This is a genomic window from Fuerstiella sp., from assembly GCA_022447225.1.
In the GTDB taxonomy this organism is placed as follows: Bacteria; Planctomycetota; Planctomycetia; order Planctomycetales; family Planctomycetaceae; genus S139-18.
Genome location: JAKVAZ010000016.1, coordinates 1 through 115,343, shown reverse-complemented (window position 1 = coordinate 115,343; position 115,343 = coordinate 1). Strand labels below are relative to the sequence as shown.

The window sequence follows — 115,343 nt, the reverse complement described above, 5'->3', positions numbered from 1 at the left end:
CCGACACGCAGAAATATCCGCTGGCGGCCGGATTCACAAAGGACGACCGGTGGTTCCCGAGTTTCTCCGCCGAAGAAGTCATGGAACTTGGACGACCAGCCGGTATCAATCGATTTAACCTTGTTCAGATGACCTGGTACGGACTGGACCACAGCTATATTCTGGATGTGATCGCCAGGTATCCCGGACAATTCACTGGCACAGGGGTCGTTCCCGCCGTCACTGACGTTTCACTGGCCGGTCCTGACCGGATGATGATCGAACTGTCTCAAGGGGGCATCTACGCGTTTCGCATTCGCGGACAGTCGACCCGGCCAAACTTTAACGACGGAGTGCAATGGCTGGAACATCCCGGGTACGACAAAATGTTTACGACCGCTGCGGAGCACAACCTGGCACTCAGCTTTCTGATGCTGCCTTCGGACCTTCCAGAACTCGACCGTATGTGTACGAAGTTTCCCGAGACACCAGTCATCATCGATCATTTTTGCCTTATCGGTCGCAACATGATGTTTGTCGAAGAGGAAATTGTTCAGCTTATGAAGATGGCTCGACATAAAAACGTCATGCTTAAAATTGGCGCATTCTATGCTTTTGGACAAAAGACGCCGCCCTATCTCGACATGCTGACGCTGATTGAACGAGTCGTGAGTGCCTTTGGTCCGGAACGATGCATGTGGGAAAGCGACGCTCCGCTGCAAACCAAAAACGGTCACACGTTAACAGCGGCAGTGGGCATCATCAGCGAACACGCCGATTTTCTCTCAAAGTCGGATAAGCAAAAAATTCTGGTAACAACCGCTGAAAATTTCTTCTTCAAACGACAGGACTAACGCCATGAGTGAGAAATCCAATCGACGCAGTTTTATTCAGGCTTTCGGGACGGCTGCCGCCGGAACTGCGGGCGCAGCGGCCGTCACGAACGGGAGCAGCCGCCCGTCACTGGCGCAGGCACCTGGTTCACTGCCGTTTACCGCCGAATCGCTGTCCAAAGCAGGCAGATCGTTCATCAATCCCGACAAAGTTCTTCTGTGGGAGAACACCCGTAAAGAAATCCGGGAGCTTCTGGAAGGTGGTCAACTGAAAGCCGCAATTCTCCCTACCGGCTCAATCGAACAGCACAACGAACACATGGCTATGGTCGCTGATGTGGCCAATGCAACACTGATATCCCAGCAGGCGGCACTTCAGCTCTTTCCTCAGGTCATTGTTGCTCCGCCCAGCCCCTGCGGATATGCCCCCTATCACATGGCACGTAAAGGAACGATCACCCTGCGCAAAGAAACCTTCCAGGCGTATGTGTTTGATGTAATGGAAAGCCTCAAGGCCCACGGAATTCGCACGATTCTGGTACTTAACGGCCATGGTGGCAATCATCAGCCGCTCCAGGAAGCTCTGCCTGAATGGCGAACGAAACTGGGGATCAATATCGACGCCGACTCGTACTGGTCCGGTACTCCCCAAAGCGAGCTCAAGACGTTTGTGCGTTCGAAGCAACTAACATCTCATGCGGGTGAGTTTGAAACATCGATTTACAAAGCTGCTTTTCCCGGGCGACTGCGGCCGTTCACGATGGAAGAGTACGATGATGCAAAGTTGAATTACGAATCCGACTTTTCTCCTGAAGTTGAAGAATTTCTTCGTCGTGACAGACGATCATTCAAAGACGGAGAAATTGATCTTGCCGGAGAAAACGGCCGCGACCGAAGACGTCAGGAAGAAGCTCTGCTGGCGCATGAAAAAACGGGCGAAATCATTTTGACCAGAGCCATCAATTTTGTGGTCGATAAAATGCAGACAATGATCGCAGCAACTGAAGCCGACAAATCCTGATCGACAGTTGCCGGATGATTAAGGAAGCAATGATGCCACAATCTGACATGGCGAAAGCACAAACTTCGCTCATTACCACAGCGATGATGATTTTGCAGTTCGTCACAGTTGCTGTCGCAGGTGATCCCGTCTTTCTTCGACGCAGCGGCTTCGAACAGCTGCGAGAAGGAGCCGCCGCTGATGGTGGTCAAAACCTGTACGTGTCGCGACAGGGACGTGTGCAAACGATCAACCGCCTGGACTTCAATCTGGATGGTGAAATTGACCTGCTGTTCACACAGGACCACGACAGCGTCTACACACCCGATTCACTTATCTACTGGGGAAGTACAGACGGCTTCCGGTCGCTGTTGCCGGAAATGTGGCGGATGCGTGCACCGTTCTCGCTGTTGACCTGGCTGGACCAAACGAGATCCGCAATCACACGGCTGCCGACGATGGGGGGCGGACGCGCCAAAATTACGGATCTCAACGGTGACGGTCATCCTGACATCGTGTTCGCCAATTTCATGCACAACTACCGTCCTGATCAGAATTCTCAGATTTACTGGGGCAGCGATTCAGGATTCTCCCCGATGAACCGCACTGAACTGCCAAGTTTCCTGGCCAGTGGCGTGGCGGTCGGCGACCTGAATGGCGATGGCCTGCCGGAAGTCGTTCTGTCGAATCGCGGTGACGAACGAGGAGAATCGTGGGGATATCACCTGCATCTCGAATCCTGGATCTATTGGGGCAGCGCCGATGGATTTCATCCTACACGGCGAACTTCAGTCCCCACAATTAGTGCGGCTGACGTCGCGATGGGCGATTTCAACGGCGACACTGCACCTGATCTGGCATTCGTGAATTTTAACCGCGAAGAGCAGAGCGCATATGTTTATTTCAACGACGGAAACGGAGATTTCGATGTCGCGCATCGACAGATTTTAAACAGAGAAGCACTGCGGCTGACGACGTTCGGTCAAGATCGCTTTGGTCAAAACCGGGGCATGCAGACATTAGTGGCAACACAGCTCAACGGCGATCACTTCGCGGATCTTGTGATCGGCGGTACCGAGAAAGCTGTGGTGTATTACGGACAGGCGGAAGGTCTGAACGTCGAACAATGCCTCGAACTGCCGGCAGATAATTGTAAAGGAATTGCCACGGCCGACCTGAATCGTGACGGACGACCGGAGATCGTGCTTGCAAATGAGGGACCAGGATTCGTCAGAGGACGCAGACAACCCGGTTCCGATTCCACGATCTTCTGGGCCTCCGAACAGGGGTTCGACGAAACAAAACGAACAGATTTGCCCACCCTGGGATCTGCGACGGTTCAGGTGGCCGATCTGAACGGCGATGAAACTCCTGATATTCTGTTCGGCAACAGCCGTGATGCAGAAAGAAACGACGTACCCTCATACATTTACTGGGGCAGCCCGGATGGCTATGCATCCTGGCGTCGACAGGAATTGACCGGTTTCGGAACAATTGGCAGTGGCGTTGCAGATTTAAATCGTGACGGCCGGACCGATGTTTTGCTGGTCAGTCATCTCAGCGGAAACAACACAACTCGACCGGCCGTCATTTTTTGGGGCAACTCAGGCCACCATTATTCCAGTGCTTCGGCCACGATCCTCGAGGCAAATCCTCACATGGAGTACAGCGTCGCCGATCTGGATGACGACGGGTTTCCCGATCTGCTGTTTCTCAGCGATCGATCCATGCACGCAAATATCATGTGGGGTTCTCCCGCTGGTTTCAGCGCACGCAGTCAAACGGAGTTACCGGTCAGAAATCCCATGAGCAGCAGTGTGGCCGACCTGAACCGTGACGGCTGGCTCGACATCGTTTACACGGTACCAGGATCCTTCCGAGACGCAGAAAAGACAAACGCCCGCACCGTTATTCTGTGGGGTAACGAAAAACGATTTGACGGAGCCAGGACGTACGAATTTGAGTTGTCAGCCCCGGGGACCGAAGCCAACTCAATTGCCGACCTGAACCGTGACGGACACCTGGATCTGATCTTTCCACTGGGAAATTCGGAGACTTCGGAAATCTGGTACGGGAGTCAGAAGGGATATCAACGCGAAAACAGTGAACGCCTGCCGGCCAGCGGCTCGCCACATGCAGTGAGCGCTGATCTGGATCGTGACGGCTGGCTCGATCTGGTATTCACCAGCGGTGCGGACACCACTCGCTATACGGTCAATACCCCAACGTTCATTTACTGGGGCAGCCCACAGGGATTTGCAGTCAATCCTCCGACCGAACTGGAAGGATACGCGGCGCTCGATGCCAGCATCGCCGATTTCAACCGAGACGGTCATCTGGATATCGCCATGAGCAACTACAAATCCAATACGAACCGCAGGATTCCCACATTCCTGTACTGGGGCGACGGCAGCCGTAACTACAATGCAAAACGGCGGACCCTGCTCTCGGCAGCATCCGGCGCAGCAATTGATGCACTGGATCTGAATCGAGACGGCTGGCCGGAACTGATTGTTTCCAACCATCAGAAAAATTTCGATCACGGATTGGGGGGCACCGACATCTTTTGGGGCGGCCAGCAGGGTTTTGCAGGTGGGCGTCGCACCAATCTGCCCACCGTTGGCGTCCATCTCGACGCGATGGTCGATGCCGGCAACATCTACGACCGCAAACAACGATGGGAGTACATATTCGAACCGGTCGATGCACCACAGAACACGTTGTTCGCACGATTCCACTGGAATGCGGAAACGAATCACGGAACGGCGATAACATTTCAGGTTCGCAGCGCTTCACAGAAAAACATGCTGACGGCAACTGACTGGCACGGCCCCACCGGGCCAAAATCGTTCTATCGGGAATCTCCGGCGGCATTGGTCGGTATTCCGGCTGAACATCGCTGGTTACAGTATCGTGCGATATTTACCTCACCTGACGGCGCCAACACTGCCTACCTGAGGGAAATCGCAGTGGAATGCACTCAATAAAACCGGCAGGTAGTATCTTTTCGCAGCCATGGCGACGGACGTTGCGACCGGCAGACAGATCAACCCAGCCCTGTGAGTCCACCCCCCGATGGCAAATCATCATGTTTCACAGCAGGGTTGATGGGGAAAACCGGATGATCTGCCGAGCAGAGATGCTCTGAGGGTAACAGCACCCGGATAAACGTCTGTCGGTTGTTGAGAAAACTGCTCACTGTCCCTGTACCGTCCTACAGGGAATCTGCGGCAAACCGTGGCACGCAGGACCTTGCACCTGGGTCAAAATCAGTGAACCATATTGAGGTTATTTTGAGCTCCAATGGTCTGTTCACTACGGTCGTCCCTTCGTGGCAACTCGGTTCAGACCAGCCTGTAATCGGCCGCACATTCCCAGCGGCAGCAAAGTCACTATCGCCATGATCCCCACTGCTGCGCCCACACTGAAGAAATCACTGATCATGCCAAACCCCACCGGACCGGCGACAGACGCCGCATTCGCCATGCTGTAGATCACGGCAAACCCGCGCGACTGACGAGTTTCATCCACAAACTGGCTCACCGAACCATAGGTAATCGTCGATGACCCCTGTAACACAACCCCTACCACGGGCAGCAAAACGAACGCGGCCACCGGAGGCAACAGGATGACACCCACAATCCCGGCAGCAGTACATGCCTCCACCAGAACCACAGAACGAACGACTCCGAAGCGCGCAGACAGATGACCACAGATATATTTTCCGATGACTCCGCCTGCGAGCGTTGCCACAACTGCAAAAGCAGCCAGACCGGCAGGCATGTTTTTCTCGACCATCAGAAACGCAACAAACACTAAAAATCCGTCCTGCACGGCAATGTCGAAAAACACGATTGCGGCCAGCCAACGAAATCCTGAACGGTCAGTAATCCCCCAGCCGGCAGTGGTAGCTGAGTCCCCAGGCTGAACCGATTCTGCACCTTTGAAACGTCGTCGCAGAACCAACCACAGTCCGACCGAGGCAAGCAGTGCCAGAATCCCGTAACCGCCCACAACCACCTGCCAGGCAATGCCGACACCGAACAACAGACTGGCAACACCAGTAAACAACAACTTGCCGGCATCACCGCTCGCGTTATAAGTACCCAACGCCACACGCCGACGGGTCCCGTCGAAGACCCGACTGATCAGCGAGGAGCTCAAAGAGTGTTGAAATGCAGCGCCTGTACCGGCGATCAACAATGCAAACAGCACACCATAGACAGTATTGGCAGTCGACAGTATTCCGTAACCCAGACCTGCCGTCATCAAACCAAATACCAAAAGTCGCCGTTCTCCAAAGCGTTCCGCCAAGATCCCGGCCGGAATTTCAAACACCCACATTATGCCGCTATAGACCGCCCGCACGATTCCCACCTGAGCGTAACCCAGGCTTAGAGACTGCGCCAGTATGGGCAGCAGCACATAGACCGTAGATGTCAGTCCGTCCTGGGTCGCGTGTACGCCGGCACTCACTGCCAGGGTTTGTTTCTTTTCTGTCTGCATGACAACGGCACCAAATAAATGACACCTGCTGAATGGTGCTCATTTAAAATTTCATGACCACCCCGAGGATCTCGACGAGTCATTGTAATCGTTGTCGAAAGAGACGGCCGGCAGGGGTGGAGAACGTCGAAGGCCTACTGAGTTGCGACTGAAAACAAATTAAAACAGGGTGCTTTTAATCATCTGGAGGACAACGTGAACAATTCAATGACCTGGTACGGTTCCCAATAACGATTTCCGGATACAAGTCGCAGTGGAATATGTCCTGTGAAACGAAACATGACTGTCTCGGCGACTCAACTCCCGTGATAAAATCTGAAAGCGCCGAGACACAGACCATTTCAAATTCGGTGGGTCGTCTCCCACGAGTCCCAGTTAGCTCCATCCCGACCTGGCCTGAGCATTTTTTCCATAAGCGCCCCGTACCGGACCTCTATGTCACTCTCAACGCCCGCCGCCCTGCCCGCCAGGTACTCAGCACCGACGTCCGCAAAACAGTTTCCTTTGCCGGAGAGCCCTGCGATGCCGTGCACTCGGCGCGAAGGATCGAACTCTCCGATCATCGGAAGATCATCGCAGGTAAAGGACTGCAGCCCGCCCCAGCGATGTGTGATCCGCACCCCGGCCAGGTGCGGGAAGAAGATGGCAAACTGAGTGTCAAGTCGGCGCTGATGTTCGGCTGACGGGCTGAATCCTTTTTTCTCCAACACCGGATGAGGATCACCGTCCTTAGTGAACTGCGGAAACAGACTATCCGGCTCGTCTCGCCCCCGTCCGCCGCCGAAGAGCAGCCGGAACCTTCCATCAGCCTCTACAACTTCGCGCCACCATGCAAGCTGGCCACCACAGCACCCCTGACAGGGACGTTCCGTAAGCGGCTCAGTGACGAAAACCTGACCACGTTCAGCACGCAGCCCGTGTTCCAGACCCGGAATAAATTGTGGAACCAGTGCATTGGTTGCCAGAAAGACACGTTCCGCAGTGATCACCCCGTCGGCAGTCTGCACTTTCACGGTGTCACCGGACCGCTGGATCTGCTGAGCACGAGAATTTTCAAAGATACGGACCTTGTCCCGATTCGAAAGACCGCGCGCCAAACCAGTCACAAATTTACCCGAGTGAAACTGTGCCGCTTCCAGATGGGCAAATGCCGCGACAGGAAACGGGCTGCCGGAACGTTCCCGTGTTTCATCCGCATCCAGTACTTTGGCATCAAAACCATCCTCACCAAGCATCCTGCAGTCTGTCCTGAACGATTCAAGCTGGTCCTGCCACCCTGGTGTATCCGGACGCAAAAACGTGAACACACCATTCACCTGGTAATCACACTCGATTTCGTACTCCTGGATTTGTTCTGTAATACAACGATGACTTTCCATCCCCAGCCGCCACAACTCACGTGCCGTCTCGCGTGAGTGAGTCTTTGCAAATTCCCCGTAGCTGCCCACATTGTAAGTGATGCACCCCTGGTTGCGGGATGAAGCACCGTCTCCAACACGACCGGCTTCGATCACAACCACGTCAAGACCGTACCGGGACAGACAGCGAGCCAGTTTCAGACCACTGATACCGGCACCAATCACCACAATGTCCACGCTAAGATCATGATCAAGCGAGGGATATCCAGGGCGGTACAGATCAAGCCAAAACGGGAGTCCATCGGACTGAAGCGTTGCTGATGTGGACATAAATCGTTTTACCAGTATGGATATTGATTGTCCGGCTCCGATCTCGAGCGCGAACCATTCGGACAGAACCGTATCTGCCTCCTGAGACAGCAGGCCCGAACAGGTCTGAATCAGAGACCTGGACCGGAAATTGACATGGGAATCTTAAAACGTGACAGACATGTGGTTCCTCATCAGCAGAAGAACGATCGGCGCGAGTGCCGTAGCAGCAAGAGTTCGAAACCAGTCAAGGGATTACCGTTATTATGGCTGCAGCTGATCCTTGTCCATCGCCACACCAACGATCAGCAGCTCCAGATCTCCTGTGCTGTTATTCGTAATGCTGTACGATTCATTGAGCAGGGTGTAGAAGGCATCACCTTTGCGGATAGCTGCTGACCGGCCATCAATCGTTATGCTCCCGGCTCCGCGCACGATGTAATAGATCTCTTCGATGTTTGCGTGCTGACGAGTCCCAACTCCGGACTCGGGTGGAATGATCAGGTGATCGACAAACGCCCAGGGAGTTGAGAACACTGCAGGAGCAAGTGCCCGACGGTAGTGAACAGTCCCTGTACCTCCATGGTACCGATCAACCGGCTGCAGGAGACTGCGGTCGAATGTCGCCGCGACAAACACCGGGGGTTCGTCCAGGGAGGCCCCCACTCGGTCATCGTTTAAATCAAAGTTATCATAATTGCGTTTGACGGATGAAACGGCAAAGTTCAACCATCCGGCCGGCTTGTCAGTCGGATTGTAGATCGCATGAGACTGCCCCATCTTGCACGGAACTCCCGCAGGCCCCTGCAGCAGTGATGTACGACCGTTGATGGTGAACTCCGCCTCGTTGTCGAGGATCACATACATTTCTTCCATCTTGTGATGAAAGTGATGTCCGATTCCGCCCTTCGGAGGAATCACACCGCAATCAAGGAAAATGAAATTCGTGTTCATCGCCGGTCGGGACAACAGGCCCTGGTAATGCAGTTTACCGGCGCCACCGTGAACGCTGGAAGCGGTGCTGTACATTGACGGATCTGAATGAGCGATCCGTCCAGACAGCAATTCAGCGTTGTTCGTGTCTTCGCCGGAAGCCGGTAACACGACTGACAGAGTGCTCAGGATCACAAAAAACGTCCTGGTGACTTGCATGAAAGCTGATCCTTTTGTTTCGAAAGAGCAACAGGATTGATCGGCTGGACAGATCATCTCCGTCCGATGGGGACGGAAATGCGTTGACGGAAAATTTTGATTGGCCCTGATCAATAAGTAATAAGCAGTCCTGCAACGACTGCCGCTTCTCAAACTCCATCGCGAAACAGAACATACCGCAACCTACTCTGCCGGAATTCGCCGCTTCCTTCGCATCCGTTCGAGCGATTCCGGAGTGCCGTCGTGAAGCGACCCCATCCAGCGATCCAGTGGTACCGTGATGGTACCGTAATTGCATTCAAAATAGCGGTGATGCAGATAATGAAAATATGAGTCCACCGACATCCCGCTTTCTGCATCTTTCTTCAGCAGGATCCGGTCAAATCCCGTGTGTCCCAGCGCCGGATTCAGTGCCGGACGCTGCATGAGATAGAACATGTGGATCGGGTGTGACGGTACGATGAATAGAATGGCCCAGCGACTAAAATAGAGGAGGTGTTCGATCGGGTGCATGGACAACCCCGACCACGGACCGACATTGGTGTTGCGATGGTGCAGGTAGTGTGCCGCGTCGTAGAGTGGTTTCCAGTGTGAGATTCGATGGATCACGTAAAAGTGCACGTCCTGCCAGAACGGCAAGATGGTGGCCAGCACCACGAACCATACAGGGTTGCCGGACAGCGTGATGAATGAAAGCCAGCCGTTGCCGTATGCCCACAGCATGAGAACTTCGTACACCGTCCAGATGGTGGCACCGCTGGCCAGACTCCAGAACATATTGTCCCGGACCTGGTTGTTAAACAGAAATATTTTGCTGTGTGTTCCAGGCCACCGCGAATTGTACTTAAAACGGGTGCCCTGCAGGCGGCGCCAGTACAGGATGATGTGCAGCGTACCGGCCACCAGCAACAGCATCACCAGGTTGCGCAGATACATCGGCAGGATCCATCCGACACTCAAATGACTGAAATTACTGAGCTGTGCTGATCCCGGCTGCAGAAACCGCCACGTCACCGCCGCCAGTCCGTAGTGCGCCGCAGCTCCAAACGGCCAGAGAAACCCGGGAAAACCAAGGAAGAACCTGAACAGTTCCCTGGGCTGAACAGGCCATCTAAAAGGCAGAGCCTTACCCAGAATGCGCGGCCTCCACTCACCTCGGGCGTCCCGACTCAGTGAGCCGTCATCAATCTCGGTCGCTGCGGAGTGTTCGACTTCCTGTTGAGTGGTTGCCATAGTTGAATTACCCGGATGTCCGATTCAACGCGGAAGGATATGGACCGTATTCAATAAGCAATTCAACGCTTTGAATCGTCACACCGCCTTCAAGCCCATCGGGACGCGAGTCCAGTGAGAGGTCCAGAACGTTTGCCCCGGCACGTGGCAGCACACTGTTAAGTTCAAAGGCAAGCAGCTGACCTTCGTAGGGCGAAACAGAATTATTGAAGTCGCGTCGACATGTTTCCGTCGCCAGAGATTTTCCGTTCAATCGAATACTCAGTCGATCATCGGTCACCAGATTCTTGATGCTGATGCGGAGCTGGATACCCCGAATGCGGCCCGCAGACTGTTCGACGTCGTCCGCAATCGAAAACGGGATTGTGTAGCGTTTGCCCGGATCAGCGGATTCGATTTTGAGAGGTAAATGAGCGTCGTACCCCAATTCGGCGGCCTGTGCGGACCGACGATGCAGGATGTAATGTTTGTTGGCTTCGGTGATCAGATCTGCATCTCCCAGTTCCGTGAGCGATCTTCGCTCGGCGTCTCCCAGTGGCCACTTCATGAACCAGGTGTAAAGTCCATCGACATCACGGTTCCGGAAGTTTGCAGCGGCTGCCCGCAGATGCTCCGGGCCCGCATGGACAGGGACAGCTGACCCTGTTTGTTCATTGGCAACGTAAGGAGCAAGCATACCGTACACGGAAATATCTTTTTGATGTGCAGCCTCAACCAGCCAGTCGAACGGCATATCCGGATCAAGTGTAAAGTCGAGATAGAACATCGGAACTATGTAATCGACCAGCCCCTGCCGGAGCCACGAACGAACATCAAGGCCCTGAGCAAGGTTCATTTTTTCCGTCGGATAAACTCGAGCACCCAGCTGCAGACTGCGGTCAGTGCGACTGCGAACCATCTCAGCAATCTGAGCAACGTAGCGGGTCATGACGGGAGTGAATTCGGAAGCATCTTCGTTCCTGAGGATCGGAGGCATACCGCCTGGCGCCGCTGCAAAATCCAGCTCAAGTCCCTCAACATCGTAGTCTGTCGCCAGTTCTCTGATTACAGCCAGCTGGTGGTCCCGAACTTCCTGATGGGCCATCCCGCGGCCGCCCTCAGGCACCTTGAACTCAGGCTTGATCCCGCCATAGCTGCTCATACGCAGGCTGGCGATGAATTCCATATCCTTTTGATGTGCACGATCAATCAGCACTTTCAAAGGGTCGAGTCCCTGATCCATCAGACTCTGCATATTGTGCCAGGCACGCCAGTAAGCAGCAAAATCGAACGGCCGTTTGTCCTCACCAAACCGCATACCCACTTTCGACGGGTAAAACAGCCCGTCACCACGTTCGACTCCGTACACGAACGTGTCGATAGCAGTCCCCGCAACTTCGTCAATCGGACGCCACGCATCCGCCAGACTCATCGGGGGATCAAAAACGTACAGGTAGTAATGTCGCGCGTCGTTGAAATAGATCGTCCTTGGCCTGCGCGCCGGTCGTCTGTTCTGATCATCAGCTGCTGCGATCGGATTCACACCGACAGCCGTACTCGCAAGAGCGGCCTGCTGCAGAAGTCCACGTCGAGTCAGATTCATGTTTTCTCAACCTGTGAAGTTGTCAGTGGGCCAGGGACGCGGGATCCGGCAAACCAAGTGGACATACGATTGCGCCACGGTGCTTCATTCTGAACTCCGGTCGACTCCCACGACATCGAATCCGCGCCAGGCAAATTCTTGGGCCATCCCGGATGCGTGAGGCCATGCCTTCACATGCTCTTTGCTGGCGACCCACTTCCGTCGATTTTCTTCGGTATCAAAGACCAATTCCATCTGATAGTTGAATTGGGTTGGCTCCGCCTGAATCTCCTCGGCAACGTCCGGGGCGAATAGACGCAACAGGCCGGACCTCAGATATCCCTGCTGTTTTCTCAGGGCCGGCACGTACGACTCAGCAAACATTTCTTCAAATTCTGCTGAACGTTTCGGATCAACCTTAAAATAGATTTGCAACAGAATTTGGCTGGAGCAGACCTGTTCGTTTACCACCGCAGCTACCGGCTGATTCTCGCCACCAATGCCGACGGCGCCAATCAACGCAGCACCCTGAATCAGTTCCCGTCGTGTGACACCCATGTTGATAAACCCTGATGACTTGAAGTTCTGTTTCTCCGATTCAACAACGATTCCCTCAGGAAATTGAATCGAATCCATCCTCTTCGTCGCGAGTGTCGGTGTCAACCATGGACCGTAACTGGGTAACTGCATTACAGGATACGAGTACTTGACGGTCGCTCACCGGCCGCTGATACTGCCAAGCTGACTGCGTTCAGATCTGGAACAGTGGCGAGGCTCAGATGATACAAATCTGCAGAAATATTAATTGTCGATTCAGTGTCAGACAGTTGCCGTCAGGCTTGTGGTACCGGTTGCTGCCGGTGGTCCTGCTTTGTTCACCGGCAGGCAACGCGGCCTCATCGTCTGCGGATCCTCCAACCACCAGCTACATGATCGTGGTCACCGGAAGTGAATTACTGAAGGGTGATTATGCAGACGGACACACTCACTTTCTCACCCGCACCATGCATCCGCTGGGACTGCGATGTATCGGTTCGATGAGTGTTGATGATCAGCCAGGAGACATCAAAGAGGCGCTGGAATTTGCAACCGGCAAAACGAACCTGGTATTTGTCACAGGTGGGCTGGGCCCGACTGACAGTGACATCACCCGACAAATCCTTGCCTCATTCACCGGAATCACACTTCATGAACATCCGAAAGTACTGCACGAACTGGAAAAGAGATACAAGATACCGCGAGATCAACTTCGGTCCGGGCTGAGACGTCAGACGCTGGTACCAACTTCCGGCACGTATCTCAACAACGCAAAAGGAACCGCAGTCGGGCTTGTATTTGAGTCCGCAGACTCACTGATTGTGGCACTCCCCGGCCCGCCGCGTGAACTGCAGCCAATGGTACGTAACGAACTTCTGAAGTACCTCGGTCAGCGATTCGATTTACGACCGGCCGGCTGTTCGCTGACACTGCGATTCGTCGGTATCGGGCAGTCCACCATCCAGCAAACTTTGAACGACCAGGTGCCGCTTCCGCCGAATACGGTTCCTTCTTCGCAGTTCAGAAACGGCCGGGTCGACTTTACATTTTCACTTCCGGAAGACACACCCCGACACCGTGATCAGCTCCGACAGTTAAAGCAGAAGATTATCCGTCATCTGGGTGATTACATCTATGCAACAGACGGCTCGTCCCTGGAAGACCACGTTGTGAAGCTGCTCGAGTCACGCCGCCAGACACTCACTATCGCGGAAGTCGGCACCGGCGGAGGACTGATCTCTCAGGTGAGTTCAGCTTCAAACGCTGAGAACGTATTGTTGGGGGCCTTTGTTGCACCCACTGAAGACAAACTGAGAGTTCTGCTGGATGAGTCCCGCGATCAGCCGGTGGAACAAACCTCAGACGCCGAGGCTGCTGAGCAACTGGCCTCGGCCGCAGCCCGATTCACCCACAGCCACTGGAGCTGTGCAATCGGAAAGATTCAAAGGGAAGCGACCGGTGCGATTTTTGTTCATGTCGCCGTCCGGACTCCCGATGCGCAGCTAAAAAGTCAGCGTGTTCGACTGCGGGCCGGTGACAAACGGCACTCCAGACTCGTGACTCAACTTCTGAATCAACTGCGCCAACAGCTCAATGGAAGGAACCCATAACGGGTCCCGGTGTCCACCCCTGTACACCTGACATCACTTGGATGTATCTCGACGACACCAGGTGATTTCATAACGAATATGAAATAAACAGCAATACCGATCTGATACCCCGTCCGTACCGGAGTGGTAAACAGGAACGTTAAGGTTGCATCACTTATACCCTGCCGGCTGCCTTAGCATGACAGCGATAGTTCAAAACAGTCCCTGGCAAGGATGAGCTCATCAGTAGAGGTTCATGTCACTGATATCAATACGGAAACACCGATCAGCAGGGCTCCGGTCAGGCGCATTACCATTGTCCGGTGACTGGGTCCCAGTTCGGATGCGTTGAACCGGTGAGCGAGAATCCAGGTCAACAGAACTCCCCAAAGACCACGCAACGAATATACGATATTGACTCGCGTTGCGTCTCCGAACAGCCCAAGCGTGAGAGTCATGCCGATTGCCTGAACCGCCAGCAGAAAAACACCGACTGCCAGCGGTTGTATCACTCTCATCTGCCGCAGATCTGCCGGACGATCGGCCAACGGAAGGAATGCCAGTGAGAAGATCGCCGCACAGGCAATCGCAATTGGCAGAAAGTACCCCGCTCCCCAGTCGGGAGCCCACCGCTGAATCAGCAAATCAAAGAGCGTCATGGAACAGGCGGCTAACAGCGCGAAGCCAACAGACGCCACAATCCGTGAATGATGCACTGATGCGTCACGAGTTTGTACAAACGCAATTCCGACAACGGTAATGGCAGCCGCGATCCAGACTCGCATCGATAACTCCTCATCGACAAATAAACGTGAAGCTGCCGGGACGAGAAGAACCTTGACTCCCAGCACAGGTGCCGCAACTGAAATGTCTCCGTGCGTCACGGCAAGAACCGTAAACAACTGGCCGGTAACAAACAGTCCACCAACGACAGCCGGTTGCCAGAGCATAACGGCCGGCGGCATAGTCCCCCCCATTAATGTCAACACCGGAAACACGCATGCCGCCCCCCAGCAGACACAGATCATCGATGTCCACGTTGATACACCGCGTTCCTGAACACGCTTGAGACACTGCAGGCCAAAGATGACCAGCACACCGGAACAGAAAGGCAGCAAAAGATGAATCGGCTCAGTCCTCTCATGAGGCGTCCTGGCAGACTCACGAATCAAACGGTGCCAGAACAAAACAGGTGCAGCCACGACGAGACTGTTCAAAAGTCAGTCTGTGAAGGCCACACTGTGACATTTGTGATGAGGGAAAACCACTACCGGTAATCAGCCTGACAACAGGCAAACCATGAACAATACGGTCCGGGGTTCAAGTGTCATTCCGGTTCCGGAGATAACCGGCACGCAGTCTGACAGGCTGTCGCCGTTCAGCCACATTCCGGAGCCAAGCACTCGACTGAACATCTGCCACAGCATCACAGAACAGCACGTCATTGCCAAATCGTTCGAAAAGGCTCAGGCGCACCTGACCACAGGCAGGTGGAATTCTGTTTCATCAGCATGTTCTTTTCCGCCGATTGTCAGGTAAAGACTCATCCGCTGATCACCCAACATGTTTACGCAGCGTGCAAACATAAACGTAGCGACCACGTTCAGGAGTCGTTGAACTCACTATCAGACTCTCATATCCGATGTATTTCATCGCTACCAGGCCCACTGATCACGGATCTCCGAATTGATCACGGCACCTTCCGGCCAGTTCCCCTGGCGAAGACTGACGATACACTCAGCGGCTTCCACACCCATCATCAGACGTGACAGGCTGTCACCGCTTCCGATATGCGGACTCACAAGAACATTGGGAAGCTGGAAGAGAGGATTGTCGGCAGTGACCGGTTCCACTTCAAACACATCCAGACCGGCTCCGTAGAGATGCCCGCTTTTCAACGCATCGATCAGATCTGCTTCAACCTGCAGGCCGCCCCGTGCCGTATTGATCAGAACGGCACCTTTCTTCATTTTTTCAATCGTCTTTGCGCAGATCAGACCCTGCGTGTCCTCACTGAGCGGACAGTGGACGCTGACGTAATCTGACCGTCCCAGCAGGTCGTCCAGTTCGACAATTTCGATGGCATGCTGTGCGACAAATTCGGCGTGGGGATAGAGTTCAGCAGCAATCACCTTCATTCCCATGGCGATAGCCCGCGAAGCAAGGCTGCGACCGATTCGGCCAAGTCCAATGATTCCCAGCACCGTTCCGCGAATCGGCAGCGTTTCGGACTGCGGCCAGCGACCGGCTCGGGCATGTTCATCGTTGGGCAATACCCCCTTGGCAACACCAAACAGCAGAGCCAGTGCGTGCTCAGCCACCGACTCATGATTGGCATTGGGTGTAATCGTCAGGGCAACGTTATGGGCCGTCGCAGCCGGAACATCTACCTTATCGTACCCAACGCCTGACCGGGCGATGACACGAAGATCGGGAAGCGCGGCTATCACGTTTTTCGTGTATTGAGCACCCCCTGCGATCACAGCCGAGCATTTGCTGAGCTGCTCAATCGTCTCTGCTTCCGATTTTTCACCGCGTGTAAAGGTTGGATCATCAGGATAAATGACTTCAAATCCGGCTTCTTTCAGGACATGAACGTACCTGGCATCAATACCGAGCATATGTTCCGGTGCAATCAGCACAACATCTTTAGACATGAGGACTCCGCAATCGAATTCAATAAGTTTTCTGCGAACCGTTATTACGCTGTCGGATGAGTTTCGTCAATCATCCGCATCTGTGCCGTTCCGTCAGTCAAACATCGCATGTGTCTCCGGAGGTCCGTCCGCGGTCAGGACCAGTCTGCACGCGGCCAACCATGTCAAAAAGCAAAGACAAAGCTGATTAATCAGTCAGATCATCGCTGCACTGTCGATCCGCCGAACCGGACATGTTGGCGTTTCGAAATCGAGGATTCACCCTTCATCGGCCACCAGCCACTGCATTCCGCGGTGCACCTCAGTCCGCCGGAATGGTAAATGACCGGGCCGGACAAGGTGACAGACGATCCTGCCGGACGTCCAAGGCCAGAGCATACCGACTCGTAAATCGTCCCGCCATGTGAACGGCCATTGCGGCGCGCCGGTCAGAACAAAATCGCAGTTGGCGCCAACATGATCATTTTCAATCAGCGGCTGCATCACGCTGAGAAATGAGATGTGTGCCGGTCCGCCAGGATCGTCGTTCTGAATGCCATACAGCTGTCGCACACCAACTTTGACGGTCTGACCGTGCCGGACACAATGCATGAGTTCGTCAAGGTCACCCGCTACACAGTTACCGTCGGCGTCATTCTCGTAGACGACCCGCCAGCGATCGCACGTGAACCAGCGATAAACTCCGTATTGATACCGCTGGCTTTCGTCGAATGTCACGTTGTCGAGCATCCACTTGACCTGTGAGAATGCCCCCGACGTGTCATACTTAAAAAAGCTAAAGTACGGCTGATCAACCAGAGTACCGCGATGCGAATGGGAATGATGATGAGTCATCATTCCGGCAAATGCATCGTTCTCGCCGACATACGTTTGCTGGAAATACAGCGTCTCTTCGTAGCTTTCGGCATCCAGAAACACGCGAAGATCGGCGCCACGACTGAGCGTTTCCGCCGTCGCCGCAGAACTTCCATGAGTGACCTCAAGATCACGATTCTGCTCCAGAGATAACTGCCAGTCAGAGCCCATTGTTAAATCCTTCAGATTTGCTGATTCCGGGCATTAGCCGGACCGCTGATCGTATGGTGTTCGTTGGAAACGTCCGGCGGACGCGCCCGTGTTAAAATCGGAATGACGACTTCCCTCCCCGCCGAAACAGGGCAGACCCGCAGGCGCGTTGTCCTCACGGTTCAACGTTTTGATACCAATTGTAACGGTCTGACCATTCAACGGATCACCGCGTAGCTCACGGTATCCGCATTGTCGTTCAGCAACCAGTGACCAGTCCCACCACGACTCTGTTGGTTAGGCCTGTTCAATCTTTGTCGCGCGGCCGGTTTCGGCAGCCGAGTATACTGAGAACACGGTCCTGAGTGCACGCAGACTATGTTCGCTGCTGATGGGAGGCTCCGTCATATCTGCACAGGCACGAATCGCTTCGCTGACGAACGGCGTGTAACCTCGAGGCTCTTTCTGAGCGATGGTCTGCAGACTGCCGGCATTTTCGCCCGCGGTGGTGTACCATGTCAGCGGCTGATCTTTCATGGGTTCGATCAGAATCCAGCCGCGTGAACCCCAGATCTTGATGTGCGAATGATAGCTGCGGTCCAGATAATAACCCGATGTCATCGTGCCCAGCGCTCCGCTGTCAAACCGCAGCGCAGCGGTTGCCGAGTCCTCAATATTGACCGGCTGCCCACCGATATTCGTGGTAAAACCGACAACTTCTGAGATCGACTGTCCGGTGATATGCATCGCCAGATCGAGCCAGTGGATCCCCAGCCAGATCAGATGCCCGCCTCCGGCTCGTGTTCTGTCAGCAAACCATTTCTTATGATAGGAAGGCCGTGTCAGGCGTGTCTGGTCGGCGATAAGATGCAATTCGACCCCAAACAGTTTTCCGATCCGGTTTGACGTAAAAATTCTTCGTGCGGCACGGATCTCGGGATTTGTGCGGTTAGCCAGCGCAAGCATCAGGTGCAGATGTTTGCTGTGCGCTTTCTGAACGAGCGGCGTAAAATCTTCAGCTCGCACGCAGGAGGGTTTTTCTGCAAACACATGGCAGCCGGCCTCCAGCGCTGCGTCGATAACAGGTGGCGCCAAACCTGCCTCCATCGTGATCAGTGCCATTTGAGGCTGATCATCGCTGAGTACCTGACGATGATTCCGTGACACAGACCGCAGTTTATTTCCCAGGACCTGTTTCGCTTCCGATTCCCAGTATCCGTCCGGATCTGCCAGCACAACTTCCTGACATCGTTCTGCAGCTGCCAGTGCGTTGAGATATGCCCGAACATGGGCGCCGCCGGCATGCGTCAACAGCCCCACCTTGATTCTGTTCACCATGTGTCTGATAACTCCTGGTCATCTGCAGCGTGAACTCCGGATCAATAACATAGTCAGTAAACTATCGTTGCTGTTTTATGATCAGTTCACTCACTGACAAACCAGCGAATGGGGTAGCGTCGGGTTTCACGCCGAAATTTCAAGGTAAGAGGATCGCACAGCCAGCGAGCCACATGGCCGTCCGTCCGCGGCACGAGCCATCCGAAATCCCAGGAACAACTTCCGTAGCCCAGAGGAATCGAAGGACGCGTTCGAACCACAGGATTTGCTGACGCCAGGAACAGCCGCTGATCTGTGTAGTAGTAACAGGCTCCCAGATGAATAAAGACCTCGTGGTCCACCAACGCTTCTTCGTCATCAGAAAGATCGTGGCAGAGCCCCCGTACAGCGATCTTGACTTCTGCCCCACGTTCGAACGAATCAGCCAGCTCAGTAACATCACCACTGGTTACTCTGCCATCAGCATCATGAGACAGCACTTCACGCCAGCCGGAGCGCACCATAAATCGAAAACATTCAAAGTCGTAGATAAAATTGCTGCTGGGAGCATTGGTTTCAGCATCAAAGCTCTGCAATTCATGATATTTGGGCATGTCCGGCCAATCGTTGACCGGCGACGCCCCCGGCTGACCTGTTGCTTTGCGACCGTCCAGGTGCGGACGGGCAATGGCCTGGTGACCATCCTGATTGTAAAGGAAAAACGACATGGATTCGCGCGGCCCGAACCCGTCCGGAGGAGCGACCGGCATACGAAGATTCTGAATTCCCGCCACCCATCGATCGTCAATCAGGTACGTGATCCGAAAATCCATCACCTCCTTAATGAGTTCGTCACTGTCTGATGCCGTATCGATGTGTTCGTTGTACCGAAACGCCGTCCCGACACGGAGATCCGCTCCCTTCCGAATCGCGTCAGTCAGTACCTCCGCATTTCCGGAATCCGGACGGCGTTCTGAATCGAGACACAACACTGATTCCCAGTGAGCTGTCACTGTTGACTCTTTCCTGTGGTCGCAGTCTGCTGCCCGATTGAACTGTCATAGCGCGGCGTACCGGTAAACATCAGATCGGTAACGAAACGCATCTATAAGCTCCACCGGCTGGGATTGATGCCGGGAGCTTCGGTTAGCATGTTGGCTGGCCGATTCGGAACATCGAAATCAATTCGACGCGTGTTGAGACTTTTGAACAACGGTCGAACACGCTCCGGAAGCTGATCAACCTGCTCGGGGTCCCGGTCAGGAACTTCGACAATCGGTCCGGACCATTCCGGTCGGTAGGCGATCGCCAGCATCCGCCGATCTGACTCACTGACGTTCGGATAATTCCCGTGAAAGACCGTCTGATTGATGATCACAGCCGACCCGGCGCGACACGTGACCATCACTTCTTCCGGGTGACGCAGATAGCGGTGATACGGGTTGGCGTCCGCGTGCAGCGACAAATGAGAACGTGGAATGACCTTGAACGGTGACCGTTCCGGAGTCAAATCGTCAAGATAGTACAGAACACGGACCAGACACGGGCTGCTGGCCTGAGTACCAAAGATCTTCGACCCGTAAGGTTGCGCATCAGTGTGGATTGCAATTCCAGGATGACCAGGTTGGGACAAACTATAACCGCAACTGGTGCAAATCAGCTCATCTCCCAGAAGCGTTGTCAAAAATTTGACCATAGCGGGCAGCGCTATGAGATCAATGCAGGCCGGAGAATCGGTCCACTGCACGTCATTGCAGCCACGCTGATTCTCACTGTAATCAACGGAAATGGTGGGAAGACGATCGAGTTCATCGCGGATCTCAGACATTTGATTCGGCGGAATCAGGTCCGGAATTACGAGATAACCTTCGAGTTCAAGATGCCTGATTTGGTCGCTGATGGCCAAATTGCCCCACTCCGTAGATGCGGTGATTGCTTCCGTGGTGGTATTCGTGGGTTCGGTCATGTTCGCTGTCTTCGCAGGGTCAAGGGTTCAGAAATTATCGACATTCACATTCGTACAGATCGCATGCCGGCGCCGCATCACAGCCTCTTCATCCAGTTACAGAACTCAAAGCGTAAGGAAGGACTGCAGAGACCACAAATCTGTTGCTCAGAATTCAAAACCAACAGGGAATTAATAGCGAACCAGAAAGTCGTTCTGTCCGGACTGATCAATTCCCCGCATGAGATAGACGGTTCGTTGTGACATCGCCAGACGGCCTTCGCCAACATACCGGATTGGTCGATCGTGTACGTAAACTGATGTGGTCGGCATATAACGCAGCGTCATTCCCCGGCGAGATTTATCGGACTCGTTTGAATCCGACCCGTGATACAGGTAGACATCGTGCAGTGAAACCTGACCTGGTTCCAGAACAATGTCTTCAGCGTCATCCTCATTGAATTCGGATTGATTCAGTTCCAGACTCAGGGCAAGCCCGTCAGCATCATTGCTAACGTGTTGAGCCAGACGCTGCTCACGATGCGAACCCGGAATAACGCGCAGACAACCGTTGTGCCGGGTCGAAGCGTCGATGGCAATCCAGACCGTGCATGTTGCCAGCGGTTCAATCGGCCAGTATTCCCCGTCCTGGTGCCAGGGCGTCTTCGTACCAATGCGGGCCGGTTTAGCAAAGAAACTGCTGTTCCATAATGCGATGTCATCACCAATGACCTGAGCCACCATATCCAGAATTTCAGGCATTCGGGCGACCGTTAGATACCAGGTGTCATAGGCCAGCAAAGCCGAGCAATAATCGGAAAACTCCGGATGTTGTTCAATCAGACGGTCGTGCGCCCGTCTGATCTCTGCCAGCACATCTTCCGGAAGACGAAAATCAGGCGTGACGTATCCTTCCTGACGATACTGTGCGATTTGGGAGTCGGTAAGCATGATCGATATTAGTTCCAGGTCCCAGGCGGCACCACCTGACGGTGGCCTGTCGGTAAAACGGAATTATGGCATGCAGGCAACATGCTGTAAAAGTGTGTGCGACACGTGATGTCAGCACCCGCAGGTTTTAACCCACGTCACCCTCTGACAGAAGTCAGTCGGAGCAGTTAAGCCGCTGCCGGTAAGGAACAGGCTCGCTGATCCCGCGGCCCCAGGTCGCAACTCATCGTGGAGTCTTCAGAGAGGTTCTTTAACAGCAACTTTCCGCAGACCTGAAAGGCGAAAGAATTAACTATAAATCACGACATTGATGACAGGGAACAAACCGTCAGAGAAACGTCACCTGCGTCAGAATCTACTGAGACGTCTGATGGCTGAAAGAACATTCGGTCGTTTGGACATCGCAGGATTGTGTTCGGCGGGAAGCACTTTACACTCAGTATCAGTAATGTCTGAGTCAGAGTTTTTTTTGCAAAGGTTGGTTCATGCTTCGAATAGCGATTTTGCTGGTCTGTCTCAGTCTGCAGAGTGAATTCTGTTTCCCTCGGACGACCGCAGCAGACGACACACACCAGCAGGCTTGCGGGATTGTCTATCATGATGTGAACGGCAACCAAAAATACGACGCCGACGATCGTCCGCTGCCCAACGTGCGTGTGTCAAACGGGACCCGGATTGTTGCCACCAACGATGACGGTCAGTACAGCCTGTCGGTCGATGAAGACACGATTTTGTTTGTCATCAAACCTCGTGGCTGGCGGACCCCGCACACTGAAGACAACCTGCCGCAGTTTTACTACATACACAAACCACACGGATCTCCCTCATCCAAATTCTCCGGAGTTGCACCAACCGGTCCGCTCCCGGAATCCGTGGATTTTCCGCTGACACCTCAGACCGAACCGGATGAATTTCAAGCCATACTGTTCGGTGACACGCAGCCGCGAAACCAGCAGGAAGTTGACTGGATCGCTCACGATGTGATTGAAGATTTGATTGGTACGACAGCCTCGTTTGGCGTCACTCTGGGTGACATCGTATTTGATGACCTCAATATCATGCAGCCACTCAACAAAACAATCGGCTTGCTGGGCATTCCCTGGTACAACGTCATCGGAAACCACGACATCAATTCGGACGCCACGAGTCGCCGGCATGTCAACGAAACTTTTGAACGGATATACGGTCCGTCCTATTACTCATTTGATTACGGGCCAACCCATTTTCTGGTGCTGGACAACATCGAATGGCTGCATGATCCGGAGTCAGGAAAAAGCAGTTATCGTGGTGGTATTGGCCAGAAACAGCTGAGCTACATCAAGACAGATCTGTCACAAATCCCTGCGGATCAGATGGTCGTACTGCTGATGCATGTTCCGCTTCTGTACACTCATGATCGACATGGTCTCTATCGCCTGATTGAAAAACGCCCGTTTTGTATTTCAGTCTCCGGACACACACACACTCACGAGCACCGGTGGATTACAGGTGACGACGGCTGGGAAGGCCCGCAGCCCCACCACCACATTATCAATGTGACAGTCTGTGGCAGCTGGTGGAGCGGTGCTCCGGATGAACGAGGGATCCCGCATTCGGTGCTGTCGGACGGAGCCCCCAACGGCTACTCGCTGCTGTCCTTCAACGGAACGGAATATCGGCTCGATTTCCGAGCCGCCGGTCGCCCAACTGATTACCAGATGGAGATTGACTCACCGGAGGTGATCAGGCAGTCAGATTCCGGGAATCAATCGATTACGGCAAACGTCTTCAACGGGTCGGCTAAGTCGGTTGTCGAGCTGCGTGTGGGAACGGGAGACTGGCAGCGTATGACGAAAGTCAGTTTGATTGATCCGAAGTATCAGCGAGTCTACGACCGCGAAGCAAAATTACTTGCGTTGAAGGAATCATGGCGCAAACTTCCAAAACCGAAACTGTCGTCGCATATCTGGCAATTCAGCCTCCCGGCAAACCTACCCGTCGGAGTACATGCCCTGCAGATCCGGGCCACCGATCATCACGGCCGTGTGTTCAACGGACGACGGATTCTGCGAGTCGAGCCTTAGAAGCACCTGATTTGGTGGTGTCTGCGCTAACCGATTAAGCATCAACGACCAGTCGTTGGAACCGATGATTCACCAGCGACACGCCATCACGCCGGTCCTACTCTGACGCCCACGGAGGGTGCGCCATCACAGCAGGATAGACCGCGATGAGCAATACAACACCCACCGCAACGAGTGCCACAGTCAGTTCCTTTGGCGATGGTGTGTCTTCACGCTGAAAGAAGATGGAAGTCCACATCATGATGGGGGCACAGGGCAGAATGGCATAACAGAGTATCGGGACCTGGGAGGGAGAACCGGCGTAACCAATGAACATCAGATTGATCAGAATCGGCATAAAAACCAAAGACATCCAGACGAATGAACTGTCGGAACTTCTCTTTACGTAAAACAGATTCCCGGCCAGACCTGCTGTCAGAATCCCCATGAGCTGTGCAAACTTCAGCGAGAACGATTGAGCAAGAACGACAGAGGCTGCGGTTCCCGTGGCCATCAGACACGCCGTCAAAAATCGCGGGCTGAATCGACCGGCAATCGGTCTGGTAGCTGCAACAAACAGAATACTCGTCACAGCGACCAGACCAATTGCCTGCGGGCGCGGTGGTTTGAGTCGGGGAAAATTTGGCACGAGCAGCCATGCAGCCGCAATACAGGTTGCCACGACCAGGGGCCACATCATTTTCTGCGGAAGTCCCGCGGCGATGGCCAGGACAATACTCCCCAGAGCCAGCGCAACATACGGACACCAGTCGATGTAACGAACCGGCTGAAGCGTTGTCCACTCCTGCATCGCCCAGCCTGCAAAGAAGGCGATTCCAGGAGCCACCGCTGCACTGGCGGTTACAAGTCGCGGAATCCTGTTCATGGTGGTGACGACCACCACCGAAACAACCACGGGAACCAGCGCCGTCTGCAGCAACAGACTGAGGACGAACTCCAACAGGATTTCCTTTCAACAGAAGTTCCAGTGAGATGACCAAGGAGCCACCGGGGTTATCTGACATTCTGATATTTTAATGATCTGCACTACCGACCACAGCACCGTCACCATTCGACAACCGGGGTCATTGTTCAGGACGGAACGACGCATTTTATCGTCGCCTTTGAGGGGAACTGTGCAGTGGCAGAAGTCATACGCACACCCTGATGGCTGAATAACAACCAATCTGGCAATGCCGTATCAGTTCATGGTTAAAAATCCTCTATGTGTCATGCGGCGTTGATTCACCTGTGTTACCAACATTTGCACCCACAATGATTTTTATATCGACATCGGCATTGATGGGGTCGTCTGGTTGTCCGGTGTAATTCATTCCAAACCTGGTGCGATCTACCTGAAATTCACTCTTCAGCGAGACGTTACCGTCGGCCACACTGACCGTTGCCGCAAACGAGATTTGGTTCGTCTCACCGTGCATGGTCAGATCCCCTGTCACGGTCAATTCACCTTCACCTTCACCTTCACCTTCACCTTCACCTTCACCTTCACCTTCAATTCGTGTCGATTCAAATTTCAATTCCGGAAACTCCGACACACTAAAAAAGTCTTCACTTTTCAGATGTCCGGTTAAACGGTCAGCTTCGGAAAACAATGATTCCGTATCGATCAGAACATTGATTCCACTGATGCCGTCTTCAGACAAAGCGATGTTCCCCGTGAGCAACTTAAAACCACCGGCACGACTGTCGCCGGACTTCTTCGTTCCGGTAAACAGAACTTGCGTGTTGTCAGCTGACAGAGCAAATCCCCCGGCCTGACCATCTGAAGGCTCTGTGTTGCCGGATTCGACCTGTAGTTCGCTGATTGGCTCACTTCCTGTTTCGGTTTCGCAACCGACCAACAGCGTGCCGAACACCACCAATGAAAAAACTCTGCGCATCATTACCCCCCTGCTGTTCGAAACAGATTCATGGCACATCATGAAACCGAGTACTGCATCATCAGCATCCCGTCCAACGGCTACAAGAGTCGCACGAATCTTTTCTGCGAAGAAAACACCACCGTTATCTGGACTGTGCTGCCAGGCGACTGTTTACAAATGCAAATGCAGCAGCGTAGGCCTCTTCGATCTTTTGGGGGTCACCGCCGCCCAGTCCGTGTTCACCGTTTTGAATCGATATTAATTTGTGGTCAATACCGTACTTCCGGAACTCGTCCGCCATCATCACGGATTGCTGATAAGGGACGTCAGTGTCATGGGTTCCATGGATCATCAGTGTGGGCGGATAGTCTGCCGTGACGTTTTTGACAGGCATGTAGGGAATGAATTTGGCGCCTTCTGTGTGCGGATCCCATCCGGAAACGGCGTGTGGCCATGAGCCATGCTGGCGGCAGTATTGATAGAAACCGCCTCCGTCCCCCTTACGGTCACGTGAATCAGCAATCGCCGGACCACCGACCTGCCGCCATGCTTCTTCCTTCGACATTTTGGACCGATGATGGCGCTGGTGAGGACTGGGCTCGCTGTACCAGTCACCGATAAGGTCACCGTAGCCCCAGAAAGGCACAAGGACTGTGGGACGGGGACTGACCCTGTAACCGGTCATCAGTGTCAGATATCCCCCGGCCGAACCACCCATCACAGCAATCCGGCTTGTATCTGCATGAAACAACTTCGGCCCCTGCTTATGAATCCAAGTGAATGCGTCTTCGATATCCTCAATGATCTCCGGCAGTTGTGTTTCCGGAGCCAGTCGGTAATCAATTGACACAAGACAATACCCTGACTCCAGCATTGCCGTCCGTACACGGGTGTTGAATCCCTCACGGTGCCCCATGATCAATGCGCCACCATGAATCCAGACAACCACCGGACGCAACCGATCGTCGTCGGCTCGATGTACGTCAGCTTTGATTTCCAGATCACCAACAGTCTTGTATGTGTGAGTTGTCACAGAGATACTCTCCTCGTCCGCTGAGATGCTGATTTGTTGTATCAGCAGCAGTGCAACGGTTATCGATACCTCAAGAACTCGTCGGCGTATCAAGGAGGCTTCCATCATGAGTTTTCGCTCCAGACAGATCAGATCGAAGTCGGCATAAAAGCAATTCCCTTTTAGTAAACGAGGAACTGCAGGTGAATTTCATCCCCACAGAATGACCGAACGGGATGTCTACGTCCAGACACAAGTTGCCCGACCAATCAGACAATTTGGGCGTATCCCCGCAGACCGATTCGAACGGTGCGGTCCTTTCGTTTCGGTGATTGTGTAAATTCAAACAGGCGTACTGTCGTACAGTTGATCCGTATTTCCAAAGCCACCGCAACAGCTGCCGTGACGGACATCACTACTGACAATTCGATCCTGGTGATCATTCAGCAAAGGACCGTATTCAGCGATAACAACAACTCGAAGTCCCTGGCCGTACCCATCAGTGAATTTACTGCGGACCGTGGATGTCGAGAGAACTCAGACCACGCATGTAGTTGATTCTGAACGACCGGTCGCGTACAAGCGTGGCTCAACCAGCAGTCAGTTTCTTATCAGGATCCGCACATGCACTGGCCCGATGATCGCAAGAAAATTCGTGCGAGCTACGACACTCAAGGATTCGTCGTGGTGAAACAGTTCTGCCAGAAACAGCAGGTACAGTTGCTGCGTGACAACCTGGATCGATACATCTCGGATATCGTACCTGATCTGCCGGCGATGGACGTTTTTTACGAGAACAAATCTGTTCAGCATCAAATTCGCCAACTGCCTCGTATGGGTTTACACGATCCCTGGTTCCATGATCAGTTGACCATCGGTCCCCTGCCACAAATCGCGGAACACCTCATTGGCTGCAGCGTCGTGCCTCAGGACGTATCGTACTTCAACAAGCTGGCTGAAATCGGCGACCCCACACCACCTCATCAGGATGGTTTCTATTTTCATTTGGATCCATGCGAAGCCCTGACACTTTGGGTGGCTCTGGATGATGTCGACGAGGAAAACGGCTGCATGCATTATGTCGCCGGCTCGCATCAGCGGGGCATGCGCAACCATGGCCGGACACAGGTGCTGGGCTTCAGTCAGGGTGTCGTTGACTACGGCTCCGAGGAAGACCGGGCAAATGAAGTTCCAGCGTGTGCGTCGGCCGGAGATCTGGTGATTCATGACGCAATGACCATTCACCGAACCGGAGCCAATCACTCCACTCGATCGCGTCGTGCTCTGGGTTTTGTTTATTATTCCTCGCGAGCGCAAACCGATACCGCGGCAAAATCGCAATACCACGAAAAACTATCCGGCGAACTGAAAGCCGAAGGCAGGATCTGAATGAACAAACGCGATTCACGGACCGGAAATCGCCGTCATCGCATGCACAAATCAAACTCGGTTGTTAAGTGCGAGTCACACTTTGCGGATCCCGCATCGGACTCGTTTGAGCAACCGAACATCCTGTTCGGGCAACTCTGACTACCTGCACCTATTAATTGAACAACTTGAAACAGTCACCGCGAAGGTCAGTCTAATATCGAACGGACGGGGCTCACCGTTTGGGTACCTGCCTGGCCGTAATAGTCTGAGAGTCCGGTGTTCCACTCAACAAACTGATCAATATCTATGAACGATCATCTTCCACCGCCCGGCTGTTCAAAAACTGAAATCAGCACACCCTATCTGTGTCTGGACCTGGATCGCTTCGAAGCCAATGTGCGATCGATGGTTGCTGTGTGTCGGGAGTCCGGCATCCTGTGGCGGCCTCACGCAAAATGTCATAAATCACCGGTCATTGCTCAATGGCTGCTGAACGCCGGTGCCGGTGGCATCACCTGCGCTACCGTGCGCGAAGCAGAAGTCATGGCAGACGCGGGAGTCTCTGACATCCTGATCGCAAATATGATTGCCGGAAACGCCAAGGTGAAACGACTGGTACAGGTGGCGCAACAGGCCGACATAATGATTTGCCTGGACAACATCGATCAGGCAACTGCAATATCGCAGGCGATGAGTGAGGCTGGTGCTTCAGTACGGGTGCTGATCGAACTGGAAATTGGTCTCAACCGTGTGGGTATCGCCGCCGGCCCGTCCGCGATCAGACTGGGAAGTCAGGTCAATGAACTCCCGGGACTGCAACTGACAGGTCTGATGGCCTACGAAGGACACCTGCTTACGATTGAAGATCCGGCAGAGAAAGAATCAGCAATCCGAAGCGCCCTGGGCAGTGTCGTGGAGTTAAAAAAACAGTTTAAAAACAGTGGGTTGCCGTGTCCGATTGTGTCATGCGGCGGTACGGGGTCGTATCCGTTTACAGTGAAACAGCCGGGCATCACAGAGATTCAGGCCGGTGGAGCAATCTTCATGGATGCCTTTTATCGCCACGCCTGCCGGATTACAGAACTGCAGTATGCCTTATCCGTGCAGACGACAGTGGTCAGTCTTCCCACACCCGAACGCGCGATCATCGATGCCGGACACAAAACCATGAACCTGTCTGTTCATCGTCCGTTCGCTCGGGATCGCCCGGACCTGACGGTTGACTGGCTTTCAGCTGAACACGGTGCGCTCGCACGTACACCCGACGGCCCTGATCTGGAAATCGGTCAGCAGCTGGAACTGATTCCAGGCTACGGTGACCTGACCAATATCTTTCATACTCACTTCCATGCATTCAGAAACGGGCAGTTGGAACAGCTGATCCCCATCGTCCGTTAGTCTGTCAGACCTCTCACCCCGTAACTCGGTATCAACGATGAACCAACGCACAGTTTCTGAACTGTTTGACCTGTCCGGAAAAACGGCGCTCATTACCGGAGGAACCGGGTACCTCGGCACCGCATTTTCTCAAGCACTGGCCGAAGTGGGAGCTTCGGTCGTCATTTCCAGCCGTGATGCCGCACGGGCGCAGGAGGCAGCCGAAACGCTGCCGATTGTGGGCGAAGCCAGGCATCACGGAGTTTCACTGGACCAGACGGATGCCACATCCATTCGGAATGGTTTTCAAGAGGCCATCGCAGTAGCTGGGGCCGTCGATATCGTTGTCAATAACGGGCTTGCCGCTCCGTCAGGTGGTGATCTCACCAGTGTGACGTTTGAAGAGTTCGCACAACATCAGATCAATAACGCGGGTTATTTTGAACTCGCACGACATTTGCGAGACCATGTCGTCGGTCGATCAGCGCCTGGAAACGTCACAAATATCGGGTCCATGTACGGACAGGTCGCATCTTATCCGGATACTTACCGGGATATCTGTGCGGCCAGTCCCGTGGCGTATCACGCACTCAAGGGCGGCACAATTCATATGACAAGGCATCTGGCAGCTTACTGGGCCGATGACAACGTTCGAGTTAATTGCTTGAGTCCCGGACCGTTCCCAAATCCCGACGGCCCGCCGATCGAAATGGTGGAACGTCTGAGTGAACGACTGCCCATGAAACGCATGGGCCTCCCCTGGGAACTCAAAGGGGCGATTGTGTTTCTGTCAAGTGACGCCTCCACTTACGTCACCGGTCAGAATCTGACCGTCGATGGGGGCTGGACCGCATGGTAAATCTGGATTCAAGTCAACCTCTGAAATCCGGTTTGCCTCACCGGCGTCTTCAATCGTGACTCAAGATCATCGTTCGCGATCGCGTCCCGGATTTCTGTGAAGACTTCGCCTGCGGCGTCGATAAAGCCGTCCACATGCTGTTCAGTGTGAGCAAGCGTCGGAAAGAAACCGCTTCCTGCCAGGTAGCCGCGATCCAGCATGCGACTGGTAAACAGTGTGTGCATCATCAGTTGCTGAGGATGATCAAATTTCAGGGCGGACATCGCCGGAAGTGAAGCCGCCTGCGCCGGAACGTCGTACTGCTGCCCCAGTTCCGTCCATTTTTTCATGGCACGGGCCCCCATCGATTCCAGATGAGCAGGGACATCATTCTGCTGCATCTGCCGAATCGTGGCAATCGCCGCCGCCGGTCCGATCCCGTCGGTCCAGTAGGTGCTGGAGATAAATGAAGTCTGGGCAGCGTCCATCACATGACTTCGACCAATCACAGCGCTCATCGGATATCCATTGCTGATCGTCTTCGCAAACACAGCCATATCCGGCTCGATGCCAAGTTTCATGTGAGCGCCACCACAATGAAATTTCCAGCCGCTGCTGACTTCGTCAATCACCAGAACTGTGCCTGACTCATCTGCCAGTTGCCGAACTCCTTCCAGAAATCCTGGTTCGGGATATCGCTGTCTCAACGGTTCCATAACAATCGCCGCCGGAGTATTGTTGCGGACAATTTCCCGCAGGGCATCGAGGTCACCGTACTGAAAGGGAAAGACAGTGCCGTCCAGGCCCCGCGGCACTCCTGCCGGATCGAGTCCCGCCAGAAGATGTTCCCCCAGGACTTCACCCGACAGGTTGGCCGCCAGATACCAGTCCGACCAGCCGTGATAGCCACAAAATGCAATTTGATCACGGCGAGTCGCGGCACGAGCAATTCGCACCGCGATGGACAGCGCTTCACCACCGGCACGGGCGTAACGCACCATGTCGGCCCACGGATGCAGTTCAACCAACAGCTCCGCCAGTTCCACTTCATCGGGACTGTTGAGAGTGCACATGGACCCGGACTGAACCCGCTGCTGAACGGCCTGATTCACGTGTTCATTGGCATAACCCAGCAGACAGGCTCCCACGCAGTTCGTCGACATGTCGACAAACCGCCGACCGTCCAGATCCACAATTTCGCAGCCCTTCGCTTCCCGGTAGTACGCCGGCCACACATCCGGGGCAAACATCTCAGGTCGTTTACTCAGCAGTTGTGTACCACCGGGGATCAGTTGGCGGGCACGTTCATAAAGCTGTTGATTATTCATGGCATTTGTGTGCTGTTTATCTGATGCAGGTATTTCGAGTTGGGTCATCTTGAACTTTCGTTTGACCAGACAGTAGCGGATGCGTTACCCCGGATTCTTGGTATCCGTTCACGAAAGGTCAAACGGCAACGGTCCGAACGACAGAGTAACTGCGGACCCATGGTAACCATATCGATCTTTCCCGCGAGGTCCGATGGTTGTCGCTGCCGCGTTCGCAGATCCTGTGTCTGCCCTGGGTGACAGGTGATCAACCAGGAGTGCCTTCTGTCCCCGGGGAAGGGGCCTTCCCCGCTGTCGGTCCGATCTGCTGAAATCCAGACCAGTTTCATACGTTCCAGGGCGTCCCCGTCGGGAAACTGGCTGAGATTAACGTTTTTCTGAGAATTGAAGTCAACAACCGGCGGTTGATCACCTGAAGTCACCATCGCCCGCCTGCTGTCCGGCACCATAAATCTGTAACGGCACGACGACAGGACACTGACATTGTCCCTGAACCGGTTCGGTCTCCGGTCAGGACTAAGTCCGAAGAACTCGAAACAAGGTTTTACAGAAAATCATCCCAGGCCTGTCTTGCAGACCATCTGCTCCCGGACACCGGCGTCTTCGGCAGCAGTCGCGTCAGGTTCTTCGGGAACGAACCGGGTCCCCCACCGTTCGTCGTCCGATGGAAACAGCCCGAAGTTATAGACGACATATTTGTGATGAGCCAGATGGTGCTGACCAAACTTCTGCAGAGTTCCTGTGGTATGCGAGGGAAGGTGGGCTCCGAAAGCAAGCCCGATCTCACTCAGAACAAACAACCAGTTGGGAATCAGCATCACTGCCGGTCTGGCCATATCCGTTATGATGTACTCCAGTGGGGAAATCGTTCCTGAATCCAACGGCGTCGGCAAAATTCCACGATGGTGAATCGCATGAACACTGTCGAACAGCGGTTTGCAGACATGGAACGTACGATGTGTCCGGTAGTAGACGCTGGAAGATAAACGGGCAGACAATCCAAGCCCCACGATGACCAGTATAATTCCGGTTACGGTGATCATGGTCTGGTGAGACGCCGTCAGCGGATGTGTGGTGACATCAAAACCAATCCATTTTCTAAGCGATTCGAATCCGGCAATGGTCATCACCTGCACAGCGCACTTAACGAACAGTCCGGTGTTGCCAAGAAAATACGTCCACCACACGTGTCTTAGCGCCACACGATTGTTTCGAAGATTCGCACGCCGTTCCTGAAAAACTCGCAGGCTGATCCGATTCGAACCAATCGTTAACGCCCAGGTAAACAGGAGCAGATATCCGATTCGAATTACCATATAGAAGCCGTACAACATGACAAAACTGCTGACCGGCAGATTGAACTTTTCCCGCAGAGGGTAAATTCCCAGATAAATCACAAACGTATATGTGTACTGAGGCAACGCGACCTGAATCGCATTCAACAGAAGCTGAAGATACAGGAATAACTGTCCGGGAATTGCGCGAAAAGAAACCTTACGATGCAGCGATCGATCATCGAGAAGAAATGTGGCGATCAGACAAGCCAGGACCCAGCACAGCGTCTGAATGCTAAGAACTCCGAAAGCCGTCAGTCCCAGTATCACGCAGCTGAATATGATATGGCCATTGTACTCGCCTCCACGTCCGGCTGTTCCAAATAGGCGGAAGACGGCACCTCGCGGAATTTCTCCGGCTGGTGTTTCCTGGAGATCTTCCAGGGCGTCGTCGGGGCTCTTGACTTTCATGTGTACCGAATAGTTCTGCAGATTCGGGGTAACTGATTCCCCCGAGTCACTCAGTAGACGTCGACCTCGGGATAACTGAATACCACGGCCTTAATGCCGGATCTGCTATTTCACAATCACAGCCGCGGCATATCAACAGAAATATCGGGAGCCGATCAACATCCGGAGCGGAGAAGTCTTGCCGCGTCGCGAACCGGACAAGACAGGATCAGACACAACACCCATCACGAGCTGTTAACTCGACGGTCACCCTGCGGGTGCGTGACGGAACCTGTTTGTGAAGGTACAGGATTTGAAAATCCGCGGGTACTTTGTATTCCATGCCGGCCAGAAGCCGGACTTATTAAAAAAACGTATCAGCTGCAGCCCGCGGATCTGCGCACCACACTCGGCTCATCATTTACGAAATAATTCGTGCTGAGAATTTCCACCACTGATGAGGTAGGCGCTCAAATCAAGAATCTCATCTTTAGTCATTCGATTGAAGAGTCCGACCGGCATTGGCGATATTTTCGAAACGACCAGTTCCTCAATCTGTTTGCGATCGATACTGATCTGCTTGTAGGGATCAGTCAGGTCCGTGTTGATCATGATTGAATCGCCGAAAAGATTGACAACGACACCCGTGTGCGTTTGTCCGGATTCGGTCACGACTGTCACCGCGGAAAATTGCTCGTTGATTACACGGCTTGGATTAATGACCTGATCCAGCAGGTCACGGGGAGAGTATCGACGACCGGCAGACGTCAGGTCGGGACCGGTATTCCCCCCCTGATTATTAAACCGATGGCACGCGTAACACCCGGCCGCTGCGAACATGCGACGCCCGTTGTCATAATCCCGCTGTTTGAGATCCGTGCGAGCTGCCGCTGATAATTCATCGAGTGTCCACTTCGTTTCGGACCGTCCGGCAAAGACTTCTCCCAGGTTTTCAAGGACTGACTTCTTCACCGACTCCCTGGCCAGAATGTCTGCCAGCGACTCTTTTTCTTCATCCGTAAGTGAAGCGACTGCGTCATCACGAATGAACTGAATAAACTGTTCGAAACTGGCACCTCCCCGATAATTGGCCGCCTTGAGGAACCACTCAAAGTAGGCGGTGTGCAGTTCCGGAGTCCATCCGGATTTCAGCATTCGGATCGATCGCGCATACTGCACCTGCTCTTCCTGGTTCGGTGCCGCATGAATCAGCGCAATGGCCTTTGCTGCAGTCATTGGTGCCTGAAGCCACGCCAGCGTCTCGCACAGAAACCAGTTCAACTCCGGGGAATCGGCCGGAAACAAAGGATCGAAACTGTCAATCAACGACTGAATCATGCGTTCATCCGGTTGCCCAAACCGGTTGAGAACAATCTGCGTCGTCCGCAGCAGGGTCAGCTGATACGTCAGTTTTAGGCTGGACGCATCGATCGCCGCAATCGCTTCCAGCAACCTGTCCCGCATCGCAATGTCGACTTCAGGTGTCTGATCCGTTCGATGTTGCGGACAGACACCGGTGACGCGAGCCAGCGCCAGCAGCGCAACAACCTGTTTCGCCGGATCAGGTTCAGTGAATGCCTTTTCGACCCAAGTCCCCACCGGTTGATGCTCAACGGCAGTTCGCGCAGCAAATCGAATGAAGCGGTCACTATGAGAAAGGTAAGGCCAGGCAAAATCGATCGCGTGCGGGTCCTGCCTGCCATGATAGACTTCCAGAGCATGGCGTGTATCCCTCATTTCACTGGGCACTGAAATGATGTCGACCGGATCTGTCGATTCTTCACCAACGTATGTCACTCGGTAGAGTCCGGACTGAACACGTCGGCCGCCAATCGTAAAATACATAGCTCCATCCAGCGGATGAATAATGGCGTCGGTGATTGGTAACGGTGCTCCCGTGAGGAACTCTTCCCGTGATGCGGTATACGACGAACCTTGTGGCTTCAGATGCACGGCGTAAAGTTTTCCCCAGCTCCAGTCGAGGGCGAACAATGCCTGTTGATACTTCGCCGGAAATTCAGCACCGTAACCAAAGGTCATTCCCGTCGGTGAGCCTGGTCCGATATCCAGGACACTCGGCAGATTGTCCGGATAGAACGGCAGCCGTTTCCCCGCGCCGTTTCTCCAGCCGAATTCCGCACCGCTAACAACATGACAGATCCGAGTCGGACGATACCAGGGCGTATTGAAGTCGTACTCCATATCCGCATCGAACGTGAACAACTCACCATCCTGATTGATCGCTGCGTCGAAAACGTTGCGAAACCCGGAAGCATAAGCTTCAAAGGTCGTTCCGTCCGGAGAAACACGATAGATGATACCACCCGGTGCCAGCACCCCTCGATTATGACCTCGTCCATCCGGCATACTCGGAAGCAGATGATCTTCCCCCCAAACACGACGGACCGGAGAACTTTCAGCCAGTTCCGGTGGTCGAACATTGTTCCCGGTAACCAGAAACAAAGCTTTGCCATCCGGCGTCGGCATCACCGCGTGCACACCGTGGTCAAGTCCTGGCAAGAGCTCGCGCAGCAACTCGACCCTGTCCAGATGGTCATCGCCGTCACTGTCGGTAATACGGTACAGCCCGGATGGAAATTCCTTCTCATAGTCATTGACAGCGACATACAGCGCACCGAATGCCCAGACCATACCGTTGACGGCCCGAATCTCGGCCGGAACTGATTCGACGGCAGAAAAATCAACCGGCTGTCCTGGCGGAGGTGGAGTAATACGATACAACCCACCGAACTGATTACTGACCAGAATTCGTCCCTTGTCGTCGGTGCAAAGATTGACCCACGACCCCTGTTCAGTCTTCGGGACTGAGTAGAGTAACTCAACCTGAAATCCTTTGGCCACGTTAATGAGATCAACCGGAGTTGCCTCATTGACACCGATGACCCGCTCAACGGTTGCCTTCTGTTCGTCTTCCTTCCGGACTGAATCTGACGGTGTGGAATTTGATTCCTGTGCCAGTAAACGTGGCGACATGTTCGCAACAATGCAAACAGTGACCAGGAGAGCCAGACACAATGGTGCCGAACGATAATTTTTACAATTCATTTCTGGATTCGCGTCGATGGTCCGGTGAATGTTAATATGCCAGGCAGGAAAAATTCTCAAAGGGTGCCGTGCAGGCAGATTATGATTGCCGGAGCCGGTACAAACAAGCAACGATCAGTGACATTCCACCCTACCCGTGTTGTCTCACAGAAGCATCCCTGTTATCTCGTGTTTCATCCGTCGTTCCGCCCTCATAATCAGTATCCATGCCGTTCCGTTTCGACAATACCTACGCCCGTCTGCCGGACGCATTCTTCCGGCGAAATGAACCGACTCCGGTCAGTGCGCCGGAAATGATCCGGCTGAATCACAATCTGGCAGTCGATCTTGGCATCGATGTCGACCGGCTTGATTCAGTCAAAGGTCTGGACATCCTTGCAGGGAACCTGCAAGCAGATGGTGCTGATCCACTGGCAATGGCATATTCCGGGCACCAGTTCGGCGGCTTCTCACCTCAACTCGGTGACGGGCGGGCGATTCTGCTTGGTGAAGTCATTGACAACAACGGAGTCCGCCGCGACGTTCAGTTAAAAGGCTCCGGCCCCACAGCGTTCTCGCGCCGAGGCGACGGTCGATCGGCACTGGGGCCGGTCCTGCGAGAATACATCGTTTCCGAAGCCATGGCCGCTCTCGGTGTACCAACGACGAGAGCACTGGCCGCAGTGGCCAGTGGCGATCAGGTCGTCCGCGAAGGGATGATGCCCGGTGGTGTCTTCACTCGAATTGCGCAGTCACACATTCGCATCGGTACGTTTCAGTGGTTCGCCGCCCGGCAGGACGACGACAATCTGAAAATCCTTGCTGACTACGTGATTGCGCGTCACTATCCTGACGTCAAACAGGCTGAGTGTCCTTATCTTGCCCTGCTGGAAAGCGTGATCAAACGCCAGGCAGATCTGATCGCTCACTGGATGCAGCTTGGATTTATCCACGGCGTCATGAATACCGACAACATGTCAGTCTCCGGAGAGACAATCGACTACGGTCCGTGTGCATTTCTGGATAGCTATCACCCGCAAAAGAAATTCAGTTCAATCGATCACCAAGGCCGCTACGCGTATGCAAATCAGGCCCCGATCGGCCTTTGGAACCTGAGCCGGTTTGCAGAAACTCTGCTGCCTCTTATCGATGAAGATCGTCAGCAGGCCATTGCCGCGGCACAGTCAGTGCTCGAATCATTTCCTGATCACCACAGCAACTCCCTGCAGCGACGCTTCACTTCAAAAATTGGACTGGAATCCGGTGATAGAGATTTTGACTGGAATCTCGCACAAACACTGCTGACGGCAATGGCCGATGGTGAGGCCGACTTCACACTGGTATTTCGTCATCTTCCCGACGCACTCGAAAACAACAACGATGAAGTCGTCATCACTCTGTTCAGTGAACCCGCAGCAATTACGAACTGGCTGCGTGACTGGCGTGTCCGGATGCAGAGTGTGGATCAAAGTCGCGCAACGGACTTAATGCGGCAAACAAACCCGGTGTTCATTCCGCGCAACCATCGCATTGAAGAAGCGATTCAGGCGGGAAATCAGGGCAATTTCACCCCCTTCCATCGACTCAACGAAATCCTGCAGCACCCATTCACTCAACAGCCGGAACGGGCAGACTACGAAGCCGCCCCCATGCCGGACGAAGTGGTTCAGGCTACGTTCTGTGGAACCTGAAGCTGTTCCCTGTCGATCCGGCTTCGATCTAATGCATGTCAGAGGTCGGGTGCAGGCCGTGAATCAACAACACATCGCCATCACAAAGGTTCCCATTCAAAGCTGTTCTCCCAACGCCGATCATTGAGACATCGCCCGTTCAATGAATACGGAACTCACCAGTTCCACTCGAAACTCCAACTCTTCATTGGCTCGTGCAACGCGGATTCCGACGCTGTCGCCGGGTACATACTGCTCCAACACAGAAAGCAACTGATCATTCGTTGGATCACGGCAACGATCAACACGAAGCAGGATGTCACCGGGCTGAAGCCCGGTGTTCGCAGCAGGACTATCGGAAACAAATCCCTCGATCACCAACGGTTTCACAGCAGGATCAACAAGAATGATACCGAAAAATCCGTGAGCGGGGTCCGGAGTACGACCACATCCACCATTATGAATGCAGAACATGATGATCAAACCCAGGCCCAACCATCGTGGAAAGGACGTCCCGGTTAATCGATTCATGCTGATTCTCCAACACACCCCTGGAATCCGGTTCAGTGGTCCGGTGGACTCACAACACAGGAACCACCGGTGCCTGCTTACGGTCTGTCCGGGCTGAACGCACAACGGGCACTGTTGGACCCATACTGAAATTCTTTGTTTGAGTCTTCAGACTCGGATTACCAAACGACCGGCGATATGCTGCGACACACAGTGTCTTCCGCAACCATCCCTTTAAAAAAGACATTTTACCGATGATGATCGTGATCGTAACCATTGTGTGCAAACCTGGCCAACGCGAAAACTTTCTGAAGGAATTCCGGGCCATAGTTCCGGAAGTTCTCAGGGAAGACGGCTGCATCGATTATGGACCGACCATCGACACTCCAGCCGGATTAGGAAATCAGAATACGGATGAAGACCGTGTCACCATCGTCGAAAAATGGACGTCACTGCCTTCGCTGAAGGCACACCTTGTTGCTCCCCATATGGAAGCGTATCGCCCGAAAGTCCAGGATTTCATCGAATCGTCAGAACTCCGAATTCTTGAGGCAACGTAAACCTGTGCATCCCCGGTTCCCGAAAACGATGATGCACGACCAGGCGGACTCAACACCGGCAGGCCTCAAAAAGGCATCACGCAACCCCCGACAGGCGCTAATGTCGTTCGGCACTACGGCACGACAGTGAATCCGGAAGGCATTCGTACAAACAGCATGACATCTGCAGTATGATCTGCGATAGTTGGGCGTTCCTGACCGGTACAACATATCAGCGTTCAGCTGCGACATCACATGTCCCTTCTTTATGTCCGCAATCTTTCGTTCACTCACGGTGGACCACTGCTGTTCGATCAGATCAACTTTACGGTGGAATCGGGGGAACGCATCGGTCTTGTCGGTCGGAATGGGACCGGCAAGTCCACACTGCTTAAGCTGCTTTGCGGTGAGTTCAGTCCGGATGACGGCAGTATCGTCATGGACGAGACGGTCACCATCGGCAGACTCATTCAGGAAGTTCCTGATGAAAGTCATCTGGACGTGGCCGGTATTGTTCGACAGGGGCTCAACATCAACGCATCGGTCCAGGATCTGCCTGACTGGGAACACCAGCAGAAGGTGGACCGTGTGTTGTCTCGTCTCGACCTACAGGCAGAAGCACCGTTTGCGTCTCTCAGTTCCGGTATGAAACGACGGGTGTTGCTGGCTCAGACACTGGTCTCCGACCCCGATATTCTCCTGCTCGACGAACCGACGAACCATCTGGACGTCGACTCGATCGCCTGGCTGGAACGTTTTCTCAGCGGTTATTCCGGAGCAATCATCTTTGTGACTCACGATCGTGTGTTTCTGCAGCGGCTGGCCGTTCGAATCATGGAAATTGACCGAGCAGGACTGTTCGACTGGACCTGCGACTACAACACATTTCTGCTGCGTCGTCAGGAATTTCTGGACGCCGAAACCAAACAGAATGCAGCCTTCGACCGCAGACTGGCCGAAGAAGAAGTATGGATCCGGAAAGGAATCAAAGCACGCCGCACGCGCAACGAGGGCCGCGTGCGTGCATTAAAAAAAATGAGGGAAGAACACAGTCAGCGCCGTATTCGAATCGGCAAAGTCCGTATGCAAGCGGCCGATGCTGAGCGGTCCGGCCAACTGGTTCTGGAAGCGAAGCAGATCACATTTGCCTGGCAAGGACATCCCGTCGTCACTGGTTTCTCGACATCGGTCTCACGCGGGGACCGGGTGGGGATTATCGGGCCGAACGGAGCCGGGAAAACCACACTCATTAAAATCCTGCTTGGCGAATTGACACCGTGTTCCGGATCCGTCCGTACCGGCACCAATCTGCAGATCATCTACTTCGATCAGCTGCGGGAATCAATCGATGAAACCAAAACCGTCGTCGAAAACGTTGGCGAAGGACAGGACACACTGCTGATCAACGGCCGGAGCAGACATATCTACGGTTACCTGCAGGATTTTTTGTTCACACCGGAACGAGCACGCCGTCCCGCGCGGTATCTTTCCGGTGGAGAACAAAATCGGCTGATGCTGGCAAAATTGTTCAGGCAACCGTCCAATGTCATGGTGCTTGACGAACCCACTAATGACCTGGATGCAGAAACACTGGAGTTACTGGAAGAACTTGTCAGTCAGTATGCCGGGACAGTACTGCTGATCAGTCACGATCGCGCGTTTCTTAACAATGTCGTGACCAGCACCATCGCGTTCGAACCGGATGGTGTCGTGCGGGAATACGATGGAGGCTACGACGATTATCTTCGGCAGCGACCTGAATCTGTTTCTGAACCGGCAGAAAAAGCAGAGATTCCCAGTGAACAAACGTCTCGCGATTCACCAAAAAAAACAAAACTCAGTTACAAAGAACAGCGAGAACTGGACGATCTTCCGGATCAAATCACAGCATTGGAAGATCAACAGTCACAACTGCACGAACAGATGGCAGATCCGGAATTCTACCGACAGGACTCTTCGGTGATTGCCGAAGCAACAGCGTCACTACAATCGCTCACCAAACAACTGGAAACCGCCTGTGACCGCTGGGAAGAGCTGGAAGAGCTTCAGAATTCGTAACACGGTGCCCCAGGTGAATACCAGATCGGAAAGGACGATTGACTTTACATCTCCAGGGAGAAGTTTGTCAGTCGTTCGACGCCGTCACTGGTGACGATGTAATTTTGCTCCAGTCGAATTCCGGCCTGCAGTTCCTCTGTATACAGCCCCGGTTCTGCAGTGAAGGTATCTCCTTCTTCGAATACGTCATCCCAGTGCGGGTTGAGATGGGGAGCCGTATGAGGATACAGACCGAAGCCATGCCCCAGATGGTGGATAAAGGCATCCGGACGATACTCATCAAGCATTGTTTTGGCCTGATTGAACAAATCCCGACAGGAAATCCCTGGCCGCACAGAACGTTCAACCATATCCAGCACATCGACAATCACCTGCCATGCTTCGTGTTGCAAGTCAGTCGGCTCACCGGATACCGCAATCGTCCGACAGTTGTCAGCATAATAGCCGCGGTAACAGGGCCCGAGGTCAAGTATAAAGAGTTCACCGTCCTGAGCAGGACGGTCACGCGGAGGACCTCCGGGGGAGTTACATTGATAGTCATTTCCAAGAGCCAGCAGTGGTTCACCGGCGACGTCAACCGCGGCAGCGTGGAGTTCACTGAATACCCGGAGTTCGCTGATCCCCGGAACGATGATTTCCCTCGCTCTGTCATACATGGCTGACGTGCAGTCAATAGCCCGGCGAATCATCACCAGCTCGTCCGGGTCCTTGTGACGACGCTGTCGCCAAAGCGCAGGATCGATATCAGTAAGCTGTTTCAGAGAAGCATCTGTGACATCAAATGCGCGAATCAAATGCGGACTGCGCTCCGAAAACTCAAGGCCAAGTCGCTCACTGCTGCCCCCAACAGAATCGACCAGCAGTCGGGCAGCAACTTCCATCTGCTCCTGCCGTAACGTGGCGTGCCACTGCGCCTCATATATCAGAACCGTATCAGCCGCAATTGCTTCAGGTTCAGAATTTGGAGCAACCAGCGTACACGTACCGTCGAAATCGAGACACACGACCGAACGCAGTAACTGATGCGATCGAAACCCCGTCAGGTACTGCACGTTCTCAGGAGACACGAAGACAGCCCGATCAATTCCCAATTCAGCAAATTGCGAGCAGATACGCTGCTGACGGTCGCGACATCGGTCGGAATCCAGAAAGAGGGGCTGTTGTGTCATCTCAGTGTTTGTATTGTGTCGGTTCGACCGATTCAATCGTCAGCTCGTCCGCAGGCGTTTTACACAGACAGAATCCGCTGCGGTCTGAGCGATCAACCTGTTCCTCGGTTTCTTTCTGACGACACATTCGAACAGGTCGCCGTCAATCGGCATACTCCCGCAGACCGCATAACGTGCCCGCCCGTCTCGCTGGTAGTACAACCGGTCAGCGCCGACTGGTCAGGCAGAACAGACCCCGGAACACGAGAAAAAGAGAACTAACGCTCTGAAACCGTCACGTCGGTGATGTTCTGCTGAGGAACAGCAACGAATGAACGGGACACCGTACCGTCAGACGAGTTCCACAACCGGACTTCTCCGTCGTAGCAACCTGTTGCCAGCCGGTTGCCCTGAGCGTCGAATGCGAGTGCGTACACCCAGTCTGTATGGCCGGTCATCGTTCGCACAAGTTCGCCGTCTGACAACTGATGCTCACGAATCTGACTGTCGGCACCTGCTGAGTACACGCGTCCATCTGCCGTGACTACAACTCGAAAAACAGGATCACCAAATCCTGTGATCTCCCGAAGTTGCTTCTCATCAACCACCGGCCACACCCGCAGCTTCCTGTCACCGCCACCGCTGACGAGCGACTCACCGTCCGGCAGGAATGATACGGTATACACTGGCTGTCCGTGACTGGTAAAAGTCTTCAGAACCTGTCCGCTTGCTGCATCGAACACCCGGCAAGACTTGTCATAACTGGCAGAAACGACCCGGTCACTCCGGGGTGACCAGGCCACATCCATCACCGAGTCGGCATGGTCTTCGATCGTGTGCAGAACCTCTTGAGTCTCTATGTCGATAATCGTAACCTTTCGATCAGCGCCACCGGCAGCCAGCCGTGATCCGTCAGGACTGAGGGAAACCGTATAAACACTGTCCGTTGTGCGTACCGGTGTCCCCAGGTGGGTCCCATCAGCCACTCGAAACAGTTTCAATTCTCCAAGCTGGCCCGGCGTTCCGGCTGCCGCAATGAGAGTCGCACCATCTGCAGTGAATGCCAGATCATTCACCCGCTGAGCAACATTGGTGATTCGTCGAATCAGTTCGCCATTAGTGCTCCACAACAGAATTTCGTGGTATCCGGATGTCGCCAGCAGCGATCCATCCGGAGAAAACGCCGCTGCTAGAACAGGAATGGGAATCCGGTATGTATCCGGCGGACCGGGTTGAGGCATTTCCGGAATGAGATCAAACAGGTCCGCATCCGCTGATGCAACGGCATCCAGAGGTGCACCCACATCAATCCATCGACGAATTCTGTCGATTTCCTCCGAAGTCAGCGGATCGGCATCTTGGGGCATCGAGCCATCCTGAACCATGCTGAATAACAGAGAATCGTCAGCATGGTGAGCAGTCAGTGATACTCCGGACTCTCCTCCTTTCAGCAGACTCGCATAAGAATTCAGATTTAGCCCTCCTTCGGCAGTTCGAGTGTTGTGACACGCCGTACAACGCCGAACCAGTATCGGCGCGATGTGGCGAGAGAACGAAACAAACCGGCCCAGCGGTTCCAGAGCCCGTTCCGCGTGGTTCTGCACATCCACCCAGCGATCCTGTAATCGGTCGAGAACAGTATTCAACTCTGCAATTCTTCGGTTCGTACGGAAGATTTCTGATCGCAGCTGTTCCTTTTGTTCCATGAATTCTGACGCACTATCGCGGCACTCCTGACTGACAGTCATGAGTCGTACCACTTCCCTTTGCTGTGCGAAATGCCGACGGCTGATCTGAGAATGGATGTCTGTCTTCATGCGACGCTCAGATTCGGCCCGTTCGAATTCGTCTGCAGCTGAGTCGTACTGCTTCTGTTGCTCTGCGACGACAGCGAGATTCTCGTCCAGAAACTGTTGAGCACGTTCCTGCAGCGGACGGATCTGCTGGTGCACGTGCACCAGCATCGCCACCTGATCCTCTGCTCTCTCCGGCGACTGGTCCATAACCAGCCGAAGCGAAGACATTGATCTGTCAACAGCCGCCGCAGTATTCCTCAGGCGTTCGGCGGTACGGTCTGCTCTTGTCACACCCAGTCCGGCCTGATCCAGCAGTCGGGTTTGAGCTGCCAATTCCCGCCCCGCACCGATTGACTGTGTTCGTGCCTCTTCCATTTCATTTTCCGCCAGACGAACTGCGTCTTCGGCGTCGGGAAGCTTCAGGCGAATTTCTTCAGCCTGTTTCGCAATGCTGTCGGCCTGTCGGACGCTCCGAAGAGCGGACTGCTCTGCAGCAAATGATTCCTGATGTAACTCAGCCAGTTCATCCGTGACCTGATCGATTTCCGCATGCTGTTTCCTGAGTCGCTTCAATGCATTGTCAGCGTCAAGCTGAAGCTCATCGGCCGCAAGATGACGTTCAAGCTGAATCCTCAGTAAACCGATGGCGTTCGTGACCTGTGTCTCGCGGGATTCCGCGAATTTCCTGGCTTCCTCATGTGTCTCCAGTCGCTGAACAGCATTAACCAGTTCATCCTTCAGTCGGCGGATGGCTTTCTGTGTTCCGTCCGCTGCCTCAGACTGCAACCTCTGTTCGTCTGCCGCTGCAGCCTGTTCCGCAGTCAACTGACTGATCCGTTCTCTGATTCCCTGAGTCGAGGCTGTCTTCTGTGATGCTGATTCACCGGCAGCAAAGGCAAAGGGTGAGAGTATCAGGAATAAATAGATGCTGCCGGAGGTCACCTTCGTCTGCCAAAATCGCCCATGGCAGCTATCGGTAAACGGGAGTGTGATTGAGGACGGCAGGATCACAGGCATGACGCGAGACTCCGGAATTTGCGGCATGTGGCGAAAACACAACATACATGCAAAAACCTACAATTCCCACCACGACAGGCCCTGTCAAGATCACCGAAAACAGGAAGACCGGACAATTACTGCCGCGAACGTCTGCCGGTTCGCTATCTCCAGAAGAATGGGCGCATACAGAAAGCCCGGCATAACCGATCACACCGGGCCTGGAAAATCTGCGAGAACATTTCCGGACTATTTACGATGACGAATCTTGGCTCGCATTCGGCGTTTCTTGCGGCCAACTTTTCGTCGTCCTTTTCCACTCTTCTTCGTTCCCATACTCCGTAACTCTCCGGATGATTTCGCGCTGACAGACAAACGATTTAACGTCACTTACAATATTTTTTCGAGACAGTAGCCCGAACCATACGGTTAACTGCTCCAAAAAGGTCCCGCCCGCAGCTCATGCAAGCTGAATACACGCCGCCGGAACTGGGCACCTCTTAAATTCTAACGCAGCTAAGGCGGCGCTTCAAACTCGGTGTACACGGAGTATTCAAAACGAGAAATCAACACCCGTCACAACCCGCCGAACTGCCTCACTGCCTCATAAGCCACCGTATTCACCGTACTCGCCAGATTGAGGCTCCGCACCTGTCCATTCATCGGTAGTTTAATGCGATTCGCCGGTTTCTCATCGAGAATCGACTTTGGTAAGCCTCGGGATTCACTGCCAAAAATCAAAATATCACCTTTCTGAAAATCAGCAGTCCAGACCAGTCGACTGGCCGTTTTCGTAAGATACCAGACCGAACAGTCAGGCAATCGCCGTCTCATTTCCTGCCAGCTGTCGACGACCTGCCAGTCCAGATGCTGCCAGTAATCCATCCCCGCTCGCTTCAGATAGCGATCCTCCAGCCGGAATCCCAGCGGTCGAATCATCCAAAGACGTGCCCCAATCGCCACACAGGTCCGGCCGATGTTACCGGCATTCTGCGGAATTTCCGGCTCGTGCAGCACGATGTTCAGAAGAGGTTCAATCATGTCGTCTTCGAATGACAATAGATCTATGGCCGGACACCAGGTTGCTCGCAGGAACAAACAGGGACTCGTTCAACGCATAAGTACCTGTTCAAACTAACATTGACCGTCTATGACAATATTTCCGTTTGCCGACATCAACAGCAAATCTTCGGTAAAAGGGACACCACGCATCAGTGTCGAAATGTTTATGACAACACGGTCGAATTGACCATCCGTCCCCGTTTCGTCCGTGAACCGCAAAGTCGACAACGAGAATGCAGTGGTTGAGTAGGAAATCCTGAAGCGCTCATTCGCCTAAAATCAGCTCTGGGCGTGTCAGTATTTTGAGGGGCAGATCTGACAGCGTTATCAGAAGGCGGTGTCAAGAAAACAGATTGTAACAGGCAGAAACACTTGTTTCAGTCTCACAAGTGAGGTGAAGTTCACACCTTTGAAGTTAGTGAAAAGATCACGCCTGTTGCAACTGAGTTGTTGCTGCGGGAAATCGGTGGGAGACATGGAATTCTGTCGACTTTGATCACCAGCCCCAGTGACATCACTCAACAGTCGACTCCCTGCGGGTTTACTGTTGAGACCCACTCAACCTGATCTGCGGCGGCCTGCTGAAAACCACCGTCCGAACACAGCACACTAATCAAAGACGGACGAACGACACACAGTCATTTCTCGAAATTTATCCGAACATCAAACCTGACCAGCGCGTATCACTGACATCAATCCAAATCAACTCGTGCAGAGACAATATGATTGTGTGACATGGGATTGGAATCAACAGGCCCGAAATGTCAGGCTACACACTTCCTTCTGTCCATTTTGTCCTGGAACTGAAGCTCACATGTCCCGTCTGAAACATATCGTCCGGCAGACGATGCTGATTCTAATCGTCTGGATGTTCCTGCTGATCAGTATTTCGGCTACGTCAGCAACCGCTGCCCTTCCACTTAAGGTCCGGCGTGAACTCGGTCGGATGACAAAGGACGCCCGCAGTGTCACCGGGCTGGTACGCAGAAAGAAAATTGATGAAGCACAGGCCGTTATCGATGAACTGATACGACGTACCGAACAACTCGGCGTCAAAGACGGAGAACGTGACCGTGTCTGGAGAACGTTCAGAAGTCAATTCGATCGAGCCCGCAATCTGATTCCGGTCGGTTTTGAAGCAGACATTGCACCAGTTCTGTCCGCCCGCTGCGTGAGTTGCCATGGTGCAGAGGACAACCCGGCCGCCGGCCTGCGTCTGGACACATTCAGCGGCCTGCGCCGCGGCAGTCGCGGCGGAGCCCTGCTGAAACCGGGCGATGGTGCCGACAGTCTGATCATGAAGCGGCTCACAAACAGCGATGACCGGCAGCGAATGCCTCGAAATTCAGCTCGACTGACGAATGAACAACTCAGGATCATCGGAAAGTGGATCAATGATGGAGCTATCTTCGACGGAACTGATGAAGACGCACCAATTGTCTCATCAACAGAAACGCCTCCGGAAGACATCGAAATCGTGATGGCCGACGGAACAGGGACTGTCTCATTCATCAGTGACGTGGCACCAATATTTGTAAATTTTTGCCTCCGTTGTCATCGCGGAGACACTCCTGCAGGTGGTTATTCCGTTGTGACGATCACGGACGTGCTGCGCGGCGGAGACACCGGCAACACAATCATTCCCGGTAATTCAAATGACAGCTATCTCTGGAAACTTGTGGGCCTGCAGGATCCGATCAAAATGCCGCAGGGGCCGGCGCGGCTCAAACGATCTCAGGCACAAACGCTCAAAACATGGATCCAGGAAGGTGCACATTTCGACGGGGATGATGCCACGGTCAGTCTGCGAAACATGGTGCCCACGGAAGCGGAAACAGCAGCCCGGGAACTTGCTTCGATGAGCAGCGACGATTTTGCTCTGCGGCGAATCCAACAGGCAAAATCAATATGGAAACGCGCAGTCCCTGGAGAAAACGCTGATAACGTCACTACAGATAACTTTTACATCTGTGGAAACGTTCCGGAGAACCGCCTTCGTCAGTTTGCCACACTGGCGGAAGCTCAGCTCGCCCGTCTTCAGAAGCTCCATGACGATCATAAAACCGCCTGGCGCGGACGATTAGTCATCTTTGCCTCGCGAGACCGCTTTGAGTACACGGAATTCAACACTGTCCTGCGCGACCAACGCACGCCACAAACGGTCCACGGCCATGTCGTGATCACTCCCCAGCTTGCCACAGCGTACGTGGTTTTGCATGACTATGGCAGCCAACGTTCCGCATCAGAGCTCACCTCCGACCAACTCGTGAATTCTCTTGTCGCTCAGGCCTGGCTCGCGAGAGACGGTTCGAATCTCCCGGACTGGTTGACAGAGGGTTTCGGCCTGCTGGAATCGGGCATCGAAGCAAAGTCACTGACGCGGTTGAAAGCCCATGCCATACAAGCTGCTGCCACAGTCAAATCACCGGAAGACCTGTTTGGAAACGACAGATTTTCTCCGGCAGACAAACCGATTGTCGGTGCTTTGCTGATACGCTTCCTGCAAACTCCGGGAAACGCAAAATTTACGGAATTCCTCAACGCCGCACGAACGACATCGAACGCTGCTGAAGCCATTCAAAGTACCTATCGTCAACCTGCCGAGTCTGTCGCCAGAGGCTTTCTAACCAGTCTCAGTCGATAATCACAACACGTCAACCCGCGGCCTGCAACGGCCGCACGCCCGTCACATTGACACCGCTGCCGATCAGCAGATTGTGTTCGTAAGCCCAGTGATAGAATCGTCCCGTTTTTTCGGGTGGTAAAACACGCAGCTCCGTAAATCCGTCATCCCTGAACCATCCCTGAAGCTCGTCAGTTGTGTGGTGGTACTGAAACTCCGGCGCCCACCAGTCAAATGTGTCACAGACACGATTCTCGTAACCTGGGTGCGCACTAAAGTTCACAATTTTGTTCAGCGTCCGGTTTAAAATCGGTATTCCACCCAGCACTGCTCCGACGTGACACAGCGGACGAAGCAGATTTTGTGGTATTCGTGTGCTTACACCGCGAACTCCATTATTGATCGCTTCCTGCCACCACTGGTTGCGTCGATACAGCCAGACGGAATAGCGGCCGCCCGGTTTGACCATAGCAGCCACTGCGTCAAATACTGCCCGTGTGTCAGTGTCGTGGTGCATCACGCCGATCGAAAATACAAAATCGAATGATTCGCACTCCAGCGGCAACCGCTTAAGATCAGCCTGAGCAAACTTCACATCCGACAGATGCTCACACAACCTGCGCGCCTTATCAACAGCCCGCGAGTGATCCACTGCAACAACAGATGCTCCAGCTTCTGCACAGATTCTGGTATAGCGACCGCCTCCACATCCCGCGTCCAGCACACGCAGACCTTTCAGGTCACTCACTGGCATGCCAGTCTTGGCTTCGAATGTTGCGCGATCTTCATCATCGTGAGCAACCTCGTAACGATTCCACTGATCGCCGAAACTCTCAAGATGTTCATCCGATACGAACCGCGGAATATGATCAATCATACGACCGATGACTTTACCGTCGGATCCCAGCAGTTCATCAGTCTGAGAATCCCAGCGCAGGGCACTGCCGTCATCCGGATGGCGAAATTCAACCAGCAATTCAGGTGAATTCATAATTCTGCCTGGCAGCAACTGTGACTCACCACCTGTATCAGGTTGTCAGTAACGTTGCTGCTGCCCTGTCAGAGTTAAAATACCAAGTGAATGTCCACTGCCACTGTCTGTATTTTCCGAAGTCACAATGTACGGACATAGCCGGTGTCACGCGGAATAGCAGAACTGCCGCGGTACTACGTCAAATGTCGCTCACGAATCCAGTCAGTATGAAACTTCTCACCGCGAGGTCGGTCAGTCCGCTCATACGTATGGGCTCCGAAATAGTCACGTTGTGCCTGCAACAGATTCGCCGGAAGAGATGCTCGTCGGTAACTGTCAAAGTACGTCAATGCTGCTGAGAATGCCGGGACCGGCAGTCCGAACTGCACGGCAGTCGCAACGACTCGGCGCCAGGAAGGCTGAGCTTTATCGACAGCGTCTCTAAAGAAATCGTCGAGCAGCAGATTCTCAAGATCTGGGTTCTTGTCAAATGCGTTTTTGATGTCCTGCAGGAATACGGAACGAATGATACAGCCGCCGCGCCACAGCATAGCAATTGGACCATTATTGAGTTCCCAGCCAAACTCCTTCGCAGCCGCATTCAACTGAACAAAGCCCTGTGCGTAGCTCACAAGCTTGGATGCATAGAGCGCCTGACAGACGTCATCAATGAATTGTTGTTTGTCACCGTCAAACGTTCTGTCAGGACCCGACAGTACAGCAGACGCTCGAACTCGTGCATCCTTCTGTGCCGACAGACATCGGGCATAAACGGCTTCTGTCACCAGTGTGGTGGGTACGCCCAGCTCAAGTGCGTGTTGACACATCCAGCGCCCGGTCCCTTTTTGGCCGGCGGTATCAAGAATCATATCGACAAGATCACCGTCAGAGTCATTATCACGGACAGTAAAAATGTCACGGGTGATCTCGATGAGATAACTGTCCAGGTATCCTTCATTCCATTCCTTGAATACGGCATACAAATCCTGATTCGTCAGCCCCAAACCATGTTTGAGAATGTAGTAGGCCTCGCAGATCAGCTGCATGTCACCGTATTCAATTCCGTTGTGAACCATCTTGACGTAGTGACCGGCCCCGGCATCTCCAACCCAGTCGCAACACGGAATGTCGTTGTTCTTACCAACTTTCGCACTGATCTTCCGCAGGATATCTTTAACAAACGGCCATGCATCCCGGTGGCCACCGGGCATAATGCTGGGGCCTTTCAGTGCTCCCTCCTCACCACCGGAAACACCGGTCCCGATAAAACGAAAACCTTCCGCGGCCAGTTCTTCGTGCCGACGATTCGTATCCACGTAATCCGCGTTGCCACCATCGATGATAATATCACCCTTGTCGAGGAGTGGTTTAAGCTGACTGATGACCGCATCACACGGCCCGCCCGCCTGAACCATGATCATCACGCGCCGCGGCGATTCCAGGCTGTCCACAAAATCTTCCAGCCGTTCGAACCCGTGAATCCTATCCGACGCTCCCTCTTCAACGACACCCTCGGGGCGATCACTCAGGCCACCAATGAATTCCCTCATCTTTTCTGTGGTCCGGTTATAAACCGCCACATTGAACCCTTTGTTGGCCATATTCATGACGAGGTTCTGTCCCATCACCGCCAGACCAATCAGACCAATATCGTGTTTTGACATACTTCTGTTTCAAACCTCCAGGTCCGGCTGCGCGGACCACTTATGTGAAGACCGACCCCTACGTGTGGTGTTAACACCGAATCAACGCTGAATGCGGGCGGAACCACCGGTGGCAAAGGATTCCACCTGACCGATCGTAGCCATCGTGGTATCTCCCGGAAATGTGGTCAGAAGAGCTCCGTGCGCCCATCCCAGATCAAGAGCCGTCTGAGGATCTTTGCCGCCGAGCAAGCCATAGATGAGTCCCGACGCGAATCCGTCTCCGCCGCCAACCCGATCCAGAACATCCAGTTGTGCTTCTTTAGCCTGATACGTTTTCCCGTTTGCCCAGAGCACGGCACTCCAGCGATGCCGATTGGTTGACTCAACCTCCCGCAACGTCGTCGCCACTGCTTTCACACCGGGAAATTCCCTGGCCACACTCTCCATCATGGCAAAAAATGCCGATGGATCGAGTTTGGACCGGGTCTCCACATCCTGCCCCTGAAGTCCGAGCCCCATCTGCAGATCCTCTTCGTTTCCAACGAGAACATCGCAATGCTCCACGATACTGCGCAGCGTTTCCTGAGCTTTGTCGAGCCCGCCACTGATTGCCCACAGTTTTGCCCGGTAGTTAAGATCAAACGAGGTAACGGCTCCTGCAGCCTTAGCCGCCTGCATGCCTTCGATAATCACATCAGGAGTCGTCGATGACAGTGCGGCAAAAATACCGCCACTGTGGAACCAGCGAACTCCTCCCCTGAAGATGTCATTCCAGTCGAAGTCCCCGGATTTGAGCATCGCCGCTGCTTCATTGCTCCGATTATAGAAAACCACAGGAGCACGCACACCGCAGCCCTGATCGCTGTAGACGGTCGCCATATTGGGACCTCGAACACCGTCGTGTGAAAAGCACTTGTAAAACGGCTTCACCCCCATCGCACGAACGCGTTCGTGAATTAAATCACCCAAAGGACTGTCCACCATTGCGGTGGCAATTCCGGTTTTCAGCCGGAAACAGTCAGCCAGATTGGCAGCACAATTGAATTCGCCGCCACTCACGTGAACCGTCAGCTGATTTGCCTTGCGAAACGGAATTCGGCCGGGATCCAGCCGGTGGACCATCGCACCAAGAGACACAAAATCCAGGGCGGCGTTATCGGGAATATCCAGCATGGTTTCTTCAAACTATCCTTTTGGCACAAGGGGCTCAGGTGCATGCCAAACATATATTGCGAGCGGCATACATCTTTTCAGAGGAACAGTGTCTGTCACTTTCTGCAGACCAGGTCCGCACTGGTTTGTCGACCCTCAATGCAGATCGGAGCAGTCCATGGGCGTATCGTACGGAACACACGATGGAATTCAAAAGGAAGCAATTATTTCACCTGGTCTTCTTACAAAAGCGATGGATGCTCCTGTCAGAGACAGCAAAAATGCGCCCGTTGTGATCATGATTCGTCCAAGTCCACCCAGTCTGCTGAGCCGGTTCGGTAGAATGTTGTTAACACGTCATGCCGGAAGGTCACCTGCCGGAAGACTCACCTGCTGACAACAGCAAATCAGCAATTTTTTGATGCTGCTCATACGATGCACTCACATGAACACCGGACGGGCCCCATTCGGAAGACAAGCCAGGAAACTCCTGAGTCAGCCTTCGTTTCGTCGTTTCACGGCGGCGTCGGGACACTCGATGATAGCGATTCAGAAATACCGACTCCGGAACCGGCACAACACGACATTGACCACGGTGTGCATCTACCGAAAATGTCAGGTCGAATTGGATCAGCAGCAGGGTCGCCGATTCTGCAAACGGCATCACGGGGAGTCTTCCGGCATGCCACAGGTCATAAGGAACCACCTCGGGATTGACAACCGCCAGTCCGGATTGAGCGGCCAGGGCCGTCAGAAGCTCGCGAGGCGACTCAGGCTCGGCCCATTCAAAGGCCCGGGCAGTCGATATTTTCGCGTATGTTTCAGGCTTAAAGTGGCTTCTGGACTGTAAAATCGTCAACCGGTTTAGTTCACACAGTGTGCGCAACCGTCTGGAAACTTCCTTCGGACCGATAAACACAAACGTCCGATTCACTGAAAGACCGGAACAAGGCAGCTCAGCGGCTACCTGCCGCAACAGGTCCCGTGTCGGCACGACACCCGTATTGAGTGTCAGTGGAAACGACGGATCAATCCGTCGATCGATCACAACACACAAACCGGCCCCCTGTTGCAGCGTCACCATCACCTGGCGCAGCGGCGCGTTCTCAATATGAAGACCCCGCCTGATTTCCAGCGACTGGCGGAATCGACGGCCGGTCAGCAGTTTCTGCGGACGGTCATTCTCCGCACAAACAACAGCAGACGACACCAGTGCCAGACAAAGCAGGACAACACTCTGGCTGCACAAACTCAAACGGCGAACCACCTGTGACCTGAATTCGTCGAGGGAATCTGCTCGTAAAACGCCGGGAACATAATTCTGTACGGAATCACACATTGACTCCTCATAGTCGCAACGGAGACTCATTGTTAGCATGAGCATACAGAAACGATGATATCCATTTACAGTGAATGATATGAGCACCAAGAAAACGCACGCGGTCGGGATCGACCTGGGAACGACCTATTCGTGCATCGCTCAACTCAACGAACACGGCCAGCCGGTCACGATCGTAAACCAAGAAGGCGAACTGGCGACTCCTTCGGTGATCTTCGTGGATGAAGATGACATCGTGGTAGGAACCGAAGCTCTTCGTAATGCGATTGCCCGTCCGGATCAGGTTATTCAAAATCCCAAGCGACATATCGGAAAAAATAAAAAAACGTGGAATATTGAAAATACAAAATTCACTCCGGAATTTGTTTCAAGTCAGATTCTGCAAAAACTGTTGTCAGCCGCCAGTGCAAAGATCGGAGAAATCAGCCAAGCGGTGATTACTGTCCCGGCGCAGTTCAGTGATGCACAACGGCACGCGACCATTCAGGCAGGGCATTCCGCCGGCCTCGAAAAAGTTGAAATTATCAATGAACCCGTAGCTGCCGCACTTTGCCATGTACTCGGCAGCGAAGGACTGGCATTCACCGAACTGACGATTGACCAGCAGCTGCTGATTTTCGACCTGGGTGGTGGAACACTTGACCTTTCCGTGGTGAGCTATACCAATAATCAGCTACGGGTCATTGCTTCCGATGGAGACTTGGAACTGGGTGGACTCGACTGGACTGCCATACTCGTTGATGCTGCGGCGGATCGGTTCATTAGCGAATATAAGGAAGATCCTCGACAGGATCCGGAAAGTCACCAGGCGCTGATACTGGAAGCAGAACAGGCAAAACGCAGTCTGTCTGTGCGTCCCAGAACGGCGATTACGGTTCAGCACTCCGGCCGTCGGCAGACCTACCAGATTGAGCAGCAGGAATTCGAACACCTCAGTCGCAGTCTGCTTCAGCGTTCCGCTCTGATTACCCGCCGTATTCTTGCCGACAACGGTCTTGGCTGGGCACACATCGATGTGCTGCTGACCACCGGAGGCGCTTCCAGAATGCCGATGGTCAAATCGGTTCTGCAAAAACTCAGCAAACGTACGCTGAACACTACACTCTCACCCGATCAATCCATTGCACACGGAGCCGCGTATTACGCGGGTATGCTTCTGACAAACACCAAGCATGCACGCACGGTCTTTAGCTCTCAGGCGTCGTCACAATTTTCAAACATTAGTCAACAAAGCGTCAATGCCCGATCTCTGGGCATCATGATTCGTGACGCAAAATCAGGTCGTCGTGTTCCGCACTATTTCATACCGCCTAATTCCCAGTTACCCGTCTCCAGAACACGTCCATTCGGTACCGTTGTTGACAACCAAACCTCCGTGCATATCCGCATCGTGGAAAGCGGTGCCGGCCCCGAAAACCCACCGACCGAACTGGGTGAATGCCGGATCACAAATCTGCCGCCCCGACTGCCGAAAAGCAGCGAGGTCGAAGTTTCCATCAGTTATGACGCTCAGGCGCGGGTTCACGTATCCGCCCGCGAACTGACCACAGGACGGTCAGTGGAAGTAGATTTCATTCGTCAGGAAAACCTGTCCAGCCAGTTGCAGGATTCTCCAGACTCGACCGAGTTCCAGTCGCCGGCCGCGGATGACTCCGCTTCGACTCAATCTGCGGAGACAGCCGAGTATCCGGAATCGGTCCCCGGACGCGAACCGTCAGGACTCAACAGCCTGGTCCAGCAAGGTCACCCGGATGAAGACGATGTTTCTCACCAGGAAATCGTCCTGCGTTGCAGCAGTTGCAACAGCCGGCTGAATTCAGATGGTGAATGTGAAAGTCAGCAGTGCCTGACAGACTCTCAGGCACTGCGCAATTGGGTGAATTCCAGCAGCGACGCAGAACCTCCCTCTGACGGTTCTGCAGAAAACGAATTCTGGAATCTGGTCGACGAAAGCTGAGACCATACGGCCGGCAGACTCCCTGCGGAGTCTCAAAATCGCATTGGTTTACAACCGTGGCTGTGAGTTCTATTCAGCCCCAAACCGGGTAAGTGCTTCAGAGAACCTGGCGAATCTTCTCCAGGAAAATCTTATTGGAAGGGAACTTTTCCATCGTCTTCGTCATCTGTTCCATGGCGTCGACGGGAGTGAGTGAAATCAGACTTCGCCGCAGCATCGTGATTCCCTCAAGCATCTCCGGTTCCAGCAGCTTCTCTTCGCGTCGAGTACCCGACCTTGACACATCAATCGATGGCCAGATTCGTCGGTCCGCAAGATCCCGACTGAGTACCATTTCCATGTTCCCCGTACCTTTGAACTCCTGGAAAATCGCCTCGTCCATACGATTGTTGGTTTCGATCAATGCCGTTCCGCAGACAGTGAGCGATCCCCCTTCATCGAACCGGCGAGCGGTCCCGAACAGTTTCTTGGGAATGTCCAGAGCACGAATGTCCAGACCTCCGGAGCCTGTTCGCCCCGTGTTACTCCATTTATTAAACGCACGTGCCAGTCGAGTAATACTGTCCAGCAGAATAAACACGTCCTTGCCGGACTCTGCCATGCGTCTGGCGCGCTCCATGATCAGCTGACTCAGACGAACATGACTTTCCACGTCTTCATCAAGCGAAGAGGCAACCACCTGCCCCTTCACCATCCGTCGCATCTCAGTAACCTCTTCAGGACGTTCATCGATTAACAATACAATCAGATGGATTTCGGGATGGTTCTCACTGACTGAGTTAGCGATGTCCTGAAGCAGCATCGTCTTACCGGTGCGTGGTGGAGCAACCAGCAGGGCTCGCTGTCCCTTACCAATGGGGCAGAGCAGATCCATAACTCTCATGGTCACCGGCTGAGGGCCGGTTTCCAGACGAATATGTTCGAACGGATTGACAGGTGTCAAATCATCGAACAGTTTTATCTCTTTGTATTCGTCCGGAGTGACTCCGTCGATCGATTCAACTTCACGGACTCTGGGACCCTGGTTTCGCGATCCAGGTCCGACGTCGGCCTTCAGCAATACGCCAGCTCTCAGACCAAATTTCTCAACAACAGAACTCGACACGAATGGATTGGAGTCTTCTGCCGCATAATTTTTTTTGGGATCACGCAGAAAACCGTAACCTTTCGGATGCAGTTCCAAAACGCCCTCAAAGATCCCTTCGATGACTTCACCGCCGGACTGCACCTGTCGACCTCGACGAGAAGGTCCACCGCGTCGATTGTCCCGACGCCCGTCTCCGCGACGCCCGTCACCCCGTCGCCCGTCACCGCCTCGCCCGTCACCGCCTCGACGGCGCCCGCCGCCACGTGAACTATTTTCTGTACGTGCCCCTTCTCCTCCGCCACGACGGCGTCGACGCCTTCTGCGACGTTTAGGAGCCTCTCCGCTATCCTCTGAGGCATCATCCCCACCCTCAACATCATTCCCTCGTCGTCCACCATCCTCCGAATCGTTTTCTGACATCTTCGGAGTTTCATCGGACCCTTCCGAACCCAAATCGGTGTCCTCAATCTCAACTTTTCGGCGTGACCTTCCCGAAGTACGTCGACGGCGCGGCGTTTCTTCCGCCTCATCGCCGGTCACTCCCTCACCGAATGCTTCTTCAGATTGAGTTGATTCTTCCACGACATCATCCTCCGTCTTGGCACGGCTGCGACGTTTACTCGTGGTCGCCCGCGTTTTACTTTCAGATCGGGGGGAACTGCTCGTTGGCATAGACTCTGGTTTCCGTTTAGTAGCCGGAAGCATGACTCAAGTCTCTGCAATGCAGACATAACCTGAGAACTCGGAATACAGACAGGGCAGCAGCACCCGCCTCTTCCAGCGCTAAATTCAGTACTTCTGAACGATAACTGGACTCAGTAGCAATAACAGGAATGAGAAATCCGTCAGCATTCCCTTTCGGGACTGCCGAATCAGGCCCCTCGCCAAAAAATCAGTGACGATTCTGCAACACGGCAACTCTCAGCGACCCTTCAGACATCAACACAGCAAAGCAGCTGATCAATATCAGGAATCATGATTTGCATCCGTGACGGCAGCACGACACCGCAGCAACACTCGTGCATCCACGCATACCCATTTGGCAACGACAATTTGCGTAAGCAAAAACCGAGTCGTACAAATAAACTCGATCCAGCCTGCCAAGCGACCAAATACGCACCCGGTGACACTCTCACCGGAGTTCACCTAAATCCCAAACGACTAAAACCTGGGAACCCTCTTGCAAACACAAAACCACAAACACCCCTTCGGGTTTTGCAAGCTATGAATTCTTCCGATCGAGCACGATGGGTGATTCGCAGAAGGCGAAATAAGCTGTTGGAACTATCAAAGACAAGTTCCAGACTATGCGAAGACTCGTAGCGGATTACGCATTCAAATCAAACAGTTCCGTGTGATTGAATGTTTAGGCAACCCTCATCGAAGCCACAATCGACTTCAACTCCACCCAGTATTAACGCTTATCGCTTCCGTGTCAATCGATCTCCGCAGAATGTTCGGCTGATCTACGGCTCTTAGACGGGTTAATACCAAATTCGACAGCAGAACAGCCACAATTCCGGGCAACGTCGTTAGAACCGAACGTGAACTGATAAATCGGAAATCGTCTATCGAAACGTCTGCCCGGTTAACTCTGACGACCTGACAGCATGTTGAATTCTTGTGTACCGCAGAGGGTGCTGACGAAATTCGCTCAAAGTGTCCTCTGAACGACACAGGTAGAGATTTCCGTCAAAAAACACTCCGTATCGGATCCGGCCCGCCACCGCACGATTTTCCCGCATCAGTATGACAGGATCACAGCCAAGATTCCGAGGTGCATAACGAGCCGAATTTTTTAGAAACATGTCACGTCGGGTGCTGTCGCTGAAGTAGTAGAGTACGCCCCGATATCGCTCCGTAAGTGCCTGCTTTCCACGAACCCACTGTTTTTTTCCGGTCAGCATCACCGGACAATAGCCACTCAGTCCAATGATTTCCGCATGGTCAGATGTTGGCGACACCGGTGGAACAGAATCAACGGTCTGTACCGCATCTCCGCTTTGATTCGAATCTGAGCCCTGCATGAGTCCCATTGCAATAACTCGACCACGTGCTGCCGCGTTTCGAAGCAGCGACAAATAGGACGACTCCGAGACCATACCAACACTCAGCGTTCGATACGTCCCATCCGGATGCACTACTACATCACAAGGGATCGAGGTCACCGAAAATCGTGCCTTAAGATCCGGACGTCTGGTAATGTCAACTTTGACTGCTGACAGTCCCTCTCTCAGTGCTCGCCGGACAACAGAAGACGAAAACAGATATTTGTCCATTTGCCGACAGGGACCGCACCAGGGCGCGTGAAAGTGCATCAGTAACGGAACCTTCTGATCAGCCGCAATCTGTTCGGCCTCTTCGAATGTTGCCAGCCAGCCGGGATCTGCCATCACGGATCCGGAAGTGATGAGGGCCAGAACGTAGACCGATGATTGAATTCGCTGCATGGGGATACCCTGTTGCTAAAAACACGTTTCCCGACATCCTCTGTGCCGCGCAACACAATTGAGCTGTGCCCGGTAACACTCAGTGTTTATCGGCAGGAACTGCCGGTCGTATTCTGATTCGACCGGTCATTTGAAAACATTTTTCTGAGCATGGGTGTCCCAGGTCGGAATGCGCGGAAAACGGGGAGCGAACGACCTGAAGACAGAATGCAACGAACACCCCGGTCCTACCCCGCAACAACCGTCATAATCGGACAACTGCTCGTCATTCAGAACGAAGAGACCGCAACATCCCGGACGCTTTGTGCAGCGTTTCGTCAAATTCATCCTGAGGTACAGAGTCAGCAACAACTCCGCCGCCAACCGGAAATACCACTCGCCCGCTGCTTAAGACGAACGTACGAATCAGAATACTGCTGTCAAAGTCATTATCCGGACCACAGTAGAACAGACTTCCGCAGTAGGCACCCCGACTGGTCTGCTCCAGTTCCGCAATAATTTCCATGGCCCGCAGCTTTGGCGCACCGGTGATCGACCCACCCGGAAAACAGGCAGCGCACAAATCCCAGATATCACAGTCGGGTCGTAATTTTCCCACAACTGTTGAAACCAGATGCTGCACGGTTTCAAACACCTCGATCTCACAAACACCAGTGACTTCTACCGACCCGATTTCGCACACGCGTGAAATATCGTTTCGCAGCAGGTCGACAATCATCACATTTTCAGCACGGTCCTTTTCACTGGTCGACAGTTCATCCGCCGTATACAGGTCAGCAATCGGCGACTGCTGCCGGCGACGCGTCCCCTTGATCGGCCGGGTCTCGACATGACACCCCTGACGGACCTTGAGAAATCGTTCCGGAGAAGCACTGACAACAGAGAATTCCGGTGTCTGAAACAGACCGCAAAACGGGGCAGCATTATGAGTCCTGACACGCTGATACAAATCAGATCCGGATCCGGCCCATGGAGCCGTTAACTGCTGAGAAAGATTGACCTGATAAATATCTCCGGCAGCAATGTAGTCAATAACTTTCTGAACCGCGGACAGATACTCCGACCTTGAAAAGCTGGACTGATAGGTTACGTCACTGCTCCCGACCACTCCACCCGACTGACCGGATACATCATTTCCTGAATCTCGCCCTGGATTCCCGGCGCCCGTATCTCCGGTTTCGGGCGTATCTGCTCTGAGCCCCGCTGAATCCAGACGCCGTCTGATCCATTCGACTCGCGCGGCCTGCTTTTCCGCTGTTCCGGAAGCGACAGGAATCACATAAAACGCCACAGTCGATAACAGGTGATCCCAGACAATCGCCCAGTCAAATAAACCGGCCGCCAGTACGGGCGTGGAGAAACCGTTCGGTGCCATGCCAGGAAGTCGCTCAAACGCGTTTCCCAGATCATACGACATCAATCCGGCGATGCCGCCACGGAACGGAGGCAGCTCACTGTCTCCGGAGACCGCCATCTGCCCCTGCCAGTCACGAAGTCTTCGAAAGGGATCATCACCAAAACTGCAATTGAGGATCACCGCCACATCAACAGGATCGGCCGTCAGAAATGTGTACCGACTGTCATGCGAACGCGCGGAGGTCGCACTGTCCAGCAGAATCAAAAACGACTCGTCCCGGAACGCGTTCAGTATACGTTCCACAGACGGTTGAGCCGGAATCTTCTCGATATGAATCGAACCAGTCACGAGTTCAGACATCCTTTGGCTGAATCGACCGGTGTTGTTGGTGAACCGCTGATGATGCTTTCCATTCGCCCAGCAGCCCCCAGCTCATGGGCTCATCCTGAACGTATTCCTTGCCGAGATGCCGAGCGAGTTCTGCGCGGGCCAGTTCGTAACCCAGGTAAAACGCATGACCCGCATCCACCTGAACCTGTCCCTGATTCATCGCAGCCGAAAAGACGTCAAATGCATCGGGGCCCTGCCAGTGACCGTCACGATTCATCAGATGCACTCCGCAGGACTCAGCAAATACACGAAAGTTGGCGTCCGTCAATCTTGCCGAAAGTGCCGCCAGTGACTCGGTGGATTCATCCCGCACACGCGGGTCCCGCAACATCACCAGGTCGGACGCCAGGTGCTTCGGAACCACCTGACCGGCAACGGAATGATGAGTCATCCTTCGAGCTGCATTCAGTTCCGACACTGATGTACGACACCAGTTGACGACCTGAGTCGTCAGTACGCTGTGAATCTGCATTTCCTCACAGATCGCCGCCAGGATCATATTTACTCCGGCCGAATCCACCTCGGTCATTTCCGTAACATTGCCTGTTCCCATCATCATGGGCACATCAGGATACCGCGAACGGACATTCATGTACCGCCGCAGCGATCGGGTAAAACCCACTCCAACAGGCTCAATGATCGGATCAAGTCGAAACCGAACATGGTCTCGGTTAAGTCGCTCGACAATCCGGTCGAGTGAATTCATGTCTGACGGTGAATCAGGTATGGCCACAACTTCGGTATCGAGCTGACTGACCCAATCGATATTTGAGTGATTGCAGCTGAGAATCAGTTCTGCACCGGCCGTAACCGCCTGTTCCACTTCAGCCCGATCGAAACTGTCGATGGATACCCGCAGTCCGCGCTCCCGCAATGCACCAACGATCTCGCCAACCCGCTGACTGGATTCCCCCGGTACACAACCCACATCGATAACATCGGCCCCGACTGTATTCAGTTCCAGTGCTTCACGAACCACATCCTCAACGGACTTATGAGTCGCATGATTGATCTCAGCAATGATTTCAATGCTGTATCGATCCAGTACCACGTCTTTACGTTTCCCCACACCAAAATACTCCGGCAGGTCATGAAAATTTTTCGGACCGCGTTCAAACGGTATCCCAAAGTCGTTTTCCAGATCGGCCAGTTCTCCCTGACACCAGCCGGGAAGAATGACGAGATCCGTGTCTTCAGAAACAGTCAGACGTTTTCGAAGTAAATTGGTGTGGAGCAGCGCCGCCACCTGAATTCCGGGTACCGCAATTTCGTATTCAAATCCCAGCTCTGCTGACAGTCGCGTCACGACTTCACGCAGTCCCGGCTCGGCAAGCCGACCGGTAACAAAGATAAACTTTGCGTTTTTGATTTTAAGTGATTCAGTTTTCAACGGTTCAGTTTTCAGTGACGTATCCGGATACTCGTGCTCTGAATTCTCATTGTTTGTCAGTCGCGTATCGGACAGCTAAAACTGTGACTGCCTGAGATCGCAGCCGCCCAAAAGTGTGTCTCATGAACGATCTGCCGGTTTGCAAGACGCCCCCCTGGCCGGTCGCGTGCATCAGCGAACAGCTCCGCCATTCACATTGATCACCTGTCCTGTGACAAATGCTGCTTCTTCGCTCAACAAAAACCTGGCCATGAAAGCAATATCCTGCGGCTGTCCCCAGCGTTTCAGCGGAGTTTCATCCAATACCCGGCGCTGCCAGAGATCACTCGCACCTGAGCCCCACTCGGTTTGAATCCAGCCAGGTGCGATACAGTTGACCCGAACCTCAGGTGCCAGACTCACTGCCAGAGAACGGGTGAATCCCATAATGGCATTTTTCGCAGTGCAGAACAATTCGCCGCTGTCTCCCTCCATACCGCGATCGGACTGGTCCCAGCCCAGCGTCAGCAAACAGCCGCTGCCCTGCTGTTTCAGACGCGTACCAAATGCTCTGCCCAGTCGTACTGTCCCCTGAACGTCCACATCCAGCAACGTCCGGAGCTTCACAAAATAGTCCGCATTCTTCATATCTCCGGTAAGCAGATCGGCTCCCGCATTGTTCACCACACCATCCACCCGGCCGGAATTCCAGCAGTCTCTCACAAAAGCGTCGCAGGATCCGATATCCGCCAGATCCACGGCAAACACGTCTGCGGTCCGCCCCTGCCGCCGAATCCATTCAGCCACTTCCTCCGCCTCGTCCAGTGACGTCCGATAACTGACTACAACATCTGCACCTGCAGCAGCGCATTCTCGAGCAATCGCCGAGCCAATTCCGGTCGATGCCCCTGTCACCACAATTCGTCTGCCGTCCAGTGATCCAAACATGAGCTGCAGCCTACCCGCACCGGCCACAGGTGTCACGTGGTCAACACAGGTCCTGCCGTCATCTTTACTCTTCACACAGACCGCAGGCCTCTGCAACTCGGCACGTTTATGGTGCCTATTTCCCGGAATCCCGATCGTGTTTCGGCCGGATCCTTCAGCCGATTGACGTCCTGTGGTAAAAAGCTGTTTCGAATTACCTGGACATCTGACGGCTCATAATGGCTCAACCCGCAAAACTAGCTTTGGCAAACGGCTCCGTGTTTACCGGCATCGGATTCGGCGCATCCGGTGAGATTCACGGCGAAGTCGTCTTTAATACCAGCATGACAGGCTATCAGGAGATCCTCACCGATCCGTCCTACAACGGACAAATCGTGACGATGACCTACCCACTCATCGGTAACTACGGCATTAATGACGACGATGTGGAAAGCCGGGGACTCTTTCTTCGCGGATTTATCGTCCGGGAACTCTGCGAAGAACCCAGCAACTTTCGCTCCACCTGCACCCTCGACGCCTATCTCAAAAAAAACAACATCATCGGTCTGCAGGGAATCGATACCCGGGCGATTGTGAAACAAATTCGTATTGAGGGTGCCATGAAGGGCATCATCTCCACAGAAGATCATGACGACGCGTCCTTGGTTCAAAAAGCCGGAGAAGGACCGGGGCTCGTTGGCGCAGACCTGGTACGCAAGGTCATGCCCAAATCTGCAGTCAACTGGACTTCACCACTCAGCGACCTCGGGCGACCGGCCGGATTAATATCCTCTGCGGATACCGATGACGGCCCACACGTCGTCGCTGTCGATTACGGAATGAAATGGAACATCCCCCGGTGGCTGACAGACTGTGGCTGTCGAACCACCATCGTCCCGGGCAGTATCACCGCCGAAGAAATACTGGCGCTCAATCCGGACGGAGTATTCCTGTCCAACGGACCTGGTGATCCGGAACCTCTGGACTACGCCATCACTACTATTCGAAAATTGCTTGGAAAAAAACCTCTCTTCGGTATTTGTCTGGGAGTCCAGTTGCTGGGTCTGGCCTGCGGCGGCAGGACCTTCAAACTCCAGTTTGGTCATCGAGGTGCCAATCAACCGGTCATGAATCAGGCCACCGGCCGAGTGGAAATTACATCCCAGAATCATGGATTCGCACTGGACGCTGATTCACTTCCGGACAGTGTGAAAGTCACTCATATCAATCTCAATGACAATACAGTTGAAGGCATCCGTCACAAAGAACACGCGGCTTTCGGAGTGCAGTATCACCCGGAAGCTTCAGCAGGTCCTCATGACAGCCACTACCTGTTCCGTGAATTCGTCCAGCTGATGCAGCCTGTTTCCGCCTGAATAGTGTGTCATATCCGGTATCACGACCGGATATGCTTCCAGGAAAGATCACACAAAATCTGCGTTCACCTGACGAAACCAATGTCGTGCTACACCGTGATTCCGTGACTCGTTGTGTCACGACCAAATGAATCATTGGCACGGCCTGATCCTGTCATACGTATCCGGCATCCTGTTTCTCTGCTTCAATCAGTATTGATGACCCGAAAGCAATATCATGTCTTCACAGCGCACCCTGATCCTTGTCAAACCCGACGGCGTTCATCGCCGGCTCATCGGGACCATCATTTCCCGCATCGAAAACAAAGGCCTGAGTCTCATCGCCATGAAGATGTTGAAAGTGACGCCGGAACTCAGCCGGCAGCACTACGCGGAACACGTCGAAAAGCCGTTCTATCCTCAGCTTGAAGAATTCATCACTGCGGCTCCGGTTGTGGCGATGATTGTTCAGGGCTCCGACGCCGTAACAGTGATGAGAAACATCATTGGTGCCACAAACGGCCGGGAGGCGGCTCCCGGTACGATTCGGGGCGACTACGGGTGCAGCCGTCAGATGAACATGATCCACGGCAGCGACAGTGAAGAATCGGCCGCTCGTGAAATCGATATCTACTTCGAGGCCGGTGAAATCTGCGAGTATACGCCGGTTCTGAACGACTGGTCGTTCGCATCCGACGAACTGTAGTCCGACACTAAACGAAAGTGCGCGTATCAGGTAAGCAATTCGTTGCGACAATAGTACTCACACACAAATCAGGTCGACACGAAGCACATCTCCTTGAGATGTGCTTCTTCCTTATACGGACGCTGATTCAAGCTCAAATCCCCGTTTTACGAATTGTAAATTTGCCTTCAATGAAAAGATCTGTCCACACCTGAAATCACTTAGCGGCTGCCGACGGATCCTCAACCCGACCGGTCAACACATAGGCCAGCAGATCCAGCACTTCCTCACGCTCCAGATGATTAACACTGCCTTTCGGCATCATGGAAACCTGAGACAACAGTCGCTCTTCGACATTTGCCTTAAGGATCGTTCTGAGATCAGAAAATGATTCCTGACCCCGCAACACGATCTCATCATCTGTTTCGGACTGAATCCGTCCCTCAACAACCTGACCACTGGTGGTCACTAATATTGTGGCCGCGTATTTTTCGGCAATCTTTGCAGACGGTAAGATCATGGATTCCAGGACCTCTTCCGGCTTCAGTCGCTTCGCCACATCGGTAAGATTTGGACCAATTCCGGCAATTTCATCTTCAATCCGGTGACATTGCCCGCAGCCTGAACTCTTGTAGAGTTTCTTCCCGCGCTCGAGCGAACGTCCGTTGTGAATGTCCGGCAAATCCCCCTGTAATTCCGCGACCGCCCAGTCACGTACGAATCTGCGTGTCGACTTCAAAGACGTAATCCACTCGCGCAACAGTTCGACAGCCGTGTCATCGACACGTTTTGAAACCAGAGGCGGCATTTGACCCCGACCGCGGCGAGACAGTCGTGTCAGCATTACAGACTGATCCGGGTCACCCGGGGCGACAATACGAGGCCGGGTCAGTCCAAACGTCGAATGCTGAGGAAACATGGACAGAATCTCCATCCCGTCCATCGCCGTCGAATACCCCAGGACCATCCGAGCGTTCCCTCCGCCTGCCTGCACATGACACCCCGCACAATTCGTATGCAGATACGACTTCACTCTGGATTCCAGTGACGCTGCCGGATCGCCCGGGTTCACCAGTTTTGTACGCTGATCAACGGGCGTTGGCTCCCCGGTGACCAGTCCCATATGGTGCAGTGTCCGCAGCTGATTGTCTTCAAGCGAACCGTATCTGTAGTTCCGATCCAGCTGCAGCTCAGTCAGCCCTAAAATGTAGCCCGCGGCGCGGCCGTGACACGACATACATTCTGACCGTGCAGGAATCCGCCACTCCTGCAGTGCACCGGACTCATCGTGAATCTGTATGTCCCTGCCCTCAGCCGGTACCAGCGTGGCGTCGTTCTGCTGTTCGTTCCACTGGTATGTATACCCCAGCCATTCGCCCTGCTGCTTAACAAGCATCCGGGTTTCAATCCGACGACTCGCCCGAGAAAGAGTTTCCACCACCACGGTCGTATCAGGAAAGGTCCAGCCACCGGACCCATTGCCGGCAATTTGCAGATCGTCCGGCAACGCGATGAATCTTTCAGCTGTCGCTCCATCGTTCCAGGCCGGAGAAATTACGTCATAGGGAACAACGCCTGCAGCCACACGGTGACGGGATACGGAATCAAAGATCCCGGTGTCACTGAGCCGAACAGGAAACACGGGGTTCTGTTCAGGATTCAGAGCTGCCGGATTGGGTTCCAGGCGATAGATCTGTCCCACATAGTCAATGACCAGCAGTTCTCCCCGATGTGAATTCGAAAACCCGACAATCTGGAACGTCGTATCAGCGATCTCCTGATGATAGGTCACCTGCGTTCCATCGTGGCGGCCGGCCCAGATTTTCCCGGTGGAATAGTCGCCGTAGGTATATGCCCCGTTGAGATCCGCAAGCTTATCACCGTAATACACAACTCCACCTGTCAGTGAGCGGGATTCGGTGTGGTGATGTTCAAACGTGGGAGCAACCAGTGTTCCGGGACCAATTTCCCGATGCGCATAAAACGGATGGCTGCCTTCATAGACGCTCCAGCCATAGTTCTCTCCCCGCCGGATCAGATGAGCACTCTCCCACAAATCCTGTCCGTTGTTACCGACCCAAATCTGTCCGGTGACTTCATCGATCGACATTCGCCACGGATTGCGCAACCCGATCGCCCACAGTTCGCCGCGTGCCCCGGGTAAATCAATAAAAGGATTGTCGGGGGGAACGGAATACATCATCCCGTCTGCCGGGTGATCCACATCAATGCGCAGTACTCCTCCCAGAAGATTGGTCGAATCCTGAGCCGACAACCAGCGATCAGAATCAGATGTCCCGTCCCCGGAAGTGATGTACAGCATGCCGTCGTGTCCGAACACCAGATCACCTCCGTCATGCCCCATCGATTTCCATTCAATGATGACCTGTGCAGTGTCCGGATCACAGGCGACCTCCGCATCCGGGTCCCGTGACACCGTAAATCGTGTAATACGATTCACATGGCCGGTTTCGCCTTTCGCAACGTTGCTGAACACATAAAGAAATCCGTTCTCAGAATACTGCGAATGAAAGGTCAGCCCGTAAACCTGGCGTCCAGCGACCGAGATCAGTTCGGAGACCTCATCAACATCAGGCAGATCAACCACGCGCACGATCCTGGTAGGTGTTTTCTCTTCCCCGCCTTTTTGGATCACCACCAGATTCTGAGTCCCAGGTTCCTGTTTGGCATAAATCGGCTGATTCCATTCAATCCCGGTGAAAACCTCTGCAGCAACATACGGCAACGGTGGATCGGGAGACCCCACAACACGCGATTCCGTCCACGGGATACGAACGTCAATCCCAAACGGCCGGGCCTCAGTCTCGTCATCGCCGCAGACGACATGTCTATGACCAAAGCCCATGATCAGACAGAATGAGCTGATCAACAGAATACGTAAACACGCGTGCATCACATGTTCCTTGCTTAGTTAAAGCCGTCTGCGGAATCCTGTGTGGAAATGCCGAATTGTGGCCTCGTTCAATCTGGACGCGACCAACGAGCAGCAACAGGCAACGTAAAACCGGCAACGCCGCATACTGATGTTACCGAAACGATTCCGTGGCAGTAACCTGACGAAACTCCGAGTGGCAACAATCTAGCCGGCCAGGCGACTGAAAGCGAAACATCAGGTGAACGGATTTCCAACAGCCTCCGATGCAAAAATCCACTATGCTGCTGAACAATTCCCTGCGAAATTCCGACGCTGTTCCCGGGTCGCAGACTGCACTTTGGACAGCTGCCTGAAAATTGAGGCAGAACTACTGCAATTTGTCCTGCAAGATTCCATATACCACAACTACCGACATCTAGCTGGACGACATCGAAGAAAAATTGCCCCGGCAAACCCGGTCTGATACGGGGTGAAACCTTGTCGCCGCTTACGTTCACTGAATTTGCGGATCTCGTGGCATTGCGCAGTGACAAACAGGCTCTAAACCATTTGTCACAATATACAGCGCAGCAAACGACTGACGAAAGATAAGCACGACAACCGCTGACTGCCTTCACGGCACAGGAAACGGTGTCCATCCATTGAGTTTCCTGGTTCTGCCCTCCCGTTTCCTTGGTGGTTCGCTGTTCCGATCACTCATTCCCCTTTCAAGTCGCCATTGGTAAAGAGAGTCCGGCAAAAGCCCCTGATGACCGGTCCGACGCTAAGCAATCCGTCAGGCCGACCGCATTTGATGTCGAATGTCCGTCGTTTCCGTAAGCGTCAATTTTCACATTGACACCACGATAATACAAATGTATTATTTTTAACAAATCAACAAACATTCAACAGCAACACATCAACTCACAACTATGGAGCAGCAGTCTCTTACAAAAACGCAGCAACGCATTCTGGACTTCATTTGCCAGGAAATCCGCTGTACAGGACGTTCTCCGTCAATGCGCGAGATCCAGACGGAATTCGATTACAAATCTCCTCATACAGCTTTGTTCCATGTCAATAACCTGGTCGAAACAGGATATCTGACCCGTGGCTATGGCCATCGAGGACTTCAGTTGACAGAACCGGAGGGTCTGGCACTGGCTGGGACAGTTGCTGCCGGTTCTCCCATTGAGGCAATCGAACAGCAGGATGAGCGACTTGATCTGGGAGGGCTGTCCAGAGACGGCCACTTTGCGCTGCGGGTACGTGGTGAATCGATGATTGAGGAGCATATCGCTGACGGTGATCACGTGATTGTGAGGAAACAGCAAACATGTGTGGATGGAGATCTGGTTGTCGCCAGAATCGGAGAGGAAGCAACACTGAAACGGTTCTATCGGGAACCAAAGCGACGCCGCATTCGGCTTGAACCCGCGAACTCAACGATGGAGTCGATCTTCTGTCGCAGTGAAGATCTGACTATTGAAGGGATCGTTGTGGGGGTTCTGCGATTGATGGGAACTCGATGATCCCGTCAAAAATTCAGGAGCCCATTCCAGAGATTTCCATCAGGAAAGCTCTCCCCAGGTGGCAGGTGATCCAGGAACTGCGATCCGGACTGCGTCGCTTTGAGCATGGCGTTCGCGCACGCTCCGATCACGCGGCTGTGGTTTCCACCGGGATTCCGGCGCTCGACGCTATTCTTCCGGATCACGGTTTGCGATGTGGAACGCTTTGCGAATGGATTGGAGCACAACCGGGAAGCGGTGTCGCAACGCTGGCAATGTCTGTTGCCGGCCAGGCACAGAAAACAGGACCGTTAGTGATTGTGGATGCACAGAGAACATTCTATCCGGCAGCGTTACCGTCAACCGGAGTTTCACTTACGGAATCCATTCTTGTTCGGCCGAAATCCAAACATGACGAGTTATTTACGATTGAACAGGCACTGCGATGCTCCGGTGTGGGAGTGGTACTGGGCTTCATTGATCGATTACGAAATCAGCAGTTTCGTCGTCTGCAGCTGGCAGCGGAATCCGGTACAGCAATCGGCATGCTGATTCGCCCGTCGTTCGCTCTGAAACAAACCGGGTGGGCTGACGTGCGTCTGCTGGCTTTGCCACAGCCGTCACCATCAGAGTCGTTCTGTCGGTTTGTCGAACTGCGATGTCTTTACGCAAAAGGAGGCACGAGCGACAGATCCGTCGATCTGGAAGTGAACGATGAAACGAATCATGTGCGTGTGGCTGCCAAATTTTCCCATTCAACATGTGTGTTGCCGACGGCCGGAGTTGAAATCAGCAGCGTTCGGAATATACGCGGAGTCGGGTAAGCTCGCTCAAATTGTGGCAGCGTCCCGTGAAGCGATCCGTCAGGGCATTCGACCTGGCACGCCGCTGGCGGAAGCCCAGTCACTACTGGATTCTGCCGAATTTATTCTGCATGACGAACAAACCGATTTGCAGGAGCTGGAGATACTGGCTCGGGCATGTCATCTCTACAGTCCATACGTTGGACTGGAGAGGTCGTGTGGTTCGCATTGCCTGGTTCTGGACATCAGCGGATGTGCTCCATTATTCAAAGGAGAATTCAACCTTGCCCGGCAGATCCTCATCGATCTGATCAATCGAGGTTTTTTTGCACATGTGGCCGCAGCAAACACGATCGGCGCTGCCTGGGGAATTGCACGTCATGGACATCAAGCCGGTACCTGTCGTACTCTGCGATCACTGCCGGTTGAAGCCCTGCGGATTCCCGATCAACTGGTCAGACAGCTTAAGGAATTCGATCTGTTCACAATTGGTCAACTGACTCTGTTGCCCAGGGAGGAATTGCCATCACGCTTTGGACCGGTTTTGACCACACGAATTCATCAGATGCTTGGTGTGCATGAAGAGTTAATTGTGCCTGTACGCCATCCGAAACCGGTTTCCGCTGAGTGGTCCACCGATGAACCAATCTGCCACCGTGAAGCGATTCGTACTGTCTGTACAGACCTGATTTCGGAGATTTTGGACAACCTGCATCGACGAGCGGAAGGTCTGCACAGGCTGACGATAACACTGCAAAGCGAAACATCGGCCCCTGTCGTCCTGGAAATCGTCCTGACTCGTCCGGTCAACGCACTGCCTCATCTCATGAACCTGGTCAACTTAAAGATTGAAACAGAACACATTCCGGAATGGCTTGTCGGGATTCGTCTTCAGGCAGTGGCGACGGCGCCTCTGCATGTTCGACAGGGGACGCTGTTCACACACACCACAGATCAGGAATTGAGACATGGCGACGATCACATTGAACGTTTGATTGACCGGTTGACCGCACGACTGGGAACCGAAGCAGTCGTCCGACCACGACTTTTGCCCGAAACCCTGCCCGAGGCGGCTGTCGGATTCGAGTCCTGTTCAGCTCCGGTATCGGAAAAACAAACGGCAACAGTTGACGGTTCAGTCCCCGGAGCGGCTCGCCCACTGGAACTGTTTCCGGAACCACAGCCGATCGAGGTGATCTCAATGATGCCTGACGGACCTCCCGTAAGGTTTTACTGGGAGAACAGGACCTGTGAGGTCGCGCATTGTACAGAGCCCGAACGGATTCAAACCGGCTGGTGGCAGGAGAATGGTTTCTGTCGCCGGGACTATTACCGCGTGGAAACACGAACGGGCTCCCGGTTCTGGCTGTTCCGTGATGGCAACACTTCATGGTTTCTGCACGGAGTGTTCGAATGAGACCACAGGAGTTACTCCGGACGATGAATTGTCATGACATCCCAAGAGAGCGGCTTCAGCAGATCTTCAAACTGTGCTCTCTCAGATATCCCGGGATTGCAGTACCGAGTCACCTGATTGAGTTCGGTCAGGATCACTGGTTGTCTCAAACGTCCTGTTCGATTTGCCGCAACGAGTGGATTGGCATTCGTGGTCAGCATCGTGCACGACCTCACCGATTCTTCTGCGTCCTTCCAGTCGTCCCACAGACCGGCAAAATACATGAGGCCACTGTCGGTCGTGTAACGGGCTTCGCCTCCGTCTCGATATGGCTCATAAAAACAACTTCCCACCACGACACATCGCTGAAACGCAAACGCCCGACGAAACCCCCAGGTGCTGTGAGCCGTTTCACTGCGAGCGTTGAAGCGTTGCCGCTGGTAATTTTTCCTGGTCGCATACTTTGCGGACGGTCTCCAGTGCGACGGCAACCAGCCCCACTGGCGGCGCTCGATGATCCACTCAGCGAGCGCCGGATCACGCCGCAGGATCAGCACGTGACTCATGGGATAGCAATCGGCGTCCGGAACCGAATCCGTACGAATCTGAACCGGTCCGAACGGTTCAACAATCTGTTGCAGGTTTGATTTGACGTTGAACCGGTGACACATCTCTGCATGTTAATTCGAGTTCACATCGTGTGCCAGCTGTCGACCGGTCTGTCAGAAAGTCACCATGCCCGATCAACCAACTCCCCGACGCCAACCCACCCGGCCTTCAAAAGGCAAACCAAACAAAAGCTGTTATGCAGAACTGCACTGTCGCACAAATTTTTCGTTTCTGGAGGGAGCTTCGCATCCCGATGAACTGGTCAATCGAGCTGCGGAACTCGGACTGACGGCTCTGGCAATTACGGATCGCAATAGTGTGGCCGGAGTTGTTCGCGCTCATGTTGCCGCAAAAGAAGCAGGATTGAAACTGATTATCGGTGCCGAAATCACCCCGAATGAGGGGCCTCCGGTGGTCCTGCTGGCCGGCAATCACGACGCCTACAGGAAACTTTCCACCCTCATCACACATGGCCGCCGGCAGACCGCCAAAGGTGATTGCCAACTCACCTTTGATGACGTCCATCGGCATGCCGATGGACTTCTGGCCTGCGTTCCACTCCGGCACTGTTTTGCTGATGGTCACTGTCTTACTGATGGTCACAGCCTTGCTGACAGCCACAGCGTCTGGCCGGATCGATACCGGGAGTGCTTCGGTGACCGCTGTTATGCACTGGCGGAACTGCATCGAGGTCCTGACGACAGACGACAGCTTGATCGCACAAGACAACTCGCAAAAAGGGCACACCTGCCTCTGGTTGCTTCGAACGATGTGTACTATCACATCCCCGACCGGCAGCCGTTGCAGGATGTGCTGACAGCAATCCGACACGGCTGTACGGTCGCAGAGCTGAGGAATCGCTGTTTCCCCAATGCGGAACGTCACCTCAAATCAGCTGCGGAAATGCAGCAGTTGTTTGCCACCGTGCCCGAAGCAGTCCTGCGGACACGTGAGATCGCTGATCGCTGTTCGTTCTCTCTGGATGAACTGCGTTACGAATATCCTGAAGAACTCTGCCCCGACGGCCGTGCCCCCAGTGACTATCTGGAGCAACTGACATGGAACGGAGCCCGTGAACGCTATCCGAACGGGATTCCCTGCCATGTCGGTGATCAGATCAGCCACGAACTGCAACTTATCCGGAAACTGAAATACGAAACATATTTCCTCACCGTATGGGATCTCGTCCGATTTGCCCGCGGCCGAGGAATCCTCTGCCAGGGACGAGGTTCGGCCGCGAACTCCGCAGTCTGCTACTGTCTGGGTGTGACCGCCGTTGACCCGGATCGATTTGAAACACTGTTCGAACGATTCATCAGCCAGGAACGCAACGAACCACCCGACATCGACATCGATTTTGAACACGAACGCCGTGAAGAAGTCATCCAGTACGTTTACGGCAAATACGGTCGGGACCGGGCGGCCATGACAGCCGAGGTGATCACCTACCGAGCACGTTCTGCAGTACGCGATGTCGGGAAAGCTCTGGGGTTCTCCACCGACAGGATCAGCCGACTGTCCGGCCTGTGCGATCGCACGGTTCCATCCGAATCATCAACCGAATGGATTCGGGAAGCAGGCCTGGATCCCGGGACTCGTGGGTCACGTCAGTTTTTACACCTCGTCGAAGCCATTCAGCATTTTCCCCGACATCTGTCACAACACGTTGGCGGTCTGATTTTTACGCGTGGCAGACTCTCAGAACTGGTTCCGATCGAAAATGCGTCCATGCCGGACCGAACCGTCGTGCAGTGGGATAAACAGGATCTGGATGCGCTGGGGATTCTGAAAGTTGATTGTCTCTCACTGGGTATGCTGACAGCCATTCGTAAGTGCTTCGATCTGATTCATGGATTTGAATCCGCACAGACCACGGACAGCAGACCACTGACTCTGGCAACAATTCCGGCAGAAGACCCGGCTGTTTATCGAATGATTCAGCGAGCAGATACGATCGGAGTGTTCCAGATCGAAAGTCGGGCACAGATGAGTATGCTGCCTCGATTGCGACCACGCTGCTTCTACGATCTGGTCATCGAGATCGCCATCGTTCGTCCGGGACCGATTCAGGGAAACATGGTGCATCCCTATCTGAAACGCAGACAGGGACTTGAAGCCGAAACCTATCCGGATGAACGGATCCGATCTGTCCTGAAACGCACTCTGGGAGTGCCGATTTTCCAGGAGCAAGTCATGAAACTGGCGGTAGTGGCCGCCGGGTTCACTCCCGGTGAAGCCGACGAACTGCGTCGTGCTATGGGGGCCTGGCGGCGTCAGGGGATCATCGATCAGTTTCATCGCAAATTTATCAACGGCATGATCGGCAACGGGTACGATCTCGAATTCGCCGAACGCGTATTCGATCAGATTCGCGGCTTCGGGGAATATGGATTTCCGGAATCACATTCCGCAAGTTTCGCACTGCTGGCATACGCCAGCTCGTGGCTCAGGTGTTATCACCCGGCGGCCTTTACGGCAGCTCTGCTCAACAGTCAGCCCATGGGATTCTATGCACCGTCGCAACTCGTACTCGACGCACGGCGGCATGGTGTTGAAGTGCGTCCGGTCGATGTCTGCTACAGCCAGTGGAACTGTACACTCGAACAAACCCGAACTTCAAAACCAGCTCTTCGTCTCGGCTTCTGTATGGTGGCAGGCCTGCGCAGATCGGTTGCCGAATCTATCGTTCGAATTCGGAATCTGCAGACGTATGAATCATTCGACGATTTTCGTACCCGAACCAGACTGGATTCGTCTGTCCTGTCACGGCTTTCTCAGGCCGACAGCTTCCGCTCGTTGAATCTGTCCCGTCGACCGGCTCTCTGGAAATCTCTTCCGGATCTGCGTGGTCAGCCACTGTTTGATGATCAGCAGCAGGAGGAAACACCAGCCAGTCTGCCTGGGATGTCAAACATGGCTGAAATCCTTGCAGACTATCGAACGACCGGTCTGTCTCTGAAAGGTCACCCGCTGGGATCCATCCGGCCAAAACTCCGGCAGTTCGGTGTGATCCCCGCCTCTTCCCTGAAACACCGCCCACCGCACCGGCGTGTTCACGTAGCAGGAATCGTCCTTGTTCGACAGCACCCGGGTTCAGCTCACGGTGTTACATTTGTAACGCTTGAAGACGAAACCGGCACAACCAATCTCCTGATCCATCCCAACGTGTGGAACCACTTCCGTACAATCGCACGTACCGCCTCAGTCTTACTTGCACGAGGGATCCTGCAGAAGGAATCAGGAGTGATCCATGTGATTGTTGATTACCTGGAAGACCTGTCTGCGACAGTCAAAGGAGGACAATACCGTTCCAGAGATTTTCAGTGATCCGCGGATCGTTCTTGCTCAGATTTTGAAAGCATGCGGCATCAAAATGCTTCCATTTCCGGAAGAGCTCCTGTTTCGTCCTGAATTAACAGCGGTTGAGACGAAATGGATGTCATCGGCACCGACTCACCGGGGGTCTGACCGAACGACAGGTCAGGAACGGGGTCCTGCATCGGCAGTGATGGCGGCGTGGCGACGGGATGTTGTGAGGGAATTGGTTTCAGGGAAACGGCTGCTGCCATAGGTAATCCAAAACCCATCCCCATCGGGCTGGAATGAGACGCAGAAACCAATCCAGCTGGATTCACTCCGGCTGGCGGACGGCCGTTTTGTTGTGCCGGGGCAACAGGCAACTGCCCGAACTGTGGTCCCGCCGGACCAGGCTGCTGCCCGAACTGTGGATGATTGAAGTGCGGACCAGGACCAAACGGTGCCCGAGCCAGATGTGGCTCAGGGAATTGAGTACGAGGAACAGCTGGCTGACCATACGGAGACATGGGACGGGCCATTTGGAAAGGTGGTACTGAACGATTTGCCAAATCAGGTTGAAATCCCTGAGGCCCCGCACCACGTGCCATAGCGACAGCATTCACCGGGTGCCCGGGACCGGCACTGGCCACAACACTCGAAAGTTTTGAATGAACCTGAGGCTGATTCCAGTCGGCCTGCAGGGACTGCTGATACATGGCAATGGCCTGATCCGTTTGTCCACTGTCCTGATAATACTGCCCAAGGTGTGCCAGCGCCTGAGGATGTCCGGGATTCACCTGAAGTGCCTGCTGCAAAGACTGCGCAGCGGCTTCCTGCTGACCAAGCTGTCTGTGCAGCCAGGCCAATTCCAGATGTGGTTCAGCGACATGTGGATGAGTCGTCGCCCAGTGAGACAGCATGGAGGTTGCTTCCTCACCGCGCCCGTGGGCAACCATCAGTTCAGCCAGACCATGCCAGGAAGGCTGGTGATCGGGAGACGTGGCCAGATTGCGCCGATACACAAGCTCGGCCCCGGACACGTCGCCCATTTTGTATCGGGTTTTGGCCAAATTTGCGGTGTAGTCCCGATTGTGTGGAGCACTGGCAACCGCTTTTTCGAATTCAGCCGCTGCCATTGCGTAATTGCCCTTTTCGTAGAAGGCCTGCCCCGATGAATTCATCACGTAGCCGTTCATGGAACGACAGCCCGTAACGGCACTCAGAACCACGAAACCGACGAAACAGATCGCAAATGGGGCGAGACTGCAGCGCATGAGAGGATGCCTGTGAAAAGCAGCGAGATGTTGAGAAGAGAGAATCGAAACCGCAGAATGGCTTGAAAACCGGAAACCACACGGTTGCGAGAGGAGTCGCAGAATACGCGGTACTCGGTCTGAGCCGCAACAGCGAAATCACCTGTGGATTTTCTGCAATTCTCAGTGCTCAGCTGCGAATCGGCAGAAATAGCCGATCGCCCTGCTGAATCGGTCCACTCGGCCGAAATACGCACGAATCACGAGCGTGCAATAGTCCGGAAATCCTGCAGCAATCCTCTAGCGACCTGTGTCTTTCACCCTGTTTTTTTCAAACGGGAGAGTACGGGGTCAGCACCAGCAACCAACAGCTGGAGTCGAGTGCGGTCACCGATGTTGCCAATTTGCTGATACGCTGCACGCCAGTCCTGTGAACGATCCTGATTGGCAATACTGCCCGCACCGTACTGGTGGTCAGCGAGTACACCACAGACATAAAGTGGTCATTGTGCCGTCCATTGTCCACCAACCATCGAGCCGTTGTCTGCCGGCACGTTGAGTGACCAATGAAAAACGGCATCCGGAAAGATTCGGATGCCGTTCTTTGATTCAGGTCAGCAGTGCCGTGGTTTGGTCAGTCAGCATCTCCAAACGGATCTTCCGGCCACAAAGGTTCGGTCTGATCATTTAGAATTTGGAACACGCCAAAGAGCGCTGGAATGTCTTGATTCACACCCAACTCGACAAAGGTGTTGGTCGCCAGATCACCGGTAGTGGGATCGGCAATATTATAACCATCGATCTTGAAGAGCTCAGCAGAGCGTGGCCCGCCCTTCTCTGCATCCGACGCGTACAGTGCACCGACCGTATTCAGGTTAACCTGGTCGCCAACGTTGTCTGTGAATCGCATGTCCAACAGGGCTCCGTCGTCCAGGAAGACAACATCGTACTCAATAGCATCGGGAAAGGTTCCGCCACCTTCATTGTCGATTGAGGCAAACGGTTCCTCTTCCGTTGACCGGAACGAGTTGGTGAACAGATCCGCATCAAGGTTGCCACCAAAGGTGTTATCCCGAACATCAGCACCCAGGTAGGATCCTGTTCCCACAAGAATGTGCAGCCCGGTACCGAGGACGGTATTCGTACCATTGTTCTGGATGGTATTGTCGGTAACCGTCAACAGGGTATTTTGCACTGTTTGCAGGTTCAGATAGCTGCCGGAGAAAAGTTCGTCCGCATCGACGGCTGAGAAAGGATTCGCAAGAATATTTGCCAGCACGTTGGCAGGACTCAAGTCAGTATTGTCCTCAAGAGTCGGATCGGTCGCTGGTGGTACCGGTGGTACGACGATCGGCTCCAGGTAAACGAATCTGTTTTGGTTCATGTCCGTATCTGTTCGAATGATTACTCCGTGCTCACCATTTGAGCTGATGATGTTGTCGGTCAATGCAATCTGATTAATGCGATCTTCATTACCGACAATCGGATCCGGACGCAGGTTTGTCCTACCGTTGAAACCATTGAGCCGAATATTGACTCCGTTGCGGATGTTCCTGGTAATCATATTGTCAGCCACGTTGATAACCGGATTAGGACCACCGGTGAAATTGCCGGGAATCTCTCCCACACCAGCTCCACCAGTGTCATCCAGATCGGCAAAGTTCAGTCCACCCGTGGTCACAGGTTCCCCCGGCGGTGGCGTAAACGTCAGTTCCCCGTTTTCGTTATATCCACCACGGATGTTCATGCTGATTCCATCACCCTGATTTCCTGCCTGGACACCAGCGTCCTCACCACCAATCTGGTTGTAGGAAATCGTGATCTCAGGTGCTGCTATACCTTCAAGCGAAATCGCAATGCCATCGTCGCCGTTGTTCTGAATCCTGTTGCCCTCACCGGGTGCTCCGCCGACGACAAGATCAACGCTGGAAGCATCAGTCGCGTTGTAAGCGATTCCGTCGCCGTCGGTCACATCGATATCGTCATTTCCATTCACATCGCTACTTTCTGATGCACCAGCGACCGAACCTGTGATCACAGAATTCATGACGTTGACGTCGCCTGTCGCTGACCCGGAAGCAGAAATCAAGACACCATTGGTTCCGTTGTCCTGAATGAAGGTATTGCCCGTATCAGCGGTAATAACAACATCCACAGTGGAACTACCAGAAGCATCGACGTGGATACCGTTGGCCCCGTTGTTCGAATAGTTAGAGTCGCCGTTGGTGTTCAGAGCCGCATGAGCGCCAGAGGATGTTGGAACCAGGGTACTGGTCACTTCAAACAGAATATCGGAATCTTCAGTTGCCGTGGCCCGCAGTCCGTCGCCACCGTTGTTAGTTGCTGTGATGCCGTCAAAGACAACCTGACCCAACGCAACTGAGGGGTCTCCGAATGAAGAATTCTCTGAGGTTTCAATATCGATACCCTGTGCAGCGTTGTTGCGAACAAAGTTACTGCTGCCGTTCGCGTTCAACTGTGAGTCACCGCGAGTACGGAATGCCACTCCGTTGTTACCGTTGTTGTCAAAGATATTGTTGTCCCATGTCACAGAGTTGATCGTACCGGACTGGGGCTGATTGACATTGGTTCTGTTGGTCCCCTGAGTATCAACGTCCATCCCGTCGTCGGCATTTCCGGTCACCGTATTGTTTAAGATATCTGCCAGCAGCAGAGAGCTGTCTCGACGAATGAATTTGATGCCGTCTCCAGTAAACAGCGGATCCGAGCCGGTCGTCGTGCCGGTAATGATATTCTGGACAACACTGACATTCGCCAGGCCGGTTCCTCCAACAACCAGACCAACCCCGACACCTCCGTTACCGGTAATCGTGTTGGATTCGTCGGTGACGGGTGTTCCAAATGGTGCGGTCGTCTGACCAATGGTGAGATTCAGAACATTGTTCTCCTCAAATCCTGCTGCAGGAGGTCCCGGCGGAATATTGTTGAATCCGCTGAGTTCCGCAAAAATCCCGCCCGTCTGGTTACCCGTAATCGAGTTGCCCTGAATCACAAGATCCATGGCCTGCCCGGTGTTGGGCACAGTCTCGTCCACATTACTGTTTGCAAAGATTCCGTGACCAGCATTCTGGTCAATTGTATTTCCGGCAATAATGCGATCAGCTGTTGTGCCAAAGTCGATCGTCCCGCCACGTTCGATCAGGAACGAAGCACCGTTCCCGCCGTTGGTACTGATATTGTTGTTCAGCAGATTGCCCACAACGGTGCCCCCATCCGCCACAGCAGCCTGGAACCCGTCGCCTGTGCCGTTCGTGATGGTGTTGCCCTGAGCAAACATACTTCCGCCCAGCAGGTTCATGCCCGTTCCACCAACAGTGTTGTCGGCATTGATAATGGCGCCAGGACCGTTGGCCGCCAGTCGGACACCGATCCCATTTCCTATGATGTCGTTGCCCTGAATCGTGACATCTTCGGCCACAGCCGTATCATTCATTTCGATATTCAGGCCACGGTTCGACGCACCGCTGATGGTGTTTTCAATAAAGGTCGACGGGCGAAGGCGAGCAGAATCATTGGCAACGATGGTGATACCGTTCGCCTGTGGGCCACCGGCCGCTCGAAGGCCGACGGCATTTGCCAGCTGCTCTATAGTGTTCTGTGTAAACGGCGCCTCACCGGGGATCTCTCCGGGATTTGTTCCGGAGAACGCGAACTCACTCACTTCCAAAAGTGACTGCACTGGGAGGTCGAACGCCGGAGTTGCCATGAGTGGAGCTGCACCGGTCGGAGTAACAGCACTCGATGCCAGTATATGCCGCAGGGACAGTGTATGTCCCAGTTCGTGTGACGTGACCAGTCCGATGGCGCGACGTGTGAATGTAAGATCTCCGGAGGTCAGTGCATTTACCGCATATCCCGACAGTTCACCATCCAGAATGACTGCCGTTGGATCGTTAAACGCATCAGGCGGAGTCAGCAGCGGAGAAAACGAATTGATGGCGTTTGTGTAGACTGCCGCGGCAGACTGACCAATCCCCTGGGCAACGCCACCAAGTCCCTGCCCCGGTCCCTGTCCCGCCGCATTGCGAATGTTTCCAATATCGGCAGCCTGACCTGCCAGGCCGCCAAGATCCTGAGCGCTGTCTCCGATCGTTACTGCGTAATACTCTGTCGCGCCATTCGACGGAGCAACACCGGCGTCCCCGATTACAAAGTCAATATCCAGACCGAATCCATCCGGAATAGGACTTCGGTTATCAGTACCAACCGTTGGAATTGAGCTGTAATGGTTTTGAACAGTATTCAGAATTGCGTTTGTGACAGTGTCAAAGTCAGCCGCTGCAAAACCATAGGCTGTCACATCGAACGGGTTCACAGTGCGACCAAGGGCGTCGACAACACTTCCCTGCCCCGGGTCGATGAAGTCAAGAACAATGGTCAGGCTGGCTGGTCCTGAACCACCGCCCGTAATTGTATTGAACAACGCATCGATTCCGGCCGTTGAACTGTCCTGAAGATCGACACCAATTCCGGCTCCGGCATTGCCGCTGAACGTATTGCCCAGCCCTGCAAAAGGCCCTCCAATATCAAAGTCACCGGTGCTGGCGTCTTCACCGAACAGGCACAAACCGACAACTCCGTTGTCATTCATGGTATTCATGACGATGCCCTGATCGAGCAGACCGTTGCCGTTGATATCTTCAGCTGCCGCGATGAACCCGTCACCGTCCAGGTCTTCGGCGGGATCAAGAACACCGTTGCCGTTGGTATCTTCACCAGGATCAAGTATTCCGTTACCGTTGATGTCCTCAGCAGGATCTAATATTCCGTTACCGTTGGTGTCCTCCGACGGATTAAGAATTCCGTCACCATTCACGTCCTCGGTCAGCGACGTGATCGTGCCACCGTTGAGGAAATTCAGTAAGGCTCCGGTTTCCAGGTTTGAGCTAAACGTGTTTTCTCTCATGCTGACCAGCTCAATCGTCCCTCCGTCAGCACGTCCGATGAAGCCGTTGAATGTATTGTCAGTGGACGTGTTTCCTTCAACCACAACATCAATCGTAGCACCCGCATCTGCAATCACGACGATTCCGTCCCCACCTGCAGAAACCTGATTGTCAACGATTCCGGTGGCTTCAACAGCACCAGGTCCAAAGACCGGCACTGGAAGACCTCCGGGGCCCGGAGGCGCTGCAGGATCGGGTGGCAGCAGACCAAATCCCAGAGGATTGTCTGCATTGATCGTACTTCCGGCGCCAGCCCTGACATAGAGCCCGGCACTCGAATTGTTTGTGGCCGTATTTTCCCGTACCCGCAGATCCGACGTGGAACCCACAGTCGTCGTAACCATCAGACCGTCTGTAGAAACTCCTGCCAGACCGGAGAACGTGTTTTCGTCAAACAGCAATGCACCACTGGCTCCCGGCAGGTTTGCACCAATCGTGTAGTTGGTGAATGTATTGGAGGACAGGAGAATATTGTCGAACGGCGCAGGCGCATCGATCCCCAGACCAAAGTCTGTCCCCATTTCATCTGCGGCATTGATCTGCAGCCCATTCACACGTACCCCGTCGGCTATTCGAAGAACAGAACCACCAGCCGTTATTGTTGGATTGGAAATCAGTGGTCCCGCGGCACTTGTACTTGCCGCAGGAATTACGAACGGTGTTCCTGCATCAACAAACAGTACAAAATCCTTGTGGGAAGAAAAGATCGCCTGATTCGGAAACAGATCCAGTCCCCCGTCTACTGTCAGGTTGGTTCCGGTTTCGTCCACACGTGGCGTGATGCGGATTCCATCGACTGTTGCACCGTTAGCGGCAGCCGCCATTTCCAGTGTCCTGAACGGTGATTCTACTGTTCCCTGGCCATCAGTCGTCGCATTCGGATCAACAAAGTTGAGGAACCATGGCAAGCCCGTATCCGGATTGATTTCTGCCGCCGTGACGATTGATCTTTCTACTTTCGTATGGATCGGGTTCGTTCGGCGAACCGGATCTGTCAAACGTTCCTGAACTTTCAAAGGCCGCAAAACGCGCCGCTGACGTGCGTTGGGCAGTATGTATGCAATATTGACCCAACTGTTGGATCCGAAGACTTCGTCGTTGGTGTAGAACACATTCGCTTCCACAGATTCTGTAAACTGAACCTGAAACTGAGCTGAGAGCCCCAGAGCTTCCTTCGTCCCAAATTCGCTGGTCAGATAGTAGGACCCCAGGAAGGTCTTGGCACCACGTTTTCCAAGCCACGGAATAGGTGTTCCGATTTTCCAGTCCACTCCCTGGTAAACATTCTCACGTGTTTCACTGAATGAGCGAACCACGTTGTTGCCTAACAGTGACAGCCCCGATATCGGTGTCCTGGAACTCAACACACCGTCTGAACCCGTATTCACATAACCATTGACGATGAAGTCGAAATACCGGCTAAGATATTCCAGGCCAAAACCAGCACGCGTGTAGTAGTCGCCCAGTTGCCCGGTGCTGTCGTAGTCCCCAAAGAAATTCATACCCCAGATGGCGTTCCGGGATTGATCGAAGTGACGCAGGATGGCTCCGTAGTTGTAAAGATCGTCTCCTTCATCGGTCAGCGAGGCCGAAACGGTTGCTGCCAGAATCGTGGTATTGTCCACGAGATGATTGGGAATGAACGCATTGAATCTCGTGAACGAATTCGGCATCCCCAGACTGTCATCGATGTTTTGTTCAAACGTAAGTTGAGGTCCGAACAACTGATGTGGATGAAATGCCTGGCTGCCGACGATTTGCCCGGTAACCCCGTTGCTTTGGGCGATGAACTGTCCCGCATCCATGAAGACAGGACCATTGCCGCCATTTAGTGTGACCTCTCCCGGCGCACTGCCGTTGAGCTGACCGGTGAAGCCACTACCGTTCATGAGCTTGATCTGTCCGGCCGGTTCTCCGCCGTTGGAATCAGCTAAATCACCATTCGGCGACGTTAGTAATTCCGGTCGGCTGTCGCCCGTGGTGCCATCATCGGGAGCGACTGTCATTCGAAAGACACCAGGCTGATCTCCAACGGAGACGTTCGCCGCCAAAGCGAAGGCAATACAGCTTGCAGTCAGACAGACAGACGCGAATGTTCGTGTCGTTTTCATCGGTGGTTCCGATCGATCCGTAATTGCAGACGATACCGGTCGTAGCGATACGCGCGGTTATCCTGTTCGATCGGAACTCCAGCTATCGCTGGTTGAGTTAAAATGTGAGGGTTGTGTCGATCTTTTCTAATTTTTGCTTCACATCGATTGTGGTTAAACTCTTCAATAATCGATGTTTACGTCTACATTTAGATTTCTGATCACTTGTGCGACGAGAAACAAAGCCCAAAGAAACTGCCGATCCTGTCGAGGAGTCGGCAGTTTCTGCCGATTCGGAAGACACCCGATACCGTGACCACGGTGTTTATGGCCACTTTCGAGGCACTACCAGGTACACCCGGTACGCAGATCCACCATGGCCTGAAGTTCTCTCGGAAGACGATTCGGCAAGATCTGCCGAGTGGTGAAACCCTGGTGAATTCGTGAAACCAGCCCTCCCGACGAAAAACAGGGTGGCTTCGGCGGGTATTTCGGAAATCGGCGGGCATCTGCAGATAAGCGGTCTTCCGCACCTCCCGAATCACAGGTTCAGGCCGGCAGAGCTCAAGGCACGACTAGGTAATGACATTCGCCTGCAGATGCTGCACCCATGCAGGCGGAGTATTCAGAAGCACACTGTCGCGAGCCACTCGATAACGGGAAAAATACGATTCAACGATTCGATGAATCTCGCGAATCCTGTTGCCGCTGACTCCCGGAGAAATCGCTCTGCGAACCGGTCGAATATACATGTATTCGAAGTAACTCAGCATACCGCCAGGCTTCAGTAACCGAAAATAGACTTCCATGATTTCTGCCACCAGCTTTGGCGGAAAATTGTTCAACGGCAGACCGGAGATCACAAAATCGTAATTCCCCTGTGTTTGAAAGTCCTCTAAAGGCACTTCATGAATCGTAGACAGTTCCCGAACGGCCCGCCATGACTTCTCCGATTCGAACCGTTGATTGAGCACATCGACGAATGATTCGTTGACTTCGACCAGGTCAAATGCGTCACCCGGTCGGAGCTTACGAACGATTTGGTTTGTGAAGGCTCCGGTTCCCGGTCCGCATTCCAGCACCCGAACGGGATGTTCCGGTCGAGCAGAAAGAAACCGTGTAATAGCCCTTGCCAGAAAACCGCTGCTGGCAACCAGTGAACCGGTGGTTTCAAACTGTTTCCCGAACTGAGTCAGAAAGACCATCTGATTACGAAGCGACTTGAGCATGCTCTGGCCGGGCCAATATTCAGCTGATAAAAAACCGGCCGCTCGCATTCACGAACGGCCGAACAATTAACGCACATTCACCAAAAACGTCACACTTTTCCAAAGATCGACTGACCGCTGCTGTTCAGATCAGCACAGGCCCGCTGCAGGCGGGCGGCCACACCCGCTTCAGCCAGTTTGAGCGTCGTGCGGGGATCGTAGGCTTTCTTGCTGCCAATCTCTCCGTCGATCATCATCACCTGGTCGTAATTCTTAAGGATGAAATCTGCAACAGGACGAGTGAACGCATACTGCGTATCCGTGTCGATGTTCATCTTCACGACTCCGTAGTCCAGTGTCTCCTTCAACTGAGCACTGGGAGTTCCTGATCCGCCATGAAAGACCAGGTCAAATTCTGCCGCAGCCCCGTATTTTTCAATAACGGCTTTCTGCCCGTCCTTCAGAATCTCAGGCCTTAGTTTCACCGCACCAGGCTTGTAATGTCCGTGAACGTTGCCAAAAGTCGCAGCGAACATAAATCGCCCGAGGCCGTTCAGCGCCTCATAGACCTGGACCATATCTTCGGGCGTTGTGTACAGTTTTTCATCGGCGACATCGGAATGATCGATGCCGTCTTCTTCACCACCAACGACTCCGGCTTCGACTTCCAGAATGATTTCGTTTTCCGCACAAAGCTTCAGCAGCTCAATGCTTTCAGAGATATTCTGATCCAGAGGCAGTTCTGACCCGTCGTACATGTGAGAATTAAACAGATTTCCTCGGCCGGAAGCACGTCGTGCGGCTGTTTCCGCAATCAACGGTTTGAGGAACGAATCGACTTTCTTCGGCTGGCAATGGTCGGTGTGCAACCCAATCAGAATGTCATACTTTTCGGCCAGTCGATGAGCAGCTTCGGCCAGCACAATGACGCCATGAACCGCGTCTTTGACATTCAGTCCCGAGGCAAATTCACCAGCACCCGTGGAGAACTGAATGATGCCGTCCGAACCGGCATCGGCAAATCCCTTCATCCCGGCATTCAACGTCGTAATGGACGTCACATTAATTCCTGGATAGGCATATCCACCCTGTTGAGCGGCATCCAGCATCTTTGCATACTGTTCGGGTGTCGCAATGGGCATATCGTGAACCTGTTCTGTTTTCTCTGTGAGGAATGGCGATTGACAGTATGGCGGCATCTCCTTCGAGGGATTGGCTCGCCCAGTGACAGCAACGGCAGATATCACCTGCCATCTGATCAGTCCGACAGCCTATCGACTGATGATCAACCTGCAAGCTCTGACACAAATCGGGGGCGATCTGCGCCGCAATTCTCATTCAGGCTACGATGAGGCGGCCCCGACTCCTTTTACTCGGGAACCAATGCCGTCCTTGATTTCACATCGCCGCCCCTGGCTCGACCGACGGTGCGCACCACCAGGTTGTCCAGATCCACATGGACTTCAGCGCTGCCCTGCAGACCAAGTGTAAACTGAAGGGGGCCGGAAACCGCGGCCTGGCGGTACATGTGAAATATCCTCCAGTCCGCATCCAGTGCTGGGCGAACAGCAAATTCAGGTCCCAGTTCACTGTCGAAAACCATCAATGGAAATTCCTCAACCGCCGGAATCGCTGATGTACTGAGCCGTACTCGTCCGCGCAACTCAACCAGGTCACCAGCCTCCACAACTACCGGTGGCAGACTGACGAGTGTCGACGGCTGAGTCGAGAGCGGAGCCTGTGTATTCTCGGGCTTCCATGCCGCCAGCTGCAAAAAACCTATGTTGTGATTTGAATCGTCCCGCAGTCGGGAACGCGTCTTATAAACGTTGTCTGTCAGCTCCGGAAAAGTCCACCCCATCTGCTCCATTTCATGGCGACGGTGAAACGGACCCGGTGGCAGGAGATTGTCCGATGGCTGGGCAGAACCAATAGTTGCCATCATTTGCCAGTGTTCAGGTAGCGATGAAAATGCAACGGTGTACGGACTGGCAGTCGGTGTCGGCAGTTGCCTGATTGCAGTTGTCCAGTACAGGTTCTGGGTAGCCCGCAGTGCCCTCAGACACCCCTCTGCTCGTCGATCGGCTTCCTGAAATCGATCATTCTGGAGTGCCGTTTCGGCATACTTCAACATCCTGGCCGCGTTTACCAGCCATTGGGACGCGGAAGGCGGCGCCTGCGGAGCCAATTGATCGATGTTCGCGCACGTCTCGGACACACGCTGATATTTTAGGCGAGCAATTGCACATTTGAGTTCTGCGGCTCGCGGCGCCACCGACTGAACACGGCGACGCATCTCGCCAAAAATTTCAGGATTAGACGATACAAGAATTACTCCAAAGAGATCCAGATCTTTCAGTGTGACAGCAAGTCCGCCTGGCTGAGCGTTTCGAGGCAGTCCTGTCACATCGGTCATCGTAATCTGTGCAGCAGAAGATGTCTCCCGGGCAGTCGCGATGAGACTGGCTTTCCGGGCGTAAAGCTGTCCTGGGACATAATGTGAGGAATCGTCCCATAAGGCCACAATCATCAGCGAACCGTCACGGCCACTGATCACGGCAGCATCCGGTGTTCGCGGAATGGCGGATTTCACCGGGTCGAGTGACACCGGCGATGTGGCGACCACCGACTGAAGTCTCTTTGGTTTTGTTCCGGAACGACTCCGTGAACTGGATCGACCGTCATCAACAGCGATGTATGTCTGCGCCTGCCCAGTCACCAGCCACGACTCCAAAAGCTGGATCTGGAGCGACGAGAGTGCCACCACCAGACCGACTTCTGATTCCTGCAGCTGACCACCACCAAACGGTTGGGTTTTCCAAAATGCAATCGCCCGAACACCGGCCGACAAAGCTGCAATCACCTGCATGGTAATCTGCTCCGGCTCAACGACCAGCGGGTCCAGTCCGACCGCCTGTCTCCATCGTGTCATGGATCCTGGAGACTCCGTCTGAATCCAGGTCCAGGGAAGCGTCATTTGTGAGGCACGACGTGTCTTATGCAGAATGCTGTTTCGAAATCCACCAAATGTCAGACACCGATGAAGTGATGGTACTCCAATACCCACCATATCGATCTGCCGCGATGCCAGACCTTCTGAAGCGGTGACATCAGCCAAAATCGGTCGGCGGAGGAGTCGATCTGAACTGCGCACCAGTCGAGCCCACGCAAGCAGGTGGGGCAGTTGATGTGGAAGAACCCGGTTACCGAGGCAGAAAATGTCAGCTGTTTCCATCTGATGATGCAGAGGCATCAGACCATTCAGCGGGCGACTGAAATCTGCAGGATCAAACCTGGGATGAGGAGGCGTGACAGCAACGATAATGCCAGCTTCTGATAAGTCACGAGGTCTCTCACTCATGTCCTGATTTTGTGTCCAAAGTGTGTTGATCCCCAACTCGCGAATCGTCTGCAATGATTCACCGTGATCCGGCATCATTTGTAGCAATCTGCGTTCCCCGTTCAGAAACACCTGATTGCGCTCGACGCGAAGTCGACCCGTTCTTTTTGCCACTGAGCTCTCCGACGGCAGCTCAATAACGGGATCATCGGAAGAAGATCGAAGCACAATCGGCCCATAACTCACAGGCTCGATGTCAATCACACACGCACCCGTGCTAAACTGAGAAAGCAGGGACACCCTGTCAATATAAAGCCCTTGGGTATCAATTCGGACAGGCGCCAGCCGGGAACGAACACGAAAAATCTCAGCATCAATCTGGGAAGGCGTTCCAACCTTCAGCGACTGCCACTCAGATGCATTCGTTGACCGTTCGCCAAACAGCCAGGTCGTAAGCGGTCCATTGGATTCAGGGTCCCTCTGGCCAGGCAGGACCAGCCGAATTCCCAACCGCAGACCGGCATGAGTCGAATTGACACGTGTCCGAACAAGGAACTCCTCGACCGGAATCATTGCCGGAACACGTGCTTCAATTCGACAATCCTGAAAATCGGCCCCGGACTGAAAACGGAATCGCTGAAACGGTCTTTCTTCTTCCGTCAGCGATATTACGTCTACAAATCGTATTTGATCGCCAACGACAGGTTCATTTTCCCATATTGACGTAGCTTCATCCGCCAGCCCCACTGTTGAAACACAAAAAACAGCGAAAGCAAACACCGGCAAAGACAGGAACGGAATCCGCGGCCAGATCCGTAACAGGAATCGACTCAAAAACATCCGTGACGATCGCAAATGGAGACAGACGTTTGGTGAGAACCGGGTCCGCAGCAGCGTGCCAGCCCCGGAAACACTTGGTGTCAGCCTACTGAATTCACTGGTTTTCGCCGAGAGCAGTCCTGCAAACATTTGAGGGATCCGAGTCCAGCCGGCCTAACCCGCCTGTTTTCGGCTAAATTCCGAACCAATCACCGTTAACGGCTCAGGTTCTCGCGACCGATGCCGGTCTGGAGACTGACAATGGGTTTTGCGCAGATTGTGCCGTTTGTCCCGTGATTCTGCATTGAACTGGAGGATGTCACTTCAGAAAGTCTTTGAAAGTCGCTTGTCTGGTCCTGCAAAATACGTTGCAAAGTGACAGTTCCTGTCGCTCTCCGGAATTCCCTCAACCGGACGAAATCAAAAAGCAGGACATCGGCAATGACGAATCAAAAACGGATCCCTCATGATCATGCGGATCAGTTGCCGGCAGAGCTGATTGAGCTGCGGCAGTTGGTTGACAGGACCAAACTGAATGACCGCCGTGAGATTGACATCGCATTCAAACGAGTCGCTGAATCGGTGCAACGCAGGCGGCGGATACTGAACCTGGTCCAGGAGGCCCTGGCACAACTCCGTCTGGAGTTAAAATTCCTGTTGTTTGATCTTGAAATCACGCGAAAAGAACGTGACGAACTTCGAACACAGATCGAAGAAGATGATCCCGGGTTTTGATGTGAAACGCAGGAACTCGGGTATCAAATCCGGCTTAGCCGCGTGCCTCAATTGTCTCCATCGCTGACTGCACCAACCGCCGGGATTCGGCTGTCCGCTGAATTGCGTTACTGAACGACAGAGCATCCGGAACACCACGCAGCCGCTGAATAATTTCGCCGGAAGCATTGCGCACCAATATGTCCCCGGCTTTAAAAAATTTCTGGCCGGGGGCCTGCGTAACTTCGGCGTCAGCGACCTGAGACAAATCCACCGATGACACACAGCGTCCTGAACGAGCGGCCCAAATCTGCAGGGACCGATTCGTGAGCACAAAAGACTCACCTGCAAGTCGCTGCAGAGCGTAGAGCCCAATGGCAAGCGGTGCTGTCGGCAATGCAAACAGCAAATGAGAAACCGTCAGTCCAAACACGCGTACCGGGATGCAGTCATAGAAAGTGCCAAGAGCCTGCCCCGGCATTCCCGCTGCAATAGAGGGATGTTCTGTCATCACGATAGATTCAGAACGGGGACTAACCCCTGCAATTGGCTGAACCGACATGGTGAGCTGCACAAATCCAAGTAATAAAACGGGTAACAACTGCCCCCCTAAATTATCAGGCAGGAGGCTCCAGTGCTACTGACCAAAGCATTCGGTCAGTCTGTTTCGCGGGAACGGGAAGCTGGCCGGTGACTGAACACACTCTAAAAAACGAAGAATTCTTCCCGGTGAAACAAAAGACTATTCCTTCTCATCACGAAACGACCGGTCTTTGTTTGCCTGTGGAAATCTGTTTCGATGAATCGTTTTGATATCATCTCCGGGATCGGCCAGAGCCAGGGTTCCGGTCATGACCTCGGTCACAGGCTTCTCACACTGTCGGTCATTGCAGGCCTGATACCGAATATGAAACTTAAGCGTCGTTTTATCGCGACGTTCACTCGCGTCCGTTTCCAGCAGACAATAAATCATCACTTTACCGTCGTAGACATGATAGGGCTCCGGTTCATCCTTGATCCTGTGCAGCTTGTGTTTGGGATATTTGATTCGAGTGATCCTGACTTTGGCCTTTGGATTCGTCCGGAGGGTGACTTCTGTTGGAATCAGGAAGTCCGGACTTGGCCTGCTGGCATTGATATGCCAGCCCTTCTGAACATTGAGCTCGATCGCAACCGGACACACTTCTCCGCGCGGCAGCTTGTTATAAAGCGGATAGATTTTTGCTGTCACTCGTTTAGGAGCCTTTGACTTCCTCGTCGGTTCCGGAATCAGCACCGGACGGAACACAGTCTGAGACTCCACGGCAGTTTCGTCACCTGACACAGCCTTCACGGGCAGAAAACGACGGTCCAGATTCCGTACCACCAGAGGCAATTGTTCTTCCAGCCGTCGGTCAATGTCCGCTGCAGCGCGTTTCTCATCACCAATCAGCCATTCATGAACGGCCAGAGCCAGTCCACTGCAGGACGATGGTGATTTCTCAATGACCGGGACGAATCTCAACAGCGTCTGCTGTACTCGTTCTGTCAATTGCTGCGAGCCGTCGGAGAGACGCATCAGATTACGAATCGCTACGCTGTTGCCCGAAGGAAATACGGAATCAAAGGGAGAACTGGTCCGGGCAATCAGACGCTGCTGATCATAAGCGGTAAAATAGAAGAGACACTTAGCGTCATCATAAAACAGATCCAGCTGCCGCTGATTCAGTTCCCTGGCAGATTGCAGCCATATTTCGTCGCCGGTGGTATCATGCAAAGTGATTAGTGCTGAGACCAGATAAGCATAATCATCGAGATACGCAGCATGATTCGCTTCACCGTTTCGGAATGAACGAAGCAGACTGCCGTCTTCCTGCAGCAGGTTCTGCAGTAAAAAACGGGCCGCCCGTTCAGCTGCGGCAATATCGGAAGGACGATCCAGCTGATGGCCGCTGATGGCCAGTGAGCGGATCATCATCGCATTCCATGCTGTCAGTATCTTGTCGTCCAGCAGTGGACGTTCACGTTTGTTGCGCGCATTGAGCAGCGATTTTCGAATTGAAGACAGTCTGGCTTTCAGTTGCGCAACGGGAATTTTCAGTTTACGGCTTAACTCGTCCGGTGTTAACGGAAGATGCAGTATGTGCCCATGTTCAAATGAACCGGAACGACCGGCTCCGTATGCTGTCCTGAACAGCATCGCATCACTCGCTGACAGTAACTGATCGATCTCCAGTTGATTCCAGACATAGTATTCGCCTTCAACCCCGTTCGTTTCGGCATCGAGCGCTGAACAAAACGCGCCTTCCGGTGTCATCAGTTCGTCGCAGACGAAGTCAGCGATTTCAGCTGCCACTTCTTTGAAGAACGAATCTCCTGTCACCCGACCGGCAATGACATAACCCTCCAGTAACTGCGCCTGGTCATAGAGCATTTTTTCAAAATGAGGAATAAGCCAACGGCGATCAGTACTGTACCGATGGAATCCCCCGGCCAGATGATCACGTATTCCGCCGTATGCCATTTGTGAAAACGAATGCCGTACAATGTTTAACAGCCGTTCCGTCGACTCGGCGGGCCAGTCTTCCAAGACTCCAGGCTGCTCAATCACTGACATCAACAACAGCAGTCTTGGCACATTCGGAAAACGGGGTCCCTGCACGTTACCGTCGCGCAGGTCCACTCCACCCCATTCAGAGTCATACAGTGCCTCCACAGCTGTCACCGCTGTCTGAACAACCGAAGAATCAACACTCGATGCCTTTGAGACAGCAGGCATTGACAGCCGGCGGACTTCGCGCGAGATCAACCGGGATGTCCGTTCAACGTTTTCACGCTGTTCCGTCCATGCCGCCAGCATACGTGTTGCAGCTGTGAGGAATCCGGTGCGACCGTTGGGTTGATCTTCCGGAGGCAGGTAGGTTGCACCAACGACCGGATCCCCCGCAGGAGTCAGAAACAGTGAAAGCGGCCAGCCACCGCCGGCGCGGTTACCACTTAGCTGTTGGTAGACCAGCAGGCTCGTCATGTAGATCTCGTCAATATCCGGACGTTCTTCACGATCGACCTTGATGCAGATGAAATGATCATTCAGGTACTTTGCAATTCTTTTGTCACTGAAAACTTTTCGTTCCATCACATGGCACCAGTAACAACTGCTGTAGCCAACAGACAGAAAGATGAGTTTGTCTTCTGTCTTTGCCTTCTCAAGAGCCTCCGGCCCCCAGGGATACCAGTCCACAGGATTATGAGCGTGAAGCAGCAAATACGGACTGTTCTCCTGGGCCAGGCGGTTGGGCATAGTCAGCAACTCGTCCGCCACCGCACCAGGACCGGTCCGGATAATCAACCCCATCATGCAAATGGTGCACGTGAACCACGCTGCATTCTGTAATTTTTTCATTGCACATCTCACGTCGCGAGAAGAAGGGGCGAAGCTGGAAGCAACAGACAAACGAAAAAGTTAAATAAAAAACTGCTGCTCAGCGCTGCATCGCGAAAATCGGTGATCGGTCACATCATGTGGTGCGGCAAAAATCGAGATTGAGCCATCATCATTTTCTGCCAGAGATCTCGACCCGACAAGGATCAGTACAGCATTTACCGCACGAAAAGCATCTGGCATGCCAAATTAACCGATTTACTCACATTCCTGACTCTGTGAGGCTCTGCATCACTGCCCGAAAGTCTCATCCGATCCACCGTCAGCACTGTCAGGATTGAATTGCTTCAACCTGTATCGCAGGTTAGGCCGATGGAAATGACAGCGATGGGGGCGTTCCCGCGTCCAGGGGATGCATTCTGCGCAGAAAACACGGATCCGACAAACGGGTATTCAGCTGCACATTGCTCTACAGACGGTTCGAAGCGCGCACAATCACCGGAAACTGTCCTATGGCGTCAAATGTCCTCTACCCTTTGTCAAGTGGTTATCGGATCGACCCGCAGCTTGGCCTGGTTTACGACGCAGTTCCCCGCGTCTCAGACGATCTTACAGTCATTCCGGCAATTGGCCCCCGCCAGGCAGCCGGTCTCAATCGCCTGGGAGTCTATTTCATTGAACAGGTGGCAACCTGGACAGATTCCCAGACTGCCGCCGTCAGCGATGCACTCAGTGTACCAGTATCGACGACCGTCCGGGACTGCTGGAGGACTCAGGCCCGGACGGTCCTGAGAGCCAACGACGAACTGAATTCAACAACAACACCCGGAGATTCAACCATTCAGCCAAGTCCGTCTCCTCCTCTTCCCGCATCAGGCTCCCGAACTGTCACCGTACTGTTGTGTGCGTTGTTGATCGGTTGCTTCTTTGTGTGGTCGCTCAATAGACACACCACTCCAGCAATAACCGGAATTCTGGCTGCAGACATTACAATCTTGCGAGTCCCGTCCGATTCTCGTTTGCTCAGCTCACACGTTACGGCAGGAGATGAAGTGTTTACCGGCGAGATTCTGCTCACCGTGGAAGAATCGGAGCCCGGGGAACAGATTGATCAACAGCGTCAGCACGTGCAAAAGCTTGATGAGGAGCTGCAAAGAGCAAAAACGAAAGCCACGCTGGAACTGGAGTGGAGAATCGAGCAACTGGATCTGGATGTGCTGGAATCAAAACGTCGTGCACAATTCTTCAGGGAATTCTATCCGTCGCCGACAGGCCACCAGCCGGCAGTCACAATCGACTATGACACATGGTTACCGCTCCAGGTCTGCACTGTGTCAAAGTCAAATCCGGGCAGTGTTATCTCATACCCTAAAGATCCACTGCTGTTCATCAACGGGATCACCGGAACCACGACGCTGAATTCACTGTCAGCGGATTCGCTACAGGGGTTGAGATCCAAACATCCGACCCCGGCCGACACAAATGTCGATTTATTTCAGCTGGAAGTTCAGAATCTCGAAGCACGTATAGAACAACTGACACGACGACGCTCTCATCTGCCAGCTCAGATCAATCGAGCCACGGGAGTTGAACTTCTGCAGTCAGAATTTGATGCAGCGAAAAAACGATATACTCAGATGAAAAATCTAAGCCGCAACACCAATGTACTTTGCCCGAACTATGGCAGGATTACCCAACTGCAGTTTCGGGAAGGAGACAACATGCGGCGTGGAGATGTGATGCTGAAAATCGTCCACACCGATCGTCCCTACATCATTCTCAAAGCTCCCGTCGAATCCATCAACAAACTGGTCCCGAACACACAGTTGACCGTTTTATTCCCTGGTCATGATCCGTGCCAGGGAATCGTGACGGAAGTCCCCGCAGTCACCGCCAGACAAATGTCCGACGGAGGCGATGTCGCGTCCGTACGAGTAGAACCGACCGGACGAAAGTGGCCCCGTCCGGCAGTCGGTACCAGAGTGGATATTCTGACTCAGCGAGAAACGATCAGCGTTCACTGACTTCGTTGAGCTGATAGAGCGGCAGCAGTCGGTAATAGACTTCAAGTGTCAGTGTCGCCAGCGCCGTAGCGTACAACCGGCCACCGTAACGTCCCCACGGCCCCCTGGGATCCCAGCTTCCGGCATTTTTCCCGCTTGACACCTGCTGTCGAACTAAGATGTCGCGTACCGCAGTGTTCCACTGCTCCCATGGTTTTCCACCGTATTGGTACATAGCCAGCGTACCGTAATACCAGTAATACATGTTCAGCTCAGACAACCGCGGGAGGTTGCTCAGCAGGTAGCGTACTGACTCCCGATTCTTTGCGGTATTCCGCCTGAATCCCAGCATTTCCTGGCAAAATAATGCCTCCGCAGTCATCGCCGGGGTAACCGCTTCATCACCACGGTAACTGAAAAGACCGCCGCGTTCGCCCTTGCGAACACCGTTAATGAAGTCCAGCATGCGTTCACGTACCGTATTGGGAACAGGGACATCGGCAATCTCAGCACTCCGAAGTGCCATCACCTGCCAGCCAAACATACTGACGTCACCTTCCTGTTCTTTGGTGTAACGCCAGCCACCTCCGGTGTGCTGCTGACGAACCGTATATCGAACAGCCTTCGATAATGCGGATCGCAGTCTTACCTGATGAACCCGGCGGATCCTCCAGGCATGAGAATCCGTCTGCACAGCCACAGCCGCTGTCCAGGTCGTACCGTAAACGGCCGGCGAAAGTCCCATTGAAGAAGCGGATGCCGCAGCAGAGACAAGAATCGGCCCCGGAGCCAGCAGATCCGGATCAATCACCGGATTCATTACGGATTCCTTTTGCATTCCGAGAGCTTCGGCGATGGCATATGTGGCCATCGCGTGACAGTACATTCGGGCATAACGTCGCGCGTTACCGGCCAGGCTCCCGTTCTCTTCCTGCCGGCTGACCAACCAGTCCAGAGCACGATCAACCTGGACGGCATAGCGACCATCTTCATGTGTATAACCGGCACCAAGAAACGCCAGTGTGACTAATGCTGTGATACCCGCATCAGCGTCACGTCCGGAAAAATTACGATTCACACCCCGGTCATCCACTTCGACCTGGCCGGCCCCCCAGGCATCTGCATCCCATCTGCCATCGGATGACTGGATGCTCGCCAGCCAGCTGAGACTGCGTTCGACGGTCGCTTCGGACTGTTCCGTACCGCCAAACTTTCTGACCGCTTCCCGTCGGTACTCCCGACTTCGCAGGCGGTATGCATCAGGCTGACTCTCGGACTGCCGGGTTCGACTGACGGCCCTTTCAACCATCTCCGCAGCTGATCGACGTGTATCAGTCACGACAGGAGGTACCGGGGACACACGAATGTCTTCGTAACCGGGCGACAGTGGAATCCGAGTCGACGAATTTTTCAACGGAATACGAGACGGCCTGGTGTCCAGCGAACTGCCACGTTTTGCGAGATGGCGTGGCGGTAACCGACGTTCAAACAAAGGCGGCAGTCGGGTATCCCCAGTACGAACTGCAGGATCGGTAGCAAACGTCTCTGCAGGTTCGCTTCCTGCTAATGGTGCCGACCGATTCTCCAGGACTTTCTCCGGTTCCAGAGGCGTCAGCTGAACGGCTTCCGATGAGTCCGCAGTCGCCACGTCAATCGTGGCCTCTTTCATATTGACCCGAGTATCAACTCTGCCTGCTCGCCCCCCTTTCGACATACGGTCCACCGCCCGTTCCTCAGTGATCAGACTCCCTGAGTGCGGCAGGATACGTGTTTTCTCCACCTGAAAGGCATCCCGTTCGTTGCGTTCAAATTTGGTATCAATCTCTTCCCCGGGATCTGTTGCTGAAACTTCTACGGGCTCTGTCAGCCCGTTGTCCGCCAGACTTACCGGTTCCGGCTCCGCATATTCAGCAAACTCACTGACATCCGGCAGAACAATTTCCTGACGCTCCGGCTGCTCCCGCTGACGATCAAACTCTTCACGAGGTTCAACCGGTCGATCAGAACTTGTCAGCCGCTCAGAGTCGATTTCAGGACGGCTGGGCTGGTCAGGTGCAGCAGTGCCACCTGATTGATTCATCACAATCCCATCATCAGTCTGCAACAGGACTTCTGTGACGACTTCATGCAACTCGCGGGACTCTGCTGGCACACGATGATAATCTGCGTGCAGCGGTTCGAAGACCTGAAGTCCCAGAATACAGACAGAGTGAACGAGCAAAGATCCTGCCAGTGACTTAAATGCAATATGTCGATCGCCCCATCGGGTAATCAGCATTGTAAACACATGCGTTACAGATGCTGCCATCGTCAGTAACAGCATCACGACCACAATATCGTCACCGGTCAGTGGGCTTCCGTGCCAGATTTTATCAATCACCAGCCGGATCGCTGTCATTGTCAATCACCCTGGACCGGCTTGTAGGGAAGTGAAATTCCAGTGATTTGCGCCTGATGGCAGGTATCCATCGCATCGATGATGGACTGGTACGCTGCTTCGCGGTCACCCCGGATCATTACAACCTGCTGCGCGTAGTTTTCTTTGGCAGCCTTCAGTCGCTCCAGCAACCGGGACCGTGTCAACTCTTTGTTGTCGATCGACATCCGGCCGCTGCGAGTCACCGTCACTACAATGGGATCAGGCGCCCGCGACATTGGTGCAACATGAGTGGCAACAACCGGGTCGATTTCAAACTGATGCTCAATTTCACTGAATTTTGTTCCCACCATAAAAAAAATGATGAGCAAAAATACGATGTCAATCATCGGCGTGAGATTGAGACTCGGTTCTTCAAGTGACTGGGTTCGTAACGTCATGACAAAAGATCGGCCGCCAGGAAAGCTCCTGCGTCATGGAGTTGGGCAAACGCAAGGTCTGATCAATCCCAAGACACCCCACAAACGGCCGAAAAGCTGATCCTCAAATCCTATGTTGATGCACCCGGTATTAAGACCCCGGTATTGTTGCGGTGGCAACGATTTTAGCGATCCGATCAACAGTGCCGGAGCTGCCGGAGCCGGTAAACCCTGGCTGAATTCTATTTTCGGCGTCAATTTGGTGTCGACCCCAATGAAATGCCGGACTCGACTAATTCCGACGAATCTCGCCGGATCTGCATGCTAGTGTTTTCACAAAGTACCCGTTGCTCCTGCCGGAAACTCCCTGACAGGCAACGGACATACGAAGTCGTGTCGGCAGAACATTGAATTGGTGAGGTCCAGATGGGCTTTCTGAAGAATTTTCTAAAATCCACCTGGCGTGAGACCTCTCCCCAGGGAATCAGCAGCTTTCAAAATGTCTCGGAACAAGCGTTGAACGCTCATATGGATGTCGCGCGCTATGGCGATTTCACACTCACAGACGCAGTTCGACCGGCTTACTCACTGGATGTGGTCCCCCAAAACGGTTACCGCCACGAATGGTACGTCGACCAAAACTCCGGAGCACGTATTCCGGTCGTAATGGCGTCTGTGTCTCGAGAACGGCTGTTTGATACGTTTCTCGGATTACTGGACCCGCTGGGGGAATTCGTCGATGTGGTTCTGGAAACAAGCCACACCGGTAATAACAGCAGCCATACAGATCTCTATCGCGAACACATCGATCTCTCGGTACTGCAGAGTATCCTTTACGACTTCGAAGACATGCTGCTCGACGATGGTTGCTGCGGCATTGCCGTTCTCAATCCTCGCAAGCCAATGGAAGTTCAGCTGGACGAACACAAACTGCTGTTTGTCTACGGCCACGATAACAGTGAATACAAGACGGCACTGGAGCACAATGGAGTGACTACGAATGAGGATCTCCGATTCATCACTGAAGCTGAACATGTTCATTCCTCCAGTGATGAATTCCAGGAACGCTTTGAACAATTGTGCTATCACCTGGGGATTGATGACTGAATCACATCCCCGCAGATCGTCAGGAAACGATTCCTGACAGAAGTGTTTTCGCGAGAACTCACAATCATTTAAGAGATTGAATTATTGTGAATTCACGACGGAAACAGATAAGGCCCCCCGATCTTATCATGGAACAAACGTAATGATTCAGTCCTTACGGATGATTTCGTTGTGGCAGCACTCCTGGACGAGTGTTCTGTCAGTAAGTTTCGTTTTAGCCGGATGCACAACGCCAACCGAGCTCCCGGTCAATCCGGTCACTCGGTCATATAGCGGATCCGATGATGGCTCAGCACATCGGGATTTCCGAGATCCCTTCCGGCAGCCGCAGACCACCGGTCTCAAAGTCGACCGCAGGAACACAAGCCCGCCTTACTTTACGTGGGACATTGCGACAACAACCGCGTCCGGAGAACCACTGCAGATCACATCAGTCGGCGATGGCGGGTTTCGTTCACTGGTTGTGGGCAGTATCGGTGGAGATGACCGGGCTGCCGTAAAACTCACAGAAGAACTTGCACGTTATGTCCATCGCAACCGACTCATCGTAGGCGGAGTCAGCACAACGATCCTGAGGACCCTCAATCCTGATGGCATGAAACTTGGAGGATATGAAAATTCCAACGGAATTTATCTCAACCGAAAGTTCCCTGAGAGTAGTCTGAGGCGATCGTCCACAGAGTTCCGTCGGCTTCCCAAGGAGATTCAGTTTTTAATCAACCTGGTTGATGATCATCGTCCGCAGCGAATCATTCATCTCCGTACCGTTCGAGGATCTCGTGGAATGCTGGCGGCTAGCTATGGTGCAGAAAATTCAGGCCGTGAAGTCGCAGAATGGCTGGATTTCAAGGTGCGTCATCTCCCGGAAGATGTCAGCGACGGCACTCTGGAATTCTGGGCAGCACATCGAACCGACTGCGAAGTGATCACGATTGGTATCCCGCGTCATACGAAATCAGACGAGGTCTGGTCACTGTATGGTGATGCGGTTCTCAGCATGTTGCTGGAAGGCAATTCAGCTCGTCGGCGTATGGTGCGAACACAACCCCCAAGTCACTGGACACAGCGGCAGTATGACACCAGCCACCACATATTTCCCGGAAGGGTGCGAGAGAATTCGTTTAACGACTACGACGTTGCGCCCGGATTCACCAGGCGGATGTTCGATTAACGACAATTGCGACCCAAACCGACTCCGCCGGCCTGGTAACAACAGCTTTCGTTTGTTCGCAACCGCCCCCGGCCCCCGCATGAAAGCCTGTGGATCACTTCTCCTGTGAGCCGACATCCGTTTTTTTCAATGACCACAGGAATCCTTCAGTCCGCAATCGGCTTACCTGCGACGGAATTATTTCATCATGATTCTGCTGTTCTGCGATCTGTAGCCACGGTAGTCAAACACGGCATCACCAAATCACATCGGTGACTGGCAGCAATCAGGAAATCTGACAGTTGACTCCGCTGTCTCAAGCGGCGCAATTCCGGCGTCCGGAACTCCGATGAGCACCACTGCACCGTATCGCGCTGGATTAAAAACTGCGATCAGATAGCCCGTGTCAAAGAATAATGATCAATACGGTGCACTGCCAAAGGAAAATTTGGTGTGGGCATTTGACCAAACTGTGCACAGCAGGCAGCGGTATCGGCAGGACGATGAAAACAGCGCGTCCCCTGCCGAAGAACAGCAATAGGCACACACCACCGGACCATAAGGATTAACGGATCTCAAAAACCACGGCAGTGAGAATTTAGCACCGGACATAAAAAACGGGGCATGAGTTCAGCCATACCGAACCCATGCCCCGTCGGATGATTTTCTTAGAGCCCTCAGGCCAGTTCGAACTCCTCTTCCGGGGCGGTTGGAGCAGACGTTGACAAATCATCGTCTACGATCAGATTCCCAACACTGCCGGGGCCATGGTCATAACAGTCATCGTTATGCCACAACGGGAGACCTGCTGCATAGCGAGCAGCCAGCATCATAACTTTTTCTTCAGAACCTGGCTTTGCAGCCGTTGGTGCGGACGGATCCACTCCCAGTGACTTCAGCTCCTCCTCAAATCCAATGTCCAAATCACTCAGAAATTCATAACCCTCGATACCTGCGAGCGAATCCAAGGCAACATCTGCATCGACGAACGACAACGACATTCACTGCCTCCAAAGCATGCGAGATCACTGTTAAAATTGCCTCCATTCCTTTGGTAACATTCCGAACCACCAGCGGAGCATCCTATTCCTGGACATTCGCAAACAACGTCAAAGACTTCGTGCTGCAAATTGACCGGCCCAATCCTCACTGGAATTCACAAATCCATTTGGTCGATGATTTTCGAGCCAGTGATGCGAATTGTCAACAAAAAAGAACACCCCTTCCCATCGATTCCAAAGGAAGGAGATTCTAATTCACATTGATACGATTTCACTGGATTCCGAAGTCCGGTCATGATCTCACAACAGGAGCACCAGGAAACAACGGATTCCAAAACACCGAGTCCGATTCAGGATTCGGACGAATACCGTTTATTCAGGCCTGGTAACATGATATCGCTTGAGTTTACGGTCCAAAGTCGACCGTTCGATGCCAAGAATCTGAGCTGCCCGGGACTTGTTCCAGTCTGTGTGATCGAGTGTCGAGAGAATGTGATCCCGTTCCACATCACCCAGAGACGTCTCCTGGTATACAGAAGAAACGGTTCGCGTGGTTCCGGAATTTGATAGACGACTTGCCAGGGTAGACAGCTGAACATCGCTGGCCCGAACGAGTTCATTGCGACAAAGGATCACGGTTCTCTCAATTGTGTTCTGCAATTCACGAACATTGCCCGGCCACTCATACTGAGTCAGTGTCTCCTCCGCTTCCGGAGTGAATCCCCGAATGACACGTCCCGTCTTTTCCACGAATTTTTGCAGGAAAAAGTTGGCCAACAGAAGGATATCCTGCTTTCGCTCTCGGAGCGGTGCAGCAACCAGCTCCGCCACATGCAACCTAAAGTACAGATCTTTCCTAAAGGACCCATCCTCCACCGCCTCTTCGAGGTCTCTATTGGTTGCAGCAAGAATCCGAACATCGACCTGGATCTCTTTGCTGCCGCCGATCCGTTCAAACGGGTGTCCTTCCAGAACCCTTAAAAACTTAGCTTGAATGGAGAGACTCATCTCACCCACTTCGTCCAGGAACAGCGTCCCGCGATCCGCCTGTTCAAACCTTCCGATTTTCCGTTCTGACGCTCCCGTAAAAGCTCCCTTTTCGTGACCAAATAACTCACTTTCCAGCAGGCTTTCGTTGAGTGCAGCACAATTCAGACAGACAAACGGACATTCAGCACGGGGACTCTGCAGATGAATCATGCGGGCAATCAGTTCTTTACCACAGCCGCTCTCACCCCGTATCAAAACGTTAGCATCTGAATCAGCGATCAATCCGATCCGTTCGCGCAAACTGCACATCACCTGGCTCTCACCAATTAACTGCTGATCAGTTTCGAGCTGTTTCCTCAGGGATTGATTGACGGAATGAACCTGATCTACTTCTGACTTAAGCGATTCACGTTCCAGCTGACTCTCCAGTGCGAAAGCAAGTTGCCCCGCAACCGCGAGCGAGAATTCTAAATCGTGCTTATCCAGCACGTTGTCCGGGTTGGTGGCATAAAGATGCATCAGCCCCAGTACCCGCTGTCCATTATGGATAGGCGTACAGACGACACTGGCCGCCCGCATTTCGCCCAGACTGTCATACACAGCCAGTTGGGTATGGTCGCTGACATCACGTGCAAGAATGGCCTCCCCACTGCTCAACACTGCCCGCGACAGATTGTCGGAAACCCGACGGTACGAAAGGTCATCCCTGCTGTGCCAGGCGCATAAATGCAGATCTGTTGGAGTAGGGAATTCGGGACCGTCGGGTGCCGCCAGCAGAATCGCAGCAATGTCAGCCACCGTTTCCCGCACAAGACTCTGCAGAACCACGTCAATCAGAGCCTGGCGACTGCCGGCGGCTCCCATTTCCAGTCCGAGCTGATAGAGTCTTGTCAGATCCGCCTGGACGGCTCCGGCTGAGACATTGCCGGTCAGAAACTCGGGACGAAGACTACGATACAGAATCGCCGGCTCTTCTTCCGTGGTTCCCGCAGAGGTCTTGGTCGCCGCATCAAGAGAGGACTGTTCGCCTTCAGGCAACGTGAAGGCGTGTTCTAGATTTTCAGTGAAGGCTAACTGACACTGGCCTATGACAATGACGTCACCACTGCGAAGAACGTGATCGCCGGCAATGGGCTCACTGCCTACACAGGTTCCATTACGGCTGTCCAAATCGCGAAGCTTCCAGCCATCTGCTGAGTGAAACAGTTCACAGTGATTGCGGCTGCAGGCTTCGTCGTGCAGCACAATCTGATTGGCAGATGCGCGACCGACCGTCACCAGCTGTGAGGGCCTGAGACGCACGACGTCCCGCCAGACACTCCCGTCCCAACTCAACAGATAAGCACTACTTCCTGCGACATCTGAATGTTCAGTGTTCACGTGTTTTCTTCCAGGTCCGGACATGTTCCAGGGGACCAGCCGGAATCAACAGGTAAATTAATGGCCCTACTCCACAATTTCTGTACCACAAGGCACATTTGTTGCAACAGGAATCTTGGTGGCCCTCGTCCTGACGAACGGTCGCTCTATGTCACTGACGGGCATTCTCCCTTAGAAGAACACTGCCGATTCTCAGCCGCTGGGACCAGTAAACAAGGTGTTCTGAATCCACAGTATGGACAAATTGCCCCAGCAATAAACTGAATGATCGTTTCAGACATCATGGATGATATTCCGGGAATCACGAAATCGGAGAACTGTGAAAAATTTATCGCAGCTCTTTCGATTTGTTACATGACTTATATGACGTTCATTGCAGGTCTCACAGTCCAGCTTTAGGAAACCTCAACTCGTCGTTTTTTCACAGCAAGTGTTGAATTTTGCACTACTTGGTGTGTTGGAGTGCGTCATGAGCAGTGTTTTTCAAATGCATTCAAACTCGTCGGAATCTCAGGAAATCCCCAGAGGAATTCAGGGTGCATGGCCGGGAGGACCGTGCCCGCAGTGTGGTGACGATATGCCGGCCAACCTGGTGCACTGCCGGTCCTGTCGGACACTGCTCAACAATATGCTCACAGAAGACAGCGTAGAGATTCCTCAGTTTGTGCCACTCAAAGAAATCGATCCTTCCCGGATTGTGTCAGCTGGCGGGCACTATGTGAAGTGCCCCGGATGCAGACAGGAATTACGTATTCACTCAAAATACCGGAAAAAGAATGTGGTCTGTCGCCACTGCAACCAAAATTTCCCGTATGACAAGTCTGTGAAAGTCGTCGCTCTGTACTCGAATTGTCCCCACTGCAAAAAGGAACTGAGAGCATCCGTCAAATACACCGGTCAAAATGTAGCATGCCGATTCTGCTCTGGCCCACTGATGCTGACGGACTGAACAGAGAATCCGGACTTTTGTAAGTCAGAATGGAATTCAGCAGTCGCGGTGCTGTCGCGTCTGAGGCACATTTAACATTGTCACAAACCGTCGGGGAAACGGAAAACGAATTCGAGCCGGTCATCCTGTTTGGAAAAACAGCGATGTCCGTGGACCAATCCTGTTTTCGGAGTGCATCATAAGGTACGACAGAAAGCCAACGACCACATTATCAATCAGACCGGTTTAACATGTTGTCCACACTGCACGGACACTAATAAACCATCCAACCCTGCCGTCTCACACCAGGAACAATTCGCTTTAGAGCTGGCTGAGGAAACGGATGTCGTTCTCATAGAATCGCCGAATATCATCCACCTCGAAGTGTTTCATACAGAAACGCTCAATGCCCAGACCGAAGGCAAACCCGCTCACTTCTTCGGAATCATAGCCAACTGCTCTGAAGACATTGGTATCCACCATTCCGGCCCCACCAATTTCCATCCACGAATCCCCCCACTTCATGTCCACCTCCACAGACGGTTCCGTGAAGGGAAAAAACGATGGACGAAACCGAATTTTCACGTCAGGGCCAAGGAACGAACGAGCAAACAGGGTTAGCAGCGTCTTGAGCTGGGCCATGGTGACATGACGATCGACCATCAGCCCTTCCATCTGATGGAACATACACGAATGTGTCGGGTCGATTGCATCCGGACGGTAAACACGTCCCAGAGAAACGATCCGAATCGGAGGCGGTTGCTGCTCCATTGTCCGAATTTGAACTGTCGAAGTCTGACTTCTCAGCAACACCGGACCATCTGATCCGGCATTCGCTGTCGCTATATAGAAATTATCGAGTGGATCACGGGCAGGATGGTCGTCAGGAATATTCAGCGCTTCAAAGTTGTGGCGTTCATCTTCCAGTTCCGGACCTTCCACGACTTCAAATCCAAAGCGTCCCATCAGTTCGCGAAATCGTACGATTGTCTTCGTCACCGGATGCAGCGTCCCAAGACGAGGAATCGTGCCTGGCAGTGTGACATCAAATGACGATTCTTTCACCAATGTTTGCGACGCGATGGAAGTTGAATGTGTCTCCAAATGAAGGCCAACACGCGTTCGAACTTCGTTAAACCGTTTACCGACCGCCGGCTTCTCTTCCTTCGACGCCTTGCCAATCAGCGACTGAAGTTCACGAAGTTTGCCCTTTTTCTGTCCCAAAAACTCTACGCGAACCTGTTCAAGCTGCTCCGGGGACGTGGTCGCATCTATGGCAGACAGTGCGGCCGATTCGTATTCGTCAAATGCCTTGAGTATGTCCATCGTCGGGCAATCGGAACGGGGCGATGAGTGAGGTCGTCAGCAAAACATATCAGCCACAAGGTCAACGGTCCACAACACCTCGTACAACAGTGTGCATTCGAGGGCGCACAACAACCAAGCATCTGCGCAAATGACCAAACGGCGCGACCAATGAAGTGCAGGAAGTCATACAGGCTGGGAAGATTCAGGCAGCCGCAGCTTTGACCGCATCCACAACCTCATCAAAAACGCTTGGCTCCAGAACAGCCAATTCGCTGAGTGACTTACGATTAAGTTCGATTTCAGCCGCATGCAAACCGTGGATAAACTCGGAATACGAAATCCCTCGCTGTCGGCAGGCAGCAGAGAGTCTCGTAATCCACAGCTGCCTGAACATGCGTTTGCGAACCCGGCGATCACGATAGGCATAAGCTCGTGAGCGGACAACCGTTTCCTTGACAGTGCGCAAGAGCCTGCTGCGGCCTCCCACATTGCCACGTGCTTCCTTGAAGAGACGTTTCTTGGAACGTCGCCTCGCTTTTCCAATTCGAACTCGCATGATCCAAACCAACTCCCGGCAATAAAACCCTGCAGGTTTTAATTCACCATCACTCCGATAATCATCCCAATTCGAAGTAAATCAATTTCTAAATGACCACTGGCTGCTACAGCGACGGGCGCAACGCCTCGACGATACTTCGTGCTTCCGTACCGACAACAATGCCGCTATTACGGAGGTGACGCTTTCGCTTGCCATTCTTATGACTCAACAAATGGCCTCGAAACGCACTTCGGTGCTTAGCTTTTCCGGATGCGGTCACCTTAAAGCGACGCTTCATCCCTTTGTGAGTCTTCTGCTTCGGCATATTCATATCCTTGCACAGGTGCGTCGACAACTATGCAGATCGTGTCTAAATTCGAACGAACCAGTATAACGGTGACGGAATCACTAAGTCCAGTGGGTTCGATCGGATCTCCAAAAATCGAAACCGGAAGCAAAAACGGTATTATCTGCTTTTGACAAATCTGCGAAGTCGTGACTCAAAATCGGTCAAAAAGTCGCCTCAGCAGCCTCACTGAACTGATTTGCCAGTCCGTATCATCGGCAGCTTCAGATCTGCAACGCCATCGTCGTGGAAAACAGGTCAGACATCTGTACCGCAACGTCATTTCGGTCAAATTACTGACTCTGGCTCCTCTTCGTCCTGTCAGTCATTGTTCAACTGCGTTCCCGGCTCATGTGGACACTCATCATCCGGTAAATCCACTGATTTTGCCAACAAAGTTCTCTCTTTCACCCCGCCGGAATGGCAGTAGAACCGATTGACACCGGCCATTCAATTTATTTCGGCTGCCGGCAGCCAATCCTGCAACGAATCCATCGTCATTGTGGACGCCATCACTGTCTGGTGAGTAATTGATCCTGGCAATCGTCCAGCTAAAAACATTTCGGGATCTGGTGAACAGAGTCACCGAACAATTCGGGAAAAGCGGGTGTACTGTTCCTTTGCCTGAGAATCGCAATATTTCTGACAATTCGGGCATTCAACGATTAATCCGACCTGGGAAAGAAGTGAAATGCTCCCGCAACTGGAACCACACGACAAATTCAACCGGCAGCTCGAAGCCAGCGTCCACCCGACCAACTGGCAAAACCCGACACCTGCCGGACGCTATCACCTGGTCGTAATCGGAGCAGGACCTGCCGGTCTGGTAGCCGCTGCCAGTGCAGCGGGTCTTGGAGCCAAAGTCGCATTGATTGAACGTGATCTGATGGGAGGTGACTGCCTTAACACAGGTTGCGTGCCTTCCAAAGGGATCATCAGCGCGGCTCGCAGGGCAGCAGTCATTCGCAGATCCGGTGAATTTGGTGTGCATGTCCCTGATGGTGTTCATGTGGACTTTGCAGACGTAATGCGTCGTATGCGAAAACTCCGATCGCGAATTGCACCTAATGATTCTGCAGCGCGATTTCGTGACCTTGGCATCGATGTGTTTCTGGGATCAGGAAAATTCACCGCTTCTGACGCCCTGCAGGTTGGTAATACAACTCTTAAATTCAGAAAGGCAATCATCTGTACGGGAACACGTGCATCAATTCCACCCATCCCGGGGATTGACGAGGTTCCGTACCTGACGAATGAAACAGTTTTTTCACTCACCCAACTGCCACGTCGATTTGGCATCATCGGTGCAGGTCCGATCGGCTGCGAACTGGCACAGAGTTTTGCTCAATTTGGTTCAGAGGTATTTCTCGTAGAAACCAGTCACGGAATTCTTCCTCGGGAAGATCCAGACGCTGCCGCCATCGTTAAAAAATCCATGATCAATGACGGCGTCAACCTGCTGTGCTGCAGCAAAGAAACTCAACTCCGCAGGGACGGAGCCCGGATTCATCTGTCCGTACAGTCCCACAACACAACTTACGACCGGACAGTTGATGCATTGCTCATCGCCGCAGGAAGAACTGCGAACACCTGCGGTCTTGGCCTCGAAACAGTTGGTGTAAAGTTCGACGAAAACGGAGTCGAAGTCAACGACCGACTGCAAACGACAAACCCCGCCATCTACGCCGCAGGCGATATCTGTTCGAAACACAGGTTCACACACTCAGCCGACTTTCTGGCAAGAAACGTCGTCAGTAACGCACTGTTTATGGGGCGTAACCGGGCGAGCTCTCTTTTGATTCCGCGGGCAACATATACCACACCGGAAATCGCTCAAGTCGGTCTGTCCGCCGATGAAGCTGCCATAACAAACATTCCCGTCGAAACCTATACGCTGGAGTTCAGCGATGTTGACCGGGCAGTTCTGGAAGGTGAAGAAGACGGATTCGTTCGCGTTCACACAGCCAGAGGCAAAGATAAAATCCTCGGAGCAACCATCGTGGCCGGCAGTGCCGGAGACATGATTTCAGAAATCACTCTGGCAATGAACAACGGCATCGGCCTTCGCAGAATTGCCGGTTCCATACACCCCTACCCCACTCAGACAGAAGCAATTCGTCGAATCGGTGATATGTACAACAGAACACGCCTCACGCCGTTCGTCAAATCACTGATCGGCAAATGGCTGTGGTGGACGGGCTAATAGAATTTTTCGGTGACGTTTCGTCCAGCCAGGTCAACGATATACCAACGGGGATCCGGTTCAGCGAATCTGTCCCGTGCCGTGCACAACATATTTGTAGCTTGTGATTTCGCGCAGGCCACACGGACCTCGGGCATGGAATCGGTCGGTGCTGATCCCAATTTCCGCACCAAGGCCAAACTCGCCACCGTCATTGAACCGTGTACTGGCATTCACCATCACAGCTGAAGAATCCACCTGATCCTGAAAAAGATTTGCGGAATTAAGATCCTGCGTCACGATTGACTCGGTATGACCGGACCCGAATTTTCTGATGTGGTCAATCGCATCATTCACGGAATCAACGACTTTGACTGACAGGATCAAATCCAGAAATTCAGCCGCATAATCCTCATCTGTGGCAGGCTGTGCATTGTCAATCCCTCTGGCGCTTGCCGGACAGCAGCGTAATTCAACGCCTGCTTCCTGGAGACGCAAAGCCAGAACCGGCCAGAACTTCGCCGCTGCTTCTTTGTGAATCAACAATGACTCCGCCGCATTGCAAACACCAGGACGGTGACATTTGCTGTTGATCACAATGTCTGTTGCCATTTTTTGGTCAGCAGATGCATCGACATACACGTGGCAAACACCGTCGAAATGTTTGATTACCGGCATCGTCGCTTCTGCTGCCACACGCTGAATCAAAGAACGACCACCCCGAGGCACCGTAACATCGATCAGGTTGCCAAGCTTCAGAAATTCACCGACAGCTTTGCGGTCTGTCATTTCCACCAGCTGCACAGCATCCCCCGGCAACCTTTCCTGCTCCAGACACTCTACCAGGACACGGTGCAGTGCCTGATTACTGTTCCGGGCTTCACTACCACCTCTCAGGATGACAGCATTGCCACTTTTCACGCACAGAGCAGCTGCATCAACTGTCACGTTTGGACGTGACTCATAGATAAAAAAGACAACACCCAGCGGAACACGGACTTTCGTAACCAGTAAACCGTTCGGTCGGCGACAGCTTTCCATGATTTCGCCAACCGGATCCGGTAACTGCCCGATCTCCACCACAGAATCGCCGACTGCGGCCAGACGATCTTCTGTCAACCGCAGCCGATCAACCATGGCACCCGTGGTTCCGTTCGCTTCAGCTGTGGTAACATCAACTTCATTTGCGGCAAGGATCTCTGCGGAGTTTTCCCGCAGTGCGACGGCGACTCGCTTCAACCAGCTGAGCTTTCGTTCACCTGTCGCAGTAGCCAGTTGCTGCGCCGCCACACGGGCCCTCTGGGCAACCTCCGTGGCATAAACATTCAGCTCGGTCGTGACCTGTGCCATAGGATTCACCTCATCCAAATCGAAACACCGAACTCAAAACTGCCAGTTGGTATACACAGCGGAGCGAAAATTTTCCCATTCATCACGGTGAGCCTGTGTGTCCGGACGCGCCATCAATTCACAGACCCAATGGTCCATTCGACGAATTCGTTCAGCCAGAACGGCGGCAATATTCGATGCAATCCGAAATCCGGCATGAGGACTTTGTTCTGCAAGTTTCAAATAGTCTTCCCGTTTCCAGACACATGTCAGCACATCAGTTACTGTAAAAATGTTTGCCGAATGAGGTGCGCTACGAATAAAGGACATTTCACCAAAGACGTCACCCGGTTTCAGCCGGGCCAGTTCGTGCCCTCCCCCACCATCATCACGGCTTCGGCTGACAACACATTCTCCTTCGAGGATCAGCCACAGTGCCTGGATACCGGCGCCTTCCTGAAGGATTTGAGTACCCGCGTTGAATGATTTTTGCACCACACTGTGCCGAACTGCCGTCACCTCATCTTCCGTAAGGCCGTCAAAAATATGCAGTGAGGACAGTTTATCAGAAGTAACATTCATGGGCGGACTCGACCAGTTCGGAACCGACACACACTCATACCAAGAATTATTTCGTCAATGCAGGTCCGGGTCGAGTCGCAAACCAGGATTCCTGGGAAACATACATATCACCCTGGCTTCCGATAAAGGCTACCTGACATGCACGTAGAAGACATCGTTGTCGACGGTTCGTCCATCTAAGTTGGACGAAACCCCCGTGTGATAAAGTAAACCTGGACGGGCGCCGGCCGGGATGGTGTTGAATCCGGTGGACATTTCGATGCTCTGCTGTAAGCAGGCAACATCAGGATTTTTCCCCAGGACTTCTTTACTGTTGAAAGTCCTGCCGCCGTCACCGGACTCCAGCCAGCCGATGCGTCTGGCTTTGGGAAAGAAATTCTGCCAGTAAGCAGGTTCGTGAAAGTACCGCTCAAGCGGCTTTCCGTCCCACCGCGCGTCAGGATGGTCGATCGGAGCCAGGGTCAATGCCATACAGAGACGATCGTCCGCGGTAATGGTAAAGCCGGCCCGACAGTCAACTACGGCCCATCCGGAATAGTATTTGTCCATCGCCACCTGAAGCGGCAGGTGTTGCCACTGACCATCACGATTCGCCCGTACCAGAAACACCTGTCCCGGATTGGCGGGAGTGTTTCGATAGTACAGCACGTATGGCCGATTCTTCGAATCCACAACCACCGCACCTGTGTTTCTGAGACCCGGCTTCGGATCGAAACTCTCTTCATCAGCAAGAACGTCCATGGTTGAGGCAGTTGCCGGAATCACAACGGGCGAACCGTCGGCACGTTCCCACGTACGTCCGAAGTCACGTGAAACCATGTAATTCACTGACTGCACCGTACCCCAGTTAAAAGAGTTCCCGGACTTGCCCTGAAAGAACTGACAGGACAGATGAAGTGTTTTGTGGTCCGGTCCCCACGCCAGTCCCTCGTGAAAGGCGGCGTAGCTAATGCATTCCGGGTTCCGCCTGATGATCAGCCCCCGATCTGTCCATTTTTCACCTGGTGGCCTGACATACAGTCGAACACCTTCCCATCCGAAACGACCGGTGAGAAACAGCTGATCATCCGGCCCGCAGATAAGAGTCGGATAGGTCAGCCTGCCTCCGAAGACTTCCACATCAGTCCACTCCGATGCATCATTGGGTCTCCTGCTGCGTCGATACGGAATCCGGTTGTGATGAACTCCGTAAATCGCGTGAAGATATCCCTGACTGTCGATCGTCAGCGCCGGTCGACCATGATCATCCGGCGCCTGACCCAGCGTGTAAGTGGGCGACCATTTTCCGGTCGAACGATCAAGCGTTCGCACAACACTGAAGAAGCCCTCCTCAGTTGAATCCAACCAGGCAACGTGGGTTTTTCCCTGGTACGTGATGATTTTGTTACCGGTTCCGGCAGTCGCTGCGCAGCACCCGCGCGACGAGACCAGCGTCTCTGTCGCCAACTCACCTGCAGCACCACACTGTCCGCAGACCGCCAACAGAAAAAGCACCTTTGCCGTCACTGTCGGAGTGGTGTGCCGTCCGGACCTCGTTCGGTTCATTTGGCTCCCAGCGCTTTCCGATGAGACACACTCAGACGTTCAATCTGCTCATGAGACTCATAAGGAACATACATTGCACGCATAATGATTTGATATCGCTGACCGAGTTGGTAATCCGAAAAGAAACACTGAAAATCCCAGGCCGGATTACCGTTACCGCCACCGGAAGGAGACTGCGCCATCCGAATCCCGTCCTGCGGACGAAACATCATCACCAAGGCCATGCCATGGCTGATACCGTAGTACCACGGGTCGGTGTAACGGTAGTTGGAACGATTGAACACCAGCGTCAACGGAAATTTTTCGTCATGGGAAAACGTACGATCGTCGTCCACTCCCAGGTGCGTCGACAACTCTCCGTGCCGCGGAGTAACACCGCGAACCCGGTGACTCCCGGAGTTCCTGCCGGTTTCACGCCCCATAAAGTAAATGTCCAGCGACTGGGGCTGATGAATATAGCTGGCCCAGAACAAACCGATATAGCCGTTCGCAAAAGTCCTGCGACGCGGAATACATTCAACGGTCAGTTCCAGTGTACCGTCCTCCAGCATATGGTACCTCTGGCAACTCTCCAGACCGTAGTGCGGAGTTGGAGCCTGATATAACTCAACCGTATGTCGATCGACTTTGCGCAGCTGCATGGGAGCGTTACGTGGCTCAAAGAGCACCTTGCGTTCCTGCACGGTACCGTCATGAATATGCTCAAAATTGAGGCCTGCGACACTCGGCACAAACAGGTTGGCATCACGCTCAGTACGCGTCAGCGACCCAACGCCACTGTATCCGGCTCGATGTTTCGGCAGCACTTCATCATCCACGGGGCGATTATCCACGACCACCGCCTCCACGTCTCCCCGTTTCATGACAACATACGGCATCTCAATTTGACTGTAGGAAATTGATTTGTTGCTCAGAGACGTCAGACGGGGAAGTTCTTCAGCGTGGATGTTCAAGACGTGTGACATACTGATCAGTATCACGCAGGCTGCAACATAGCGATTCATCGGCTTTCCTGTTTCCCTGACAAACCCCGAAGTGCGAACAACAAAAGACATAATCAACCGGTGCATCGGGCCTTTCGCCTTCATTCGGTGACTGAAACAGACAGCCCCAAACTACTCTGCCTGGCCAACCAGTTCAATTTCCCCCCAGTTCACCGGTGTCTGAGGGCTGCGAAGTTCGGCCCAGTCGTAGTAATACGGCTTCTGGTCGTCGTCACGATCACCAACGATAAAGTCGATCGGAATCTTCATTCCGATCTTTGGCTCTATTCCAAGGTCCTTCCACGGGAACGCCATCTCCGCAGTGTAGCCACTGTCTCCGTCAGGGCCGTCGTTCAGCGTACCACGCAACTGAACGGCATGACGCACACCGCTGTTCCACGTCTTATCTTCACCCGGTCCGCTGGCATCACTCATCACATTGCCCACAGTCATGGTGAAAATGTAATCATCTTTAGCCAGTTTTTCAGGACGGTCACCATGAGGATCCAGATTGACCTCAACACAATCGTCATCGAACACCGAACCGTCTCGCTGTTCGACACTGCCCTTCAGATCCCCATCTCTGACATCAAATGCAACGTAGAGATTTTCCTCGTCCCAAAGCACGGCACAACGTGCCTTGTCTGTACCCCATGTCGTCAGGCTTCGCGGCCGGAGCTTGATGGTCCAGCGGGCACGCTGCCATTCGGTAATATCACCGTCAATCTCAATTTTCTCGTACGCGGGCCACGCCTGATCGTAGAGCTGGCGGGGATTTGGATTTCTAACCAGCTTACCGTCACGCCCCTTGATGTGCAGACCTTCGCCCTGCAGCGGTCGAACCAGTCGCTCCGGATGCTTCATGTGAGCTCGCATGATCTCCGGATCTCCCCCCAGCCAACCGGTCGCCAGTTTCCCCCCGGAAGGTTCATCATTAGTGTACCGCGAGGACAGAACAAAGGGATGCACAGGTGGAACTTTTGTGGGCATGCCCTGGGCTTCCGGCACAGACCCTACGGGTTCATACGAGTCGTAATGAGACGGCAGCACAAAGGAAGCATCGATCGCATTGGCCAGTCTGGCCCCTCGCTCGCCACCCATGTACTGCATCGGCGCTGGCAGGATCAGCAGATCGATGTCGCGAAACTCCATGTTGTGTGGAAAGTCCTGATGTCGCTCCGTCGTACTGTGATCCCCGGTGTAGTACACGCGATTTCGGCCATCATCAATCAGATATCCCGAGGAGTAATGTGGTGGTCCGTGGACGGCGTATGTCCACTCCACATCCAAC

General features: G+C 53.5%; 77 protein-coding genes (1 of these 77 running past the window's edge). 24 read left to right on the top strand and 53 right to left on the bottom strand.

All coding sequences use genetic code 11. The features are described 5' to 3' along the window. The 3 genes in view from MK110_17580 to MK110_17570 are tightly spaced (at most 32 nt apart) and all read left to right on the top strand, a layout consistent with a single transcriptional unit that may run on beyond the window. A protein-coding gene (locus tag MK110_17580; GenBank protein MCH2213120.1) for an amidohydrolase crosses the window boundary here: on the top strand, nucleotides 1–833 show its 3' portion. It extends 142 nt beyond the left edge of the window; only the last 833 of its 975 coding nucleotides appear in the window; the start codon falls outside the window, past its left edge; it ends in the stop codon at nucleotides 831–833. A 4-nt stretch (nucleotides 834–837) separates the two neighbouring features. Next, complete coding sequence (locus tag MK110_17575) at nucleotides 838–1,833, top strand: creatininase family protein (protein ID MCH2213119.1); 996 nt, start codon at nucleotides 838–840, stop codon at nucleotides 1,831–1,833. 32 nt (nucleotides 1,834–1,865) lie between these two features. Continuing rightward, nucleotides 1,866–4,799 carry a VCBS repeat-containing protein gene (locus tag MK110_17570; GenBank protein ID MCH2213118.1) on the top strand — a complete coding sequence of 978 codons (2,934 nt, stop codon included), beginning with the start codon at nucleotides 1,866–1,868 and terminating at the stop codon, nucleotides 4,797–4,799. Between the two features lie 328 nt (nucleotides 4,800–5,127). On the opposite strand, the gene MK110_17565 is transcribed toward MK110_17570, so the two are convergent. The 6 genes from MK110_17565 to MK110_17540 all read right to left on the bottom strand — a co-directional run bounded on the left by MK110_17565 (nucleotide 5,128) and on the right by MK110_17540 (nucleotide 12,489). Further along, on the bottom strand, nucleotides 5,128–6,318 hold the full coding sequence (locus MK110_17565) for an MFS transporter (protein MCH2213117.1): 1,191 nt from the start codon (nucleotides 6,316–6,318) through the stop codon (nucleotides 5,128–5,130). 341 nt (nucleotides 6,319–6,659) lie between these two features. Then, the gene (locus MK110_17560; protein ID MCH2213116.1) at nucleotides 6,660–8,006 is read right to left on the bottom strand and encodes an FAD-binding oxidoreductase; all 1,347 of its coding nucleotides are present in this window, start codon (nucleotides 8,004–8,006) and stop codon (nucleotides 6,660–6,662) included. A 243-nt stretch (nucleotides 8,007–8,249) separates the two neighbouring features. Next, nucleotides 8,250–9,137 (bottom strand): cupin domain-containing protein, encoded by an 888-nt coding sequence (locus MK110_17555; protein ID MCH2213115.1) that lies wholly within the window; start codon nucleotides 9,135–9,137, stop codon nucleotides 8,250–8,252. A 183-nt stretch (nucleotides 9,138–9,320) separates the two neighbouring features. Beyond that, entirely contained in the window at nucleotides 9,321–10,370 is a 1,050-nt protein-coding gene (locus tag MK110_17550; protein MCH2213114.1) for a sterol desaturase family protein, read from the bottom strand. A 7-nt stretch (nucleotides 10,371–10,377) separates the two neighbouring features. Further along, on the bottom strand, nucleotides 10,378–11,952 hold the full coding sequence (locus MK110_17545; protein ID MCH2213113.1) for a hypothetical protein: 1,575 nt from the start codon (nucleotides 11,950–11,952) through the stop codon (nucleotides 10,378–10,380). Nucleotides 11,953–12,036: 84 nt separating this feature from the next. Further along, nucleotides 12,037–12,489 (bottom strand): hypothetical protein, encoded by a 453-nt coding sequence (locus tag MK110_17540; GenBank protein MCH2213112.1) that lies wholly within the window; start codon nucleotides 12,487–12,489, stop codon nucleotides 12,037–12,039. A gap of 221 nt (nucleotides 12,490–12,710) precedes the next feature. On the opposite strand from MK110_17540, the gene MK110_17535 reads away from it, so the two are divergent. Then, nucleotides 12,711–14,078 carry a molybdopterin-binding protein gene (locus MK110_17535; protein MCH2213111.1) on the top strand — a complete coding sequence of 456 codons (1,368 nt, stop codon included), beginning with the start codon at nucleotides 12,711–12,713 and terminating at the stop codon, nucleotides 14,076–14,078. Nucleotides 14,079–14,311: 233 nt separating this feature from the next. Here the strand turns inward: MK110_17535 and MK110_17530 are convergent, their stop codons facing one another. From MK110_17530 to MK110_17500, 7 genes are all read right to left on the bottom strand, one after another. Further along, nucleotides 14,312–15,259 carry a DMT family transporter gene (locus MK110_17530; protein ID MCH2213110.1) on the bottom strand — a complete coding sequence of 316 codons (948 nt, stop codon included), beginning with the start codon at nucleotides 15,257–15,259 and terminating at the stop codon, nucleotides 14,312–14,314. A gap of 453 nt (nucleotides 15,260–15,712) precedes the next feature. Beyond that, a complete protein-coding gene (locus MK110_17525) occupies nucleotides 15,713–16,714 on the bottom strand; it encodes a phosphoglycerate dehydrogenase (protein ID MCH2213109.1) in 1,002 nt (333 codons plus the stop codon). Nucleotides 16,715–16,972: 258 nt separating this feature from the next. Beyond that, nucleotides 16,973–17,740 (bottom strand): hypothetical protein, encoded by a 768-nt coding sequence (locus tag MK110_17520; GenBank protein ID MCH2213108.1) that lies wholly within the window; start codon nucleotides 17,738–17,740, stop codon nucleotides 16,973–16,975. Between the two features lie 276 nt (nucleotides 17,741–18,016). Further along, nucleotides 18,017–19,057: a Gfo/Idh/MocA family oxidoreductase gene (locus MK110_17515; protein ID MCH2213107.1), complete on the bottom strand. Its 1,041-nt coding sequence runs from the start codon at nucleotides 19,055–19,057 to the stop codon at nucleotides 18,017–18,019. A gap of 86 nt (nucleotides 19,058–19,143) precedes the next feature. Then, nucleotides 19,144–20,049 carry a hypothetical protein gene (locus MK110_17510; protein MCH2213106.1) on the bottom strand — a complete coding sequence of 302 codons (906 nt, stop codon included), beginning with the start codon at nucleotides 20,047–20,049 and terminating at the stop codon, nucleotides 19,144–19,146. A 92-nt stretch (nucleotides 20,050–20,141) separates the two neighbouring features. Continuing rightward, on the bottom strand, nucleotides 20,142–21,002 hold the full coding sequence (locus MK110_17505; GenBank protein MCH2213105.1) for a phytanoyl-CoA dioxygenase family protein: 861 nt from the start codon (nucleotides 21,000–21,002) through the stop codon (nucleotides 20,142–20,144). Nucleotides 21,003–21,173: 171 nt separating this feature from the next. Then, on the bottom strand, nucleotides 21,174–21,932 hold the full coding sequence (locus MK110_17500) for a phytanoyl-CoA dioxygenase family protein (GenBank protein ID MCH2213104.1): 759 nt from the start codon (nucleotides 21,930–21,932) through the stop codon (nucleotides 21,174–21,176). 485 nt (nucleotides 21,933–22,417) lie between these two features. Here MK110_17500 and MK110_17495 point away from each other — a divergent pair, with 485 nt between their 5' ends. After that, nucleotides 22,418–23,995, top strand: coding sequence for a calcineurin-like phosphoesterase family protein (locus MK110_17495; protein ID MCH2213103.1), 1,578 nt, complete (start codon nucleotides 22,418–22,420; stop codon nucleotides 23,993–23,995). Nucleotides 23,996–24,092: 97 nt separating this feature from the next. Here the strand turns inward: MK110_17495 and MK110_17490 are convergent, their stop codons facing one another. The 3 genes from MK110_17490 to MK110_17480 form a co-directional block, all read right to left on the bottom strand. Beyond that, nucleotides 24,093–24,935: a hypothetical protein gene (locus MK110_17490; GenBank protein MCH2213102.1), complete on the bottom strand. Its 843-nt coding sequence runs from the start codon at nucleotides 24,933–24,935 to the stop codon at nucleotides 24,093–24,095. Nucleotides 24,936–25,197: 262 nt separating this feature from the next. Beyond that, complete coding sequence (locus MK110_17485) at nucleotides 25,198–25,878, bottom strand: YceI family protein (GenBank protein ID MCH2213101.1); 681 nt, start codon at nucleotides 25,876–25,878, stop codon at nucleotides 25,198–25,200. A 121-nt stretch (nucleotides 25,879–25,999) separates the two neighbouring features. Then, on the bottom strand, nucleotides 26,000–26,998 hold the full coding sequence (locus MK110_17480) for an alpha/beta hydrolase (protein MCH2213100.1): 999 nt from the start codon (nucleotides 26,996–26,998) through the stop codon (nucleotides 26,000–26,002). A 495-nt stretch (nucleotides 26,999–27,493) separates the two neighbouring features. Between MK110_17480 and MK110_17475 the strand changes: the two genes are divergently transcribed. From MK110_17475 to MK110_17465, 3 genes are all read left to right on the top strand, one after another. Continuing rightward, nucleotides 27,494–28,258, top strand: a complete 765-nt coding sequence (locus MK110_17475; GenBank protein MCH2213099.1) for a phytanoyl-CoA dioxygenase family protein — start codon at nucleotides 27,494–27,496, stop codon at nucleotides 28,256–28,258. 288 nt (nucleotides 28,259–28,546) lie between these two features. Next, nucleotides 28,547–29,638 carry a DSD1 family PLP-dependent enzyme gene (locus MK110_17470; GenBank protein MCH2213098.1) on the top strand — a complete coding sequence of 364 codons (1,092 nt, stop codon included), beginning with the start codon at nucleotides 28,547–28,549 and terminating at the stop codon, nucleotides 29,636–29,638. A gap of 37 nt (nucleotides 29,639–29,675) precedes the next feature. Beyond that, a complete protein-coding gene (locus MK110_17465; protein ID MCH2213097.1) occupies nucleotides 29,676–30,476 on the top strand; it encodes an SDR family oxidoreductase in 801 nt (266 codons plus the stop codon). A gap of 8 nt (nucleotides 30,477–30,484) precedes the next feature. Here MK110_17465 and MK110_17460 read toward each other — a convergent pair whose 3' ends face one another. The 3 genes from MK110_17460 to MK110_17450 form a co-directional block, all read right to left on the bottom strand. Beyond that, a complete protein-coding gene (locus MK110_17460; protein ID MCH2213096.1) occupies nucleotides 30,485–31,831 on the bottom strand; it encodes an aminotransferase class III-fold pyridoxal phosphate-dependent enzyme in 1,347 nt (448 codons plus the stop codon). A gap of 506 nt (nucleotides 31,832–32,337) precedes the next feature. Further along, nucleotides 32,338–33,528, bottom strand: a complete 1,191-nt coding sequence (locus tag MK110_17455) for a sterol desaturase family protein (GenBank protein MCH2213095.1) — start codon at nucleotides 33,526–33,528, stop codon at nucleotides 32,338–32,340. A 396-nt stretch (nucleotides 33,529–33,924) separates the two neighbouring features. Next, the gene (locus MK110_17450) at nucleotides 33,925–36,501 is read right to left on the bottom strand and encodes a c-type cytochrome (protein MCH2213094.1); all 2,577 of its coding nucleotides are present in this window, start codon (nucleotides 36,499–36,501) and stop codon (nucleotides 33,925–33,927) included. Nucleotides 36,502–36,779: 278 nt separating this feature from the next. Here MK110_17450 and MK110_17445 point away from each other — a divergent pair, with 278 nt between their 5' ends. Further along, nucleotides 36,780–38,243: a YdiU family protein gene (locus MK110_17445; GenBank protein ID MCH2213093.1), complete on the top strand. Its 1,464-nt coding sequence runs from the start codon at nucleotides 36,780–36,782 to the stop codon at nucleotides 38,241–38,243. Nucleotides 38,244–38,363: 120 nt separating this feature from the next. On the opposite strand, the gene MK110_17440 is transcribed toward MK110_17445, so the two are convergent. Next, nucleotides 38,364–38,753, bottom strand: a complete 390-nt coding sequence (locus MK110_17440) for a PDZ domain-containing protein (GenBank protein MCH2213092.1) — start codon at nucleotides 38,751–38,753, stop codon at nucleotides 38,364–38,366. Between the two features lie 242 nt (nucleotides 38,754–38,995). Here MK110_17440 and MK110_17435 point away from each other — a divergent pair, with 242 nt between their 5' ends. Next, nucleotides 38,996–39,292 carry an antibiotic biosynthesis monooxygenase gene (locus tag MK110_17435; protein ID MCH2213091.1) on the top strand — a complete coding sequence of 99 codons (297 nt, stop codon included), beginning with the start codon at nucleotides 38,996–38,998 and terminating at the stop codon, nucleotides 39,290–39,292. A gap of 234 nt (nucleotides 39,293–39,526) precedes the next feature. Next, nucleotides 39,527–41,329 carry an ATP-binding cassette domain-containing protein gene (locus tag MK110_17430; GenBank protein ID MCH2213090.1) on the top strand — a complete coding sequence of 601 codons (1,803 nt, stop codon included), beginning with the start codon at nucleotides 39,527–39,529 and terminating at the stop codon, nucleotides 41,327–41,329. A gap of 44 nt (nucleotides 41,330–41,373) precedes the next feature. Here MK110_17430 and MK110_17425 read toward each other — a convergent pair whose 3' ends face one another. The 3 genes from MK110_17425 to MK110_17415 all read right to left on the bottom strand — a co-directional run bounded on the left by MK110_17425 (nucleotide 41,374) and on the right by MK110_17415 (nucleotide 46,310). Beyond that, nucleotides 41,374–42,498 (bottom strand): Xaa-Pro peptidase family protein, encoded by a 1,125-nt coding sequence (locus tag MK110_17425; protein MCH2213089.1) that lies wholly within the window; start codon nucleotides 42,496–42,498, stop codon nucleotides 41,374–41,376. A 257-nt stretch (nucleotides 42,499–42,755) separates the two neighbouring features. Next, nucleotides 42,756–45,290: a hypothetical protein gene (locus MK110_17420; GenBank protein MCH2213088.1), complete on the bottom strand. Its 2,535-nt coding sequence runs from the start codon at nucleotides 45,288–45,290 to the stop codon at nucleotides 42,756–42,758. Between the two features lie 555 nt (nucleotides 45,291–45,845). Next, nucleotides 45,846–46,310, bottom strand: a complete 465-nt coding sequence (locus tag MK110_17415; protein MCH2213087.1) for a tRNA (cytidine(34)-2'-O)-methyltransferase — start codon at nucleotides 46,308–46,310, stop codon at nucleotides 45,846–45,848. Nucleotides 46,311–47,145: 835 nt separating this feature from the next. On the opposite strand from MK110_17415, the gene MK110_17410 reads away from it, so the two are divergent. Next, a complete protein-coding gene (locus tag MK110_17410) occupies nucleotides 47,146–48,975 on the top strand; it encodes a hypothetical protein (GenBank protein MCH2213086.1) in 1,830 nt (609 codons plus the stop codon). 10 nt (nucleotides 48,976–48,985) lie between these two features. On the opposite strand, the gene MK110_17405 is transcribed toward MK110_17410, so the two are convergent. The 4 genes from MK110_17405 to MK110_17390 form a co-directional block, all read right to left on the bottom strand. Then, nucleotides 48,986–49,945, bottom strand: a complete 960-nt coding sequence (locus tag MK110_17405) for a class I SAM-dependent methyltransferase (GenBank protein MCH2213085.1) — start codon at nucleotides 49,943–49,945, stop codon at nucleotides 48,986–48,988. 176 nt (nucleotides 49,946–50,121) lie between these two features. Then, entirely contained in the window at nucleotides 50,122–51,591 is a 1,470-nt protein-coding gene (gene gnd, locus MK110_17400) for a decarboxylating NADP(+)-dependent phosphogluconate dehydrogenase (GenBank protein ID MCH2213084.1), read from the bottom strand. An 81-nt stretch (nucleotides 51,592–51,672) separates the two neighbouring features. Then, nucleotides 51,673–52,746, bottom strand: a complete 1,074-nt coding sequence (locus tag MK110_17395) for a sugar kinase (GenBank protein MCH2213083.1) — start codon at nucleotides 52,744–52,746, stop codon at nucleotides 51,673–51,675. Between the two features lie 349 nt (nucleotides 52,747–53,095). After that, nucleotides 53,096–54,064, bottom strand: a complete 969-nt coding sequence (locus tag MK110_17390; GenBank protein ID MCH2213082.1) for a hypothetical protein — start codon at nucleotides 54,062–54,064, stop codon at nucleotides 53,096–53,098. A 79-nt stretch (nucleotides 54,065–54,143) separates the two neighbouring features. Here MK110_17390 and MK110_17385 point away from each other — a divergent pair, with 79 nt between their 5' ends. After that, nucleotides 54,144–56,021 carry an Hsp70 family protein gene (locus tag MK110_17385; GenBank protein MCH2213081.1) on the top strand — a complete coding sequence of 626 codons (1,878 nt, stop codon included), beginning with the start codon at nucleotides 54,144–54,146 and terminating at the stop codon, nucleotides 56,019–56,021. A gap of 97 nt (nucleotides 56,022–56,118) precedes the next feature. Here MK110_17385 and rho read toward each other — a convergent pair whose 3' ends face one another. The 5 genes from rho to MK110_17360 all read right to left on the bottom strand — a co-directional run bounded on the left by rho (nucleotide 56,119) and on the right by MK110_17360 (nucleotide 63,622). Beyond that, a complete protein-coding gene (gene rho / locus MK110_17380) occupies nucleotides 56,119–57,780 on the bottom strand; it encodes a transcription termination factor Rho (GenBank protein ID MCH2213080.1) in 1,662 nt (553 codons plus the stop codon). Nucleotides 57,781–58,676: 896 nt separating this feature from the next. Next, nucleotides 58,677–59,558: a thioredoxin family protein gene (locus MK110_17375; GenBank protein ID MCH2213079.1), complete on the bottom strand. Its 882-nt coding sequence runs from the start codon at nucleotides 59,556–59,558 to the stop codon at nucleotides 58,677–58,679. A 265-nt stretch (nucleotides 59,559–59,823) separates the two neighbouring features. Continuing rightward, nucleotides 59,824–61,263, bottom strand: coding sequence for an aminodeoxychorismate synthase component I (pabB, locus tag MK110_17370; protein MCH2213078.1), 1,440 nt, complete (start codon nucleotides 61,261–61,263; stop codon nucleotides 59,824–59,826). A gap of 4 nt (nucleotides 61,264–61,267) precedes the next feature. After that, nucleotides 61,268–62,695, bottom strand: coding sequence for a DUF6513 domain-containing protein (locus tag MK110_17365; protein ID MCH2213077.1), 1,428 nt, complete (start codon nucleotides 62,693–62,695; stop codon nucleotides 61,268–61,270). A gap of 171 nt (nucleotides 62,696–62,866) precedes the next feature. After that, on the bottom strand, nucleotides 62,867–63,622 hold the full coding sequence (locus MK110_17360) for an SDR family oxidoreductase (protein ID MCH2213076.1): 756 nt from the start codon (nucleotides 63,620–63,622) through the stop codon (nucleotides 62,867–62,869). 218 nt (nucleotides 63,623–63,840) lie between these two features. Here MK110_17360 and carA point away from each other — a divergent pair, with 218 nt between their 5' ends. After that, a complete protein-coding gene (gene carA / locus MK110_17355) occupies nucleotides 63,841–64,977 on the top strand; it encodes a glutamine-hydrolyzing carbamoyl-phosphate synthase small subunit (protein MCH2213075.1) in 1,137 nt (378 codons plus the stop codon). A 214-nt stretch (nucleotides 64,978–65,191) separates the two neighbouring features. Continuing rightward, a complete protein-coding gene (ndk, locus tag MK110_17350) occupies nucleotides 65,192–65,662 on the top strand; it encodes a nucleoside-diphosphate kinase (GenBank protein ID MCH2213074.1) in 471 nt (156 codons plus the stop codon). A 196-nt stretch (nucleotides 65,663–65,858) separates the two neighbouring features. On the opposite strand, the gene MK110_17345 is transcribed toward ndk, so the two are convergent. Further along, nucleotides 65,859–68,555: a PQQ-dependent sugar dehydrogenase gene (locus MK110_17345; GenBank protein MCH2213073.1), complete on the bottom strand. Its 2,697-nt coding sequence runs from the start codon at nucleotides 68,553–68,555 to the stop codon at nucleotides 65,859–65,861. An 893-nt stretch (nucleotides 68,556–69,448) separates the two neighbouring features. Between MK110_17345 and lexA the strand changes: the two genes are divergently transcribed. Genes lexA through MK110_17330 form a run of 3 tightly spaced genes read left to right on the top strand, consistent with a single transcriptional unit; the run spans nucleotide 69,449 to nucleotide 72,247 of the window. After that, nucleotides 69,449–70,048, top strand: coding sequence for a transcriptional repressor LexA (gene lexA, locus MK110_17340; protein ID MCH2213072.1), 600 nt, complete (start codon nucleotides 69,449–69,451; stop codon nucleotides 70,046–70,048). Further along, a complete protein-coding gene (locus MK110_17335; GenBank protein ID MCH2213071.1) occupies nucleotides 70,045–70,851 on the top strand; it encodes a hypothetical protein in 807 nt (268 codons plus the stop codon). The genes lexA and MK110_17335 overlap by 4 nt, the downstream gene beginning before the upstream one ends. Further along, on the top strand, nucleotides 70,742–72,247 hold the full coding sequence (locus tag MK110_17330; GenBank protein MCH2213070.1) for a DNA polymerase Y family protein: 1,506 nt from the start codon (nucleotides 70,742–70,744) through the stop codon (nucleotides 72,245–72,247). Before MK110_17335 ends, MK110_17330 begins: the two co-directional genes overlap by 110 nt. 11 nt (nucleotides 72,248–72,258) lie before the next feature. Here MK110_17330 and MK110_17325 read toward each other — a convergent pair whose 3' ends face one another. Continuing rightward, nucleotides 72,259–72,897 (bottom strand): SOS response-associated peptidase, encoded by a 639-nt coding sequence (locus tag MK110_17325; GenBank protein MCH2213069.1) that lies wholly within the window; start codon nucleotides 72,895–72,897, stop codon nucleotides 72,259–72,261. A gap of 64 nt (nucleotides 72,898–72,961) precedes the next feature. Between MK110_17325 and MK110_17320 the strand changes: the two genes are divergently transcribed. Further along, entirely contained in the window at nucleotides 72,962–76,162 is a 3,201-nt protein-coding gene (locus MK110_17320) for an error-prone DNA polymerase (GenBank protein MCH2213068.1), read from the top strand. 41 nt (nucleotides 76,163–76,203) lie between these two features. On the opposite strand, the gene MK110_17315 is transcribed toward MK110_17320, so the two are convergent. From MK110_17315 to MK110_17295, 5 genes are all read right to left on the bottom strand, one after another. Further along, nucleotides 76,204–77,406, bottom strand: a complete 1,203-nt coding sequence (locus MK110_17315; GenBank protein MCH2213067.1) for a tetratricopeptide repeat protein — start codon at nucleotides 77,404–77,406, stop codon at nucleotides 76,204–76,206. A gap of 613 nt (nucleotides 77,407–78,019) precedes the next feature. Further along, nucleotides 78,020–84,463 (bottom strand): right-handed parallel beta-helix repeat-containing protein, encoded by a 6,444-nt coding sequence (locus tag MK110_17310; protein ID MCH2213066.1) that lies wholly within the window; start codon nucleotides 84,461–84,463, stop codon nucleotides 78,020–78,022. Nucleotides 84,464–85,017: 554 nt separating this feature from the next. Then, on the bottom strand, nucleotides 85,018–85,671 hold the full coding sequence (locus tag MK110_17305; protein MCH2213065.1) for a methyltransferase domain-containing protein: 654 nt from the start codon (nucleotides 85,669–85,671) through the stop codon (nucleotides 85,018–85,020). Between the two features lie 89 nt (nucleotides 85,672–85,760). Then, the gene (gene fbaA, locus MK110_17300) at nucleotides 85,761–86,792 is read right to left on the bottom strand and encodes a class II fructose-bisphosphate aldolase (protein ID MCH2213064.1); all 1,032 of its coding nucleotides are present in this window, start codon (nucleotides 86,790–86,792) and stop codon (nucleotides 85,761–85,763) included. A gap of 227 nt (nucleotides 86,793–87,019) precedes the next feature. Next, complete coding sequence (locus tag MK110_17295) at nucleotides 87,020–89,824, bottom strand: hypothetical protein (GenBank protein ID MCH2213063.1); 2,805 nt, start codon at nucleotides 89,822–89,824, stop codon at nucleotides 87,020–87,022. Between the two features lie 426 nt (nucleotides 89,825–90,250). On the opposite strand from MK110_17295, the gene MK110_17290 reads away from it, so the two are divergent. Then, nucleotides 90,251–90,544 (top strand): transcriptional regulator, encoded by a 294-nt coding sequence (locus MK110_17290; GenBank protein ID MCH2213062.1) that lies wholly within the window; start codon nucleotides 90,251–90,253, stop codon nucleotides 90,542–90,544. A 34-nt stretch (nucleotides 90,545–90,578) separates the two neighbouring features. Here the strand turns inward: MK110_17290 and MK110_17285 are convergent, their stop codons facing one another. Both MK110_17285 and MK110_17280 read right to left on the bottom strand, forming a co-directional pair. Beyond that, on the bottom strand, nucleotides 90,579–91,034 hold the full coding sequence (locus MK110_17285) for a PH domain-containing protein (protein ID MCH2213061.1): 456 nt from the start codon (nucleotides 91,032–91,034) through the stop codon (nucleotides 90,579–90,581). A gap of 231 nt (nucleotides 91,035–91,265) precedes the next feature. Next, complete coding sequence (locus MK110_17280; protein ID MCH2213060.1) at nucleotides 91,266–93,905, bottom strand: DUF255 domain-containing protein; 2,640 nt, start codon at nucleotides 93,903–93,905, stop codon at nucleotides 91,266–91,268. A 491-nt stretch (nucleotides 93,906–94,396) separates the two neighbouring features. Between MK110_17280 and MK110_17275 the strand changes: the two genes are divergently transcribed. Further along, entirely contained in the window at nucleotides 94,397–95,908 is a 1,512-nt protein-coding gene (locus MK110_17275; protein MCH2213059.1) for a hypothetical protein, read from the top strand. Here the strand turns inward: MK110_17275 and MK110_17270 are convergent. Beyond that, a complete protein-coding gene (locus MK110_17270) occupies nucleotides 95,895–98,285 on the bottom strand; it encodes a hypothetical protein (protein ID MCH2213058.1) in 2,391 nt (796 codons plus the stop codon). The two genes, MK110_17275 and MK110_17270, sit on opposite strands and share 14 nt — an antisense overlap. 2 nt (nucleotides 98,286–98,287) lie before the next feature. Beyond that, complete coding sequence (locus tag MK110_17265; GenBank protein ID MCH2213057.1) at nucleotides 98,288–98,704, bottom strand: biopolymer transporter ExbD; 417 nt, start codon at nucleotides 98,702–98,704, stop codon at nucleotides 98,288–98,290. Nucleotides 98,705–99,109: 405 nt separating this feature from the next. On the opposite strand from MK110_17265, the gene MK110_17260 reads away from it, so the two are divergent. Both MK110_17260 and MK110_17255 read left to right on the top strand, forming a co-directional pair. Further along, entirely contained in the window at nucleotides 99,110–99,790 is a 681-nt protein-coding gene (locus tag MK110_17260) for a hypothetical protein (protein MCH2213056.1), read from the top strand. 142 nt (nucleotides 99,791–99,932) lie between these two features. Next, complete coding sequence (locus tag MK110_17255; protein ID MCH2213055.1) at nucleotides 99,933–100,961, top strand: hypothetical protein; 1,029 nt, start codon at nucleotides 99,933–99,935, stop codon at nucleotides 100,959–100,961. 656 nt (nucleotides 100,962–101,617) lie between these two features. Here MK110_17255 and MK110_17250 read toward each other — a convergent pair. The 5 genes from MK110_17250 to rpmI form a co-directional block, all read right to left on the bottom strand. Next, nucleotides 101,618–101,941, bottom strand: a complete 324-nt coding sequence (locus MK110_17250) for a hypothetical protein (protein MCH2213054.1) — start codon at nucleotides 101,939–101,941, stop codon at nucleotides 101,618–101,620. A 372-nt stretch (nucleotides 101,942–102,313) separates the two neighbouring features. After that, nucleotides 102,314–104,311 carry a sigma 54-interacting transcriptional regulator gene (locus MK110_17245; protein MCH2213053.1) on the bottom strand — a complete coding sequence of 666 codons (1,998 nt, stop codon included), beginning with the start codon at nucleotides 104,309–104,311 and terminating at the stop codon, nucleotides 102,314–102,316. Between the two features lie 1,249 nt (nucleotides 104,312–105,560). Then, nucleotides 105,561–106,565, bottom strand: coding sequence for a phenylalanine--tRNA ligase subunit alpha (gene pheS / locus MK110_17240; GenBank protein ID MCH2213052.1), 1,005 nt, complete (start codon nucleotides 106,563–106,565; stop codon nucleotides 105,561–105,563). 184 nt (nucleotides 106,566–106,749) lie between these two features. After that, on the bottom strand, nucleotides 106,750–107,106 hold the full coding sequence (gene rplT, locus MK110_17235) for a 50S ribosomal protein L20 (protein ID MCH2213051.1): 357 nt from the start codon (nucleotides 107,104–107,106) through the stop codon (nucleotides 106,750–106,752). Between the two features lie 103 nt (nucleotides 107,107–107,209). Continuing rightward, complete coding sequence (rpmI, locus tag MK110_17230) at nucleotides 107,210–107,410, bottom strand: 50S ribosomal protein L35 (protein MCH2213050.1); 201 nt, start codon at nucleotides 107,408–107,410, stop codon at nucleotides 107,210–107,212. Between the two features lie 712 nt (nucleotides 107,411–108,122). Between rpmI and MK110_17225 the strand changes: the two genes are divergently transcribed. Further along, on the top strand, nucleotides 108,123–109,634 hold the full coding sequence (locus MK110_17225; GenBank protein ID MCH2213049.1) for a mercuric reductase: 1,512 nt from the start codon (nucleotides 108,123–108,125) through the stop codon (nucleotides 109,632–109,634). 60 nt (nucleotides 109,635–109,694) lie between these two features. Here the strand turns inward: MK110_17225 and MK110_17220 are convergent, their stop codons facing one another. The 5 genes from MK110_17220 to MK110_17200 form a co-directional block, all read right to left on the bottom strand. Next, nucleotides 109,695–110,963, bottom strand: coding sequence for a glutamate-5-semialdehyde dehydrogenase (locus MK110_17220; GenBank protein MCH2213048.1), 1,269 nt, complete (start codon nucleotides 110,961–110,963; stop codon nucleotides 109,695–109,697). A 33-nt stretch (nucleotides 110,964–110,996) separates the two neighbouring features. Beyond that, the gene (locus MK110_17215; protein ID MCH2213047.1) at nucleotides 110,997–111,524 is read right to left on the bottom strand and encodes a cyclic nucleotide-binding domain-containing protein; all 528 of its coding nucleotides are present in this window, start codon (nucleotides 111,522–111,524) and stop codon (nucleotides 110,997–110,999) included. A 129-nt stretch (nucleotides 111,525–111,653) separates the two neighbouring features. Beyond that, nucleotides 111,654–113,069, bottom strand: coding sequence for a BNR repeat-containing protein (locus tag MK110_17210; protein MCH2213046.1), 1,416 nt, complete (start codon nucleotides 113,067–113,069; stop codon nucleotides 111,654–111,656). After that, nucleotides 113,066–114,073 (bottom strand): hypothetical protein, encoded by a 1,008-nt coding sequence (locus MK110_17205; GenBank protein MCH2213045.1) that lies wholly within the window; start codon nucleotides 114,071–114,073, stop codon nucleotides 113,066–113,068. Before MK110_17205 ends, MK110_17210 begins: the two co-directional genes overlap by 4 nt. Before the next feature lie 111 nt (nucleotides 114,074–114,184). Further along, nucleotides 114,185–115,343: MBL fold metallo-hydrolase (locus MK110_17200; protein MCH2213044.1), on the bottom strand; the 1,159-nt coding region annotated here is incomplete at its 5' end.

Excerpts from the sequence above, each read along its gene's own strand:
- MK110_17575 (MCH2213119.1), top strand. The coding sequence starts at position 838 with ATGAGTGAGAAATCCAATCGACGCAGTTTTATTCAGGCTTTCGGGACG.
- MK110_17570 (MCH2213118.1), top strand. The coding sequence starts at position 1,866 with ATGCCACAATCTGACATGGCGAAAGCACAAACTTCGCTCATTACCACA.
- MK110_17565 (MCH2213117.1), bottom strand. The coding sequence starts at position 6,318 with ATGCAGACAGAAAAGAAACAAACCCTGGCAGTGAGTGCCGGCGTACAC.
- MK110_17560 (MCH2213116.1), bottom strand. The coding sequence starts at position 8,006 with ATGTCCACATCAGCAACGCTTCAGTCCGATGGACTCCCGTTTTGGCTT.
- MK110_17555 (MCH2213115.1), bottom strand. The coding sequence starts at position 9,137 with ATGCAAGTCACCAGGACGTTTTTTGTGATCCTGAGCACTCTGTCAGTC.
- MK110_17550 (MCH2213114.1), bottom strand. The coding sequence starts at position 10,370 with ATGGCAACCACTCAACAGGAAGTCGAACACTCCGCAGCGACCGAGATT.
- MK110_17545 (MCH2213113.1), bottom strand. The coding sequence starts at position 11,952 with ATGAATCTGACTCGACGTGGACTTCTGCAGCAGGCCGCTCTTGCGAGT.
- MK110_17540 (MCH2213112.1), bottom strand. The coding sequence starts at position 12,489 with ATGGGTGTCACACGACGGGAACTGATTCAGGGTGCTGCGTTGATTGGC.
- MK110_17535 (MCH2213111.1), top strand. The coding sequence starts at position 12,711 with ATGATACAAATCTGCAGAAATATTAATTGTCGATTCAGTGTCAGACAG.
- MK110_17525 (MCH2213109.1), bottom strand. The coding sequence starts at position 16,714 with ATGTCTAAAGATGTTGTGCTGATTGCACCGGAACATATGCTCGGTATT.
- MK110_17520 (MCH2213108.1), bottom strand. The coding sequence starts at position 17,740 with ATGGGCTCTGACTGGCAGTTATCTCTGGAGCAGAATCGTGATCTTGAG.
- MK110_17515 (MCH2213107.1), bottom strand. The coding sequence starts at position 19,057 with ATGGTGAACAGAATCAAGGTGGGGCTGTTGACGCATGCCGGCGGCGCC.
- MK110_17505 (MCH2213105.1), bottom strand. The coding sequence starts at position 21,002 with ATGACCGAACCCACGAATACCACCACGGAAGCAATCACCGCATCTACG.
- MK110_17500 (MCH2213104.1), bottom strand. The coding sequence starts at position 21,932 with ATGCTTACCGACTCCCAAATCGCACAGTATCGTCAGGAAGGATACGTC.
- MK110_17495 (MCH2213103.1), top strand. The coding sequence starts at position 22,418 with ATGCTTCGAATAGCGATTTTGCTGGTCTGTCTCAGTCTGCAGAGTGAA.
- MK110_17485 (MCH2213101.1), bottom strand. The coding sequence starts at position 25,878 with ATGATGCGCAGAGTTTTTTCATTGGTGGTGTTCGGCACGCTGTTGGTC.
- MK110_17480 (MCH2213100.1), bottom strand. The coding sequence starts at position 26,998 with ATGATGGAAGCCTCCTTGATACGCCGACGAGTTCTTGAGGTATCGATA.
- MK110_17475 (MCH2213099.1), top strand. The coding sequence starts at position 27,494 with ATGCACTGGCCCGATGATCGCAAGAAAATTCGTGCGAGCTACGACACT.
- MK110_17470 (MCH2213098.1), top strand. The coding sequence starts at position 28,547 with ATGAACGATCATCTTCCACCGCCCGGCTGTTCAAAAACTGAAATCAGC.
- MK110_17465 (MCH2213097.1), top strand. The coding sequence starts at position 29,676 with ATGAACCAACGCACAGTTTCTGAACTGTTTGACCTGTCCGGAAAAACG.
- MK110_17460 (MCH2213096.1), bottom strand. The coding sequence starts at position 31,831 with ATGACCCAACTCGAAATACCTGCATCAGATAAACAGCACACAAATGCC.
- MK110_17455 (MCH2213095.1), bottom strand. The coding sequence starts at position 33,528 with ATGAAAGTCAAGAGCCCCGACGACGCCCTGGAAGATCTCCAGGAAACA.
- MK110_17450 (MCH2213094.1), bottom strand. The coding sequence starts at position 36,501 with ATGTCGCCACGTTTACTGGCACAGGAATCAAATTCCACACCGTCAGAT.
- MK110_17445 (MCH2213093.1), top strand. The coding sequence starts at position 36,780 with ATGCCGTTCCGTTTCGACAATACCTACGCCCGTCTGCCGGACGCATTC.
- MK110_17440 (MCH2213092.1), bottom strand. The coding sequence starts at position 38,753 with ATGAATCGATTAACCGGGACGTCCTTTCCACGATGGTTGGGCCTGGGT.
- MK110_17430 (MCH2213090.1), top strand. The coding sequence starts at position 39,527 with ATGTCCCTTCTTTATGTCCGCAATCTTTCGTTCACTCACGGTGGACCA.
- MK110_17425 (MCH2213089.1), bottom strand. The coding sequence starts at position 42,498 with ATGACACAACAGCCCCTCTTTCTGGATTCCGACCGATGTCGCGACCGT.
- MK110_17420 (MCH2213088.1), bottom strand. The coding sequence starts at position 45,290 with ATGCCTGTGATCCTGCCGTCCTCAATCACACTCCCGTTTACCGATAGC.
- MK110_17415 (MCH2213087.1), bottom strand. The coding sequence starts at position 46,310 with ATGATTGAACCTCTTCTGAACATCGTGCTGCACGAGCCGGAAATTCCG.
- MK110_17410 (MCH2213086.1), top strand. The coding sequence starts at position 47,146 with ATGTCCCGTCTGAAACATATCGTCCGGCAGACGATGCTGATTCTAATC.
- MK110_17405 (MCH2213085.1), bottom strand. The coding sequence starts at position 49,945 with ATGAATTCACCTGAATTGCTGGTTGAATTTCGCCATCCGGATGACGGC.
- gnd (MCH2213084.1), bottom strand. The coding sequence starts at position 51,591 with ATGTCAAAACACGATATTGGTCTGATTGGTCTGGCGGTGATGGGACAG.
- MK110_17395 (MCH2213083.1), bottom strand. The coding sequence starts at position 52,746 with ATGCTGGATATTCCCGATAACGCCGCCCTGGATTTTGTGTCTCTTGGT.
- MK110_17390 (MCH2213082.1), bottom strand. The coding sequence starts at position 54,064 with ATGTGTGATTCCGTACAGAATTATGTTCCCGGCGTTTTACGAGCAGAT.
- MK110_17385 (MCH2213081.1), top strand. The coding sequence starts at position 54,144 with ATGAGCACCAAGAAAACGCACGCGGTCGGGATCGACCTGGGAACGACC.
- rho (MCH2213080.1), bottom strand. The coding sequence starts at position 57,780 with ATGCCAACGAGCAGTTCCCCCCGATCTGAAAGTAAAACGCGGGCGACC.
- MK110_17375 (MCH2213079.1), bottom strand. The coding sequence starts at position 59,558 with ATGCAGCGAATTCAATCATCGGTCTACGTTCTGGCCCTCATCACTTCC.
- MK110_17360 (MCH2213076.1), bottom strand. The coding sequence starts at position 63,622 with ATGTTTGGATCACTGGACGGCAGACGAATTGTGGTGACAGGGGCATCG.
- carA (MCH2213075.1), top strand. The coding sequence starts at position 63,841 with ATGGCTCAACCCGCAAAACTAGCTTTGGCAAACGGCTCCGTGTTTACC.
- MK110_17345 (MCH2213073.1), bottom strand. The coding sequence starts at position 68,555 with ATGCACGCGTGTTTACGTATTCTGTTGATCAGCTCATTCTGTCTGATC.
- lexA (MCH2213072.1), top strand. The coding sequence starts at position 69,449 with ATGGAGCAGCAGTCTCTTACAAAAACGCAGCAACGCATTCTGGACTTC.
- MK110_17335 (MCH2213071.1), top strand. The coding sequence starts at position 70,045 with ATGATCCCGTCAAAAATTCAGGAGCCCATTCCAGAGATTTCCATCAGG.
- MK110_17330 (MCH2213070.1), top strand. The coding sequence starts at position 70,742 with ATGAAACGAATCATGTGCGTGTGGCTGCCAAATTTTCCCATTCAACAT.
- MK110_17325 (MCH2213069.1), bottom strand. The coding sequence starts at position 72,897 with ATGTGTCACCGGTTCAACGTCAAATCAAACCTGCAACAGATTGTTGAA.
- MK110_17320 (MCH2213068.1), top strand. The coding sequence starts at position 72,962 with ATGCCCGATCAACCAACTCCCCGACGCCAACCCACCCGGCCTTCAAAA.
- MK110_17315 (MCH2213067.1), bottom strand. The coding sequence starts at position 77,406 with ATGCGCTGCAGTCTCGCCCCATTTGCGATCTGTTTCGTCGGTTTCGTG.
- MK110_17310 (MCH2213066.1), bottom strand. The coding sequence starts at position 84,463 with ATGAAAACGACACGAACATTCGCGTCTGTCTGTCTGACTGCAAGCTGT.
- MK110_17305 (MCH2213065.1), bottom strand. The coding sequence starts at position 85,671 with ATGCTCAAGTCGCTTCGTAATCAGATGGTCTTTCTGACTCAGTTCGGG.
- fbaA (MCH2213064.1), bottom strand. The coding sequence starts at position 86,792 with ATGCCCATTGCGACACCCGAACAGTATGCAAAGATGCTGGATGCCGCT.
- MK110_17290 (MCH2213062.1), top strand. The coding sequence starts at position 90,251 with ATGACGAATCAAAAACGGATCCCTCATGATCATGCGGATCAGTTGCCG.
- MK110_17285 (MCH2213061.1), bottom strand. The coding sequence starts at position 91,034 with ATGACAGAACATCCCTCTATTGCAGCGGGAATGCCGGGGCAGGCTCTT.
- MK110_17280 (MCH2213060.1), bottom strand. The coding sequence starts at position 93,905 with ATGAAAAAATTACAGAATGCAGCGTGGTTCACGTGCACCATTTGCATG.
- MK110_17275 (MCH2213059.1), top strand. The coding sequence starts at position 94,397 with ATGGCGTCAAATGTCCTCTACCCTTTGTCAAGTGGTTATCGGATCGAC.
- MK110_17270 (MCH2213058.1), bottom strand. The coding sequence starts at position 98,285 with ATGACAGCGATCCGGCTGGTGATTGATAAAATCTGGCACGGAAGCCCA.
- MK110_17265 (MCH2213057.1), bottom strand. The coding sequence starts at position 98,704 with ATGACGTTACGAACCCAGTCACTTGAAGAACCGAGTCTCAATCTCACG.
- MK110_17260 (MCH2213056.1), top strand. The coding sequence starts at position 99,110 with ATGGGCTTTCTGAAGAATTTTCTAAAATCCACCTGGCGTGAGACCTCT.
- MK110_17255 (MCH2213055.1), top strand. The coding sequence starts at position 99,933 with ATGATTCAGTCCTTACGGATGATTTCGTTGTGGCAGCACTCCTGGACG.
- MK110_17250 (MCH2213054.1), bottom strand. The coding sequence starts at position 101,941 with ATGTCGTTGTCGTTCGTCGATGCAGATGTTGCCTTGGATTCGCTCGCA.
- pheS (MCH2213052.1), bottom strand. The coding sequence starts at position 106,565 with ATGGACATACTCAAGGCATTTGACGAATACGAATCGGCCGCACTGTCT.
- rpmI (MCH2213050.1), bottom strand. The coding sequence starts at position 107,410 with ATGCCGAAGCAGAAGACTCACAAAGGGATGAAGCGTCGCTTTAAGGTG.
- MK110_17225 (MCH2213049.1), top strand. The coding sequence starts at position 108,123 with ATGCTCCCGCAACTGGAACCACACGACAAATTCAACCGGCAGCTCGAA.
- MK110_17220 (MCH2213048.1), bottom strand. The coding sequence starts at position 110,963 with ATGGCACAGGTCACGACCGAGCTGAATGTTTATGCCACGGAGGTTGCC.
- MK110_17215 (MCH2213047.1), bottom strand. The coding sequence starts at position 111,524 with ATGAATGTTACTTCTGATAAACTGTCCTCACTGCATATTTTTGACGGC.
- MK110_17210 (MCH2213046.1), bottom strand. The coding sequence starts at position 113,069 with ATGAACCGAACGAGGTCCGGACGGCACACCACTCCGACAGTGACGGCA.
- MK110_17205 (MCH2213045.1), bottom strand. The coding sequence starts at position 114,073 with ATGAATCGCTATGTTGCAGCCTGCGTGATACTGATCAGTATGTCACAC.